General features: G+C 29.3%; 128 protein-coding genes and 1 riboswitch (2 of these 129 cut by a window edge). Of the genes, 74 read left to right on the forward strand and 54 right to left on the reverse strand.

Annotation, left to right across the window (positions count from 1 at the left end; all coding sequences use genetic code 11):
- Positions 1–26: the 5' end (the start) of an LptF/LptG family permease gene (locus ACTTBO_RS03250; protein ID WP_440656385.1), read on the reverse strand. Its footprint begins 1,120 nt before the window's first position; 26 of the gene's 1,146 nt are visible here — the first part of the coding sequence; the start codon lies at positions 24–26; the stop codon falls past the left edge of the window.
- Between the two features lie 60 nt (positions 27–86).
- On the opposite strand from ACTTBO_RS03250, the gene ACTTBO_RS03255 reads away from it, so the two are divergent.
- Both ACTTBO_RS03255 and ndk read left to right on the forward strand, forming a co-directional pair.
- Positions 87–1,541 (forward strand): leucyl aminopeptidase, encoded by a 1,455-nt coding sequence (locus ACTTBO_RS03255; protein ID WP_440656386.1) that lies wholly within the window; start codon positions 87–89, stop codon positions 1,539–1,541.
- A gap of 1 nt (position 1,542) precedes the next feature.
- Positions 1,543–1,944 (forward strand): nucleoside-diphosphate kinase, encoded by a 402-nt coding sequence (gene ndk, locus ACTTBO_RS03260; protein ID WP_440657125.1) that lies wholly within the window; start codon positions 1,543–1,545, stop codon positions 1,942–1,944.
- Here the strand turns inward: ndk and purN are convergent.
- Together purN and purM are read right to left on the reverse strand one after the other, a co-directional pair.
- Positions 1,934–2,515, reverse strand: a complete 582-nt coding sequence (gene purN, locus ACTTBO_RS03265; protein ID WP_440656387.1) for a phosphoribosylglycinamide formyltransferase — start codon at positions 2,513–2,515, stop codon at positions 1,934–1,936. The two genes, ndk and purN, sit on opposite strands and share 11 nt — an antisense overlap.
- Positions 2,490–3,521, reverse strand: coding sequence for a phosphoribosylformylglycinamidine cyclo-ligase (gene purM, locus ACTTBO_RS03270; protein WP_440656388.1), 1,032 nt, complete (start codon positions 3,519–3,521; stop codon positions 2,490–2,492). The genes purN and purM overlap by 26 nt, the downstream gene beginning before the upstream one ends.
- Positions 3,522–3,532: 11 nt before the next feature.
- On the opposite strand from purM, the gene ACTTBO_RS03275 reads away from it, so the two are divergent.
- Genes ACTTBO_RS03275 through aspS form a run of 3 tightly spaced genes read left to right on the forward strand, consistent with a single transcriptional unit; the run spans position 3,533 to position 7,056 of the window.
- The gene (locus tag ACTTBO_RS03275; RefSeq protein ID WP_440656389.1) at positions 3,533–4,612 is read left to right on the forward strand and encodes a DUF2066 domain-containing protein; all 1,080 of its coding nucleotides are present in this window, start codon (positions 3,533–3,535) and stop codon (positions 4,610–4,612) included.
- Positions 4,609–5,271 carry a DNA replication protein gene (locus tag ACTTBO_RS03280; RefSeq protein WP_440656390.1) on the forward strand — a complete coding sequence of 221 codons (663 nt, stop codon included), beginning with the start codon at positions 4,609–4,611 and terminating at the stop codon, positions 5,269–5,271. Before ACTTBO_RS03275 ends, ACTTBO_RS03280 begins: the two co-directional genes overlap by 4 nt.
- Entirely contained in the window at positions 5,272–7,056 is a 1,785-nt protein-coding gene (aspS, locus tag ACTTBO_RS03285; RefSeq protein WP_440656391.1) for an aspartate--tRNA ligase, read from the forward strand.
- Between the two features lie 2 nt (positions 7,057–7,058).
- Here the strand turns inward: aspS and ACTTBO_RS03290 are convergent, their stop codons facing one another.
- Positions 7,059–7,874: a TSCPD domain-containing protein gene (locus tag ACTTBO_RS03290; RefSeq protein WP_440656392.1), complete on the reverse strand. Its 816-nt coding sequence runs from the start codon at positions 7,872–7,874 to the stop codon at positions 7,059–7,061.
- Positions 7,875–7,988: 114 nt separating this feature from the next.
- Between ACTTBO_RS03290 and ACTTBO_RS03295 the strand changes: the two genes are divergently transcribed.
- Both ACTTBO_RS03295 and ACTTBO_RS03300 read left to right on the forward strand, forming a co-directional pair.
- Positions 7,989–8,348, forward strand: coding sequence for an NADH-ubiquinone oxidoreductase subunit NDUFA12 family protein (locus ACTTBO_RS03295; RefSeq protein ID WP_440656393.1), 360 nt, complete (start codon positions 7,989–7,991; stop codon positions 8,346–8,348).
- Positions 8,311–8,712: a DUF2155 domain-containing protein gene (locus ACTTBO_RS03300; RefSeq protein ID WP_440656394.1), complete on the forward strand. Its 402-nt coding sequence runs from the start codon at positions 8,311–8,313 to the stop codon at positions 8,710–8,712. The genes ACTTBO_RS03295 and ACTTBO_RS03300 overlap by 38 nt, the downstream gene beginning before the upstream one ends.
- On the opposite strand, the gene accC is transcribed toward ACTTBO_RS03300, so the two are convergent.
- Genes accC through aroQ form a run of 3 tightly spaced genes read right to left on the reverse strand, consistent with a single transcriptional unit; the run spans position 8,709 to position 10,920 of the window.
- Positions 8,709–10,046 carry an acetyl-CoA carboxylase biotin carboxylase subunit gene (accC, locus tag ACTTBO_RS03305; protein WP_440656395.1) on the reverse strand — a complete coding sequence of 446 codons (1,338 nt, stop codon included), beginning with the start codon at positions 10,044–10,046 and terminating at the stop codon, positions 8,709–8,711. The two genes, ACTTBO_RS03300 and accC, sit on opposite strands and share 4 nt — an antisense overlap.
- A gap of 3 nt (positions 10,047–10,049) precedes the next feature.
- Positions 10,050–10,484 carry an acetyl-CoA carboxylase biotin carboxyl carrier protein gene (locus ACTTBO_RS03310; RefSeq protein ID WP_440656396.1) on the reverse strand — a complete coding sequence of 145 codons (435 nt, stop codon included), beginning with the start codon at positions 10,482–10,484 and terminating at the stop codon, positions 10,050–10,052.
- A complete protein-coding gene (aroQ, locus tag ACTTBO_RS03315; protein ID WP_440656397.1) occupies positions 10,471–10,920 on the reverse strand; it encodes a type II 3-dehydroquinate dehydratase in 450 nt (149 codons plus the stop codon). Before aroQ ends, ACTTBO_RS03310 begins: the two co-directional genes overlap by 14 nt.
- 16 nt (positions 10,921–10,936) lie before the next feature.
- Here aroQ and thiS point away from each other — a divergent pair, with 16 nt between their 5' ends.
- On the forward strand, positions 10,937–11,146 hold the full coding sequence (thiS, locus tag ACTTBO_RS03320; protein ID WP_440656398.1) for a sulfur carrier protein ThiS: 210 nt from the start codon (positions 10,937–10,939) through the stop codon (positions 11,144–11,146).
- Between the two features lies 1 nt (position 11,147).
- A complete protein-coding gene (locus ACTTBO_RS03325; RefSeq protein ID WP_440656399.1) occupies positions 11,148–11,921 on the forward strand; it encodes a thiazole synthase in 774 nt (257 codons plus the stop codon).
- Here the strand turns inward: ACTTBO_RS03325 and ACTTBO_RS03330 are convergent.
- Positions 11,914–13,722, reverse strand: coding sequence for an Rne/Rng family ribonuclease (locus ACTTBO_RS03330; RefSeq protein ID WP_440656400.1), 1,809 nt, complete (start codon positions 13,720–13,722; stop codon positions 11,914–11,916). The two genes, ACTTBO_RS03325 and ACTTBO_RS03330, sit on opposite strands and share 8 nt — an antisense overlap.
- 97 nt (positions 13,723–13,819) lie before the next feature.
- On the opposite strand from ACTTBO_RS03330, the gene ACTTBO_RS03335 reads away from it, so the two are divergent.
- Genes ACTTBO_RS03335 through ACTTBO_RS03345 form a run of 3 tightly spaced genes read left to right on the forward strand, consistent with a single transcriptional unit; the run spans position 13,820 to position 19,878 of the window.
- Complete coding sequence (locus ACTTBO_RS03335; RefSeq protein WP_440656401.1) at positions 13,820–16,156, forward strand: penicillin-binding protein 1A; 2,337 nt, start codon at positions 13,820–13,822, stop codon at positions 16,154–16,156.
- Between the two features lie 36 nt (positions 16,157–16,192).
- Positions 16,193–17,251, forward strand: coding sequence for a peptide chain release factor 2 (prfB, locus tag ACTTBO_RS03340; RefSeq protein WP_440657126.1), 1,059 nt, complete (start codon positions 16,193–16,195; stop codon positions 17,249–17,251).
- Positions 17,248–19,878, forward strand: coding sequence for a hypothetical protein (locus ACTTBO_RS03345; protein ID WP_440656402.1), 2,631 nt, complete (start codon positions 17,248–17,250; stop codon positions 19,876–19,878). Before prfB ends, ACTTBO_RS03345 begins: the two co-directional genes overlap by 4 nt.
- Here ACTTBO_RS03345 and tyrS read toward each other — a convergent pair.
- Positions 19,875–21,104: a tyrosine--tRNA ligase gene (gene tyrS / locus ACTTBO_RS03350; protein ID WP_440656403.1), complete on the reverse strand. Its 1,230-nt coding sequence runs from the start codon at positions 21,102–21,104 to the stop codon at positions 19,875–19,877. The genes ACTTBO_RS03345 and tyrS overlap by 4 nt on opposite strands.
- 45 nt (positions 21,105–21,149) lie before the next feature.
- Here tyrS and ACTTBO_RS03355 point away from each other — a divergent pair, with 45 nt between their 5' ends.
- Positions 21,150–22,289: an anhydro-N-acetylmuramic acid kinase gene (locus ACTTBO_RS03355; RefSeq protein ID WP_440656404.1), complete on the forward strand. Its 1,140-nt coding sequence runs from the start codon at positions 21,150–21,152 to the stop codon at positions 22,287–22,289.
- Here ACTTBO_RS03355 and ACTTBO_RS03360 read toward each other — a convergent pair.
- A complete protein-coding gene (locus ACTTBO_RS03360) occupies positions 22,286–22,930 on the reverse strand; it encodes an alpha/beta hydrolase (protein WP_440619478.1) in 645 nt (214 codons plus the stop codon). The two genes, ACTTBO_RS03355 and ACTTBO_RS03360, sit on opposite strands and share 4 nt — an antisense overlap.
- 148 nt (positions 22,931–23,078) lie before the next feature.
- Here ACTTBO_RS03360 and ACTTBO_RS03365 point away from each other — a divergent pair, with 148 nt between their 5' ends.
- The 9 genes from ACTTBO_RS03365 (at position 23,079) to ACTTBO_RS03405 (ending at position 29,476) form a co-directional block, all read left to right on the forward strand.
- A complete protein-coding gene (locus ACTTBO_RS03365) occupies positions 23,079–23,504 on the forward strand; it encodes an Rrf2 family transcriptional regulator (protein ID WP_440614619.1) in 426 nt (141 codons plus the stop codon).
- A 1-nt stretch (position 23,505) separates the two neighbouring features.
- Positions 23,506–24,948: a Fe-S cluster assembly protein SufB gene (gene sufB, locus ACTTBO_RS03370; RefSeq protein ID WP_262589522.1), complete on the forward strand. Its 1,443-nt coding sequence runs from the start codon at positions 23,506–23,508 to the stop codon at positions 24,946–24,948.
- Complete coding sequence (sufC, locus tag ACTTBO_RS03375) at positions 24,949–25,683, forward strand: Fe-S cluster assembly ATPase SufC (protein ID WP_440618646.1); 735 nt, start codon at positions 24,949–24,951, stop codon at positions 25,681–25,683.
- On the forward strand, positions 25,683–26,921 hold the full coding sequence (gene sufD, locus ACTTBO_RS03380) for a Fe-S cluster assembly protein SufD (protein ID WP_440656405.1): 1,239 nt from the start codon (positions 25,683–25,685) through the stop codon (positions 26,919–26,921). Before sufC ends, sufD begins: the two co-directional genes overlap by 1 nt.
- Complete coding sequence (locus ACTTBO_RS03385; RefSeq protein ID WP_440656406.1) at positions 26,918–28,138, forward strand: aminotransferase class V-fold PLP-dependent enzyme; 1,221 nt, start codon at positions 26,918–26,920, stop codon at positions 28,136–28,138. Before sufD ends, ACTTBO_RS03385 begins: the two co-directional genes overlap by 4 nt.
- Complete coding sequence (sufU, locus tag ACTTBO_RS03390) at positions 28,135–28,599, forward strand: Fe-S cluster assembly sulfur transfer protein SufU (RefSeq protein WP_440656407.1); 465 nt, start codon at positions 28,135–28,137, stop codon at positions 28,597–28,599. The genes ACTTBO_RS03385 and sufU overlap by 4 nt, the downstream gene beginning before the upstream one ends.
- 2 nt (positions 28,600–28,601) lie before the next feature.
- Positions 28,602–28,901 carry an SUF system Fe-S cluster assembly protein gene (locus tag ACTTBO_RS03395; RefSeq protein ID WP_075506523.1) on the forward strand — a complete coding sequence of 100 codons (300 nt, stop codon included), beginning with the start codon at positions 28,602–28,604 and terminating at the stop codon, positions 28,899–28,901.
- Complete coding sequence (locus tag ACTTBO_RS03400) at positions 28,901–29,233, forward strand: HesB/IscA family protein (RefSeq protein WP_075506524.1); 333 nt, start codon at positions 28,901–28,903, stop codon at positions 29,231–29,233. Before ACTTBO_RS03395 ends, ACTTBO_RS03400 begins: the two co-directional genes overlap by 1 nt.
- A 72-nt stretch (positions 29,234–29,305) precedes the next feature.
- Entirely contained in the window at positions 29,306–29,476 is a 171-nt protein-coding gene (locus ACTTBO_RS03405; RefSeq protein WP_428080472.1) for a hypothetical protein, read from the forward strand.
- Positions 29,477–29,483: 7 nt separating this feature from the next.
- On the opposite strand, the gene glnA is transcribed toward ACTTBO_RS03405, so the two are convergent.
- Positions 29,484–30,890, reverse strand: a complete 1,407-nt coding sequence (gene glnA, locus ACTTBO_RS03410) for a type I glutamate--ammonia ligase (RefSeq protein WP_440656408.1) — start codon at positions 30,888–30,890, stop codon at positions 29,484–29,486.
- Between the two features lie 140 nt (positions 30,891–31,030).
- On the opposite strand from glnA, the gene ACTTBO_RS03415 reads away from it, so the two are divergent.
- Positions 31,031–31,513: a YbaK/EbsC family protein gene (locus ACTTBO_RS03415; protein WP_440656409.1), complete on the forward strand. Its 483-nt coding sequence runs from the start codon at positions 31,031–31,033 to the stop codon at positions 31,511–31,513.
- The gene (locus ACTTBO_RS03420) at positions 31,510–32,391 is read left to right on the forward strand and encodes a DMT family transporter (RefSeq protein ID WP_440656410.1); all 882 of its coding nucleotides are present in this window, start codon (positions 31,510–31,512) and stop codon (positions 32,389–32,391) included. The genes ACTTBO_RS03415 and ACTTBO_RS03420 overlap by 4 nt, the downstream gene beginning before the upstream one ends.
- On the opposite strand, the gene ACTTBO_RS03425 is transcribed toward ACTTBO_RS03420, so the two are convergent.
- The 3 genes from ACTTBO_RS03425 to ACTTBO_RS03435 all read right to left on the reverse strand — a co-directional run bounded on the left by ACTTBO_RS03425 (position 32,384) and on the right by ACTTBO_RS03435 (position 34,824).
- Positions 32,384–33,289 (reverse strand): homocysteine S-methyltransferase family protein, encoded by a 906-nt coding sequence (locus ACTTBO_RS03425; RefSeq protein WP_440656411.1) that lies wholly within the window; start codon positions 33,287–33,289, stop codon positions 32,384–32,386. The two genes, ACTTBO_RS03420 and ACTTBO_RS03425, sit on opposite strands and share 8 nt — an antisense overlap.
- Positions 33,290–33,296: 7 nt before the next feature.
- Positions 33,297–33,359: riboswitch (SAM riboswitch) on the reverse strand.
- 91 nt (positions 33,360–33,450) lie between these two features.
- A complete protein-coding gene (locus ACTTBO_RS03430; protein WP_440656412.1) occupies positions 33,451–34,041 on the reverse strand; it encodes a putative 2OG-Fe(II) oxygenase in 591 nt (196 codons plus the stop codon).
- Positions 34,042–34,077: 36 nt separating this feature from the next.
- A complete protein-coding gene (locus tag ACTTBO_RS03435; RefSeq protein WP_440656413.1) occupies positions 34,078–34,824 on the reverse strand; it encodes a sulfite exporter TauE/SafE family protein in 747 nt (248 codons plus the stop codon).
- Between the two features lie 14 nt (positions 34,825–34,838).
- Between ACTTBO_RS03435 and ACTTBO_RS03440 the strand changes: the two genes are divergently transcribed.
- Positions 34,839–35,339, forward strand: a complete 501-nt coding sequence (locus ACTTBO_RS03440; protein ID WP_440635035.1) for a molybdenum cofactor synthesis domain-containing protein — start codon at positions 34,839–34,841, stop codon at positions 35,337–35,339.
- On the opposite strand, the gene ACTTBO_RS03445 is transcribed toward ACTTBO_RS03440, so the two are convergent.
- From ACTTBO_RS03445 to moaA, 8 genes are read right to left on the reverse strand one after another with little or no spacing between them, the layout of a single operon-like run.
- Entirely contained in the window at positions 35,320–35,736 is a 417-nt protein-coding gene (locus ACTTBO_RS03445) for a YqaA family protein (RefSeq protein ID WP_440656414.1), read from the reverse strand. The two genes, ACTTBO_RS03440 and ACTTBO_RS03445, sit on opposite strands and share 20 nt — an antisense overlap.
- A gap of 21 nt (positions 35,737–35,757) precedes the next feature.
- Entirely contained in the window at positions 35,758–36,003 is a 246-nt protein-coding gene (locus tag ACTTBO_RS03450; RefSeq protein ID WP_440656415.1) for a DUF1244 domain-containing protein, read from the reverse strand.
- Positions 35,996–36,580, reverse strand: coding sequence for a sulfite oxidase heme-binding subunit YedZ (locus ACTTBO_RS03455; protein ID WP_440656416.1), 585 nt, complete (start codon positions 36,578–36,580; stop codon positions 35,996–35,998). The genes ACTTBO_RS03450 and ACTTBO_RS03455 overlap by 8 nt, the downstream gene beginning before the upstream one ends.
- The gene (gene msrP / locus ACTTBO_RS03460) at positions 36,580–37,485 is read right to left on the reverse strand and encodes a protein-methionine-sulfoxide reductase catalytic subunit MsrP (protein ID WP_440656417.1); all 906 of its coding nucleotides are present in this window, start codon (positions 37,483–37,485) and stop codon (positions 36,580–36,582) included. The genes ACTTBO_RS03455 and msrP overlap by 1 nt, the downstream gene beginning before the upstream one ends.
- Positions 37,472–37,924: a molybdopterin synthase catalytic subunit gene (locus tag ACTTBO_RS03465; RefSeq protein ID WP_440656418.1), complete on the reverse strand. Its 453-nt coding sequence runs from the start codon at positions 37,922–37,924 to the stop codon at positions 37,472–37,474. Before ACTTBO_RS03465 ends, msrP begins: the two co-directional genes overlap by 14 nt.
- Positions 37,924–38,193 carry a molybdopterin biosynthesis protein MoeD gene (locus tag ACTTBO_RS03470; RefSeq protein WP_440656419.1) on the reverse strand — a complete coding sequence of 90 codons (270 nt, stop codon included), beginning with the start codon at positions 38,191–38,193 and terminating at the stop codon, positions 37,924–37,926. Before ACTTBO_RS03470 ends, ACTTBO_RS03465 begins: the two co-directional genes overlap by 1 nt.
- Before the next feature lie 5 nt (positions 38,194–38,198).
- Positions 38,199–38,744 (reverse strand): cyclic pyranopterin monophosphate synthase MoaC, encoded by a 546-nt coding sequence (moaC, locus tag ACTTBO_RS03475; RefSeq protein ID WP_440656420.1) that lies wholly within the window; start codon positions 38,742–38,744, stop codon positions 38,199–38,201.
- A gap of 1 nt (position 38,745) precedes the next feature.
- Positions 38,746–39,738 (reverse strand): GTP 3',8-cyclase MoaA, encoded by a 993-nt coding sequence (gene moaA / locus ACTTBO_RS03480; protein WP_440656421.1) that lies wholly within the window; start codon positions 39,736–39,738, stop codon positions 38,746–38,748.
- 33 nt (positions 39,739–39,771) lie between these two features.
- Between moaA and ACTTBO_RS03485 the strand changes: the two genes are divergently transcribed.
- A complete protein-coding gene (locus ACTTBO_RS03485; RefSeq protein ID WP_440656422.1) occupies positions 39,772–40,611 on the forward strand; it encodes a phytanoyl-CoA dioxygenase family protein in 840 nt (279 codons plus the stop codon).
- A 35-nt stretch (positions 40,612–40,646) separates the two neighbouring features.
- On the opposite strand, the gene ACTTBO_RS03490 is transcribed toward ACTTBO_RS03485, so the two are convergent.
- The 4 genes from ACTTBO_RS03490 to ACTTBO_RS03505 all read right to left on the reverse strand — a co-directional run bounded on the left by ACTTBO_RS03490 (position 40,647) and on the right by ACTTBO_RS03505 (position 44,408).
- A complete protein-coding gene (locus ACTTBO_RS03490; protein ID WP_440656423.1) occupies positions 40,647–41,609 on the reverse strand; it encodes an aldo/keto reductase in 963 nt (320 codons plus the stop codon).
- A gap of 3 nt (positions 41,610–41,612) precedes the next feature.
- Positions 41,613–42,455 (reverse strand): amidohydrolase family protein, encoded by an 843-nt coding sequence (locus ACTTBO_RS03495; RefSeq protein ID WP_440656424.1) that lies wholly within the window; start codon positions 42,453–42,455, stop codon positions 41,613–41,615.
- A gap of 19 nt (positions 42,456–42,474) precedes the next feature.
- Positions 42,475–43,329: an SDR family oxidoreductase gene (locus ACTTBO_RS03500; protein WP_440656425.1), complete on the reverse strand. Its 855-nt coding sequence runs from the start codon at positions 43,327–43,329 to the stop codon at positions 42,475–42,477.
- A gap of 74 nt (positions 43,330–43,403) precedes the next feature.
- On the reverse strand, positions 43,404–44,408 hold the full coding sequence (locus ACTTBO_RS03505) for a substrate-binding domain-containing protein (RefSeq protein WP_440656426.1): 1,005 nt from the start codon (positions 44,406–44,408) through the stop codon (positions 43,404–43,406).
- A gap of 142 nt (positions 44,409–44,550) precedes the next feature.
- On the opposite strand from ACTTBO_RS03505, the gene ACTTBO_RS03510 reads away from it, so the two are divergent.
- Positions 44,551–45,570: a LacI family DNA-binding transcriptional regulator gene (locus ACTTBO_RS03510; RefSeq protein ID WP_440656427.1), complete on the forward strand. Its 1,020-nt coding sequence runs from the start codon at positions 44,551–44,553 to the stop codon at positions 45,568–45,570.
- On the opposite strand, the gene ACTTBO_RS03515 is transcribed toward ACTTBO_RS03510, so the two are convergent.
- From ACTTBO_RS03515 to iolG, 3 genes are read right to left on the reverse strand one after another with little or no spacing between them, the layout of a single operon-like run.
- Complete coding sequence (locus tag ACTTBO_RS03515; protein WP_262589493.1) at positions 45,571–46,608, reverse strand: ABC transporter permease; 1,038 nt, start codon at positions 46,606–46,608, stop codon at positions 45,571–45,573.
- Positions 46,605–47,345, reverse strand: coding sequence for an ATP-binding cassette domain-containing protein (locus ACTTBO_RS03520; RefSeq protein WP_440614594.1), 741 nt, complete (start codon positions 47,343–47,345; stop codon positions 46,605–46,607). The genes ACTTBO_RS03515 and ACTTBO_RS03520 overlap by 4 nt, the downstream gene beginning before the upstream one ends.
- 1 nt (position 47,346) lies before the next feature.
- Positions 47,347–48,348: an inositol 2-dehydrogenase gene (iolG, locus tag ACTTBO_RS03525; protein ID WP_440656428.1), complete on the reverse strand. Its 1,002-nt coding sequence runs from the start codon at positions 48,346–48,348 to the stop codon at positions 47,347–47,349.
- A 138-nt stretch (positions 48,349–48,486) separates the two neighbouring features.
- Between iolG and iolE the strand changes: the two genes are divergently transcribed.
- Positions 48,487–49,389, forward strand: a complete 903-nt coding sequence (iolE, locus tag ACTTBO_RS03530) for a myo-inosose-2 dehydratase (protein WP_440656429.1) — start codon at positions 48,487–48,489, stop codon at positions 49,387–49,389.
- Between the two features lie 44 nt (positions 49,390–49,433).
- Here iolE and ACTTBO_RS03535 read toward each other — a convergent pair whose 3' ends face one another.
- Positions 49,434–50,399: a hydroxyacid dehydrogenase gene (locus ACTTBO_RS03535; protein ID WP_440656430.1), complete on the reverse strand. Its 966-nt coding sequence runs from the start codon at positions 50,397–50,399 to the stop codon at positions 49,434–49,436.
- A 113-nt stretch (positions 50,400–50,512) separates the two neighbouring features.
- Here ACTTBO_RS03535 and ACTTBO_RS03540 point away from each other — a divergent pair, with 113 nt between their 5' ends.
- The 3 genes from ACTTBO_RS03540 to ACTTBO_RS03550 all read left to right on the forward strand — a co-directional run bounded on the left by ACTTBO_RS03540 (position 50,513) and on the right by ACTTBO_RS03550 (position 53,538).
- Positions 50,513–51,109, forward strand: coding sequence for a TRAP transporter small permease (locus ACTTBO_RS03540; protein ID WP_440656431.1), 597 nt, complete (start codon positions 50,513–50,515; stop codon positions 51,107–51,109).
- Positions 51,109–52,398, forward strand: coding sequence for a TRAP transporter large permease (locus ACTTBO_RS03545; protein ID WP_440618623.1), 1,290 nt, complete (start codon positions 51,109–51,111; stop codon positions 52,396–52,398). The genes ACTTBO_RS03540 and ACTTBO_RS03545 overlap by 1 nt, the downstream gene beginning before the upstream one ends.
- A gap of 87 nt (positions 52,399–52,485) precedes the next feature.
- The gene (locus tag ACTTBO_RS03550; protein WP_440656432.1) at positions 52,486–53,538 is read left to right on the forward strand and encodes a TRAP transporter substrate-binding protein; all 1,053 of its coding nucleotides are present in this window, start codon (positions 52,486–52,488) and stop codon (positions 53,536–53,538) included.
- A 40-nt stretch (positions 53,539–53,578) separates the two neighbouring features.
- Here the strand turns inward: ACTTBO_RS03550 and ACTTBO_RS03555 are convergent, their stop codons facing one another.
- A complete protein-coding gene (locus tag ACTTBO_RS03555) occupies positions 53,579–54,049 on the reverse strand; it encodes a tetratricopeptide repeat protein (protein WP_440618622.1) in 471 nt (156 codons plus the stop codon).
- A 105-nt stretch (positions 54,050–54,154) separates the two neighbouring features.
- On the opposite strand from ACTTBO_RS03555, the gene ACTTBO_RS03560 reads away from it, so the two are divergent.
- Complete coding sequence (locus tag ACTTBO_RS03560; protein WP_440656433.1) at positions 54,155–55,387, forward strand: cytochrome-c peroxidase; 1,233 nt, start codon at positions 54,155–54,157, stop codon at positions 55,385–55,387.
- Between the two features lie 31 nt (positions 55,388–55,418).
- Positions 55,419–56,501: a Gfo/Idh/MocA family protein gene (locus ACTTBO_RS03565; RefSeq protein WP_440656434.1), complete on the forward strand. Its 1,083-nt coding sequence runs from the start codon at positions 55,419–55,421 to the stop codon at positions 56,499–56,501.
- Here the strand turns inward: ACTTBO_RS03565 and ACTTBO_RS03570 are convergent.
- The 5 genes from ACTTBO_RS03570 to ACTTBO_RS03590 are packed head-to-tail and all read right to left on the reverse strand — an operon-like array spanning position 56,494 to position 61,214.
- Positions 56,494–57,417 carry a hydroxyacid dehydrogenase gene (locus ACTTBO_RS03570; protein WP_440656435.1) on the reverse strand — a complete coding sequence of 308 codons (924 nt, stop codon included), beginning with the start codon at positions 57,415–57,417 and terminating at the stop codon, positions 56,494–56,496. The two genes, ACTTBO_RS03565 and ACTTBO_RS03570, sit on opposite strands and share 8 nt — an antisense overlap.
- Before the next feature lie 37 nt (positions 57,418–57,454).
- On the reverse strand, positions 57,455–58,375 hold the full coding sequence (locus ACTTBO_RS03575; protein WP_440656436.1) for a DMT family transporter: 921 nt from the start codon (positions 58,373–58,375) through the stop codon (positions 57,455–57,457).
- Between the two features lie 10 nt (positions 58,376–58,385).
- Positions 58,386–59,369, reverse strand: coding sequence for a phytanoyl-CoA dioxygenase family protein (locus ACTTBO_RS03580; RefSeq protein ID WP_440656437.1), 984 nt, complete (start codon positions 59,367–59,369; stop codon positions 58,386–58,388).
- Positions 59,370–59,400: 31 nt separating this feature from the next.
- Positions 59,401–60,270 (reverse strand): 2OG-Fe(II) oxygenase, encoded by an 870-nt coding sequence (locus ACTTBO_RS03585; protein ID WP_440656438.1) that lies wholly within the window; start codon positions 60,268–60,270, stop codon positions 59,401–59,403.
- Positions 60,270–61,214: a ketopantoate reductase family protein gene (locus ACTTBO_RS03590; protein WP_440656439.1), complete on the reverse strand. Its 945-nt coding sequence runs from the start codon at positions 61,212–61,214 to the stop codon at positions 60,270–60,272. Before ACTTBO_RS03590 ends, ACTTBO_RS03585 begins: the two co-directional genes overlap by 1 nt.
- 87 nt (positions 61,215–61,301) lie before the next feature.
- On the opposite strand from ACTTBO_RS03590, the gene ACTTBO_RS03595 reads away from it, so the two are divergent.
- Genes ACTTBO_RS03595 through ACTTBO_RS03605 form a run of 3 tightly spaced genes read left to right on the forward strand, consistent with a single transcriptional unit; the run spans position 61,302 to position 63,539 of the window.
- Entirely contained in the window at positions 61,302–62,279 is a 978-nt protein-coding gene (locus tag ACTTBO_RS03595) for a DUF1907 domain-containing protein (RefSeq protein ID WP_440656440.1), read from the forward strand.
- Between the two features lie 28 nt (positions 62,280–62,307).
- On the forward strand, positions 62,308–62,724 hold the full coding sequence (locus ACTTBO_RS03600; RefSeq protein ID WP_440656441.1) for a hypothetical protein: 417 nt from the start codon (positions 62,308–62,310) through the stop codon (positions 62,722–62,724).
- Positions 62,724–63,539, forward strand: a complete 816-nt coding sequence (locus ACTTBO_RS03605; protein ID WP_440656442.1) for a 3-methyl-2-oxobutanoate hydroxymethyltransferase — start codon at positions 62,724–62,726, stop codon at positions 63,537–63,539. Before ACTTBO_RS03600 ends, ACTTBO_RS03605 begins: the two co-directional genes overlap by 1 nt.
- Here the strand turns inward: ACTTBO_RS03605 and ACTTBO_RS03610 are convergent.
- Positions 63,536–64,330 (reverse strand): HpcH/HpaI aldolase family protein, encoded by a 795-nt coding sequence (locus tag ACTTBO_RS03610; protein WP_262589470.1) that lies wholly within the window; start codon positions 64,328–64,330, stop codon positions 63,536–63,538. The two genes, ACTTBO_RS03605 and ACTTBO_RS03610, sit on opposite strands and share 4 nt — an antisense overlap.
- Positions 64,331–64,332: 2 nt before the next feature.
- Positions 64,333–65,775 carry an NAD-dependent succinate-semialdehyde dehydrogenase gene (locus ACTTBO_RS03615; protein WP_440656443.1) on the reverse strand — a complete coding sequence of 481 codons (1,443 nt, stop codon included), beginning with the start codon at positions 65,773–65,775 and terminating at the stop codon, positions 64,333–64,335.
- A gap of 95 nt (positions 65,776–65,870) precedes the next feature.
- Here ACTTBO_RS03615 and iolD point away from each other — a divergent pair, with 95 nt between their 5' ends.
- The 3 genes from iolD to ACTTBO_RS03630 are packed head-to-tail and all read left to right on the forward strand — an operon-like array spanning position 65,871 to position 69,657.
- A complete protein-coding gene (gene iolD / locus ACTTBO_RS03620) occupies positions 65,871–67,715 on the forward strand; it encodes a 3D-(3,5/4)-trihydroxycyclohexane-1,2-dione acylhydrolase (decyclizing) (RefSeq protein WP_440656444.1) in 1,845 nt (614 codons plus the stop codon).
- Positions 67,716–67,721: 6 nt separating this feature from the next.
- Entirely contained in the window at positions 67,722–68,879 is a 1,158-nt protein-coding gene (locus ACTTBO_RS03625) for a Gfo/Idh/MocA family protein (RefSeq protein ID WP_440656445.1), read from the forward strand.
- Positions 68,880–68,895: 16 nt separating this feature from the next.
- A complete protein-coding gene (locus tag ACTTBO_RS03630; RefSeq protein WP_440656446.1) occupies positions 68,896–69,657 on the forward strand; it encodes an SDR family NAD(P)-dependent oxidoreductase in 762 nt (253 codons plus the stop codon).
- A gap of 3 nt (positions 69,658–69,660) precedes the next feature.
- On the opposite strand, the gene ACTTBO_RS03635 is transcribed toward ACTTBO_RS03630, so the two are convergent.
- Entirely contained in the window at positions 69,661–70,662 is a 1,002-nt protein-coding gene (locus ACTTBO_RS03635; protein ID WP_440656447.1) for a 4-hydroxythreonine-4-phosphate dehydrogenase PdxA, read from the reverse strand.
- Between the two features lie 90 nt (positions 70,663–70,752).
- On the opposite strand from ACTTBO_RS03635, the gene ACTTBO_RS03640 reads away from it, so the two are divergent.
- From ACTTBO_RS03640 to ACTTBO_RS03695, 12 genes are all read left to right on the forward strand, one after another.
- Positions 70,753–71,727 carry a Bug family tripartite tricarboxylate transporter substrate binding protein gene (locus ACTTBO_RS03640; RefSeq protein ID WP_440656448.1) on the forward strand — a complete coding sequence of 325 codons (975 nt, stop codon included), beginning with the start codon at positions 70,753–70,755 and terminating at the stop codon, positions 71,725–71,727.
- Positions 71,728–71,750: 23 nt separating this feature from the next.
- On the forward strand, positions 71,751–72,257 hold the full coding sequence (locus ACTTBO_RS03645) for a tripartite tricarboxylate transporter TctB family protein (protein WP_440656449.1): 507 nt from the start codon (positions 71,751–71,753) through the stop codon (positions 72,255–72,257).
- Positions 72,258–73,730: a tripartite tricarboxylate transporter permease gene (locus ACTTBO_RS03650; RefSeq protein WP_440656450.1), complete on the forward strand. Its 1,473-nt coding sequence runs from the start codon at positions 72,258–72,260 to the stop codon at positions 73,728–73,730.
- Between the two features lie 3 nt (positions 73,731–73,733).
- Positions 73,734–74,483 carry an SDR family NAD(P)-dependent oxidoreductase gene (locus tag ACTTBO_RS03655; protein WP_440651200.1) on the forward strand — a complete coding sequence of 250 codons (750 nt, stop codon included), beginning with the start codon at positions 73,734–73,736 and terminating at the stop codon, positions 74,481–74,483.
- A 5-nt stretch (positions 74,484–74,488) separates the two neighbouring features.
- On the forward strand, positions 74,489–75,391 hold the full coding sequence (locus ACTTBO_RS03660; protein ID WP_440656451.1) for an ROK family protein: 903 nt from the start codon (positions 74,489–74,491) through the stop codon (positions 75,389–75,391).
- 163 nt (positions 75,392–75,554) lie between these two features.
- Positions 75,555–76,460: a sugar ABC transporter substrate-binding protein gene (locus ACTTBO_RS03665; protein ID WP_262589451.1), complete on the forward strand. Its 906-nt coding sequence runs from the start codon at positions 75,555–75,557 to the stop codon at positions 76,458–76,460.
- Positions 76,461–76,532: 72 nt separating this feature from the next.
- Complete coding sequence (locus tag ACTTBO_RS03670; protein WP_440656452.1) at positions 76,533–78,128, forward strand: ABC transporter permease; 1,596 nt, start codon at positions 76,533–76,535, stop codon at positions 78,126–78,128.
- Positions 78,128–78,907, forward strand: coding sequence for an ATP-binding cassette domain-containing protein (locus tag ACTTBO_RS03675; protein WP_440618597.1), 780 nt, complete (start codon positions 78,128–78,130; stop codon positions 78,905–78,907). The genes ACTTBO_RS03670 and ACTTBO_RS03675 overlap by 1 nt, the downstream gene beginning before the upstream one ends.
- A 43-nt stretch (positions 78,908–78,950) precedes the next feature.
- Positions 78,951–79,799 (forward strand): phytanoyl-CoA dioxygenase family protein, encoded by an 849-nt coding sequence (locus tag ACTTBO_RS03680; RefSeq protein ID WP_440656453.1) that lies wholly within the window; start codon positions 78,951–78,953, stop codon positions 79,797–79,799.
- Between the two features lie 129 nt (positions 79,800–79,928).
- Positions 79,929–80,690, forward strand: a complete 762-nt coding sequence (locus tag ACTTBO_RS03685; protein ID WP_440656454.1) for an SDR family NAD(P)-dependent oxidoreductase — start codon at positions 79,929–79,931, stop codon at positions 80,688–80,690.
- Between the two features lie 8 nt (positions 80,691–80,698).
- A complete protein-coding gene (locus ACTTBO_RS03690; protein ID WP_440656455.1) occupies positions 80,699–81,682 on the forward strand; it encodes an aldose epimerase family protein in 984 nt (327 codons plus the stop codon).
- Position 81,683: 1 nt separating this feature from the next.
- The gene (locus tag ACTTBO_RS03695) at positions 81,684–82,721 is read left to right on the forward strand and encodes a Gfo/Idh/MocA family protein (protein WP_440656456.1); all 1,038 of its coding nucleotides are present in this window, start codon (positions 81,684–81,686) and stop codon (positions 82,719–82,721) included.
- On the opposite strand, the gene ACTTBO_RS03700 is transcribed toward ACTTBO_RS03695, so the two are convergent.
- The 3 genes from ACTTBO_RS03700 to ACTTBO_RS03710 are packed head-to-tail and all read right to left on the reverse strand — an operon-like array spanning position 82,718 to position 86,159.
- Positions 82,718–83,782: a tartrate dehydrogenase gene (locus ACTTBO_RS03700; protein ID WP_440634993.1), complete on the reverse strand. Its 1,065-nt coding sequence runs from the start codon at positions 83,780–83,782 to the stop codon at positions 82,718–82,720. The two genes, ACTTBO_RS03695 and ACTTBO_RS03700, sit on opposite strands and share 4 nt — an antisense overlap.
- Before the next feature lie 10 nt (positions 83,783–83,792).
- Positions 83,793–84,716, reverse strand: coding sequence for an alpha-E domain-containing protein (locus ACTTBO_RS03705; RefSeq protein WP_440656457.1), 924 nt, complete (start codon positions 84,714–84,716; stop codon positions 83,793–83,795).
- A 3-nt stretch (positions 84,717–84,719) separates the two neighbouring features.
- Positions 84,720–86,159 carry a circularly permuted type 2 ATP-grasp protein gene (locus tag ACTTBO_RS03710; RefSeq protein ID WP_440656458.1) on the reverse strand — a complete coding sequence of 480 codons (1,440 nt, stop codon included), beginning with the start codon at positions 86,157–86,159 and terminating at the stop codon, positions 84,720–84,722.
- A 103-nt stretch (positions 86,160–86,262) separates the two neighbouring features.
- Here ACTTBO_RS03710 and ACTTBO_RS03715 point away from each other — a divergent pair, with 103 nt between their 5' ends.
- The 3 genes from ACTTBO_RS03715 (at position 86,263) to ACTTBO_RS03725 (ending at position 87,871) form a co-directional block, all read left to right on the forward strand.
- Entirely contained in the window at positions 86,263–86,991 is a 729-nt protein-coding gene (locus tag ACTTBO_RS03715) for a 20S proteasome subunit A/B (RefSeq protein ID WP_440656459.1), read from the forward strand.
- 70 nt (positions 86,992–87,061) lie between these two features.
- Entirely contained in the window at positions 87,062–87,574 is a 513-nt protein-coding gene (locus ACTTBO_RS03720) for a pentapeptide repeat-containing protein (protein WP_440656460.1), read from the forward strand.
- Positions 87,575–87,577: 3 nt separating this feature from the next.
- Positions 87,578–87,871 carry a hypothetical protein gene (locus ACTTBO_RS03725; RefSeq protein ID WP_262589440.1) on the forward strand — a complete coding sequence of 98 codons (294 nt, stop codon included), beginning with the start codon at positions 87,578–87,580 and terminating at the stop codon, positions 87,869–87,871.
- Positions 87,872–87,956: 85 nt separating this feature from the next.
- Here the strand turns inward: ACTTBO_RS03725 and mgrA are convergent, their stop codons facing one another.
- Positions 87,957–88,985 carry an L-glyceraldehyde 3-phosphate reductase gene (gene mgrA / locus ACTTBO_RS03730; protein ID WP_440656461.1) on the reverse strand — a complete coding sequence of 343 codons (1,029 nt, stop codon included), beginning with the start codon at positions 88,983–88,985 and terminating at the stop codon, positions 87,957–87,959.
- A gap of 128 nt (positions 88,986–89,113) precedes the next feature.
- Between mgrA and ACTTBO_RS03735 the strand changes: the two genes are divergently transcribed.
- Entirely contained in the window at positions 89,114–90,553 is a 1,440-nt protein-coding gene (locus tag ACTTBO_RS03735; RefSeq protein ID WP_440656462.1) for a sodium:solute symporter family transporter, read from the forward strand.
- A gap of 1 nt (position 90,554) precedes the next feature.
- On the opposite strand, the gene ACTTBO_RS03740 is transcribed toward ACTTBO_RS03735, so the two are convergent.
- A complete protein-coding gene (locus ACTTBO_RS03740; protein WP_440656463.1) occupies positions 90,555–90,923 on the reverse strand; it encodes a thioredoxin family protein in 369 nt (122 codons plus the stop codon).
- A 6-nt stretch (positions 90,924–90,929) separates the two neighbouring features.
- Positions 90,930–91,820, reverse strand: a complete 891-nt coding sequence (gene yghX / locus ACTTBO_RS03745; RefSeq protein ID WP_440656464.1) for a YghX family hydrolase — start codon at positions 91,818–91,820, stop codon at positions 90,930–90,932.
- Between the two features lie 87 nt (positions 91,821–91,907).
- On the opposite strand from yghX, the gene ACTTBO_RS03750 reads away from it, so the two are divergent.
- Positions 91,908–92,843 (forward strand): ABC transporter ATP-binding protein, encoded by a 936-nt coding sequence (locus ACTTBO_RS03750; protein ID WP_440656465.1) that lies wholly within the window; start codon positions 91,908–91,910, stop codon positions 92,841–92,843.
- On the forward strand, positions 92,833–93,600 hold the full coding sequence (locus ACTTBO_RS03755) for an ABC transporter permease (RefSeq protein ID WP_440656466.1): 768 nt from the start codon (positions 92,833–92,835) through the stop codon (positions 93,598–93,600). The genes ACTTBO_RS03750 and ACTTBO_RS03755 overlap by 11 nt, the downstream gene beginning before the upstream one ends.
- Here ACTTBO_RS03755 and ACTTBO_RS03760 read toward each other — a convergent pair.
- From ACTTBO_RS03760 to ACTTBO_RS03770, 3 genes are all read right to left on the reverse strand, one after another.
- On the reverse strand, positions 93,597–94,736 hold the full coding sequence (locus ACTTBO_RS03760; protein ID WP_440656467.1) for a glycine cleavage T C-terminal barrel domain-containing protein: 1,140 nt from the start codon (positions 94,734–94,736) through the stop codon (positions 93,597–93,599). The genes ACTTBO_RS03755 and ACTTBO_RS03760 overlap by 4 nt on opposite strands.
- 97 nt (positions 94,737–94,833) lie before the next feature.
- The gene (aceA, locus tag ACTTBO_RS03765) at positions 94,834–96,108 is read right to left on the reverse strand and encodes an isocitrate lyase (RefSeq protein WP_440656468.1); all 1,275 of its coding nucleotides are present in this window, start codon (positions 96,106–96,108) and stop codon (positions 94,834–94,836) included.
- A gap of 40 nt (positions 96,109–96,148) precedes the next feature.
- Positions 96,149–96,310 carry a hypothetical protein gene (locus tag ACTTBO_RS03770; protein WP_262589431.1) on the reverse strand — a complete coding sequence of 54 codons (162 nt, stop codon included), beginning with the start codon at positions 96,308–96,310 and terminating at the stop codon, positions 96,149–96,151.
- Positions 96,311–96,421: 111 nt separating this feature from the next.
- On the opposite strand from ACTTBO_RS03770, the gene ACTTBO_RS03775 reads away from it, so the two are divergent.
- The 7 genes from ACTTBO_RS03775 to ACTTBO_RS03805 are packed head-to-tail and all read left to right on the forward strand — an operon-like array spanning position 96,422 to position 100,858.
- Positions 96,422–97,855, forward strand: a complete 1,434-nt coding sequence (locus ACTTBO_RS03775) for a helix-turn-helix domain-containing protein (RefSeq protein WP_440656469.1) — start codon at positions 96,422–96,424, stop codon at positions 97,853–97,855.
- Positions 97,856–97,858: 3 nt separating this feature from the next.
- Entirely contained in the window at positions 97,859–98,023 is a 165-nt protein-coding gene (locus ACTTBO_RS03780) for a hypothetical protein (protein WP_440656470.1), read from the forward strand.
- 4 nt (positions 98,024–98,027) lie between these two features.
- Complete coding sequence (locus ACTTBO_RS03785) at positions 98,028–98,285, forward strand: GNAT family N-acetyltransferase (RefSeq protein ID WP_440656471.1); 258 nt, start codon at positions 98,028–98,030, stop codon at positions 98,283–98,285.
- A gap of 47 nt (positions 98,286–98,332) precedes the next feature.
- Positions 98,333–99,097, forward strand: a complete 765-nt coding sequence (locus ACTTBO_RS03790) for an SDR family NAD(P)-dependent oxidoreductase (RefSeq protein ID WP_440656472.1) — start codon at positions 98,333–98,335, stop codon at positions 99,095–99,097.
- 20 nt (positions 99,098–99,117) lie between these two features.
- Positions 99,118–99,864 (forward strand): sulfite exporter TauE/SafE family protein, encoded by a 747-nt coding sequence (locus ACTTBO_RS03795; RefSeq protein ID WP_440656473.1) that lies wholly within the window; start codon positions 99,118–99,120, stop codon positions 99,862–99,864.
- A 14-nt stretch (positions 99,865–99,878) separates the two neighbouring features.
- A complete protein-coding gene (locus ACTTBO_RS03800) occupies positions 99,879–100,448 on the forward strand; it encodes an SOUL family heme-binding protein (protein ID WP_440656474.1) in 570 nt (189 codons plus the stop codon).
- Positions 100,445–100,858 carry a carbonic anhydrase gene (locus ACTTBO_RS03805; protein WP_440656475.1) on the forward strand — a complete coding sequence of 138 codons (414 nt, stop codon included), beginning with the start codon at positions 100,445–100,447 and terminating at the stop codon, positions 100,856–100,858. Before ACTTBO_RS03800 ends, ACTTBO_RS03805 begins: the two co-directional genes overlap by 4 nt.
- Here ACTTBO_RS03805 and ACTTBO_RS03810 read toward each other — a convergent pair whose 3' ends face one another.
- Both ACTTBO_RS03810 and ACTTBO_RS03815 read right to left on the reverse strand, forming a co-directional pair.
- Positions 100,859–103,393: an ABC transporter permease gene (locus ACTTBO_RS03810; RefSeq protein WP_440656476.1), complete on the reverse strand. Its 2,535-nt coding sequence runs from the start codon at positions 103,391–103,393 to the stop codon at positions 100,859–100,861.
- Entirely contained in the window at positions 103,377–104,042 is a 666-nt protein-coding gene (locus tag ACTTBO_RS03815; protein ID WP_440656477.1) for an ABC transporter ATP-binding protein, read from the reverse strand. Before ACTTBO_RS03815 ends, ACTTBO_RS03810 begins: the two co-directional genes overlap by 17 nt.
- Here ACTTBO_RS03815 and ACTTBO_RS03820 point away from each other — a divergent pair.
- Positions 104,041–104,652, forward strand: coding sequence for an arylesterase (locus tag ACTTBO_RS03820; RefSeq protein WP_440656478.1), 612 nt, complete (start codon positions 104,041–104,043; stop codon positions 104,650–104,652). The two genes, ACTTBO_RS03815 and ACTTBO_RS03820, sit on opposite strands and share 2 nt — an antisense overlap.
- Here ACTTBO_RS03820 and ACTTBO_RS03825 read toward each other — a convergent pair.
- Positions 104,645–105,238, reverse strand: a complete 594-nt coding sequence (locus tag ACTTBO_RS03825) for a hypothetical protein (RefSeq protein ID WP_440656479.1) — start codon at positions 105,236–105,238, stop codon at positions 104,645–104,647. The two genes, ACTTBO_RS03820 and ACTTBO_RS03825, sit on opposite strands and share 8 nt — an antisense overlap.
- A 71-nt stretch (positions 105,239–105,309) precedes the next feature.
- Here ACTTBO_RS03825 and ACTTBO_RS03830 point away from each other — a divergent pair, with 71 nt between their 5' ends.
- The 3 genes from ACTTBO_RS03830 to ACTTBO_RS03840 all read left to right on the forward strand — a co-directional run bounded on the left by ACTTBO_RS03830 (position 105,310) and on the right by ACTTBO_RS03840 (position 106,872).
- Entirely contained in the window at positions 105,310–105,999 is a 690-nt protein-coding gene (locus ACTTBO_RS03830) for an ion transporter (protein WP_440634977.1), read from the forward strand.
- 70 nt (positions 106,000–106,069) lie between these two features.
- The gene (locus tag ACTTBO_RS03835; protein WP_440634976.1) at positions 106,070–106,288 is read left to right on the forward strand and encodes a DUF6552 family protein; all 219 of its coding nucleotides are present in this window, start codon (positions 106,070–106,072) and stop codon (positions 106,286–106,288) included.
- A gap of 131 nt (positions 106,289–106,419) precedes the next feature.
- The gene (locus ACTTBO_RS03840) at positions 106,420–106,872 is read left to right on the forward strand and encodes a hypothetical protein (RefSeq protein ID WP_440656480.1); all 453 of its coding nucleotides are present in this window, start codon (positions 106,420–106,422) and stop codon (positions 106,870–106,872) included.
- Positions 106,873–106,887: 15 nt separating this feature from the next.
- On the opposite strand, the gene ACTTBO_RS03845 is transcribed toward ACTTBO_RS03840, so the two are convergent.
- Positions 106,888–107,691: a DODA-type extradiol aromatic ring-opening family dioxygenase gene (locus ACTTBO_RS03845; RefSeq protein WP_440656481.1), complete on the reverse strand. Its 804-nt coding sequence runs from the start codon at positions 107,689–107,691 to the stop codon at positions 106,888–106,890.
- A gap of 164 nt (positions 107,692–107,855) precedes the next feature.
- On the opposite strand from ACTTBO_RS03845, the gene ACTTBO_RS03850 reads away from it, so the two are divergent.
- The 5 genes from ACTTBO_RS03850 to ACTTBO_RS03870 are packed head-to-tail and all read left to right on the forward strand — an operon-like array spanning position 107,856 to position 110,945.
- Positions 107,856–108,404, forward strand: coding sequence for a tetratricopeptide repeat protein (locus ACTTBO_RS03850; RefSeq protein ID WP_440656482.1), 549 nt, complete (start codon positions 107,856–107,858; stop codon positions 108,402–108,404).
- Positions 108,404–109,399, forward strand: coding sequence for a S1C family serine protease (locus ACTTBO_RS03855; protein WP_440656483.1), 996 nt, complete (start codon positions 108,404–108,406; stop codon positions 109,397–109,399). Before ACTTBO_RS03850 ends, ACTTBO_RS03855 begins: the two co-directional genes overlap by 1 nt.
- A gap of 4 nt (positions 109,400–109,403) precedes the next feature.
- Positions 109,404–110,024 carry an SOS response-associated peptidase gene (locus ACTTBO_RS03860; protein ID WP_440656484.1) on the forward strand — a complete coding sequence of 207 codons (621 nt, stop codon included), beginning with the start codon at positions 109,404–109,406 and terminating at the stop codon, positions 110,022–110,024.
- Positions 110,025–110,034: 10 nt separating this feature from the next.
- Positions 110,035–110,370, forward strand: a complete 336-nt coding sequence (locus tag ACTTBO_RS03865; protein WP_440656485.1) for a hypothetical protein — start codon at positions 110,035–110,037, stop codon at positions 110,368–110,370.
- A gap of 41 nt (positions 110,371–110,411) precedes the next feature.
- Positions 110,412–110,945 carry a manganese efflux pump MntP gene (locus ACTTBO_RS03870; protein WP_440656486.1) on the forward strand — a complete coding sequence of 178 codons (534 nt, stop codon included), beginning with the start codon at positions 110,412–110,414 and terminating at the stop codon, positions 110,943–110,945.
- Between the two features lie 28 nt (positions 110,946–110,973).
- Here ACTTBO_RS03870 and ACTTBO_RS03875 read toward each other — a convergent pair whose 3' ends face one another.
- Together ACTTBO_RS03875 and ACTTBO_RS03880 are read right to left on the reverse strand one after the other, a co-directional pair.
- Positions 110,974–112,440 (reverse strand): DEAD/DEAH box helicase, encoded by a 1,467-nt coding sequence (locus ACTTBO_RS03875; protein WP_440656487.1) that lies wholly within the window; start codon positions 112,438–112,440, stop codon positions 110,974–110,976.
- A gap of 84 nt (positions 112,441–112,524) precedes the next feature.
- Positions 112,525–113,010 (reverse strand): YajQ family cyclic di-GMP-binding protein, encoded by a 486-nt coding sequence (locus ACTTBO_RS03880; protein WP_440656488.1) that lies wholly within the window; start codon positions 113,008–113,010, stop codon positions 112,525–112,527.
- 63 nt (positions 113,011–113,073) lie between these two features.
- Between ACTTBO_RS03880 and ACTTBO_RS03885 the strand changes: the two genes are divergently transcribed.
- Positions 113,074–113,788: the 5' portion of a D-2-hydroxyacid dehydrogenase gene (locus ACTTBO_RS03885; RefSeq protein WP_440656489.1), read on the forward strand. Its footprint extends 305 nt past the window's final position; only the first 715 of its 1,020 coding nucleotides appear in the window; its start codon is at positions 113,074–113,076; its stop codon lies beyond the right edge, outside the window.

The following is a 113,788-nucleotide window of genomic DNA, read 5'->3' on the forward strand; positions in this document are numbered from 1 at the left end:
AACTTTCTAAATAAAATTTTTTTCATTGAAATGTTATAATTTTAAACATATATACCACCCTACTCGTGCAGAGTGTATTAAAAATTATGTCTATTTCTATCAATTATAAAAATTTCTCACCAAAAAAAAAATCATCAAATTACGTTTTTTTTGTTGATGAAAAATTAAATATTTTAAATTTAAAAAAATTTATTTCAGGCAGTGAATTTTCATTTATTGCTGATTTATTAAAATCCAAAGAACCAAAAAAAAAAATATTAGATTTTGACGTTAATTCTAAAAAAAAAATTATATTAATTTCATTAAAAAAAAAACAAAGTAATTCTGATTTAGAAAACCTAGGTGCTAACTTTTATGTTCTTATCAGAGATTTCAAACAAAATAATTGTATAATTAATTCTGAAACTTTATCAGAAGAAAACAAATACTTTTTGGGATATTTTTTGCATGGACTAAGATTAAAATCTTATAAATTTGAAAAATATAAGACTAAAAAAGAGAATAAAAATATCTTTTTAACTGTCGTTGGTAAAAATAAACTATTTTTAAAAAACCAAATAAAATTTAAAGCTATAGAGGAGGGGACTTTTTACACAAGGGATTTAGTTTCAGAGCCAGGCAATGTTTTGCATCCAGATGAATATGCAAAAAGATTAAAAACTTTGTCTAAGATTGGTTTGAAAGTAAATGTTTATGATGAAAAAAAATTAAAAAAACTTGGAATGAATACTTTGTTGGGTGTAGGTCAAGGTAGTATTAGAGGTTCATATTTAGTAACAATGGAATGGAAAGGTTTAAAAAATAATTCTAAACCATTAGCTTTTGTAGGAAAGGGAGTATGTTTTGATACAGGTGGAATTTCACTTAAGCCAGCTAAATTTATGGAAGATATGACTTACGACATGGCGGGATCAGCAGTAGTTGTCGGGTTAATGAAGACCTTGGCTTTAAGAAAAGCAAAAGTAAATGCAGTTGGTGTTGTTGGGTTAGTTGAAAATATGCCAGGAGGAAGTGCTCAAAGACCTGGAGATATAGTGAAATCTTACAGTGGAAAAACTGTTGAAATTTTAAACACAGATGCAGAAGGTAGATTGGTTCTCGCAGATGCACTTACTTACACAGAAGAAAAGTTTAAACCAAAATTTATTGTTGATTTGGCAACATTAACAGGTGCAATAATTGTTTCATTAGGATCTGAATATGCTGGTTTATTTTCAAATGATGATAATTTGTCAAAACAATTAATTGAAGCTGGTGAAAAAGTTGAAGAAAAAGTTTGGAGAATGCCTTTAAATAAAAATTTTGATAAATTAATAGACTCTAAAAATGCTGATATGCAAAATATAAATTATGTTGGAGGAGCAGGCTCAACAACCGCTGCTCAATTTTTACAAAGATTTATTTTAAAGAAAACACCGTGGGCTCACCTAGATATAGCTGGTATGGCATTCTCTAAATATGGAGGTGCATTAAATTCAGGTGGAGCTACAGGTTATGGAGTAAGATTATTAAATAAACTAATAGAGGACAAATATGAGTAATATTGAACAAACTTTATCAATTATAAAACCAGATGCAGTAGAGAGAAATCTCGAAAATCAAATAAAAGAAATGTTTAAAAACAACGGTTTTTCTATTTTAAAAGAAAAAAAAATTCAAATTGAAAAATCTGAGGCTGAAAACTTTTATAGAGTTCATGAAACAAAGCCATTTTATAATGATTTGTGTGAATACTTATCTTCAGGTCCAATAGTGGTGATGGTACTTGAAAAAGAAAATGCTGTGTTGGAAAATAGAGAATTAATGGGAGCAACTAATCCTAATGATGCTGAAGAAGGTACAATCAGAAAGAAATATGGGATTTCAATTGATAAAAATTCTGTTCATGGATCCGACAGTGTTGAAAATGCAAAAATTGAAATTGATTTCTTTTTTAAAGATTAAAGACTTTCAAAATAGCTTTTGGATATAATTTGTGTTCTTGAGTTAAAATTCTTTTAGAAAGACTATCTGGAGTATCTTTCTTTAAAATTTTAACCTTTTTTTGAAGGATTATTTTCCCAGAGTCCAATTTTGAATTAACAAAATGTACAGTACATCCTGAGTATTTGTCTTTATTTTCTATAGCTCTTTGATGGGTATTTAAGCCTTTGTATTTTGGTAGTAAGGATGGATGAATATTTAAAATTTTACCCTTAAAATTTTTAATGAAATTCTTTGAAAAGATTTTCATAAATCCTGCTAAGCAAATTAATTCAATTTTATTTCTTTTAAGCTCATTAATTATTTTTTTTTCTGCAATTTCTTTATTTTTGAAATTAATTATTTTTTTTTTTATTTTGAAAATTTTTCCATATTTTAAACCTTTAGCTAATTTATTATTGGTAATGATTAGCTTAATTGAAATAGGTGATTTTTTAAATTTAGAAAACTTAATCAGTGATTTTAAATTACTACCTGTTCCAGAAATAAATACTGCAGTTATAATTTTATTTGTTCCAGTTGACAGAACCATTTAATTTTACTTTATTTTTGCCATTAATAATTTTTCCAATTACATATGGTTTGTAATCTTTAGGAAAATAACTTTGAACTTTTTTTAGGTTTTTTTTGTTGATAATTAAACAAAAACCAACACCGCAGTTAAATGTTTTTAACATTTCATTTTCTGGTATTCCATTTTTTTTAAGCCAATTAAATATTTTTAAAGTTTTAATTTTGTTTAAATAAATATCTGCTACCATGTTATCAGGAATAACTCTTTTGATATTATCCGCAAGTCCTCCCCCTGTAATATTTGCACAACCATTAATAAGATTTTTTGAAATTATATTGATTATTTCTTTCACATATATTTTTGTTGGTTTCAAAAGTTCTGATTTTAAAAATTTATTTTTATTTATATTAATTTTTTTTTTATTAATCACATATCTTACCAGTGAAAAACCATTTGAATGTAATCCGTTAGATGGTATTGCTAATATTAAATTATTTTTTTTGATTTTATTTTTATTTAAGATTTTATTTTTACCTACAACACCAACAGCAAAACCAGCTATATCAAATTTACCTTTTGAATAAGTACCAGGCATTTCTGCTGTTTCTCCACCTACAAGTTCACAATCTGATAGTTTACAGCCCTTAACTATTCCTTTAATGATCGATTTAAGTTTAATTAAATCAATCTTGTTTATTGAAATGTAATCTAAAAAAAGCAACGGTTTTGCACCTTGAACAATTAAATCGTTTACACTCATTGCTACAAGATCAATACCAATTGTATCAAATTTATTTAAAGAATTAGCTATTTCAATTTTAGTACCAACACCATCTGTGCAAGCAACTATTTGAGGTTGCTTTATGTTACTTGGGATATTTGAAATAGAACCAAAGCCCCCAATATTAGAAAACTTTTTTTTGCCCCTTTTTTTTGATGATACTGATGAAATGAAATTTACAAACTTATCAGCAGCTTTAATGTTAACACCACTTTTTTTATAGGTAAAATTTTTATTATTCATTAAAATATTATATGAGGTGTTTTTCAAAATTTATTAAACAGAAGAGTTTATATAATCTTTTTCTATTTCTTGCTTTATTAAATATTTTTTTTTCCACAGAAAATAGTATTGCAAAAACATTTTCTATAAAAGAAATTGAAATTTCATCTCCATTTAATGCCTCATTTGACAAAAATAAGATAATAAATCGAGGTTTTGTTGAAGCATATGAGGAACTTATTTTAACCATAGCTCAAAGCAAAGATCAAAAAAAACTTCAAAACACATCAACTAAAGAAGTCAAAAGTTTAGTTGAAACATTTTCTATTGTTCAAGAAAGTTTTATTGATGAAATATATAATCTTACCTTAAATGTTGAATTTAATAAAAAAAGTTTTTTTGAATTATTAGAAAAAAAAAATGTATTCCCTTCATCTATTATTCGAAAAGATTTAATTTTTTTTCCAATAGAAGTAGATGAAGAAAAAAATGAAATATTTCTTTTTTCAGAAAGTCAATTATTTAAAAATTGGAATTTTAAAAAAGAAAAACACCATCAACTAAATTACATTTTACCAAACGAGGATATCGATGATTATAATTTAATTAAAAAAAATATTAACAATTTAGAAGATTTTGATTTTAGAGAAATTTCAAAAAAATATAATTTTGAAGATTTTATTATAATGATTGTTTTTAAAAATAATCAAGAAATTCGAGTACTTAATCAAATAGTATTTAACAAGAACCAAAATTTAAAAAATTTTAAATTCAAAAATATCAATTTAGAAAATTTAGATGATTTAAAAAAATTCATAGATAAACAAAAAATAGTTTTTGAAGATTATTGGAAATTAAAAAACATAATAAATACATCAATTAAATTGGATTTGACTATATCAGTTGATAATAGCAATATAATTAAAATCGATCAGTTTGAAGAAGCACTTTCAAGTATAGAATTGGTTAATAAATTTAATATATTTAAATTTGATAATAAAAAAAATATTTACAAAATAATATTTAATGGTACCCGAGATCAGTTCTTAAATGTGATGAAAGACTATGATTATTTTTTTGAAATCAAAAATAAAATTTGGGTATTAGAATGAAATCTTTAAATCAAGAAATCTTAAAATTTGATTATGAACAAAACTTTCAAGATCAGGATTTTTATGTATCAAAATCTAATGAATTTTCATTTTTATTATTGAATAGTTGGCCTAAATGGGAAAAAAATTTTATAAATTTAATTGGCGAAAAATTTTCTGGAAAATCTCATTTAATTAACATTTTTTTACATAAATTTAAGGGTATTAAAATAAACGCAGCTGATATTAATAATGAATATTTAAAAAAAATTAAAATTTATGAAAATATAATTATTGAAGATTTAAATAAAAATATTGATGAAAAGTTATTATTTACTTTTTTGAACAATATTGAGCAAGACAACAAATACTTAATTGTTACTTCAACCAAACCTATAGTTGATTACTCCTTTGAATTAAATGATTTAAATTCTAGAGCTAAAAATTTTATTTTATCAAAGATTGATAAACCAGAGGATGATTTATTATATGCCCTAATATTAAAAAATCTTTCTGATCGTCAGATATCAATTGATAAGAAATTAATAGATTTCATTATAAAAAGAATAGATAGATCCTATGGCAAAATATCTGAATTCATATATAAGATCGACGAAATTAGTTTAAAAAGGAAAAAACCAATCGATTTTAAAATTATTAAAGAAGCTTTAGGAGATTAATTGAGTAAATATAGAACACATACTTGTAACAAATTAAGAAAAGAAGACGTTGATAAAAAAGTATTTCTTTCAGGCTGGATCAATAAAAAACGAGATCATGGTAACTTATTATTCATAGATTTAAGAGATAATTACGGTGTCACACAATGTATTATAGATAAGGATAATAAAAATTTCACAAACTTAGAAAAAACTCAATTAGAAACTGTAGTTAAAATCGAAGGTAAGGTTGTAGCTCGATCTGAAGATACAATTAACAAAGAAATAGGTACAGGAGAAATTGAGGTAAAAATTGATACTTACGAAGAACTAGGTTCTTGCAAAGAATTACCGATGCCAGTTTTCAGTGATCAAGAATATGCTGAGGAAATAAGGTTAAAATATAGATTTCTGGATTTAAGAAGAAAAAAAATACATGAAAATATAATCTTAAGATCAAAAGTTATTTCACACATTAGAAATGAAATGACTAAATTAGGTTTTTTAGAATTCCAAACACCAATACTAACATCCTCTAGTCCTGAGGGTGCTAGAGACTTTTTAGTTCCAAGTAGATTAAATCCAGGGAAGTTTTATGCGTTACCTCAAGCGCCACAACAATTTAAACAACTAATTATGGTATCTGGTTTTGATAAGTATTTTCAAATAGCCCCTTGCTTTAGGGATGAGGATGCAAGAGCAGACAGAAGTCCAGGTGAATTTTATCAACTAGATTTAGAAATGTCTTTTGTAGAACAAGAAGATGTTTTCAATGTTGTTGAAAAATTAATGGTTAATACTTTTAAAACATTTTCGAATAAAAAATTATTAAATGATAAGTTTCCAAGAATTTCTTACAAAGAAGCAATGTTAAAATATGGAAGTGATAAACCTGATTTAAGAAATCCACTTATAATAAATGATATTACTGAAATATTTACAAGAGAAGATGTATCTTTTGAAATATTTAAAAAGTTAGTAAAATCTGGTTCAAGAGTAAGATGCATAATAACAAAAAATACTAAGGATAAACCAAGAAGCTTTTTCGATAATATTGATAAATGGGCTAAAGAACAAGGAGCATCAGGTTTGGCTTATTTTACATTTGAAAAAAATACTGAGTTATCTGGCAAAGGACCTATAGGAAAATTTTTTTCAGAAGAAGCATTGTCAGAAATAATGAATTTAACTAATGCAGAAGTAGGGGACAGTATTTTTCTAGCTTGTGGCAAACAAAATGAATTAGAAAAAATAACTTCTCAGGCAAGAAATAAAATTGCAGAAGATTTAGATTTAATTGATGAAGATGTTTTCGCGTTTTGCTGGATAGTTGATTATCCAATGTTTGAAAGAGATGAAGTAACCAATAAAATTGAATTTAGTCATAATCCATTTTCTATGCCACAAGGTGATTTGACAGAAAAAGAACTTGAAAATCCTCTAGAACTATTGGCTTATCAATATGATATTGTTTGTAATGGTATTGAATTATCCTCTGGCGCTATAAGAAATCATAAACCTGAACTTATGTATAAGTTATTCTCAATTGCTGGTTATGATAAGCAGCAAGTAGATGAAAAATTTAGTGGTATGATAAATGCATTAAGTTATGGTGCTCCACCTCACGGGGGTATTGCTCCTGGAATCGATAGAATTGTTATGTTGTTAGCTAATGAAAAAAATATTAGAGAAGTAACAATGTTTCCAATGAACCAAAATGCACAGGATTTGATGATGAACGCTCCATCTGAAGTTAATCCTGAACAGTTAAAAGAATTGAACTTGTCTTTAAAAAATAAAAAATAAAATTATTTTTTACCTTTAAGACTTATTTTAACATCAGATAAATCAACTAGATTTTTTTTATAGTTATTTCTTACAAATCCTTTGCTAGTAATATCCTTAACAATTTTTAATAATTGATTTTGATCTTCATTTTCTTGATCATTTGTATCATTTCCACCAATTGCAGGAGTATGTGCAAGATCTTCTCTATTTTGGTAAGATATAGCTAACTCTCTAAAAATATAATCTAAAATAGATGTAGCGCTCAATATTCTATCATTTCCATGTACTTTACCTGATGGTTCAAATTTTGTTCCCACGAATGCACTTATAAACTCATCCAATGGCACTCCATATTGAAGACCTAAAGAAACTGCTATAGCAAAGTTATTCATTAATGCCTTAACTAGTTCTCCTTCTTTACTTGTGTCGATAAATATTTCTCCAATTTTTCCATCCTCATATTCACCTGTATGAAGATAAACTTTATGATCTCCAATTGTAGCTTTTTGAATATAGCCTTTTCGTCTGTCAGGCATACTAAATCTTTTCCCACCTTTTTCTGAGGACTTGTTTAAGTTTTGAACGACGGTTTCTTTACTTATAGAATTTTCACTTGTACTTTTTGAGACAATTTCAATTTTTTTATTTTCAACTACTTTACTATTATTTGGATCTAAACTTTTAGTTTTTCTATTATCTAATTTGACATCTAAAACTTCGAATTTACCATCGTCTCTTTTTTCTAAGTTTTTAAGCTCTGTTTCATTAATATCGTCTAAGTAATGATTTACCTTAAAGGTACAAGTGTAATAAGTTTCTACAAGATATTTTGCCATTTTACCTCAGTTTAAAATTAGTTTGAAAATAGATTCTTTTAATTTATATACTTATTCATATTTTAGTCTAATTTAATTTTTACAATTTATAATTGAAATAAAAAATAAAATAACATGTTGACACATTTTAAAAAAATTTTCACTTGGTGGAATCAAGATACTTTTGGCACAAGATTAAAAACAATTTTTTTTGGAAAACTTGCTGGAACAGATCAGTTTGGAAACAAATATTACGAAGATAAAAAAGGAAAGAGATGGGTAATATATTCCGATGTTATTGATGCATCAAAAATTCCAGTTGAGTGGTATTCATGGATACATTTTACACCTAATAAAATAGAAAAAAAACATGAGCTTGAAAAATATGACTGGCAAAAACCTCATCAATCAAACTTAACAGGAACTGAAGAAGCATATTATCCAAATAAAAATAAAGATGGTGTTAAAAAAAAATATTCTAGTTGGAAAGAGTAGTTTTTTTCTTTACTTACCAATCCTCTTTTTTCTATTTACAACTATTTCACATTCAAAAAGTCAACTTGAAGGTTCTTTTACAGAAATTAAGATTTTAGATAAAATTAGTTCTAAAAATACTTCATTAAAACTTAAAAATGGTCAATTGCTAAAATTTAAAGACTTATCAATTCAAAGTTTGAAATGTAAAAATTCTGAATTTGATGATAATCCAGAAATTACTGCTTACATACAAGTAAGAGATTTATCGAATCAAAACAACGATGAAGTTTTTGTTTTTAATGGATGGATGTTTTCATCAAGTCCTTCAATAACTCCATTTGATCATCCAATTTACGACGTGTGGCTAGTAAAATGTTATTAAACTATAGTATCTTTATCTAGCCAGCTTACATTAAAATCTGAATTGATAAATTTTTTATGATTTAACAATTTTTTGTGAAGTGGAATAGTAGTTGTAATACCTTCAATAACAAATTCATCTAAAGATCGGTTCATTCTTTGAATAGCTTCAGTTCTGTTTCGCCCATGACAAATTAACTTACAAACCATGCTGTCATAATATGGAGTGACTTTATAACCCTGGAATATAGCACCATCTACTCTTGTTCTAAATCCAGATGGCTGGTGGCACATGCTTATAACTCCTGGAGAAGGTTGAAAATTTTTACTGGCATCTTCAGCGTTTATTCTGCATTCAATAGCATGACCTCTTGGATTAATATCGCTTTGCTGTAGTGCTGTTTCTTCAGAAAATGCTATCCATATTTGTTCTTTAATAATATCTACTCCTGTTACCATTTCTGTAACAGGGTGTTCTACTTGAACTCTTGTATTCATTTCTAGAAAATAAAACTTTCCATCTTCATAAATAAACTCAACTGTTCCTGCACCCATATACCCAATTTTAGAGACCATTTTTATAGTTTTTTCAAAAAGATCTTTTCTAATTTCATCATTCAAAACAGGACTTGGGGTTTCCTCAATAAGCTTTTGATGTCTTCTTTGAACAGAGCAATCCCTTTCATGCAAATGTACAACTCTGTTTTTTCCTGCGAGTATTTGAACTTCTATGTGTCTTGGATTTTGAAAGAATTTCTCAATATACACTTCGTCGTTACCAAAGTATTTTTGTGCCTCTGACTTAGCTGTAGAAAACAAAGTTTCAAATTCTTCCTCTTTATGTACTATTTTCATACCTTTTCCACCACCTCCACCTGAGGCTTTAATCAGAACAGGAAAACCAATTTTTTTACAAAGGTCTTTTGCTTCATTAATATCCCTAACACCACCTTCAGATCCTTCAATAACAGGTAAACCATTTTCTTTAGCTATTCTTTTGGCTTGAATTTTATCTCCCATCATTTCAATGTGTTTGGAAGATGCACCAATAAATTTAATTTTATTTTCCTCTAAAATTTTAGCAAAGTTAGCATTTTCAGATAAGAAGCCATATCCTGGATGAACAGCATCTGCATTAGTCAGTTCTATTGCAGACATTAATGCGGGAATATTTAAATAACTGTTTGCTGGTTGATGAGAACCTATGCAGACACTTTCATCTGCCATTCTTACATGCATGCTTTCTCTATCAACATCTGAATGGACAGCTACAGTTGCTATACCCCATTCTTTGCATGCTCTTATAATTCTAACTGCAATTTCCCCACGGTTTGCAATTAAAATTTTTTTAAACATTATTTATTCTAAAATAAGAATTGTTTGACCAAACTCAACTGGCTGACCATCTTCAACACAAATTTCTTTTACGACACCGTCATGGGTAGAAGGTACATGGTTCATTGTCTTCATTGCTTCAACAATCATTATTGTGTCACCTTTTTTAATTTTTTTACCAACTTCAACAAATTTTTTTGCTCCAGGTTCTGGTGCATGATAAGCAGTTCCAATTATTGGAGATGTAATTTCTGTTCCAGATTTAATACTTTCAGTAGATTGAGAAGCAGTAGTTAAATTTGCATTGCTTACAGATGCTGGAATAGTTTGATTGTTAATTGATACGTTATTTTTTGAAACTTTAATTTTAGTATCTTTTTCAGTAATCTCTATTTCAGTTAAATTAAACTCATCTAAATAATTACTAAGTTCTTTAATTACGTTTTTATCTATTTTCATTTTGTAAAAGCTTTTGTAATGAAATTATGGCCAAAATATATCCTTCAGTGCCTAATCCAAAAATCCCACCTGTTGCAACTCCACTAATAAGTGATTTGTGCCTAAATTCCTCTCTTTTATATATATTTGATATATGCATTTCGATTATTGGTTTCTTGAACAATTCAAGTGCATCTCTTATTGCAACTGAAGTATGTGTAAATGCAGCAGCATTTATAATCATTCCATCATAATTTTTACGTGCATCTTGAATTGTATTTACTAAATCTCCTTCTAAATTCGATTGAATAAATTCACAGTCTAGCCCAATTTCTTTTGATTTTTTTAAACAATTTTCTTTAAGTTGTTCATAGTTACCTGATCCATATTGTGATTGTTCTCTTTCACCTAATAGATTAAGATTTGGACCATTAATAATAATTATTTTATTATTCATTCAGCTTTTATATACGATGAAAAAAATAAAAATCAAAGTAAATGGTAAAAACAGATTAATTTCTGAAACAAATAAACTTTCAGATTTGATAAAACACCTTAAAATTCCTCTGAAAAAAGTAGCAATTGAACTTAATGAAGAAATAATAGATAAAAAAATTGTTAACAAAATTAAATTAAAACAAAACGACAAAATTGAGATTGTTCATTTTATAGGAGGAGGATAACATGAAAAAAGATAATCTCATCATCGATAAAAAAAAATTTAAATCTAGATTAATTGTTGGTACTGGTAAGTACAAGACTATGTCTGAATGTGCCAAAGCTATCAAATTATCAGGAGCAGAGATAGTCACTGTTGCAGTTAGAAGAGTAAATATTTCTGATAAAAACAAACCTTTGTTAATGGATTATATAGATCCAAAAAAGATTACCTATTTACCTAATACAGCGGGTTGTTTTAATTCAAAAGAAGCTCTTAGAACTTTAAGATTAGCAAGAGAAATAGGTGGGTGGAAATTAGTTAAATTAGAAGTTTTAGGAGATAAGGAAAATTTATTTCCAGATATGATTGAAACATTAAAATCTACCGAAGTTCTTACCAAAGAGGGATTTAAAGTTATGGTTTATTGTAATGATGATCCATTAATGGCAAAAAGATTAGAAAATGTTGGAGCTGCTGCGATAATGCCACTAGCAGCACCAATTGGGTCAGGTTTAGGAATACAAAATAAAATTAATATTCAAATAATCAGGAAACAAACAAAACTTCCATTGATAATTGATGCAGGTCTTGGACAAGCTTCAGATGCTACAATTGCAATGGAGCTGGGTTGTGATGGAGTATTGGTAAACACTGCAATCGCAAAAGCAAAAAAACCATTTGATATGGCTCTTGCATTTAAAAATGCTGTTATTGCTGGAAGACAATCATATAACTCTGGAAGAATAGATAAAACTTTAATGGGAAACCCTTCTTCTCCACTAAAAGGTATTATTTAGTTTTTTTATAATATTTCTTTTTTTTATAATTTTTTTTTATTTTTTTAACTTCTTTTTTTTGAGAAATTTTATCTTCTTTATTTTGGGTTTCTAAGTTTTTTAATTTTTCATAATGTTCAATAAGCTCAATTGTTTTTTTTGATTTGTTTTGAATATTAATAATATATTCTGGTATTATTAAAGAATTGTCGCTAATGATATCGATGGTCATTTTATTCTTTTTTTCAAAATAAGTTAAATCGTTAACAAAATTTTCTTTTAAAAAATCTGAAACTTTTTCACATACTTTTACTTCAACAAATTTTGCTTTATTAATTACAGCCTTTAGTTCAACAATTTTTAACAATTTTTGTGCAAAAGATTCATCTGTCAAAGTCACCTTCCATTTTACAGCACTCTCTCTTAATCTTTGTCTAGACATCTCTAAAAGGCCAAAATTACTTATTCTTCCAATTTGAATTCTTGCTCTGTCTGATCTACATTTTTCCTTAAGTTTTCTCTCTACTAAGCGTCGGTTTCCATAACTAAGCATATCAATAAAGTCTATAATTATTAATCCTGACAAATCTCTAATTTTTATTTGTCTTGCAATTTCTTCTGCTGCTTCGATATTTGTGTCTAACGCTGTGCTCTCAACATTTTTACCTTTAATAGAGCTACCTGAGTTAATATCAATTGACACTAGCGCTTCTGTAGGATTAATTACCAAGTATCCACCAGATTTGAGTTTAATTTCCGAGTCAAAAATTTGATTTAATTTTTGCTCAATATTTTCCTCAATAAATAGTGGTATTTTTCCTCTATATTTTTTAACTTTTTTTACACTTGATGGCATCATTGTTTTCATAAATGACTGCGCTTTTTTATAGCCTTCATTTCCTTCAACAATAATTTGATTAGTACTATCGTCGTACATATCTCTTAAAGTTCTCTTAATAATTTCGCTTTCTTGATGAATTAAAGAGGGAGCTATAGAATTAATTGCATTATCTTTAATCTGTACCCAGGTATTAACAAGAGTTGTTAAGTCACTATTGATTTCGTTTTTTGTTTTGTTGCTACCTGCTGTTCTTACAATTAAACCCATCTCTTTAGGAATTTCAATTTCATTTAAAATAGTTCTAATTTTTTTTCTATCTGCAGGATTAAATATTTTTCTCGAAATTCCACCACCTTTAGGTGTGTTTGGCATTAACACTATATATTTTCCTGCAATTGAAATAAAAGTGCTTAGTGCAGCACCTTTTTGACCTCTCTCGTCTTTGATGACTTGGACAAGAATTACTTGATTAGGTTTGATTACTTCTTGAATTTTGTATCTTTTAAATTTGAATCTTTTTTCAGGTTTTTTTTCAGTTTTTTCTTCTGTATCTGAATTTTCTTTTATCTCTACTTCCTCTTTATCAGCTTCTACATCTTCAACTTTTTCATCTATTGGATCATCTATTTCAAGTTTCCCTTCAGCAATATTTTCTTCTTCTTTTGCCTCAACTTGTTTTGAAAGTTCTTCTCTTGCTTTTTCTTCTTCTTCTTTTATTTTTTCTAGGTCCGCTTTTGGTATTTGATAGTAATCTGACTGAATATCATTAAATGATAAAAATCCATGTCTTTCTCTTCCAAAGTCAACAAAGGCTGCTTGAAGCGAAGGTTCAATCCTACTTACCTTACCTAAATATATATTATTTTTTATTAAATTGTTTTTTAAACCTTCGTACTCGTAGTCTTCAATATTTTCACCTGATTTAAGAACAACTCTAGTTTCATTTGGATGCGATGCATCGATATATAAATTTTTTTCCATAATATGTTGATTGTTAACTTCATTAATTTTTTGTAATAAATTTTGTTTATCTCTGATGCCTTATCTTTAACAAATTCCAAGATATAATGGAAATAAAATGAGTAAATTATTCAAAAATATTCTGTTATTTTCCTCCACTATTTTAATATTATTGGGTATTTTGATATTTAGTATTTTATGGAAATACTCCAACGATATTCCAGATTATAAATTTCTTAAGAGTTATAAGCCACCAGTTTCAAGTAAAGTTTATTCAAGAAATGGAGAATTGGTTGCAGATTTTTCAAAAGAAAAAAGAGTTTTTGTTCCGTACAATGCTATACCAAAAAATGTAATTAATTCATTTTTATCTGCAGAAGATAAAAATTTTTTCTCTCACCCCGGTGTTGATGCGAAAGGAGTTCTAAGAGCATTTATAAACAATATTTCAAATATAATGGCCTCTAAAAGATTAGAAGGTGCCTCAACCATTACCCAACAAGTAGCAAAAAATTTTTTATTAACAAATGAAGTAAGCCTAAATAGAAAGATAAAAGAGGCAATTTTAGCATTTAGAATTGAGAGAGCATTATCAAAAGAAAGGATATTAGAACTTTATTTAAATCAAATCTATCTTGGTAGTGGAGCCTATGGCGTAGCTGCCGCAAGCTTAGAATATTTTGATAAATCTATAAGGGATCTTAATTATTCAGAAGCTGCATTGTTAGCTGCTTTACCTAAAGCGCCTAGTAAATACAATCCTTATAAAGATAAAGATTTAGCAAAATTTAGAAGAAATTTAGTTTTAAAAAATTTATATGAAAATAATTATATTACATCTGAGTGGTTAGAAAAATTAAGTAATCAAGAAATTAAATTAAAGAAAAAACAAAAAATATACTTAGAAGATGCACAATATTATATTGAAGACGTTAGAAAAAATGTCATAGAAAGTTTGACATACGATAAAGTTTATAAACAAGGTCTAAATATCAATACTCCAATAGATTTAGATTTACAAAAAATTGCAACTAATTCTCTAAGATCTGGATTAATTTCCTATGATCATAGAAAAGGTTGGAGGGGAGCACTAATTAACAAACCTTACAATTCAAATTGGTACAAAGATTTAGATAAATACAAACTTGAAAAATCAATTAATTGGAAATTAGCAATTGTAAAAAAATTAAATAAATTTTCAGCAATTGTAGAAACGATTGATAAAGATGATGGAGTTATTGAATATAAAGATATTTCATGGACAAAAAAAGAGTTTAACCAATTATTAAAAATTGGTGACATAATTTATGTGAAACAAATAAAAGATAAAAAGTATAGTTTACAACAATTGCCAAAAATAAATGGAGGAATTGTTGTAATGGATCCTTATACGGGAAGAGTTTTGGCTCTTAATGGTGGTTTTAGTTTTAAAAAAAGTGAGTTTAATCGAGCAACACAAGCAAAAAGACAACCAGGATCTGCATTTAAACCATTCGTTTATGCTCTTGCTTTAGAAAATAATTATACACCTACATCATTAGTTTTGGATGCACCCTTAGTTTTAGATCAAGGAGATGATTTAAAGTTATGGAAACCAGAAAATTATGGAAAAAAATTTTATGGTCCATCTACAATTAGAACTGGATTGGAGAAATCAAGAAATCTAATGACAGTTAGAATAGCTCAAGATTTAGGGTTAGATAAAATTATTAACTATTCAAAAAAACTTTCAATTTATGAAAATCCTGAGGAACTTTTGTCAATTTCCTTAGGTTCTGCTGAAACTACTTTGTTGCAGCTTACATCCGCTTATTCTGTTTTTGTTAATGGAGGAAAACTTGTTGAACCTGTTTTGATTGACAGGATTCAAGATAGTGAGGGAAATACTATTTATAATAATGATAAGAGATCTTGTGTAAATTGTGATGCAATATCCTATCTTAGTGACGATTATCCTGAGTTAAAAAATAAATTTACACGAATTTTTTCGGAAGAAACTGCATATCAAATGACGTCAATACTTGAAGGGGTGGTTCAAAGAGGAACCGCAAAAAAATTAAAAGATTTACAACTAAATATAGCAGGAAAAACTGGAACAACGAATAATAATACTGATACCTGGTTCATTGGTTTTACATCAAACTTGTTAGTAGGTGTTTATGTAGGAATGGATAGCCCAACACCACTTGGTAAATTTGAAACAGGATCAAAAACAGCTCTACCTATATTTAAAAATTTTATAAAAAATTCTGTTAAAAAGTCTGAGGCCAGACCATTTAAAGCTGCAAAAAATACAATTATGATGGTTGTGGATCCCTCAACAGGCCAGAAAGCTAAATTTACATCCAAAAATACAATAATTGAGGTTTTTAAAAGGAAAAATGTTGTAGATGGCAAAGTTCTTTATTCAAATTCTGATAGAATGGATATAAACAACATATTAAAGTTTTACTAATGGATAACAATTACCAAAATTACAAAGAAGAAATAAATAAGATTAATCAAAGAATTAAGGAGTATCTTTGAAAACAATAAAATTTACTCAAAACTTGAAAAATTAAATTCTCAAATGTTAGATGCCAATTTTTGGCAAGATAAAGATAATTCAAAAAAAGTTATAAAAGAGAAAAAACTCTACGAAGACCTAGTAAATTCTTTAAATCAGTCTATCCAAAAATTAAATGATTTTGATGATTTGAATGAGCTTGCTTTAGAGGAAAATAATCTGACAGTTCAGGAAGAAACATTACAAAATATTAAGGATTTAAAAAAAGAAGTAAAAAAAAACGAAATCAAATGTTTTTTATCAGACGAAGCAGACTCATTAGATTGTTATATTGAAATACACGCAGGTGCTGGAGGCACTGAAAGTCAAGATTGGGCAGATATGTTGAGAAGGATGTATTTGAAGTGGTCTGATAAAAAAAGTTTTACATCAAATTTAATTAGTGAACACAAAGGAGATGAAGCTGGTATTAAATCAGCAACAATAAAAATTGAAGGTGATTATGTATTTGGGTGGTTGAAAAAAGAATCGGGTATTCATCGTTTAGTTAGAATTTCACCATTTGACTCAGGAGCAAGAAGGCACACAAGTTTTGCAAGTGTCTGGATTTACCCAGTGGTGGATGAAAATATAAATGTTGAGATTTTAGAGAAAGATTTGAGAATAGATACTTATAGATCAAGCGGTGCAGGTGGACAGCATGTAAATACAACTGATAGCGCTGTAAGAATTACTCACATTCCATCAAAAATAGTAGTTCAATGTCAAAATGAAAGATCGCAACATAAAAATAAAGAAACTTGTATGAATATGTTAAAAGCAAGATTGTACGATTTTGAAATTAAAAAAAGAGAAGAGGAGAATCAAAGTTCAGAAAACAGTAAATCAGAAATTGGTTGGGGGCATCAAATAAGATCATATGTTTTGCAACCTTATAGATTGGTAAAAGATAACAGAACAAATTTTGAAAGCACAAGTCCAGATAAAATTCTTGATGGAGAATTAGACGATTTTTTGGAACAATCTCTTTATAAAATTAAATGAAAATAAATATTTTTAAATACTTTTTATTATTACTAGGATTTTTAATATCACTAATATTTTATTTAAGCATTGTTGGAATAGAAACCGACAAGTTTAATCAGCAGATAAAAGACACAGTTGTTCAAAGTAATAATAATTTGGATGTATCTTTAAAAAAAGTAAAATTAATTCTTGATCCACTTAAACTTAAAATAAATGCAAAAACTATTGGTGCAAAGATCTATTATGCAAATAGACCACTTGAGCTCGAATATATAAAAACTCAAGTATCACTTGATTCTATTCTTAAAAATAAATTAGTTTCCTCTAATTTTGAGGTGGCAACAAAGTCAATATTATTAAAGGATTTTGTAAAATTTATAAGAGCCACAAGTAACAAACCAGAATTATTAATTTTGGAAACTTTCATTAAAAAAGGACATGTAATTTTAGATCTAAATCTTAACTTAGATCAAAATGGAAAAATCAAAAATGATTATAAAATTAGAGGATTGTTAAAAGATGGAAAATTTAAATTTTTTAATGGACTAGATTTTAATAATATTAATTTTTTATTTAATATAGAAAAAGACAAATATTTATTTGAAGATATTAAATTTGCATCAGATCAAATTAATTTTTCATCTAAATTATTAAAAGTTAAAAAAAAGAATAATAATCATTATGTTGAAGGTAAAATTCAAAATTCCGAGGCAGTTTTATCTGATAATTTAATTAATATATTAAATTTAAATAACTTTAGTTTAAAAAATACCAAGTTTAGTTCTGAGAATATTTTTAATTTTGAAATAACTAATAAATATAAATTAACTAATTTAAAATTAGACTCTGACATAAATTTTAAAAAAGTTATTTATAATAATAATTTAATTCCAAATTATTTTTCAAATCAAAATAGTGAAATCTTATTAGATAATCATAAATTAAAATTAATTTATGAAAACAAAGCTCTTATAGCTAATGGTGCAGGTGAATTTAAGTTAGATAATAAAACAAATAAAATTGAATATACTTTTAAAAGAGATCAAAATAACATCGAATTTGAAACTAATTTAAATATTAAAAAAGGAACATTAAAAAATCAAAAAACTATCCAAGAATATTTTCCACTTATTAAGGATCAAATAAATATTGAAAATCATAAAATAAATTTAAAGTATAAAAACAAAGATTTTACCCTCAAAGGTGAAGGTAAAGTAAAACTTAATAAAGATTTTGATTATATTAAATATTTTTACAACAAAAATGATAAAGATTTTGAATTCATATCTGAAATTAATTTAAAAAGTGTTGATTTAAAAAATCAAGAATTCTTAAAACAATTTTTCCCTTATAGTAAAAAATTTCTTAACCTTCAAAATCATAAACTCAATATCAAATATAAAAATGGTTCATTAACTCTTTCAGGTAATGGAAATATAAAAATTGGTAAAAACTATGATGAAATAAATTACTTTGTTCTTAATGATAAAGAAAAAACCAATTTTGATTTAAAATTAATTTTAAATCAAACAGATTTTGAAATTAAAAATTTAAATTATAAAAAAAATATAAATGAAAAAACAAATTTAGTAGTTTCTGGAATATTAAAAAATTCAAAAAATTTAAACTTTGAAAGTATAAGTATTTTAGATAAGAGAAATAAAATTAAGATTAATAATTTAATATTAGATAAAGATTATTTAATAGATAGATTTGATAAAATTGATTTTGACTATATTGATACTGAGAATAAAGATAATCAATTTATTATTCAAAGACAAAAACAAAACGATTATAAGTTAAATGGATTGTTCTTGAATGCTAATTCAATAGTAACAAATTTACTTGAAAGTAAAAAGGAAAATGAAAATAAAATTTTTAAGAATAATTTTAAATTGAACTTAAATTTGAATGAAGTTTATATAGATGAAATTAATTTTGTTAAAAATTTACAAGGGTTAATTTTTATTAAAGATAATGAAGTAGTAGATGCAAATTTATCTGCAAATTTTGAAAATAATAAAAATATAGTTTTTTCTATTGAAACAAAGAATAACGGTGAAAAAATAACTAAACTTTATTCATCTAAAGCAAAACCATTGGTGAAAAGATATAAATTTATAAAAGGATTTGATGAAGGAGACTTAGATTTCATATCAACAAAAAAAAATGAAAAATCCGTATCAAATCTTAAAATTTATGACTTTAAGTTAAAAGAGGTCCCAGCATTAACAAAACTTCTAACACTAGCTTCCCTACAAGGAATTACTGATATTTTAACTGGAGAAGGAATAAGATTTGATGAGTTTGAAATGAAATTCAATAACCAAAAGAATCTTATGACAATAGATGAACTTTATGCAATTGGCCCAGCTATTTCGATATTAATGAGTGGTTATGTGGAAGAAGAAAAATTGGTAAGTCTGAGAGGGACTTTGGTTCCAGCAACAACTATAAATAAAACAATAAGCAAAATTCCATTATTAGGTAAAATTTTAGTTGGTGACAAAACAGGAGAGGGTGTTTTTGGGGTAAGTTTTAAAATTAAAGGACCACCAAAAGATCTTGAAACTTCAGTAAACCCAATAAAAACATTAACTCCAAGATTTATAACTAGAACTCTTGAAAAAATTAAAAGAAACTAACTTAATTCAATTTTAATGTGCCTTTTTTTACCTATAGAAAGCTTTAAATAATTTTCTGAAAATAGCTCCTGATTAATAATAAATTTTTCATCTGAAACTATAGCATCATTAATCTTAATAGCTTTACCTTTAATCAATCTTCTTATCTCACTTTTTGAATTTTCTGCTTTAGATAAAATTATTAAATCAATTATATTGACATTATTATCTAATTGTTTTGTTTCAATTTTAACGCTTGGTAAGTTGGAGCCCAAAGAATTTCCAGAAAATGCTTCTTTTGCTGCTTGTTCAGAATTTTTTGCAGTATCCTCTCCATGCAACATAGCTGTTGCCTTGTTAGCTAATAATATTTTTAATTCATTGATATTTTTTTCTTCTAAAGTATTGATTTCACTTATATCAATATCAGTAAACATTTTTAAAAATTTCATTACATCTCTGTCATCAACATTTCTCCAAAATTGCCAATAGTCATAAGCTGATAAATATTTTTCGTCTAACCAAATAGCACCATTTTCAGTCTTTCCCATTTTTGCACCTGTGGCTAAAGTAATTAATGGTGTTGTTAATCCATATGTTTGGTTATTAGAATATCTCTTAATAAGTTCAACACCATTTACAATGTTTCCCCATTGATCAGAACCACCTATTTGTAGAACACAATTTTCTTTTTTATTTAATTCTAAAAAATCATAGGCTTGGAGTATCATGTAATTAAATTCCATATAACTAAGTGACTGTTCTCTTTCTAATCTTAGTTTTACACTATCAAATGTAAGCATTCTATTGATCGTAAAATGTTTTCCTATATCTCTTAGAAAAGAAATATAATTTAAATCTTTAAGCCAGGTATAATTATTGACATAAATAGGTGAAGTTTTTGGATCGTCACTGTCTAGAAATTTTTTTAAGATATTTTGAATGTTTTTAATATTTTTTTCAATTTCATTTTCATCTAAAATTTTTCTTGTTTTATCTTTTCCTGAGGGATCACCTATTCTTGTTGTTCCACCTCCCAATAATACTATTGGTCGGTGACCATTTTTTTGTAACAATCTCAAACACATGATTTGCAACAAACTACCAACATGCAAACTTTCAGCAGTGCAATCAAATCCAATATAAGCTTTAATTTTTCCTTTATCTAATAAATTAGATAAGTCAGCTTCACTAGTACATTGATAGAAATATCCTCTATCTTTAAATTCTTTTAAAAATTTATTCATAAGACTATAGTTACTATATACAAATTTTTTTTAAAAATAATATCAATGAAAAAAAAATTATTTTCAGCTATGGGCTTAATGAGTGGCACATCTATGGATGGAGTCGATGTTTCAATAATTAAATCTGACGGATATGATGAGGTAGAACTAATTTTTGATCAATACTTTGAGTACGATATTCATCTCTATAGGCAATTATCAACCTTAAGAGACAAAATTAAAAGTAGTGAAGATTTGACAAAATATTCAAAGGAATTGAGTGATTTAGAGAGAGCTTTAACTATTTTTCATGCTGAAAAGATCAGCAAAATAGCAATAAAAAATGAAATTGATCTTATAGGTTTTCATGGTCAAACGATTTTCCATAACCCTCAAATTAAAATTACTAAACAACTAGGTGATGGAAATTTATTATCTCAATTATTAAAAAAACCAGTAATTTACGATTTTAGACAAGCAGATATTGATAACAATGGTCAAGGAGCACCTCTAACACCAATTTACCACAGATTATTAGTTAATAATTTTTTAAATAAAGAAAAAGATAATGCAGCTCAATCTATTTGCATTGTTAACATTGGAGGAATATCTAATGCTACATTAATAAATTACATATCCAATAATATAGAAAATGATTTAATTGCTTATGATATTGGCCCAGGTAATTGTTTAATAGATGAATGGATCAGGAATAATTCAAATTTAACCTTTGATGAAGATGGTAAAATTGCAAAATCTGGAAAAATTGATCAATTAATTCTAAATCAAGCAATAGATAATTTCAAAATTGAGACTTATTCAAAATCACTTGATGTAAAAGAATTTGATATATCTTTTGCAAGAGGTTTATCTTTAGAAGACGGGTGTTCAACAATTACAGAATTTACAGCATATTTGATTGCAGAAGGAATCAAATTTTTAAATAAAAATAATTCTAACAAATATTTATTTTGTGGTGGAGGTCGAAAGAACAAATTTTTGATTGAATCAATTATTAGAAATTCAAATTTAAATAGGAATAATTTCGATATGATAGATAATTTTGAGTTGAATGGAGATTATATCGAGTCCCAAGCGTTTGCTTATTTAGCTATCAGATCTAAATTAAATTTACCAATTTCTTTCCCAAATACTACAAGATGTAATGCTTCGGTCATTGGAGGAAAGTTAGCAAATAATTATTAGTATAAAGCTGTTTCTTTTTTTATATATTTATCCAAAGTTTTTGTTAAAGCGTCATCAGTTTTAGAAAAGAAATGATTTGCTTCAGTTATTGTTTGGAATTCAACTTTGATACCTTTTTGAGCGCTTAATCTTTTATCTAATTCAGTAATATATTCTACTGGCACCAATTCATCTTTTTTTCCATAAACAACCATTCCAGATGTTGGACATGGAGATAAAAAAGAAAAATCATAGACATTAGGTTGTGGAGATATGGCTATAAATCTATTTATTTCCGGTCTTCTCATAAGCAGCTGCATTGCAATCAAAGAACCAAAAGAAAATCCAGAAACCCAACATTGCGAATTATCAAAATTTTCTCTTTCCAACCAATCTAGTGCTGCTGCAGCATCTGCCAGTTCACCTTGACCATTATCAAATTCTCCATCACTTTTTCCAACTCCTCTGAAGTTTACTCTGCAAACAGAAAAATCATTTTCCATGAATGTATGAAATGTATCTACAACTACTTTATTGTTCATGGTTCCCCCATACTGCGGATGAGGCTGTAGGACTAATGCAATAGGTGAAGTGTTTTTTTTACTTTTATAATATTTAGCCTCTAATCTACCAGCAGGTCCAGGTATGAAAATTTCTAAAATTTTATTATCCATATGTGCAATTGATTATTGTTCTCAAAAAAAAGGTACGTTTATCACAACTGAGCGACAAAATGGTAGTCTTTTTTTACTTTATAAACTTGACCATTTTAGTCGGGTATGTATAAAAAGCCACATTTTAAGGGTAAAAATGAAACTAACATCAAAAGGAAGATATGCCGTAATGGCATTAGTTGATCTAGCAAGGTTTGATAATATCAACCCTGTATCATTAAGAGATATTTCTTTAAGACAAGGAATTTCATTAGATTTTTTAGAGCAAATTTTTTCAAAACTTAAAAAAAACCAAATTGTGAAAAGTATTAGAGGTAATCAAGGAGGTTACATTTTATCAAAAGACCCTAGTGAAATAAAACTTACAAATATTTTCAATGCAGTAGATGAGAAAGTTAAGACTGTTCAGTGTAAAAAAGAATCTAAAAAAGGTTGTAACGGTAAAGCTACGAAATGTATTACACACAATCTATGGGATGAACTTGAGGTTCATATTAATACTTTCTTTGAAAATAAAAGCTTAAACGACTTATTAAAAAATAATAAAGAGAACAGAGTATAGTATGGATAGTAGGCAGAAAGAAATAGATAGTTTGAAAGATTACAAATATGGTTTTTCAACAGATATAGAAAATACAAAAGCACCCAAGGGTTTAAATGAGGATGTAATAAAATTTATCTCCAATATTAAAAAAGAGCCTCAATGGATGTTAGATTTTAGATTAAAAGCTTTTGAAAGATTTAAACAACTAAAAGAGCCTGATTGGCAGAAACCAAAATATCCTAAAATAGATTATCAGGATCTTTACTACTACTCAGCTCCCAAAAGCATGAAAGATAAACCAAAAAGTTTAGATGATCTTGATCCTAAATTATTAGAGACATATAAAAAATTAGGAATTCCTCTTCAAGAGCAAGCAAGATTAAATGGTATTGCTGTGGATGCAGTTTTCGACTCTGTTTCTGTTGCAACTACATTTAAAGAAGAACTTACTAAGCAAGGAATTATATTTTGCTCGATGTCTGAAGCTATTCAAAAACATCCTGAATTAGTTAAAAAATATCTTGGATCAGTTATTCCTACAACTGATCATTTTTTTGCAACTCTTAATTCTGCAGTCTTTACTGATGGCTCATTTGTATACATTCCAGAAAATGTTAAATGTCCTATGGAATTGTCTACTTACTTTAGGATCAATGCATCAGAAACAGGACAATTTGAAAGAACATTAATCATAGCTGATAAAGGAAGTTATGTAAGCTACCTAGAAGGATGTACAGCTCCAATGAGAGATGAAAATCAATTGCATGCAGCTAATGTTGAATTAATTGCTCTTGACGATGCAGAAATAAAATATTCAACAGTTCAAAATTGGTATCCAGGAGATAAGGATGGAAAAGGTGGAATATATAATTTTGTTACTAAAAGAGGATTATGCAAAGGTAAAAATTCTAAAATTTCTTGGACCCAAGTAGAAACTGGTTCAGCAATTACTTGGAAATATCCAAGTTGTATTTTGAAAGGTGATAATTCAGTAGGTGAGTTTTATTCTATAGCGATTACAAACAATCATCAAAAAGCTGACACAGGTACTAAAATGATACACTTAGGAAAAAATACAAAAAGCAAAATAATTTCAAAAGGAATTTCAGCAGGTAAATCAGATATGATGTACAGAGGATTGGTAGATATATCATCAAAAGCCGATAATTCTAGAAACTTTACTCAATGTGACTCTTTACTAATGGGTAACAAATGTGGAGCTCATACAATTCCTTATATCAAGAACAAAAATCTTAAATCAAATATAGAACATGAAGCAACAACATCAAAAATTAGCGATGAACAACTATATTACTGTAATCAAAGAGGATTAAATCAAGAAGAAGCAGTTAGTTTAATTGTAAACGGTTTTTGCAAAGAAGTTCTGCAGCAGTTACCAATGGAATTTGCAGTAGAAGCACAAAAACTTGTAGGTATTAGTTTAGAGGGGAGTGTTGGATAGATGTTATCAATAGAAAATCTTAAAGCAAAGATTGATGAAAAAGAAATATTAAAAGGTTTAAATTTAGATATTAAACCAGGAGAAGTTCATGCAATTATGGGTCCAAATGGATCTGGAAAAAGCACATTATCAAATATTTTATCAGGCAAAAAAGGTTACGAAATAAATGGTAAAGTTACATTTGATGGAGAAAACTTATTAGAATTAGAAACAGAAGAAAGAGCTCATAAAGGAATTTTTTTAGCGTTCCAATATCCAATGGAAATACCAGGTGTTAATACAAATACTTTTTTAAAAACTTCAATAAATGCAATTAAAAAAGCTAGAGGCGAAAAAGAACTAGATGCAATTGAGTTTTTAAAATTAATAAAAGAAAAATCTGCAGAGCTTAAATTTGATGAAAAAATTTTAAACCGACAACTTAATGTTGGATTTTCAGGTGGAGAAAAGAAAAAAAATGAAATTTTACAAATGTCTATCTTAAATCCAAAATTATCAATTCTAGATGAAACAGATTCAGGATTAGATATAGATGCTTTAAGGATAGTTTCAGAAGGAGTTAATTCACTAAGAAATAAAAACAATTCTTTTTTAATAATAACTCACTATCAAAGATTATTAGATTATATCAAACCTGATTTTGTTCATGTTCTTAAAAATGGACAAATTATAAAATCAGGTGATTTTGAATTAGCAAAAGAATTAGAAAAAGTAGGTTATGAGGATTTTAATTAATGCAAAATGAACTTAAATTAAGTTTTGATAAAATTATTAGTCTAAATAATTTTTCTCATAGTCAGAAAAAAATTAAAAAGGAAAATTTTAATAATTATTTTGAGAAAGGTTTACCTAATAAAAGAAATGAGGATTGGAAATTTTCAGATATAAATCAAATAATTTCAAAAAATTTTGACAGTTTAAACTTTTTTGTTGATCAAAAAATAGTTTTTGAAGAAAAAGATTTTCCACTAGATTTTGAACATAATAAAATAACTTTTGTTGATGGAAAATTATATGATTTTGATTTTAAACACGAAGACAAAGATAAAATCTTAGTTGATCAGAACTTAGACTTAGATGATACTATTTATCAAAATACTCTTTTAAATTTGAATTCAGCCTTTCTTGCCAGTAACTCGAAAATTACTATTAAAAAAGGCTACAATGTTAAAAAACCATTGATTTTATTTAATTATTTGAGCGATGGTTTAAAGTCTTCTGCAATTAATTCTAGAGTAGATATTAATTTAGAAGATGACAGTTCATTGTGTGTAGTTAATTTTTTAAATGAAAATTCTGAAAAAAATTTCATTAATTTTAGACAAAAAATTAAGATTGGAGATAATTCAATTTTAAAAAATTATAGCCTAGATTCAAATACTTCGGAAAATATAAAGTATTTCAACAAAGATATTAATTTATCTAAAAATAGTCATTTAGAATATTTTATTTTATCAGAAGGTTCTAAATTTATTAAACAAGATATCAATTGCAATCTAGATGATGAATATGGTTCTATTGCATTAAATGGAATTATCAATTTAGAAAATGAAAAACATCATGAAATAAAAACTGTAATTAATCATAAAAAAGAAAATTGTAAAAGTTATCAATTAATTAAAAGTGTATTGAATGATAAATCAAAAGGTATTTATCAAGGTAAAATTTTTGTAAGTCCTGAAGCACAAAAAACAGATGGATACCAATTAAGTAGAGCTTTATTGTTAAATGAAAGCGTTGAATTTAATGCGAAACCAGAATTAGAAATATATGCGGACGATGTTAAATGTTCACATGGATCTACATCAGGAAATATTGATGAAAATTCAATTTTTTATTTAATGTCAAGAGGTCTCAGTTATTCAGAGTCAAAAAAATTATTAACAAATGGTTTTCTTAACGAGGTAATTGAAAAAATTTCTAATGAAGATGTAAAAAAATTAGTTAAAAAATTATCAGGTATAAATGTATGAATATAGATCAAGTTAAAAAAGAATTTCCAATATTTGATAAGAAAATCCAAAATAATGATTTAGTATACTTGGATAGTGCAAATTCATCACAAAAACCAAAAGTAGTGGTAGATAGAATTAATGAATTTTATACTAAACAATTTTCTAATGTTGGAAGAAGTGTTCATTATCTTGCGGTTGCTGCAACAAATTTATATGAAAATACAAGAACATCTGTACAAAAATATATTAATGCTAAAGATAAAAATGAAATAGTATTTACCAAAGGTGCTACTGAAGCATTAAACCTTGTTGCAAACACATTGGGTCAAAATCATTTGAACGAAGGTGATGAAATATTAATTACCGAATTAGAACATCACTCAAATTATGTACCTTGGCATTTTTTAAGAAAATCAAAAAATATAAAGATAAATTTTGCTGAAATAAACGAAGAGGGAGAAATTACACTAGAAGAAATTGAAAAGAAAATCACTCCTAATACAAAAGTTATTTCAATTACTCATTTATCAAATGTGACTGGAGCAATATTACCAGTAAAAGAAATTACTGATTTAGCACATTCAAAAGGAATAATAGTTGTCGTAGATGGTTGCCAAGGAGCTCCTCATTTAAAGCTAGATATGCAAGACTTAGATTGTGATTTTTATGCAATTTCTTGTCATAAAATGTATGGCCCTACAGGATTAGGGGTTCTTTATGGTAAGAAAAAGTGGTTGGATGAACTTCCTCCTTATCAAGGTGGTGGCGGAATGATTAGAGAGGTTAAAAAAGATAGAATTACCTACGGTGAATTACCTAATAAATATGAAGCTGGAACTATGGCTACAGCGCAAGTTATTGCTTTTGATCAATCAATTAAATTTCTGGAGAGCATAGGTATTGAAAATGTTATGAAACATGAAGCGGAATTAGTTGAGTATGGCCAGGAATTATTAAAAAAAAATAATTCAGTAAAATTAGTTGGAAATCCGAAAAATAAAGGTGGAGTTTTGTCTTTCACTTTAGAAGGTGTACATCCTCATGATATCGCAACAATTTTAGATGAAGACGGAGTTGCAATAAGAGCTGGTCATCATTGCTGTCAAATTTTACATGACAAACTTAATATACCAGCGAGTGCACGAGCTTCCGTTGGAATATATAATACCAAAGAAGATTTAGATAAACTTAATGATGCAATAAATAAGTGTAAGAAAATATTTAATTTAAAATGAATTTAAAAGAATTATATCAAGAAATAATTTTAGAGCATGGAAAAAATCCAAGAAATCTTCGTAAGACAGAAGATTTTAATAAAGATGCCAAAGGCAACAATCCACTTTGTGGTGATAACGTTCATGTCTATTTAAAATTAAATGGTCAAAGAATTGTAGAAGATATTTCATTTGAAGGTAGTGGTTGTGCAATTTCTATGGCTTCTGCATCAATAATGACCGATTTAATTAAAGGCAAAAATGAGTATGAAGCAAAAGAAATTATTGAAGATTTTTTGGGTATGATTAAAGAAAATCCTGAGCTTAAATCAGAAAATCTTAAAGAAGATGAAAAAACAAAACTAATGTGCTTATCTGGAGTAAAACAATATCCAATGAGAGTAAAGTGTGCCACACTATCTTGGCATACACTAGTCTCAGCTTTTGATAATAAAACTGATGAGGTTAAAACAGAAAATTAATTATGTCGAAAAAAGATCAAATTATTGAAGAAATTAGAAAAATTTACGATCCAGAGTTACCAGTGAATATTTATGAACTAGGTTTGATTTATGATATAAAAGTTGAGGATGATAAATTTGCAAAAATTAAAATGACTTTGACCACTCCTAATTGTCCAGTTGCTGAAAGTTTACCTAAAGAAGTTAAAGATGGCGCAATGCAAGTTGAGGGTATTGAGGACGTTGATCTTGAATTAGTTTGGGACCCACCTTGGAATAAAGACATGATGTCAGAAGCTGCAAAACTGGAGTTAAATTTATAATGAATCCAATTATTAAATTAAGTGATAATGCTGCGGAAAGAATTAAAGAAATTATGTCTAATGCAGAAAAAGACTCTTTAGGTGTAAGAGTTTCAGTTAAATCAGGAGGTTGTGCTGGTATGTCTTACGTCATGGAGTATACCAAAGAAGTAAATCCAAATGATGAAGTCATTGAGGAAAAAGGTGTGAAAGTGTTTGTTGATTCTGCAGCTATTATGTATTTGCTTGGAACAGAAATGGATTACAAAAAAGAAGAGCTATCTTCTTCGTTTGTATTCAATAATCCTAACGAAACAGAAAGATGTGGATGCGGGGAATCCTTTAAAATCTAGCAAAAGTTGAATATTCCCATTTAACGCATATCAGTATTGCATCGTACGCATACCTAATATATATATCTAGGTATGAATAAATTTGAATTTAAAAATCTTGTTAAAAACCTAAAAGATACAATTAAAGAAAGAACTTTCTTTAAAGATTTACGTAAAGAAGTTGAGACCGGTGCAAACGGTACTCAAGATTACGTTGTTAAAAAAGGTATTAACAAAGATACAATTGCAACAACCAGACAGTAATTAAATATTAACTACTGTAATACATCTCAAACTCTACAGGATGAGGTGCGTGTTCAAATTTATGAATTTCCTCAAACTTAAGAGCTATATAAGCATCGATTTGGTCGTCAGTAAATACACCACCTTGAGTTAAAAACTCTCTATCCTTATCTAAACTTTCCATTGCTTCTCTTAAAGATCCACAAACAGTTGGAATAGCTTTGACTTCTTCTGGTGGTAATTCATATAAATCTTTATCAAAAGACTCACCTGGATGTATTTTATTTTTAATTCCATCGATACCTGCCATTAACATTGCTGCAAATGTTAGGTAAGGATTACCTGCTGCATCTGGAAATCTAATTTCACATCTTGCACCTTTTTTACTTAAAGTAATTGGAATTCTACATGATGCCGATCTGTTTCTTGCAGAGTAAGCTAATAATACTGGAGCTTCAAAACCAGGGATTAATCTTTTGTAACTATTTGTTGTAGAGTTAGCAAAAGCATTAATCGCTTTAGCATGTTTTAAAATTCCACCAATATAGTGTAATGCAGTTTCTGAAAGTCCTGCATATGCTTCACCTGAAAATACAGGAGTATCACCTTTCCAAATAGATTGGTGAATATGCATACCTGAACCATTATCACCTGCAACTGGTTTTGGCATGAAGGTTGCAGTTTTCCCAAATGAATGTGTTACCATTTGAACTACATACTTATAAAGCTGAACATTATCTGCTTGGTCAACTAAAGTTCCAAAATACATACCAAGTTCGTGTTGACTTGGAGCAACTTCATGGTGATGTTTTTCAACTTTGATGCCAACTTCTTTTAAATTTTTTAAATATTCACCACGCATATCTTGTTCACTATCTACAGGTGGCACAGGAAAATAACCTCCTTTGATTTGAGGTCTATGTCCCATATTTCCATTTTCATATTCTTTACCTGAATTATATGGACCTTCTTTACTATCAATTTTAAATCCACTTTCATTCATGTCATTTTTAATTCTTACATCGTCGAAAACAAAAAATTCTGGCTCAGGTCCAAAAAACGCTTTATCACCAATACCTGATGCTTTTAAATATTCCTCTGCTTTTTTTGCAACTCCTCTTGGATCTCTTTCGTAAGGATCTTTTTTGATTGCATCTAAAATATCACAGAACAAAACTACAGTATTATGAGACGTGAAAGGATCCATGAACATTCTTGCAGTATCAGGTTTTAAAATCATGTCAGATTCGTTAATTGCCTTCCATCCAGCAATAGATGAACCGTCAAAAAACACTCCATCATTAAGCATGTCGGCATCCACTATTGATGCATCCATAGTTAAATGTTGAAGTTTTCCTCTTGGATCAGTAAATCTTAGATCCACAAATTCTGCTTCTTTTTCTTTCATAAATTTTAAAACGTTTTCTGCACTCATTTTGTCTCCTATGTAATTTTGATGGAGCTTAATTAGCAAAAAAAAGTTAAAAAATAATGCTTATTTAATAAATAACACCTATGCATTTTTTACATAAGTAGTGTATCTACTCAATCAAATTAGGGAATTTTATAAATTCAATGGAATCAATACTAAATAAAGAACCGGTAAAAAGGGCAAAAAAAGCTCTTAAAACATTTGATCAAAATTTAAATGTTATCGTCTTAGAAAAAACAGCAAGAACGGCCAATGATGCTGCTACAGCTTTGGGTTGCAACGTTGGTGCTATTGTTAAAAGTTTACTTTTTAGGGCAGGTGACAACTATATATTAAGCTTGGTATCTGGAGACAAGCGTTGCTCGTTAAATAAGTTAAAAAAAATTCTCAATGAAAAAGATGTGTCTATGGCATCTCCTGAGGCAGTTAAAGAAAACACTGGATATACAATTGGTGGAGTGTCTCCAGTAGGGCACTTGAAGCGATGTAAAATCTTTATTGATAAAAGTCTTGAAAGATTCCCAGATATATTTGGTGCAGCTGGACATCCAAATGCTGTTTTCAAAATAAATTATAATAAGTTAATTGAAATAACAAACGGAACACCAGAAGATATTATTGAATGAGAGAACCAAAACTAATTGATTATAGTTTATTAACGTTGTTAGCATTGATTTGGGCATCTGCTTTTTTTAATATTAAAATAGCAACCTACTCGTTTGGACCTGTTACGATTGCATTTCTAAGAGTTTTTTTTGGTTCAATTCCAGTTTTACTACTTTGCTTTTACAAACAAATTAAAATCGAGGCATTTTCAAAAGATTGGCATTGGTTTGCAATGATTGGATTTATAAATTTAGTAGCTCCGTTTTTTTTAATAGCATATGGCGTTAAATCTGTTCAAAGTAACTTGGCAGCAATTTTAATGTCAACGACTACATTAAGCTCAACTGTTCTAGGACATTTTTTTACTAAAAATGAAAAATTTAATTTAACTAGGACAATTGGAATTTTAATAGGATTTTCAGGAATAGTTTATTTATTTTCAGATAATTTATTAATTAATGAAAATAACTTTACTTCAGCATTATTAATTTTGTTAGGATCTACCTGTTATGTGATTGGAGGTCTTTTAACACTTAAAATTAGCAAGAAAAAAAATGAAAATGTTACCAGTTCAATTTTGATTTGGGCTACTATTATATTATTACCTTTAGTATGTTTGATTGAACAACCTTGGAAAACTGTTCCAAGATTAGATTCTACTATTTCAGTTATTTATCTTGGTTTGGTATCTACTGGAATTGCCTGGTTATTGAGATTTAGAATTTTAATTAACAATGGTTTAATTTTTCAATCTCAAGTATCTTATCTAATTCCAATATTTGGTACTATTTTAAGTTATATCTTTTTAAAAGAATTGGTTACTACTAAAGTTATAATTTCGTTGATAGCAGTTGTTATAGGTATCTATTTTGTAAAAAAAGGTACAAAAGTTAAATAGTATTTTTTATTGCCTCTATATGAGAAGGACGAGTTTCACAGCATCCTCCAAGAATAGTTGCTCCATTTTCTCTAAATTTTTTTGCAAACATTGATATTTTTTCAGGATCTAAATCTTTTCTTTGACCTAAAAAACTATTGGGGTTAGATCCATCATTTTCTTTATACTGAGAAGTATAACCACCTTTTGGTTTAGTTGTTACAAATCCGTTTAATTTGAAACCAAATGGAACTTTAAGTTTTTGAATTTCATCTAAATTATTCTCATAATTTTCAGGCGAAACACATGCTAGAATTACTCCTAGGCAATTTTCAGTAATTATTGAATTAATTTCAGAAATTTTTTCTCCACTTGGTAAAGAGTTACCTTCAGAAATATGAACCCCAACTAAGTATGGTTTATTAAATTTCTTAATAGCTTCTATTCCGCATCTAATTTCTTTGATACTGCTCCAGACATCAAAATAGAAAAAATCTACTGAAGGGTTTAGTATTTCTGCTAATTCCGAATGATCGTTTGTGATTTCTTTTTCACTTCTCTTGTCTTCTTCATATGTCAAATCTTGAGGCGGGAGTCCTCCTGCAATTTTAATATGTGGATTATTTAATTTAGCTTTTTGTGCAATTTCACAGGCTTTCTGATTTAAGAATTTAAATTGATCTTCTATTCCATTTTCTCTCAATCTTTTTCTTCTGGTTGTAAAAGTTGTAGTTACAATTACATCAGCTCCCGATTTAATAAAATCATTATGAATATTAAGTATTAAGTTGTGGTATTTTTCCTCAATTAAAGCATTTGCACTCCACAAAGTTCCTTTAGGTTCCATACCTCTGGCCAATAACTCTTGACCCATTCCACCATCTAAAATTTTTGTTGTTTTAAAAAAATCTTTATTCATTTTATCCTCACTTTTTTAGTGCTTAAGCTACATGCAGGTGCACAATATAGTTCAACTACCTTGCTAATTAGATCTATTGGGAATTTCCATTTTAGCAGTTTATGCCCGCAATAGGATCAAATCGGCAACTAGATTTATATAATATTATTAAAATTTGTAAATTATTTATTAAAAATTATTTTAGCATTGAAAGAAAACGATCTTCTTTCTTCCTCAATATTAAAGGGGTAGGCTGTATGCATTAAGTAGTTTGGAAATATTAAAAGATCGCCTGTTTTTGGTATCAAATTAAAAATACTTTTTGAAAGAAAAGCTCTTTGTCCATTTATAAAATCAATTGTTCCATTTGTTCTTATTTTTTTATTTTTAACATTTTTATTTTTTGTCATATGTTTTGGAATTTTTAAATAACCAACACCTGATAAGTCCCCTTCATGATAATGTATAGGATTATACTCATTTTTATATTGGCTAACGACCCACAGGTTTAAAATTCTAATTTCTTTAATTTTTTTAATATGCTCTTTAGTTAGAAAAATTTTAATATTTTTTATTAATTCTTTTTCCAAATTTTTTTTTATAAAACTTTTAGAAATTTGAACTTCTTTTCTAATTTGACTTGCTAATTTTGAACTATAATCATTTGATTTTGAGAATATTTTTGTATCAACTTCATTGTTAAGTTTTTCTAAAAATTTTTTAGAAATTTTAGATTTTCCTATTGAAGGCCCAAATGGTTTAAAATTTTTCATCAGAGATTAAATATATCAAAAAATAATTAATTCAACTTATGCAATAAGTGTTATGCCCATTCTTATAGCTACAAAAATTACTAGACATGCAGTCATTAGGGCTAATATTTTGTTAGATAGGAATTTTATATTTAAAAAACTTCCAATTTGGCCACCAATTAAGACAGCAATAAATAGTGGCCAGTAATTTAAAAATTCGTTGAAGACTATATCCTTTGTTAATTGTCCACCTATACCAAAAATTGAATTTACTAAAATAAATAAAGATGCAGTACTTGTTATATGCCTTGGAAATCCTGCTTTCATCAAAAATAAAATAGGACTTAAAAATATCCCACCACCAATTCCAACCAAACCAGATACAAAACCGATTATTGATCCTATTAATATTGAGAAAATCAAGGGTATTTTTTTAATAAGAATTTCTTTTTTGTTAAAGGATTTGCTTTCAATAAGTAAAAAAACTCCAGCTAATATTAAAATAAAGAAAAGTAAAATTTCAAATAAATTTTTGTCAATTGATATAGATGCTCCGATAAAAGCAAGAGGTATAGAACCAATTAAGTAAGGATATAGTAAATTAAAATTAATATTTTTTGATTTTAAAAAATTTATAGAATTTCCAGAAACTACAATAATATTACAAATTAAAGCTAAAATTGGAAAAATATAGTAAGGAACATCCCAAATTAAAAGTAAAGCAAGATAAGTGGAGCCACCACCAAATCCTATACTTGAATATAATATTGCAGTTATAAAAAAAAATATTGTAAGTATAATCATTAAAAAATTTATTTATGATTGTAAATATAGCTTTACTAACTGTAACAGATACAAGAACAATTGATAACGATAAATCTGGTGCGATCTTGGTTGAAAAAATTAAAGAGGCCAATCATCAATTAATTGATAGAAAAATTTGTAAAGATAATAAAGCAGATATAGTTAAAATTTTAAAAGATTGGACTAGTCATAAAGATATTGACGTTATCATTACAACTGGTGGCACAGGTTTAACTGGAAGAGATATTACACCTGAAGCTGTTGATGAAATAGCAGATAAACATATTCCAGGATTTGGTGAAGTTTTTAGGACTATTAGTTTAAAAACAGTTGGTACGTCTTCAATTCAATCTAGAGCTTGTGCAGTTCTATCAAATGGTAAATACATATTTGCCTTACCAGGATCCTCAGGAGGAGTAACAGATGCTTGGGACGGTATCCTTAAACATCAATTAGATATTAATCATAAACCTTGTAATTTTGTCGAATTGTTTCCTAGACTAAAAGAGAAATAAAAAAATATCTCATTATTTTTCCAAAACTTACAAGAAATAAAAAAATTAAAAATTTAATTCTCATCGTTCCAGCGATAAAAGTAAGTGGATCACCAATAATTGGTACCCACGCAAATAACAAAGACCATTTACCATACTTTTTAAACCACCTGGATGATTTATCAATTTGTGTGTTGGTAAAAGGAAACCATTTTTTATCTTGAAATTTCAAGAAATAAATTCCTAGAAACCAATTGAAGATAGATCCTAAAATATTTCCAAAACTTGCAATAAATATTAAAAAAAATTTGTTATATGTTTCTGATAACAGATAAGTTGCTAATATAGCCTCTGATGAAAAAGGAAGTATTGTTGCTGCTAAAAATGAAACAATAAATAGACTTAAATAAGCAAACATTAACTTGAATTGAATAGAAAGTTATTTTTGGTATTTTTCTTTCCATTCAGAGTAGGGCATTCCATAAATATGTTGCTTTGCATCAGGATCTGATATTTCTACTCCTTTTTTTTCAGCTTCTTCTCTGTACCATCTAGACAAACAATTTCTGCAAAATCCAGCTAAATTCATTAAATCAATGTTTTGAACGTCTTTTCTTTCATCTAAATGTTTCATTAATCTTTCAAGTGTAGCTGATTGAATTTCTTTTTTTAGATTATCATCCATAATTTACGTTCCTATTTTTAATGTTAATTCTTAAAGCAAGTAAAACAAGTATTATTACCAAATATACTAATGGTCTAAAAAAAATTGTTTTAGATAACCATATATAATGAAGAGCTCCAAATATCGCTATCACGTAAATTAATCTGTGTAATTTTTTCCAATTGTTTTTAAGCAACTTCATCATCATTTGAGAAGATGTAATTGCCAATGGAAGTAGTAATACCCATGCTGCAAATCCAATAAAGATGTATTTTTTTTTCAGAACATCATCAATTATCGGCTGTAAATTAAATCTATAATCTATACCTACGTAAGTAAGGAGATGAAGAGATGCATAAAAAAAAACAAACAATCCCAACATTCTTCTAAAACTTATCCAAATATTTAAATTAGTTAGCCTTTTAAGTGGCGTCATACTTAATGTTAGACAGATAAATATTAAAGTCCACTCTCCAGTAAAATGAGTAATTTCTTTTACAGGTTCTGGCCCAAGTTTATTGAAGTATATTTTGTAAAAAATTAATAAAAATGGAATTGTGCTTAAAATAAATACACCTGGTTTAAAATATTTTCTCATTAAAAATATTTTTTTAGATCCATCCCTGTATATAAATTTGCAACTTCATCTCCGTAACCATTAAACATCAATGTTTTTACTCTTGGCACCCAAATATCTTTACCAATTATTCTTTCTGTTGCTTGAGACCATCTAGGATGATCTACATTAGGATTAACATTAGAGTAAAATCCATATTCTCGTGGAGATGCCCACATCCATGATGAAGTTGGCATTTTTTCTACAAATTTTATCTTAACAATTGCTTTTGCACTTTTGAAACCATACTTCCAAGGGATAAATATTCTCAGAGGCGCTCCATTTTGATTTGGAAGCTTTTTACCATACAAACCAGTCACAACTGTAGTTAAAGGGTGCATTGCTTCATCAATTCTTAATCCTTCTTTATAAGGCCAGTTCAAAACCGGATATCTTTGACCTTTCATTTGTTCAGGATCATAAACACTTTCAAATTCAACATACTTTGCTTTGCTAGTTGGGTTTACTTTTGACAATAATTTACTTAGCGAAAAACCCATCCATGGAATAACCATTGACCATCCTTCTACACATCTTAATCTGTATATTCTTTCTTCAGATACAAATGTTTCGGTTATTTCTTCCATAGAAATTTTGATAGGTTTTTCAACTTCCCCTTCAATACTTAGTGTCCATGGTGATGTTTTAAAATTTTGTGAATTAACATAAGGATCACTCTTTGAAGTACCGAACTCATAATAATTATTATAAGTTGTTATGTCTTTGAAGCTTGTAAGTTCATTCCTATCATCAGCTTGAGATTGACTTGCAAAAGGAATTGTGACTAATGCTAAAGAACTTGCACCATACCCAAGAGATTTAATAAATGATCTTCTATTTTTATAAATTTTCTCTGGTGTAATTTCTGAATACTTAATTTTTTTCATGAATAATAGGATTTCCTTTTAGCCAATCACTTTGATTATTTGTGTAATGTTCTTTTTTCCATATAGGAGACCTTTTTTTAATTTCTTCTATTATATATCTTGATAGAACGTAAGCCTCATCTCTATGCTTACATGCAACTGCTATAATAATACTAATTTCTCCTAAATTTAAGTAACCTTTGGCATGTTCAATAAAAACACTCTTATTGTTTATATTTAGTTTTTCTTCAGCTTCATTATAAATTTCCTCAAAACTTTTTATTACCAAAGCATCATGACTGTCATATGTAATACCTAAAACACTTTTATTATTATTTTGATTACGAACTGTCCCACTAAAAATTAATGAAGCTCCAAAATCATTAGATGCTATAAATTTTTCAGCATCAATTAATGATAATTTTTTAACTTTACTATCTACAATGTCAGTATGAAGCATTAACCTCCTCCAATTGGGGGAATAATACCAATTTTTTCATTATTTGTGATTTTATAATTGTCGCTAACAATATTATTTTTTTCTGAACAAAAAGCTGAAGAGTTAATGATTTTTATATAATATTCATTTCCATTAAATTTCTGATCTACATATTGAATTATTTTATTTCTTATATCCTTGATTGTTGTCTTTTGACCTAGATCTAGTTCTAATAAATTTTGGTCATTAAAATCTCTTGCAGCTCCAAACAACTCAATTTTAACTTTCATAAAGTTTAGAAAAAATCTTTTAAAAAGTTCGGAAGTCCATCTGGATTTTTCCATAATCCAGTTTTTCCTCCTTCTTTAATTAATAATTTTACATTATCTATTTTTAAATGAGGATTTACAATTTTGCTTAAATCGTAAATTGTAATCAGAGCTGCATTTACACCCATTATTGCTTCCATCTCTACACCTGTTTTGGCATAAGCGGAAACCACACAGTATACTTCTAGTGAACTATCTTCTTTATTCATTATGATTTTAGTAGCCGTATGATCTATTGGAAGAGGATGACACAAAGGTATTAATTCACTTGTTTTTTTAACACCTAATACTGCCGAAACTTCTGCTAAAGTAATTGGATCACCCTTAGGCATCTTTTTACTTTTAATAAGTTCAAATACCTTTTTGCCAACATAAATTTTTCCTGATGCCAAAGCTCTACGGAATGTTTCTTTTTTTTCAGAAACATCAATCATTTTAAATGAATTTTTTTCAAAAATTTCTTTAGCCCAGTTTTTTAAATCGTTGTTAGTTACAATCTTTAAATTTTTCATCTTATCCACCTGTTGTTGATAGATTTTTTGTTAATCCTGTTTCTCCTATTTCTAAATAGTGAGACTCTTTTTTATAATTTAATTGTTTCAAAATTAAATCTTTTAGTTCTTCAGTTTGGTCATCTCTTTGCATCAAGTGTCTAATATTTATTCCAGTATTTCCAAATAAACACAATCTTAAATCACCTTTGGCAGTTATTCTCAGTCTATTACAACTCTTGCAAAAATCTTTTGAGTAGGGTGCAATAACACCTAATTTTCCTTTGTATTCAGGATTTATATAATTCTTGGAAGGACCAGCATCTTTACCAAATGTTTGAATTACCCAATTATTATTTTTTAAATAATCTGTAAATTTATTTGCAGACACATGATACTGATTAAAATAATCTAAATTGTCTCCAGTTTGCATTAATTCTATATATCTAAAATCAATTTGATTATTTTTTATAAAATTAGCCCAACTTTTAAAATCTTCTTCTTTATCATTAACTCCTTTAAGAAGAACTGCATTAACTTTGATATTTTTAAAATTTAATTTTTGTAATTTTTTTATTCCTTCTAAAATCTCATTTAATCTATCATGTCCTGTAATTTTTCTAAAAGTTTTTGGGTCAAGACTATCAATACTTATATTTATGCCATCAAGACCACTTTCATTTAAATCATCTGCAATTCTATCTAAGTGATATCCATTAGTAGTGATTACAGTTTTTTTAATACCTGAATTTTTTTTAATTATTTTAATTATATCCAAAAAATCTTTTCTAACTGTAGGTTCTCCTCCAGTTAATCTTATTTTAGATACACCTAATTCTGATAAAGCTTTTGCAAGTCTTCCAATTTCTTCTTTAGTGATAAAGGTTCTGTTATCACTTTTATCAATTTTATAACCATTGGGTAAACAGTAGCCACATTTAAAATTACACACATCAGATATTGACAATCTTATGTATGGAAACCTCCGTCCAAAACTATCTTTGAGAATATTCATATGATATATTGAGTATTATTTCTTAAATAATCTATGAGTCAAATTTTAAATGATAATGAGATCAAACTATTTAAAAGAGATGGAGCGGTATTTTTAAGAAATAAATTTGATATCAAATGGATTGAGCTTTTAAGATCTGGAATAAATAAAGCAAAAAATAATCCAAGCCCCAGGTTTACTAATCATACCATAGATCCAAATTTACCTTGTTATTTAGAGGATTTTTGGACATGGAACTTACATAAAGAATTTGAGAATTTTGTTTTTAATTCACCTACAGCTAAAATTGCCTCTGAATTACTAGATGCTAAGCAGATTAATTTAGTAATGGATAATTGGTTTTTTAGAGAAGCTGGCTCTACATCTAAACCACCATTTCATCATGATATTTCTTATTTTGATTTTGAAGGTTCCATGTGTGTTTTGTGGATACCTCTTGAACCAGTAAAAAAAGAAGACTCTATAGCTTGGATAAAAGGCTCTCATTTGTGGGATAAATTATTTCTAAGAACTCGTTTTAAAGACGGCCATAAAGTTGATGGAGCAGAAGGAGTTGTGAATGGTGTTAAGTATGAATTAACTCCAGATATAATTTCTAATAAAGAAAATTATGAGTTTTTAGAATGGGATTTAGAAGTAGGAGATTGTGTATATTTTGATATTAGAACTTTGCATGGAGCTTTACACGAAACTACTCCAAAATCAGATATAAATAGATTTACACTTAGAATGGCGAAAGAAAATTCAAAAATAATTTATAGAGGTGATTGGGCTAGAGAAGAAAGATCAATTATGGAAGCTAATGGATATAAAAACGGTGATGATTTAAGTGGTAAAATGTTTCCAACTCTTTATGAAATTAATTCAAATTAATAATAAAATCTATTTGTCTTAAATTTTTTTAAAGTTTAACCTGGAGTATATTTTCTCTCAGATTCTGGATCTTTAGTTGAGTAAGGTAATTTTAAAACTTCATTCCAAAATTCTTCTGGAATATCTGTTTCAGCCCATAAAATATTTTTCTCAATACTCTGAACGCTAGTAACACCACAAATAGTAGATGTTATTCTTTTATCTTTCATAGAAAATTGTAAAGCTGCAGCACCCATTTCAACATTATATTTCTTACAAACTTTTTCTATTTCTCTAGCAGGTGCAAGTTTTTCTTCAGTAGCGTCTTGGTAAGTTATTTTTTTAAAATTACTTGGACCTTTTGCTAAAACACCACCCGCGTAAGGGGCAGCGTTGAAAATAGATATATTTTTACTATGAGCATAGCTATACATTTCATCTGCTTCTCTATTTAACAAAGTATATCTGTTGTGATTTATTATGACATCAAAGTCCCACTTTCTTAAGATAGGGAACATAATATCTATTCTTCCCATAGCTAAACCAACTGCTTTTGCCAAACCTTCTTCTTTAATTTTAAACAATTCATCCAATGCCCCATCTTTTTTAGTTACGTCATTTATATCTTTTACGTATTCTGGGTCATGAAGAAATAAAACATCTACAGAATCAACGTTTAAAGCTTTTAAACTTTCTTCAACAGACTCCCTTGTTCTTTTTTTATCAAGAACTAATGTATCCATATTTCTATCGATTTTAGTTGATAAAACAAAGTTTTCTGGCCATCCACCATTTTCTTTTATTGCTATACCAATTCTTTTTTCACTTTCTCCCATTGCATAATTTCTTGAAGTATCAAGCAAATTTACTGGGCCTTGAAAAAATCTTTTTAGCGTTTCCTGAGCTCTTTGTTCAGGTACTTCATAACCGTAAGTATCTGGCATACTACCTAAAGAGGAGGTTCCAAAACTCAATTCAGTGACTTCAACACCAGTATTTTTGATTTTATTTTTTTTCATAAATTATATTTTAAGTTTATAAAACTTTTTTGCATTATTATAAAAGATGTTTTGTTTTTCATCTATACTTAAATCTTTAAGTAAATTTGTTGCTGCATTATACCATCCTGAATAATTTGTTCTTAAGTTACAGACAGGCCAATCAGATCCCCATAAAATTTTTTTATCAGTAAATAGATTTAATATCTCATCTACATATGGTTTTAGATCTTGCTCAGTCCAATTTTCACAGGCTTCTGTGACCATTCCAGAAAATTTACAATATACATTTTCTAGCTTAGATAATTTGTTCATACCTTTTTGCCAAAGAATAAATTCTTCTTGTTTATTATTACAGATTTTTGGTTTCATTAAATGATCTATGATAAATCTTAGAGAAGGATATTTTGTAGCAATTTTGTAAAAATTTTCTAAGTGCACTGGAAATCCTAGTGCATCAAAGCTTAAATCTAAATTAATTATATTTTTAAAAAAAGTATCAAAATTTTTATTTAAAACCCAATTTTCATCTGGAATATCTTGTATCATAGGTCTTACTCCAAGAAATTTAGGATGTTTTGAGAAAATTTTTAATTGTTCTAATTGATTTTGGTCTTCAAAATTCACCCAACCAATAACTCCACAAACTAAATCAGAACCTTCGGCAATATTTAACATATATTCAGTTTCTGCATTAGTTGCTGCAGCTTGAACTAAAACAGTTTTGTGTAAATCTATTGAGTCAGAAACCTGAATTAAATCTTTAACTTCATATTTTTGATTTAATATTGGATTGTTTTTTGGCATCCAATGATAATCACCCCTTGAAGGATCCCAAAAATGTTGATGTGAATCAATAACTTTCATAAGTTATTATAAATTAGGTTCACTCTCCCAAAATGCTTTCATCTAAAATCTTAGTGTCATATGCTGAATAAGAATGCCATCCTGCAACTGTTTGATCAAAATCAACAATACTTCCAGTCATAATACCCGACTCATCTGAGCACAAGAAAGCTAAGATCTTAGCAACATCCAAAGGTTTGTTTAATCTTTTAAATGGAACTTTGGCTTCAGCTTTTTTTAACCAGTCATCATCTGCATTATGAAATTTTTTTTGAATTACTGTTTCTGCTGGCGTATCTGTCCAACCTAAATTTACACCATTCACTCTTATTTGGTGCCCAGATACTGAATTTGCAACATTTTTAATCATTATAGCTAATGCTGCTTTAGAAGAGCTGTAAGCAGTTAAGAAAGGCATACCACTATATCCAGCCATTGATAAAATATGAGCAATAGTTCCTTTTTTTTTATCTCTAATCATTATTTTTATAACATCTTGCATCATAAAAAGAGGAGCTTTTACATTTACATTAAAATTTTTGTCATAATTTTCCTCTGTAGTGCTTAAGATCGTTCCTCTTTCTGTAAAAGCAGCAACATTAATAAAACTATCTACAGTGTTGAATTTTTTATCAGTCTCAGAAACTATTTTTTTACAATCTTCAAGTTTTTCTAAATCTGCTTGAACGTATAAGCATTCCGCACCTATACTTTCTATTTCAGATTTTACTTTGTTTCCTTTGTCGCTATTTCTACCACAGATAGTTACGCCTTTAGCACCTCTACTTGCAAGCAATTTTGCTGTCTCAGCTCCACTACCTTGAGTACTTCCTGTTACAATTATTATTTTATTTTTAAACTGGTTAGCTTGATCAGATATATATTTTTTAGTCATAAAATTTTAAGTTATACAGATAACTAAGCCCAATATAAAATTGGGCTTAGAAACTTTTAAGAAGAATAATGAATTTATCCTGCAATACAAGATCCAATGTTTGGCTTCATACAAACATCAAGACCTGTATAGATTGCTTTTAGTGATGGGTTGTCAAATTTTAATGCTTTACCATCTACTATGTCTTTAAGAACATACATAGCTTTATAGCCCATCATATATGGCTGTTGACCTACTTGACCATGAGTTCTTCCAGCATCTAAATCTTCCATTTGCATTGGAAGAGTGTCTGCAATTACAACAGCAGTTTTCATAGAACTAATTCTATCTGCATGCTTTTCAGCAACTCTTCTGAAAGCTTTAGATACGAATTGAGGGAAACCGCCTGTTGGTACAAATGCTGTTAGGTTTGGATGTTTTGCAAAGATATCTTCCATTTGTTGAACAGAAAGAGGGAAATCATCGTTCGTGTACAGAGGACATCCGCTAGCTTCAGTCCATCCATTTTCACCCTTAAGAGCCGCACTAGGATAAGTTCCTGAGTCTGCTCTTCCAGCAATAGTATCTCTTATACCTGACATTCTTTCATTGTGGTTTGCAGCTGCAGCACCACCAGATTGTATACAAATTTCACCACCGTTAGGTTTTAACATCATAACAATTTGAGCAAGGTATACACCAATGTCATAGTTTTTTGTTCCGACATAAGCTGCTCTTAAACCAGCATCTTTAGTTAAAAGATCTGAGTCCCAAGTAATGATTGGAATATCTGTTCCTTTAACAGCTTTTGCCATTGCAGCCGCATTAGAAGATGCAACAGCAATTCCATCAACACCTTTAGCAATTAAATCTTGAACAATTTGCACTTGTTCTTGTTCAGTATGTTCTCCAGGTCCAATGTATAAACATTCTATCCCGCCAATTTCTTTCTCAGCAACTTTACAACCATCTCTCGCTAAATCAAAAAACGGGTTGTTCATAGCTTTTGGAACTAATGCAAAAACTTTATCAGCTGCATATGAAATTCCAGAAATTGATACAAAAATAAATGCTAACATTGCAATTATTGTTTTTCTCATATTTCTCTCTCTCTTAGTTAGTTAATTTAATAAACAGATACTATTTAGAATGTTTTTACGTTTCAAGTAAAATGATGTTATTCAACTAAAAAGTGATACATCAAATGATTGATTTTACATCAATAAATGTTACGATGTTTATATGAAAAATCATTGGAAAAATGTCTCTATTAAGAAAATTTCTGAGGAATCAGGATATGGTACAGCCACTGTAGATAGAGTTTTAAATAACAGAAAAGGGGTGAGTAAAAAAACTAAAGATAAAATTATAAAAATTTTAAATAACCTTCAAAACGGAAACAATACAAATCAAACTAAAAATATTTTAATTTGTTGTCAATCAGGACCTTCATACAATAAGACTCTTGAGGAGAGCTTAGATAATATTAATAATGAAATTTATAAGTTTAATTTAATAAAACATTTTATTCCTGCAAAAGAATTTAAACCCAGTCAATTTGTTAAAATTTTAAGAGAAACTTCAAATTTTGATGCAGTGATTATAGTTTCACAAGAGGACCAAAATATAAATAACGAGCTAAGTAAAATTGCGAGTGAAGGAAAACCTGTGATTACATTAACAACTGATTTTCCAAATTCGAACAGAGTAGCTTATATTGGTAACAATCAATCTAATGCAGGATCGACTGCTGCAAGTATAATTGGAAAAAATGTTGGTAAAAGATCAGGTTCAATTTTGATGGTCATGAGTATGCCATATAGATGTCAACAGGAAAGAGAACTGGGTTTTAGAAAAGTATTAAGATCAGAATTTCCAAATCTTAAAATCAAAGAAAGTGTTTTCAATTTAGATACATCGGAACAAAGTTATAAATATGTAAAAAAATATATTAAAGAAAATGGACCACCTTTAGGAATTTATAATATTGCTGGAGGAAATTTAGGTGTCGCTAAAGCAATTAGTGAAATGAATGTAAAAGATCATATTATATTTGTAGGTCATGAACTAAATAAAAATTCTAAAAATCTTTTAGAAAATGATAAAATGGATTTTGTTATAGGCCACGATGTTGAATTAGAAATCAAAGTTGCATTTGATAAAATTTTAGATTTTGAGAAAAATCCAGATAATCAAAATTCTTTTTTTTCAGATATATTAATTTTCAATAGATATAATTGTATGGATAAAAAAGTTTATTAACTAATTCTTTTTATTCTTAACTTTTTCTAACCAAACTGCACCTACGATAAATATTCCTAAAAATGTTCCTTGCCAATAAGGGTCAATTCCAGCCATTAGAAGACTGTTTCTAATTGTTTCCATTAATGCAGCACCAATAAATGCTCCAAAAGTACCACCAACACCACCCATTAAGTTAGCACCACCAATAACTGTTGCTGCAATAACTCTTAATTCATAAGTATAACCTAAAGCATTAGTTACAGAGCCCATCCATCCAACTATCATAACAGCAGAAATTGCAGCAAATAGTCCACTGATCATGTAGACTGACATTTCAATCCATCTCGTATTAATTCCAGATAATTCAGCAGCTTTTTTATTACTACCAACCGCAAAAACATGTTTGCCATATGAGGTATATTTCAATACTAAACCCATAACTATCGTAAGAAATATTAATAACCAAGTTGCGTTAGCAAGACCTAGCATTGAACCTCCTCCAATTTCATAAAACATTTCATCTTTAGGTCCAAATTCATAAAACATTTTATTGTTTGAGACTACTAAAGCTAAACTTCTTGCAGCAGCCATCATTCCTAAAGTGACTACAAAAGGAGAAAGTTTAACATAAGCAATTAGATATCCATTTACTGCACCAATTAATGTACCAGCAAGTAAAGCTAAAATTATTGATACCCAAACATAAACTCCTTCAAAATATGAGGCTTTGGAATACCATTCAGGTAAAAATTGAGCATCCAAAAATAAACCACATATAACTCCTGTAACACCCATTATTGACCCTACAGACAAATCTATCCCAGCAGTAATAATCACAAATGTCATTCCAATTGCCATTATTCCGATGAAAGAAAAGTTTCGTGTAATATTAAAAAGATTATCTTTGCTAGAGAAAGCATCTTCTACAAAAAACATAATAAAACAAATCCCAAATAAAGCTATTGTTACCCAAAAAGATTGTTCAGAAACAAGTTTTTGTAATAAATTTTTTTCAGTCTTAGAGATTATTTCCTGATTAAATTTTACTGAACTCATACTCTATCTATTGCTCCTGTAATTAAGCCTGTAGCTTCTTCTGTAGAAGAATCTTTTATATTTTTTTCGCAAACTTTTTCACCTCGTCTTAATACTACTAGCTTGTCGCATACTTCAAATATATCTGGCATTCTGTGACTAATTAACATCACTGCTATTCCTTGATCTTTTAATCTTTTTATAAGATCTAATACTTCAGCAACTTGCCTAACACTAATTGCTGCTGTTGGTTCATCCATTAAAACTAATTTAGGATTTGTAAGTCTTGTCCTTGCAATAGCAACAGCCTGTCTTTGTCCACCAGACATTTGCATAACTAAATCTTTTGGTCGAGTTTCGGATTTAAGTTCCTCAAATAATTCAGAGGATTTTTTAAACATTGCAGGATAATCCAAATACTTAAATGGCCAAATACCTTTTTGTATCTCTCTACCTAGAAAAACATTAGATGCTGCAGTTAAATGATTACAAAGAGCTAAGTCTTGATAAACTACCTCAATACCAGATTTTCTTGCATCTATTGGTTTTTCAAATGACACAGTATTATTTTCAAACTTTATTTCACCATTTGAAGGTTTAAAATTACCAGCTATTATTTTTAGTAGTGTAGATTTACCTGCTCCATTATCACCCATTAATCCTACAGTTTCAGCTTCTTTAATATCAAAACTAACCCCTGTTAAAGCCTGTATGGCTCCAAAATTTTTTTCTATATTATTTAAAGAAAGAATGCTCATTTTAGAATTTTACATCTACAACTTTGCCACTTTCAAATGATTCATATGCTGCATTAGCTATTATTAAAGCGTTTCTACCATCTTCAAATCCTACTAATGGTTTTGTTTTATCTTCAACACATTTTACAAACTCATTAAATTGATCTCTGTAAGCTTGCTCATATCTTTCAATAAAAAAGAAATGTATGGGTTCTTTTTCATTTGTAGATGTACTTGTGTATCTTTCTAAAGAAGTCGGGGTTTGATTGTTTGAAATTACCATACCTTTACTTCCAAACACTTCTACTCTTTGGTCATATCCATAAACTGCTCTTCGAGAGTTATTAATATGGATTAAAACTCCTTTTTTTGATTTTAGAATAAACATTGCTGTATCTAGATCTTTTTCTTTCTGTGAATTTTTATCAAACAAAGCACCTCCAAATGCAGATATCTGAACTACAGGATCATCCCCTAAAATAAATCTAGTTAAATCGAAATCATGTATAGTTGTATCTCTAAAAAATCCTCCTGCAGCTTTTAGATAGTCTATCCCTGGGGGCTCAGGATCTCTACTTGTAATAACAACCATTTCTAATTCACCAATTTCTTTTTTTACTCTTGCTTGTTTAGCTTTTGCATGACTTGCATCAAATCTTCTATTAAAGCCGATTTGAATAGGAACGTTTGTTCCCTTTATATTTTCCATGCATTCATTTACTTTATTGATATCTAAATCAATTGGCTTTTCACAGAAAATTGCTTTTCCTGCTTTTGCAGCCATTGTGATAAATTGAGTGTGTGTTGGTGTAGCTGAAGCGATAAGAACTGCATCTACATCATCTGAATTTATTGCTTCCTCAGGTGAAGATGCAATTGAACATCCTGTTGATTTTGATACTTCTTTAGCAAATTCTGAATTAACATCATATATATATTTTAATTTTGCATTCGGATGTGCTGCAATAAATTTAGCATGCATTTTTCCAATTCGTCCTGCTCCCATTAAAGAAAAGTTAAGCATAAGAATATAGAACAGAATTAAAAAATAAAATCAAGAAACATTTTTAAATGATGAATTAAACATCAAATTAAATTATAATTTTCTTGATGCACAAAACATCATAATTTAAAAATAAATTTAACTTTTTAAATAATTAGTATGTCAGTAAAATTAGGAATAGCACCAATTGCTTGGAGTAACGATGATATGCCAGAATTGGGTGGTGATACTTCTTTAGAACAATGTTTATCTGAAGCTAGTCAAGCAGGGTTTATTGGAATTGAGTCTGGTGGTAAATTTCCAAAAAAATCAGAAGAATTAATACCTAAGCTTAACGAATTTAAATTAAATCTTTGCTCAGGTTGGTATGGAGCTAATTTAAGAACAAATAGTGTTGATGAAGAAAAAAATCTCATTCAAGATCAACTAAAACTTTTTAAAGATTGTGATTCACCATGTATGGTTTTTGCTGAAGTGTCTGGCTCAATTCAAGGAGATCCAAATCAAAAATTATCTACAAGACCTCAAATGGATCTTGAAGAGTGTAAAAAATATTATGAAAAAATTTCTGAAATGGGAAAATATCTTGAGGATGAAGGTATGCCGCTTGCTTACCACCATCATATGGGAACCGTAATAGAGACAGAAGAAGATACAGTAAGATTACTTGAGAACACTCATGATAGTGTAAAACTTACATTAGATACTGGTCATATGTTGTTTGCTCAGGGAGACTCATTAAAAATATTAAACAACTTTAGTGAAAGATTAATTCATATGCATTGTAAAGACATTAGAAAAAATGTTTTAGAAAAATCTTTAAAAGAAGACTTAAGTTTTAGAGGGGCATTTTTAGAAGGTGCATTTACAGTTCCAGGCGATGGATGTATTGATTACAAGCCTTTATTTGATGTGCTGAAAGAAAAAAATTATTCTGGATGGTTAGTAGTAGAGGCAGAACAAGATCCTGCAAAAGCAAATCCATTTGAATATGCAAAAATAGGTTACAAGTATTTAACTGAAACTTTAAATCTTAGTGGTATTGAGATTTATAAAAGTTAATTTTCAATAAATAATAAATCTAAATTTTTAGATTAAATCTTTTACTATAGTCTTACAATTTTTGATTTTTCCAATGTATTATCGAAATAATCAATTATATTTTGAATTGTTTCCACTCCCATTCTTGTCATACATTCATCAGTAAATGCTGCTGTATGTGGACTTAAGTAAACTTTTTCATTTTTTAAAAGAGGATTATCATTTTCTGGTGGCTCTTGTTTGAATACATCAATTCCTGCTCCAAATATTAAATCTTCATTTAAAGCCTTATCAAGATCTTCCTCATGAATAATTCCACCTCTAGCGGCATTAATGATGATACAGTTTTTCCTCATAGTTTTAAGTAAATCATAATTAATAAGATTTTCTGTTTTTTCAGTTAAAGGCAAATGTAAAGATATTACATCCATTGTTTTTACTGCCTCTTCAAGATTATCAACTTTTTTTCCACCAAGCTTCTCTATTGTATCTTTATCTACAAATGGATCATAGACGAATACATTCATTTCAAATCCTAAACATCTTTTAATAAGTGCTTTACCTATTCTACCAAATCCCATAATTAGGAAATTTTTTTTCCATACTTCAATAGTTTTGGGTAATTTATTTCTATCCTTAAAATTACCTTCTTTAACCGTCGTATGATAAAGCTCTCTTCTTTTTGCAATATTAAGTAAGACAAACATAACATGCTCTGCAACTGTAACTGCATTTGCATTAGCTGTAATAGCAATTTTGATATCTCTTTCTTTAGCTGTTTTTAAATCAATATTATCGTAGCCTACTCCATGTCTAGATATTATTTTAAGATTTTTTGCTTCGTTAATTACCTCACCTGGTAGTTTTGCTATTCTAATTGAAGCACCATCACAATCTTTTATTTTAGCCTTTAAGTTTTCTACTGAAACATCGTCAGTTACCTCTACATCAAAATCTGGATGGTTATTAATTAATTCCATGCCTTTATCATGAACTTTTTGGATAACTAGAATTTTCTTTTTATTACTCATAATTTTTATTTAAGCTTTTCTGTTGAAGGCTTTTCTAATACGAAAAATATTTAACAATGTAAAATAGTTTTTTAAAAAGTTGTAATTATTTTCTTATTAAAATAAATTTAGTTGTGAATTTAACTATAAAAACTCTACTTTACATTTTTAACTTTCTTGAAAAGATAAATACTTTTTTTCTAAGAATTGGAAGACAATTTGCATGGATCGCAATTTTTTTAATGGTTGTCGTAATTATGATCCAGGTTTTTTTTAGGTATGTTCTCAACAACGCATTACCTTGGCCTGATGAAGTTGCGAGATTTTTAATGCTATGGATGACAGGGTTAATTGCTCCTTCAGCTTATAGATGGGGTGGTTTTGTCTCAATTGATATGCTGGAAAGATTTTTACCTAAAATCATATCAACTTTTTTAACCTTATTTTTATTGATCATATCTTTATTTGTTTTGATCATTGGACTTGAATTAGGTTTGAAACACATTAATGCTGGATGGATATTTAATTCAGCTTCAATCAAAATTCCATTTAATCTAATTGGTGGCAAAGCAGAGCCAATAAAATTAGCCTGGATGTATATGTCGTTACCTGTTGGAATTGTTTTTTTGATTTTAGTAAACATAGAGTTAATTTTAAGAAATTTTTTAAGTAATTTTACAAAATTAGAATTACCTGAAGATTTAGATAAACAAAAATTGGAGACACAGTAATGTTAATTTGGTTTCTCCCTTTATTTTTATTATTTTTGTTAATTGGATTACCAGTATTCTTTGGATTGTTGGCTGCTCCTGGAATTTTACTTTGGTTGAATGATCAATCCAGAGATGGAGCAATGCTTTATAGAAATATTTACAATGGTATTGATAGTTTTCCTTTAATGGCAATTCCTTTTTTTATGTTAGCTGGTGAGCTAATGAATAGGGGAGGAATTACTCAAAGATTAGTAGAATTTAGCCAGGCGATGATGGGTCATTTAAAGGGGGGCTTGGCACATGTTAATGTTTTAACTTCAATGCTTTTCGCTGGCCTATCTGGATCTGCAGTTGCAGATACTTCTGCAATTGGTTCGATGTTAATTCCTGCAATGGAGAAGCAAGGGTATACTAAAAAATTTTCAGCAGCAATTACCGCAGCGAGTTCAGTAATTGGTCCAATCATTCCACCTTCAGGAATAATGATTATTTATGCATACGTTATGGGAGAGAGCGTAGCTGCCTTATTCCTAGCAGGTATTATTCCTGGAATTTTAGTTGGTGTTAGTTTGATGGTTACAATCAAATTTATGGCTAAAAGATATAATTTTCCTGCCGTAACAAAAAAAACAACATGGAGACAAAGAGGGAAAGCTTCTTTGAAAGCTTTTTTCCCATTAATGACTCCTGTTATAATTCTAGGAGGTATACTTGGAGGAATTTTTACTCCAACTGAAGCATCTGCAGTTGCAGCTGCTTACGCAATGTTTATTGGTTTGTTTGTTTTAAAATCTTTAGAGTGGAAAGACGTACCAAAAGTTATGACAAAAGCTGCAATGGTTTCATCTGTAGTATTACTTTTGGTTGGTGCTGCAATGGCTTTTAAAACAGTTGTTAGCTTATCTCATGCACCAGAATATCTTGCTGAATTTGTTTTAGGATTAACTGACAATCCTTATATTTTATTATTTCTGATTAATATTTTACTATTTATTGTTGGAATGTTTTTAGATGCTGGTCCCGCAATAATTATTTTAGGACCAATACTTGGACCAGTGTTTGTAGAATTAGGTGTACATCCAGTTCATTTTGCAATTATTATGTCAGTTAACTTAACTGTTGGTTTAGCAACACCACCAATGGGTTTAGTTTTATTTGTTGCATCCTCAGTTTCTGGTGAAAGAGTTGAAACTATATCAAAAGCAATATTGCCATTTTTAGCAGTAGAAGCAATTGTAATATTTTTAATTACTTACTTCCCGTCAATCTCAATGACCATTCCTTTACTTACGGGTTTTGCAAAATAATTTTAATTTTTAGATAATAGACACAGAGGTTCAATTTAGGTATATTTTCTATACTTAAATATATATTTTAAAGAGAGGGAAAAAATAATGAGTAAATTAATTAAATCATTTTTTTCATTATTATTCTTAATTAGTTTTACAGCTTCTGTTTCAGCTGCTGATTACAATTTAAGAATGACAATGAACTCCAATGATCAAGATGAAGACTATGATGGTGCAGTAGTATTTAAAAACTACGTTGAAGCAGCATCAAATGGAAAAATATCTGTGGAACTTTTTGTAGGTACACAGTTATGTTCTAAAGGAGCAGAATGTTTACAAGGTGTTTCTGATGGAAGTATCGACGTTTACATTTCTACTTCTGGAGGAGCAGCTGGTGTATTCCCGTATGTTCAAGTTTTAGATTTACCATATCTAATGGCAGACGACAGAATTGCTGAAGATGTTATGCAAGGTGATTTTGTAAGAACTATGAGACAAATGGCTCTTAAAGATTCAGGCGACACAATAAGATTAATGACTATCGGGAATACTGGTGGATGGAGAAATTTTGCTAACACTAAAAGAAGAGTTGCAGAACCATCGGACATGAAAGGTCTAAAAATCAGAACTGTTGTAGCTGACTTGCCTCAAGAGCTTGTGAGAGCTTTAGGTGCATCACCAACTCCTATTCCATGGCCAGAATTATTTACATCTTTTCAAACTGGTGTAGTTGAAGGTTCTAAAAATGGAATAACTGACATTATGAATATGAAGTTTCCAGATGCAGGTCTAAAATATGTTACTTTAGACGGTCATGCATACATGGGAGCACTTTGGTGGATGAACAATGCAAAATATCAATCTATGCCAAAAGAACTTAAGAAAGTTATTACAGATGGATTTTATGCATTGCAACAAGCTACATTTGCATCTCCAAAAAGAAAATCAATCAAAGCATATGAAGACTTTGTAGCTGGCGGTGGAGATTTATATGTTCCAACTCCAGCACAAAAAGCTAGCTTCAAAAAAGCTGCTAGTCCAGTTTATGATTGGTTTAAGTCAAATGTTAAAGGTGGCGAACAAATCTTTGACGCTTTAACAAGTGCAGTTGCTGATGCTGAGAAAAAAGCATCAAGTGCATACGACAAAGACTTATAATCTTAATTTAATGATGGGGCGGATTTAATTATTCGCCTCATTACCTAAACGGATAAATCCAAGCTTTGTAGTCTTTAATAAGTATATGCGCTTTTTCAATTTGCTCAGGAGTCATTTTTTTAATAACTTCTTCTTGAGAAATCGCAGCATCAGGATCGCCTCCAATAGCAGACAAACCATACCACATGTAAGCTCTAACAAGATCAGGGGCAGGAAGTCCTCTACCGATTTCATAATACCACCCAACACCCGATTGAGCACCAGGATGACCTTTCATCGAAGATCTAAGATACCATTCAAAAGCTCTAACATCATCTTGCTCAACTCCAAGACCCATTGCATACATTATTCCAATAAGCTCTTCAGCATCAGCGTTCCCAGATCTGGCAGCTGGCATCAGTTCTTCCATAGCTTCTTGAAATTTTCCAGCTTCCATCAAGTCTCTAGCATTTTCAATTTCTGCAAAAACTATAGATGGAATAAAAAAAATTATAAAAAAGTATCTCAACATATAAAAATATTAATATTTATAATTCCATTTTTAATTTCAGCAAACAAAACATATTCAATTGAATTACCAAAACCTTTAACAGGTAATGATTTTCATAAAGTTGATATGAAAAAGGTTAAAATAGGAAGACTTTTATTTCATGATAAAATTTTATCTGCCAATCGTAATATTGCTTGTGCAACTTGTCATAGCCATGATTTAGGAGGGTCTGATGGACTTTCATTAGGAATTGGTGAAGGAGGACATGGTATTGGATTAAAAAGAACAGCTGGATCAGGGGATGATAAAATCAAAAAACGTATTCCGAGAAACGCTTTAGCATTATGGAATTTAGGATTTAAAGATATTACAACATTACTTCATGATGGTAGAGTGACTAAATCTGACATATTTGGAAATGGTTTTAATACCCCAGCACAAGAACTGCTTCCAAAAGGTCTTGATAATATAGTTGCTGTACAAGCTTTATTTCCAATGACAAGACAATTTGAAATGGCTGGAAATCCAGGTGAAAATGAAATTATAGGACTTGTTTCAAAAGTTGGTAAAGACAGTATGAGAATTGATAGAGTTTGGCCAGTAATAGCTCATAGAATAAGAGGAGTTCCAGAATATGTTGAAATGTTTAAACATGCTTTCGATGATGTTGATAATGCTTTAGATATAAATATTACACATATAGTAAACTCAATTGCAGCTTTTGAAATTCATGAATGGACATCTTTTGACTCTCCATTTGATGAATATTTAAACGGAAATAAATCAGCATTAAATTCAAGTCAGATTGCAGGTATGAATTTATTCTATGGCAAAGCTAATTGTAGCTCATGTCATTCAGGGTCTTTATTGTCTGATCAAAAATTTCACTCAATAGGTATTCCACAATTTGGACCAGGCAGAACCAGACCATTTGATCCTTATGCACGTGATGTTGGAAGAATGGTTGAAACAGATGATGTGGATGACATGTATAAATTTAAAACACCCGCTCTAAGAAATGTTTCTTTAACGGCACCTTATGGTCATAATGGTGCTTATCCAACACTTAAGGGCATAATTAAACATCATTTAAATCCAGTAACTATGAACAAAAATTGGAAACCTCAATATGCAAATTTGCCAAAGGCTCCATGGTTAGAACAAATAGATTTTGTTACTTTTTCTGACAAAAGAGAACAGGATAGAATAATTTCAAGTATAGATATCAAGCCAATAGATTTAAGTGAAAAAGAAATTGATCAATTAGTTTCTTTTCTAGAATCTCTAACTGGAAAAAGTGGAAATCAAAGACCACTCGGTAAACCAGAAAAAGTACCAAGTGGATTAACAATTGATTAAATTTATTTAATTAAACTGATAGAAAATAAATATGGAAAAAATTAAATATGGAATAATTGGAGCTGGCACAATGGCTCGAGAACATATCCTAAATTTATCTCTAATAGATGAAGCTGAAGTAGTTGCTCTTTCAGATCCTCACGAAGAGTCTTTGAAACAGTGCCAAGAATTACTTAAATCAGAAGTTGTTTGCTTTAAAAATCATCAAGATTTGATTAAAGAAAATTTAGTCGATGTATATATAATCTCATCTCCTAATTTTACTCATATTCAAATTTTAAAAGATGTAATTCAAACTAAGAAACACATATTGGTTGAAAAACCTTTGTGTACTAAGACAAAAGATTGTTTAGAAATAGAAAAACTTACTAAAGACTACCCGTCAGTATTTTGGACTGCAATGGAATATAGGTACATGCCTCCTGTTTCAAAATTTATTAAAGAAATTCACAACAAAACAATTGGTGATCTAAAAACATTAACAATAAGAGAGCACAGATTTCCTTTCCTAAAAAAAGTAAATGACTGGAACAGATTTGAAAAAAATACCGGAGGAACTTTAGTTGAAAAGTGTTGTCATTTTTTTGATTTGATGCGTTTTATTGTTAAGAGTGAGCCCGTAAGTGTTTATGCGAGTGGGGGACAAGATGTAAATCATTTAGATGAGGAATATGATGGGAAAAAACCAGATATTATTGATAATGCTTACGTAATTGTTAATTTTGAGAACGGCTCAAGAAGTATGCTTGAGCTTTGTATGTTTGCTGAAAATTCTGAAATGCAAGAAGAGTTAACCGCAACAGGAGATATCGGTAAAATTGAAACTTCAGTTCCTTCAAACGAGTCTGGGAAAACTACTTCTGATGTAAGAATTGGTATGAGAGATGGAAAAACAAAACAAGAAAGTGTTAGTGTAGATCCAAAAATACTTGAAGCAGGACATCATCATGGGTCAACTTATTATGAACATTTAGCCTTTATAAATGCAGTAAAAAATAAATTAAAGCCAGAGGTATCTTTGAATGATGGATTAATTGCAGTTGCTGTTGGAGAAGCTGCTGAGACATCAATTAAACTTGGAAGAGTAGTTAAGTTAAACGAAATAATTACTTAAAAAAATCAATTGCCTTTTTAACTATAAAATTGCTAACTCTAATATTTGACTCTGTAGTAACACCTGAAATATGAGGAGTTAAAATACAATTCATTTCAGATGTAATTCTTTCGTATAAATCTTTTTTAATAGGTTCATTTTCAAACACATCTAATGCAAATCCTGAAATTAGATTTTGATCATAAGCATTTATAAGATCATTCTCATTTACAACACTACCTCTAGAAGTATTGATTATAATTGGCTGTTTTTGCATTTTAGAAAATGAAGTCTTGTTGATTAAATTTTTAGTATCTTCTGTTAATGGTAAATGTAAAGAAATAATATCTGCATTTTTAAATACATCTTCCAATGTAGATAATTTATAATTTTTTTCATTATCTTCTAATTTTTTAATATAAGGATCATAAGCCAAAACATTCAGTCCATTTTTCAAACTATAGTCAGCAACTTTTCTGCCGATGGTACCAAAACCCACTATTCCAATACACTTTCCATTTATTTCAGAGGATTTAATAGTTGTTCTAGGCCAATCACCTTTGATCGTTCCATGATGAAACATAGGAATTTTTTTTATCAAAGACATCGAGGATGAAATCACATACTCAGCTACAGAGTCCGCATTCATGCCAGTCGCAGGTTGTACATGAATATTTTTGGTTTTACAAAATTCAGTATCAATGTTGTCTAAACCAACACCCAGTCTTCCTATAAATTTTAATTTACTAGCGTTAGATAAAATATCTTTGGTTACTTGAGTTTTATTTCTGACAATTAAACCATCATAATCTTTAATAATTTCTTTAAGTTCTTCTTTTTTTTCCCAAAGCTTTTCATCAAATTCGATTTCAAAAGTATTATTTAGATCATCTAAACTGTCTTGATTAATAAACTCTGTTATTAATATTTTAAACATACTTACTTATATATATTTTTAACTTAAATTGAATAACTTACTTTTTTATTGAAATCGTTGTTGGCCTTATTGAATTTGAAACAATATTTCTAGAAAGTTTTATCTCTCTTAAAACGATATAAATTCCAGCACCAATTATAAAAACATTTCCTAAATATATATTCCAGGTAGGGATTTCATTAAATATATAAAAACCGATCAATGCACCAATTAATAATTGCACATATTGTGTATTTGCAAATATTGAAGCTGGAAGATGTCGAGCAGAGTTTATAATAAAAATCATTCCCATTCCTCTTAGTAAACCTGCATTAAAATTTAAAAAAAAATCTGTTTTGGTCATTGGAATATAAAGCTCAAATGTAATCACACCAGAAATCACAATTAAAATTAACTTCCCAATTATTAAAAAAGAATACACGCTTTCTGATTGACCGTATTTTTTCACCAACAAATGACCTACCGAAGAAAAAATAGGTATTAATAATGCCAATAACACATAGTTATTTATTTCTTTTCCAAAAGGATCTATTGCAATTATTGTTCCAATAAAACCTACTAATATTGCCGTATATCTTCTCCAACTTACTTTTTCTTTTAGAAAAATTACAGATCCAATTGTTAATACAAAGGGGGTAAAGAAGATGATGCTATACATTGTTGTAAGTGGAAGTTTATTTATACAAAGAAAAAATAATCCCATTGAAACAATTAAAGTTATCGCTCTAACTAAATGTACAAAAAAGTTTTTAGTCTTAATTTTTTTCCAAGAATTTCTAACTTGCGTGTAAAGTAAAATTGGCAGTAATGCTGATAAAGAATTAATAAATATTATTTGTGTTACATGATAATAATTTGTCAATTCTTTTGCTATAGAGTCCATGATAACAAATAAGGAATAGCCAAGAATTGCTAAAAAAAAATCTACCGAGTAGACACGGGTAGTTACTGAATTCATTTATTAATTTTTATAATAATTTTGAAAGATCTCTTTTACTATTCTTAAACGTTGGCAAAGGATATTTAAAGGCATATTTACGTGGAATACATTTTTCTTTTGCTTTTTCCCAAAGGGCTAACCATTGTTTAAAATTCTGAATTTTAAGATTTTTTTTATTTTTGCTTCTTACATAAAAATTTGGTAGCGGATCTCTTCCAGAAGGTTGGCCAGCTACGTTATATCTAAGGTCTGCACTTATTCTGAAATCATTTGATCTGTTAGGCAGAGAACAATGAATTGAATGTTTGTGTAAAAGAATTACATCCCCAACATTTGCCTCTAAGTGAATATGTTCCATTTTATCTAGTAATTTGCTGTCCTTAATTTCTACTTGGCCTCTATAACCAGCGATATGATTTAATAATCCCATTTTATTAATTTTCTTAACAGTAATCATGCACCCATTTTTTTTTGTAGTTTTTGTAAAAGGTATCCATACAGTAACCATGTCCGTTAACTTTTGTCCTTTAGTATTAAGAACAGCAGCATCCTGATGCCAAGGTGTTCTTCCACTTAAACCATCAAATACCGAACCTTTTGGTAATTTTTTTTCAGGTTGTTTTATTCTAGTATTTTGCACTGGATTAGACATGATTTCTTTGCCTAAAATTTTTTCAACAACATCTAAAATATTTTTGTTAGTAATTAAATTCCATAAAGATTGAGTAGCAAAATAATCACTGTCTTTCTTAACGTGATCTCTTGGTAATCTAGTATTAAAATATTGATCTAAATCATCAATTTTTAATTTTGATATATATGAATATTTTTTTTTAAAATCTAAATTAAGAACTTTTTTTACATACTTTTTTTTCACAAATTTTTGGATTAAGCAATCCATTACAAATTCCATGTCGTTAAGGATTGGCTTTAAATCTCTTTGATAGTTAAGAACATTTTTTACTCTCAAATATCCTTGTTCATATAATTTATTTTGTAGATTATTTGCCATTAATAGAACCTAATAGAATTTATTAACAATATCAATTCTTAGGTGCAGTTGTTAAATAATTTGCATCGTGAAAAGAAGTTAACATTTTTTTCTTCGTACTTATGATGTGTGGATAGTAAGCTGTTCCTTTATAATTCCAAATAACTGGTTTGTTGAGTGCATAACTTCCATAAATAAAAAATCTTTTTGGACAGTTTTTTTCTATAAAACGCTTAACTCCATGATAAGAATTTGGTGTTGATTGAAAAAATACCACAGTTCCTTTCTTTGGTGTGAATGCTTTGACCACTTCCAATTCACTCATTTTTGGAAATCTTCTGAAACTTTTTCTCAAATTTTTCTTTGATTTTTTTCTATAAATTGTAAGCGATCCTCCATTTTTTTTTGGGATATCTGTTAGATAAATTAAGAAATTATACAATCTCGTAATATCATCTCTATGAGGACGTAATCTATATCCTCCTTTAGAAACTGAAAAATCAATATCTAAATTAACTTTTGGGTTAGTATAATTATTTCCTAATAATTTTTTTAACTCACTAGAATTTAATTTCTTTTTAATAGTAAATTTCTTTTGATTAAATATTTTTGGTTTGTGAGTGTTTGTCCAAGATCCATCTTTAAAATTTTTAGAAAAAAGAGTTTCAATTTTTTTATAAAATGCTTTGCTATTAAAAAGTTTGAAGAGTTTTGCAGAATTATTTGAAGATTTAATATAGTTATTAAAATTTTTTGAGCCTTTATTAATTCTACTTCGACCACCCATAATCATGTCGTCAAAAGCTTTAGATTTACTAATCTCATCAATTAATAAATTGCACGTATTTTTCTCAACAACCTTGTCTCCAACTAGTACAGGAAAATTACTTTTAATTTTTTTTAATCGATTAATTTTAAGCATTAACTATACATACCTTCTTTCACCTTAATCATTTTATACATCAGGTCATTTAAAGGTGTTTTTACTCCATGTTTTTTTCCAATTTTAGAAACAGCACCACTTATAAAATCAATTTCTGTTTTTCTTTTGTATTGAACATCAAAAGCCATTGAAGATTTGTTAGTTTGCATCGAATCTACAATTTTATTGAACATAAATAGACACTCATCTTCAGAAACATTAACTCCATCAGCAAGCGCTACTTCTCTTGTCTCTAAAATGATTTCTTTACCAAGTCCTCTTGAAACATCATTAGCCTTATTATTTACGTATAGATCGGTGTGATGTAGATCAAATATAGCTGAAAGAGGACCAATTGCTGTTAGGGCAAAAAGTTTCATCCATTTTCTTTTTTTTACATCTTCAGCTGCAATCATTTCTAAATTATGTGCAGTAAAAGTATCAGCTATTTCTGTAATTCTTTCTGTTATTCCTCCTTCATATTCACCAATCCATGAAGGTAATGCACCATGGTTCATTATATGACCTGGTCCTAAAATATTTGAAGCTTGTGTTGTTGTTCCACCGATTACCTTTTCATTTCCAACGATACTTTGAATTATTGCTTCATGACCAATTCCATTTTGAAAAGACATGAAAACTGTTTTTTCACCAATAATATTTTTAATGCTATTTAGTGCTGGTTCTAATGCAGTTGCTTTACACATAACAATCACGGCATCCATTTTATCTAAAGATGACGGATCTGAAGTAGCATTAACTTTAATTGTACGATCACCACCGTGACCATCCATTTTTAATCCATCTTTATTAATTGCATCTACGTGCTCTTTCCAAACGTCAATTAAAGTTACATTTAAACCTTTTTCAGCTAGCAATCCTCCAAACAGGCAGCCCATAGCACCTGCACCTAATACGGCTACTTTCAAATCTTTATTTATCATCGTTACCTTTTTTAAATTATTTATGTATAGAAATTATATATATTATCTATAGACAATATGCAAAATAAATTATAGCTTATTAACATCATGCAATTAAAAATAGAAAAAGGAACTTTCACAAATCACTCACTTGAAGATATAGCGAGTGCATTAAAAAAAGGACTTTCAGAAAATTTTAAAAATGTTGAAGTAGAAGTTGTAGATTGTCCTAATCTTCGTGAATGGGATTGTCCATCTGAAGGAATTAGCGGTAACCAAAAAATCATAGATGTTGGTGGTGAGCCATACATGCATGATCCTAATTTTATTGGTGCTGAATTTGATTACCAAGAAATTTCTAAAATGATTGGATCAGAAAAATCTTATGCTTTAGGTGCTGGATCTGGTGCAATGTCGTGTTTGGATGGTCACTGCGGAGAACTAGTAATTAATGAAAATTTAATTACTGACGAGTCTAGATCTATAATTGCAAGAGTAAGTCCTGATAAAAAATGTATTGTTGAAAAATATAGTGCAAGAAAACACGGTGGACTTGGAAATATTTATTATACCGATGGTAAGCAAGGAAAAGTAATTAAAATAAAAATTAAAGGAAGATCAGGTGATCAAGGTTCGCTTCCACAAGCAATGAGGTCTTCTTTGTCTAATAATTTAAATCTTAAAGAAAATGAACATATTGCTATTGCAGGTGTGTTTAGAATTTTAGAAGGAAAAGTAAGATCTCATGTTCAACCAGATTATAAAGATATTAAACATGAATACTATGATCCAAAACAAATGAAGTGTGTAAAAGATTTTCTTCAATTTTACGAACCTGTTGGTCCAAAATTACAGTGTTATACCGTTCTGTGGACTGGAGACCCTACTGGAGGAGAATTGAATTTAAGAGAGTCTGGTGAACATACACATTTTCATTCTTATGAACACGATAAAGATGCTGGTCATTACCATTTTGATGTAACACCAGATGAAATAGAATATGAAGGATATTTTAATACAGCTTCAGAAGTGCATAGAGTGAATAATATTTATAAAGAACTACTAAGCAAAAATAGTATTGAATAGAAAACTTATTAAGTTTAAGTTTATTTAAATGAAAAGACAGTTTAAGTATCCAAAACATTTTGAAGAAGATAAAAAAATTCCAAAACTTACACAAAAAAGAATTAAATTAGCTGAAATTTCACTTGGAGATTTTGAGGGAAGGTTAGCAAATGAGTTATTAAATTGGTTTTCTTTAACACCTCAACACTGGATTATGTTGCATATGGTGATGCTTGCTTATTATAAAAATAAATCCATTACTAAAAATGAACTGTTAAGAGTTATAGAGAAATCTTATTTAACATCGAATGTCTATATTGATACGGCTATAAAGAAAGGATACTTTAGAATTATTAGAAACGAAAAAGATAAAAGATCAATTTTTATTTTACCATCAGTTGTTACTATTAAAACATTCGAAGGATTTATAGATAGAAGAGATATTCTCTATAAAGATGTTAAATAATGAAGAATGTCTATACATGGGCTGCAAAACCAGCCAAAAGATCAACCACAGTAGGTGATTTAAAAGCGGCCAAAGGTAAAAGAAAATTTACTCAAGTTACTGCAAATACGACTGACGAAGCATCAGCTGCAGAAAAAGCTGGCTTTGACATGATTATTGCTAATGCTAAAAATGTTATTCCAGTTAGGGAAGGGTCAAAAAATCTTTTTTTAACCGCAGCTTTAGTTTTGAATGAATATGTTACAGCAGATGACATTATGTGTGGAGCGTTTAAAGCTTTAGAAAATGGTGCAGATGCCGTGATGACACCACGAAGTATGGACATAGTAGAAATGTTAGCAAAGGAAGATGTGCCTGTGATGGGTCACTTAGGATTAGTTCCAAGAAAATCAACTTGGATAGGTGGACTTCGAGCAGTTGGTAAAACTGCAAATGAAGCTTATGAATTATTTCAAAAATTTAAAAGATTAGAAGATGCAGGAGCTTTTTCTGCTGAGTGTGAAGTAATACCTGAAAATGTAATGGGAGAAATTTCTAAACGAACAGATATTGTAACTGTCTCTTTAGGATCTGGAAGAAATGCAGATGTGATGTATTTATTTATGGAAGATATTTGTGGTGATACCGAAAATCCTCCAAGACATTCTAAAGCTTATGGAAATTTATTAAAACTTAGAAATGAAATTAAGGTTGAAAGAGTTAAAGCTCTTAAAGCATTTAAAAAAGATTCTATGGCTGGAAAGTTTCCAAGTAAGAAACAATCCTCTAATTTAGATAAAAATCAGTTTGAAGAATTTTTAAATCAACTTGATTAATAAGTAGCGTCGTCGTCTTTTTTAGACAAAGAACCTTTCATCTTATCTACAGTTGCTTTAGCGCCAGCACTTAAAGCTCTTAAATCAGAAGCTATCGTTACAAAATCAAAACCTTTTTCAATCATCTTCGTTGCGTATTCTGTTGTACCATTATGAATTCCTGCAAAAATATTATTTTTCTTTGCATGTTCTAGAATTCTCAAAATTTCAGAATAAGCTTTTGTAGTTTCAGCTCGATCAAAGCCAGGTTTTTCTCCAATTGCTAAACTTAAGTCTGCAGGCCCAATATAAATACCATCGACACCTGGTGTAGACATTATCTCATCTAAATTTTCCAAAGATTCTTTAGTTTCTATCATTGCTAATTTAAGAATTTCTTCATTAGCGTGATCTGCATAATCTGCACCACCATAAATTAATCCTCTAACAGGACCAAAACTTCTATAACCATCAGGTGGGTACATACAAGCTTGAACAAAATTTTCAGCTTCTTTTCTATTGCTGACCATTGGACAAACAATTCCATAACAACCAGCATCTAAAATTTTCATTATTTGGCCTGGTTCATTCCAATTAACTCTAGCAAGTGGAGTGACATCTGTTGTCGAAATTGTTTGAAGCATTGGAAGAGCATTACTGTAATCAACCAGTCCATGCTGCATATCTATAGTTAATGAATCCCAACCTTGATGTGCCATTGCTTCTGCAGATGCAGTACTTGGAATTGCGCACCAACCATTAATGACGGGTTTACCGTCTTTCATCATTTGTTTAATTTTATTTTTTCTCATTTTTATACCTTTAATGCCATGTGCGTGTATTTAACGTTTAGATAATCTTTGATCGCCATTGATCCACCTTCACGTCCATAACCAGTTTGTTTGATACCACCAAAAGGAGCTTCTGCTACAGCAACTGCCCCAGTATTAACAGCAACACAACCAGATTCTAACATTTCAGAACCTCTATTCGCTTGATCCATGTTATTTGTGTACAAATAACTACATAAACCAAGATCATTATTATTTGCTCTTTCAATAACTTCATCAAATGTTTTAAACGTAAGAACTGGCACTAAAGGACCAAATGGTTCTTCTCTCATAATTGTAAAATCATCTTTTACGTTATCAAAAACAGTTGGTTCATAAAAATAACCTTTGTTAAAGCCAGAAGGTCTTTGTCCTCCCATTAAAACATCAGCTCCTTCATTTTTTGTTGTCTCAACTAGTTTTTCAATTTCTTCTAATCTTTTTGCAGTTGTAAGAGGACCAAGCTCTACACCTTCATCCATACCATTTCCGATTTTTAATTTCTTTGCTCTATCCATAAAAGCACCTAGAAATTCATCTTTTCTGCTTTCTTGAATATAAAATCTGTTTGGAGAGATACAAACCTGTCCATTGTTTCTAAATTTTGCAGTTATCGCAATATCTGCAACTTTATTCATATCAACATCATCACAAACAATAAAAGGTGAGTGACCACTAAGTTCCATCGTTACTCTTTGAACTTTATCTGCAGCTTTCTTTAATATTAATTTACCAACTCTTGTTGAGCCAGTGATTGATACTTTTTTAATAATATCAGACTCTAATAATTCATTTGAAATTTCTGCAGGATCACCAGATAACAAATTTACCACACCATCAGGTACACCTGCTTCTTTGCAAATATTAACTAATTCCATAACTGCACCTGGTGTAATTACATCTGGTTTACAAATTACAGAGCAACCCGCAGCTAGTGCTGTTGAAATTTTTCTTGCAGCCAAAATAATTGGAAAATTCCACGGTATTAAGGCAGCCACAACTCCTACTGGCTGGTAATAAACATGAACTCTTGTATCAGGAAATCTACTTTGAACTGTTTGACCGTAAATTCTTTTTGTTTCTTCAGCATTCCATTCAAATATATCAGCTCCTCCACCAACTTCTCCAACTCCTTCAGCAAGAGGTTTACCAACTTCAAGTGTTAACCATTTAGCAAGAACATCTTTTTTCTCTCTCATTAGATCTGCAATTTTTCTAATGACATATGATCTTTGCCATGGTGTAGTGTTGCTCCAAACTTTAAGACCTTTCTCAGCTGACTTTAATGCTTTTTGTACATCCACTGAAGATGCTTTTGATGCTTTTCCAATCACTTCCTCTGTTGCAGGATTGATTACATCATAGGTTTCTTTTTTTTCTGCTTCTTGCCATTTTCCATCAATGAATTGTCCAAATTTGCTATACATAATTTTTTATTTTTTTTAAGGTTTACTAAGTTAGGTTTTTTATTTTATAAATATAAATATATAAACACTATACATAAAAAAAAATAAACTAATTTATGAAAAAAATCACTCTTACTTGTGCACATGCAATCGTTAAATATTTAATAGCTCAAAAAATATTAATTAATGGCAAAAAAGAACCACTCTTTCCTGGTGTCTTTGGAATCTTTGGGCATGGAAATGTAGCTTGTTTGGGGCAAGCACTTGAAGAAAATCAAAAAGAATTACCAACCTATAGAGGTCATCATGAACAGAATATGGCTTTAACTGGCATAGGTTATGCTCGAGCTAAAAGAAGACAACAAATTTTTGTTGCAACAGCATCTGTTGGCCCAGGAGCAACAAACATGGTTACTGCAGCAGCAGTAGCAATGAGTAATAGATTGCCAATTTTATTTCTACCTGGTGATACCTATGCAAATAGAATGCCAGATCCAGTATTGCAACAAGTAGAACAATTTAATAACCCAAGCATAACAGCAAACGATGCTTTCAAACCAGTTACAAGATATTTTGATCGTATCACTAGACCTGAACAAATAATTCAATCATTTCCTATAGCAGTTCAAACTATGTTAGATCCTGCTGATTGTGGTCCTGCTTGTATTGCGCTAAGTCAAGATATCCAAGGTCAAACTTTTGATTATCCAGAAGAATTTTTTAAAGAAAGAGTTCACACAATTAGAAGACCAAGACCAGATGAATTTCAAATTAAAGAAGCAGCTGAGATAATTAAATCTTCAAAAAATCCAATCATAATATCTGGAGGGGGAGTTTTTTATTCAGATGCAATGGAAGAGTTAAGTCAGTTTGCAATCAAACACAATATTCCAGTTACACAAACTGTAATGGGTTACTCAACAATGAAAAGAGATCACTCTCATTTTGCAGGTCAAATTGGAGGACTTGGTGGAAAAAATACAAACTCATTAGCAAAACAAACTGATCTTGCGATTGCAATAGGTACAAAGCTTGCTGATTTTACCACAGGATCATGGGCAAACTTTGAAAACGAAAATTTCAAATTAGTTTCAATTAATGTATCAAGATATGATGCTAATAAACATTTAGCACAAGCTGTTGTTGGAGATGCGAAAGTATCATTAACTGAACTTTCTCAAGCTTTAGGTGATTGGAAAGCAGGAGAGGATTGGAATAAGAAATCTCAAGCTGAACTTAAATCATGGAATGAACATATAGATAAAGAGAGCGCTCCAACTAATCAGGAGGTTCCAAGTTATGTTCAAGTAATTGGAGCTATTTATAGAAATTCTGATCCAACTGATATTGCAGTTACAGCTGCAGGAGGTTTGGTAGGTGAAGTAATCCAAGTATGGAGACCAAGAGAACTTAATACTCATGAAACAGAGTGGGGTTTTAGTTGTATGAGTTACGAAATATCTGGAGCACTAGGAATTAAGATGGCTAATCCAGATAAAGAAGTGATCTCATTTGTTGGCGATGGTTCTTATTTATTAAATAATACTGATATTTATTCTTCAGTAATTACAAAAAATAAATTGATCATCGTTGTTTGTGATAATGGAGGCTTTGCAGTTATAAACCGACTTCAATTATTCAAAGGTGGAAAAGAGTATAACAACTTATTAAAGAGTTCTAATACCCCAGGTTTAGTAGATGTAGATTTTGCAAAACATGCAGAGAGTATGGGTGCGAAATCTGAACACGTTACTTCAATTTCAGATCTTGAAGCTGCATTTAAAAGAGCTAAAGCATCTGATGTAACTTATGTTATTTCAATTAAAACTCATGCTTATAAATGGGTAGAAGGATCATCTTTTTGGGATAGTCCAACTTTAGAAATTCCAACAACCAAAGAAAATGAAGAAGCTTTAAAACTTTATAAAGAAGGAAGAAGCAAGCAAAGACAAGGTATTTAATCCTCTATGAACAAAGTATTTAAAGTTGGCCTTATAGGTTGTGGTCATATTTCAGAAACTTATTTTAGAGCTGAAAAATATTTTAATAATATTAAGATAGTTAAATGTGCTGATATCAATCATGCTAATGCACTTAAATGTGCAAAGACATACAAAATTAAAGCATTATCGGTAAAAGATTTATTAAAAGATCAAGAAGTAGAAATCATATTAAATCTAACTATTCCAAAAGCTCATTATCAAGTTGCTAAGCAATCATTGTTGAATGGTAAACATGTTTATTCTGAAAAACCTATGGCCATTAATTTTAAAGATGGATTAGACCTTGTTAAAATTGCAAAGAGAAAAAAACTTTATATAGGAAATGCACCTGATACTTTTTTAGGTGGCGGAATTCAAAAATCAAAAGAGTTACTTGAGAAAAATATATTAGGTAAAATTTCATTAGGAAATGCAATTTTTGCATTCCCAGGTGTTCAATCCTATCATCCAAATCCAGAACCTTGGTTTGCTAAAAAAGAAGGTGGTCCAGTTATAGATATGGGTCCTTATTATCTTACAGCTTTAGTGAATTTATTGGGACCAGCTAAAAAAGTCACTGGAAGCATAATGGAAGGAGTAAAGAGACGAACAATTGGAATTGGACCTAAAAAAAATAAAACCTTTAAAGTTGAATGCCCAACAACATATTTATCAACAATTCAGTTTGAGAATGGCACAATTATAAGATTAACTTTATCATTTGATGTTATTGCGCATCAAAGAAATCACATTGAATTATATGGAAGTAAAGGTTCCATGATTGTACCAGACCCAAATATGTTTGGTGGATCTGTCTATGTTTGTAATAAACTAGGGGACCCTTGGAAAGAATATAAAACAAACAAAATGCATCTTGGTAAAATCAACATAAGATCACAAAGTTCTAGAGCAAACGAGTCTCCTACTAATGCAAATTACCGTGGAGTAGGACTAGCAGAAATGGCTTATTCAATTGAAAATAAAAAAATAAATAAATGTAATGGAGAACTATCTCTTCATGTTTTAGATATCATTCAATCAACCATGAAAGCATGTAAGACAAACAAACCACAAGCAATTAAAACTACATGCAAAAAGCCAAGTTTATTTCAAATAAAAGATATAAAGAAAATATTGAAATAATTTTTATAATCAAAATATGAAAGTTCAATATTTTGACTTAAAAGATAAACGTGCTTTAGTTTCAGGTGGAGCATCTGGTATTGGAGCATCAATAGTTGAACATCTTTGCGAACAAGGTGTTGAGGTTTATTTTTTTGATATAGATAAAAAAGAAGCTCAGAAATTAATTTCGAAAATAAAAAGGAAAAAACAAAAAATACCTACTTTTCATTTTTGCAATATTAAAAATATAAAAAAATACAAAACTCTAATCCAGGGTATTATTAAAAAAAAAGGTCCAATTGATATTTTAGTAAACAATGCATCCAATGATCAAAGGCACACTCTTGAAGAAGTTACAGAAAAATACTGGGACGACAGAATGGCTATAAATTTGAAGCACTATTTTTTTGCTATTCAAGCAGTTAAAAAAAGTATGATAAAAAACAAAGGTGGATCAATTATAAATTTAGGTTCTGTTAGTTGGATTAGAGGAGCCGTGATGTTTCCAGCATATAGCACAGCAAAAGCTGCAATTTTTGGTTTAACAAAATCTTTAGCTAGAGATTTAGGGCAACATAATATTAGAATAAACTCTATTGCACCTGGGTCTGTTGCAACTAAAAGACAGTCAAAATTATGGTTAAATCCAAAATTTAAAAAAGAAATTTTAGATAAACAGTGTCTTAAAAAACAAGTATTACCTGAGGATGTCTCAAGGATGGTTTTATATTTAGCATCAGAAGTTTCATCTGGATGTACTAAACAAAATTTTACGGTAGATGCTGGTTTAATTTAGAGCTTAGCTTAACTTCTTTTTATTTTCAGCCATTGATAATGCAATTTTAAATGAATTTAAAATTGGAGCTAAGTTAGCTTCATTTTTACCAGCAATTGCAAACGCAGAACCATGTGCAGTTGTTGTTACAGGAACAGTTAATCCACCTTGAACAGTAACTCCTCTATCAAAACCAAATGCTTTAAGTCCAGACTGAAGTGCATCATGATACATTCCAACCATACAATCATGATTTTTATTTTTATAAGCAACTACAAAAGATGTATCACATGGTAACGGACCATCTGTATTAAATCCAAGTTTTTTTGCTTCTTCTATTGCTGGAATAATTTCATCTTTTTCTTCAGTGCCGAATTCTGCATGTGGGTTAAGTGCTTGAACTGCTATTCTAGGATTTTTTACACCGTTTAATTCCATAACTTCATTAATTAATTTGATAGGCTTTAAGATATTTTCTTTTGTTATATGTTGAGCTACTTCTTTAATAGGAATATGAGAGGTTACTCTTGCTGTCCAAAAATTATCTATAACATTAAACTCACAACAAAAACTTTTCACATCTAATTTTTCAGCCATTAATTGTAATTCATCCGAATGTGTATTTCCTCCAAGCTTTAAACTTGTCTTATTCATTGGAGCAAAATTAATTGCATCAATTTTTTTTTCCTTAGCAAGATTTAATGCTAAATCTAAAGCTTCTAAAACACTTTCACCTGATTCTTTTGAAGGCTCAGCAATTTTATATTTATGGTTTTTTCCTTTTGAAATATCTAATAAAAATCTGTTGGATTTATTAAAATCAATTTGATCAAAATCTTCTACGATTTCAAGTTGGTGAGAGTTTCCAGTTACATTATTTCCACTCTCGAGAATTTGCTTTTCACCAATAACAACAATATTTGCTTTGTGAGTTATCTCTTCACTTAATAATTTTGAAATTAATTCAGGTCCTATCCCTGCAGGATCCCCAAGTAGAAGTGCGATGTTAGCTTTTGTTTGTGTCATTTTTTTACTTTACGTCTTGTATCAGAGTATGATTATATATTTATATATAAGTTATATATATAAAAACTAAATAAACTAAAGAGGGAAATAATGAAAAAAAGTTTCAAACTATTTTTAGCTTCTGCTTTACTAGTAACTGAATTTTTTATTGTGGCTCTTCCATTAATGATCACATCTGCAAAAGCTGATGGTCATCCAATACAAGCAATTACTCACGCTGGTTTTGGTGGTGGAACAGATGTTACTACTAGAATGATGTTACTAAGAGCTAGAAGAGAACTTAAGCAAGATATGCAATTAGTAAACAAAAAAGGTGGTGGTGGAGCGACATCTATGGATTACATGATGTCTTTACCTGCAGATGGTAACCACACTTTAACTTGGACTACTGGTCATGCAGTATCTATGGCTTTAGGAAAAACAAAAGTTAAATTAAGCGATATGCAGCCTTTAGCAAGAGGTACAGATGATCCTCAATTGTTTGTTGTTAACTGTAACAATGAAATTAAAGATGCTAAAAAATTCATTAGCGTGCAAAAATCAAAATCACTAAAATATGGAACAACACACACTGGTGGTATTGATGACGTTAGTGCAATTGCATTTACTAAAAAAGGTGGATTAACAGATCCAACTATTGTTGCTTACAAAGGTGTAGCACCAATTAAAACTAACCTAATCAAAGGTGATATCGATGTAGGTGTTTTAAACTTAGGTGAAGCATTAACTGAAATCAATGAAGGTAAACTTTGTGTATCAGTTGTTTTAGCAAATAATAGAATGGCTAAAATTGCAGACTCTCCGACAGCTAAAGAATTAGGAATACCTGTTTCTTTATCAACTGTTAGAGGTTTCGTAACCAAAAAAGGTGCTCCAGCGGATAGAGTTAAACAGTTAGAAGCTGGAATGATGAAAGCTATGAGCCACAACTATTACAAAAATTTCTTAACAGAAATTGGTCTTGATGACACTAGTGTAGTTGGTGCTGACGAGTGGGGTAAGCAAATGGAAGAAATGCTTGCTGAAATGACTGCTCAGCTAAAAGCTTTAGGTTACATTAACTAATCTAATTAAAAGTACATTTACATATGAAAAATGTACAAAAACAAAAAAGGGCAAACAAAAGTTTGCCCTTTTTTTTTAGAGACGAATTTAAAGTCTCTTTTGTAATTATTTTTATATCTGTAGCATTATTAATTACTACTTTTACTTTTGATATTGTTCCTCCAATTTTGAATAGAGGAATACAACCTGCAACTTTTCCAAAAGCACTGTTGGTTTTAATAATAGTGATGACTTTATTGGTTTATTATTTAGCAACTAAAAACCCTTGGAAAGTTCAAAAAAAATTACCTAAATCTTTCTTTTTAACTATTTTAAGTTTTTTTATTTTTGTAGTTATTTCAAAAACTTTAGATTTCTTTTTAGCAATTTCAGTTTTATCTATTTTTGTTTCTTATTGTTGGGGTGAGAAAAGAATATTTTATTTATTACTTGTTGGAATTATTTTTCCTGTGGTTGTCTTTATTTTTTTTGAAACAATTTTAGGTTTAAGATTTCCACCTGGAATTATTACTAACATTTATTATAGCTAAATGGATAATTTATTATTAATGATGGCTCCTTTGTTTAGCTCAAAGCTATTATTAGTTTTATTTTTTGGAACTTTATTTGGATTAATCTTAGGAGTGTTACCTGGTTTAGGTCCAACAACTGGTGGTGCATTAATTTTACCATTTACAATGACACTTGATCCATTGTCAGCAATTGTATTATTAACTTCTATTTATTGTGCAGGCACTTACGGTGGTGCGATAACTGCTGTGTTAATTAATACACCAGGAACTCCAGCTGCAGCAGCAACTTGTTTAGATGGTTATCCCTTAGCGCAAAAAGGAGAGGCAGGAAGAGCTTTAGGAATGGCTACTGTTTCAAGTACAGTTGGTGGTATTTTTAGTGTTGTTATACTTGTCTTTTTTGCACCTATATTAGCTCAGCTTGCTTATGAATTTGGTCAGCCAGAATATTTTGCATTAGCTATCTTTGGTTTAACGATGCTTGCATCAATTGGAGAGGGAAGTCCAATTAAGAATTTGATTGCAGGTGCATTTGGAATTTTGATTTCAACGGTTGGTAAAGATTTTATGACATCAATTGATCGATTTACTTTTGGAATTAATGAATTAACAGAAGGGATTGGTTTTATTCCTGTTGTTGTTGGGTTGTTTGCAATGAGTGAGATGTTAACTCAGTCAACTTTAATTAATCAAGTATTTAACAGAATAGCCTTAAAAGCGATCAAGCTTCCAAGTAAAGATGATTACAAAAAAACTTGGAAAACAATTTTAAGATCTAGTGGTATTGGTTCATTTATTGGAGTGCTGCCTGCAGAAGGTGGAACAGTTGCTTCTTTAATTGGATATTCAGAGGCAAAAAGATTTTCAAAAAACCCAGAGGAATTTGGAAAAGGTTCTATTGAAGGTATTGCAGGTGCAGAAGCTGCAAATAATGCAGCGACAGGTGGTGCGATGGTTCCAACACTTGCACTTGGAATTCCTGGAAGTGCAACAACTGCTGTTATCTTAACTGGATTAATTATACATGGGGTTAGACCTGGGCCCGATTTATTTAGAGAACAACCTGATTTTTTATATGGAATTTTTGGCGCAATGCTTATTGCTAATGTTTTGTTCTTTATATTTGGTTTTTTTGGTGCAAAAATTTTTGCAAGAATAACATTGGTACCTAATAAAATTCTATGGCCTATGATTTTTGCAGTTTCTGTTTGTGGAACCTATTCATTAAATCAATCTATAATTGACGTTTGGATAATGTTATTTTTTGGTGTGCTTGGTTTCTTTATGAGAAGATATGGTTTCTCAGTTGTACCTGTTATAATTGGATTAATTTTAGGTGAGTTAGTTGAAGGTACTTTGAGACAATCTCTGGTTATATTTGATGGAAATTGGTTAATGTTTTTTACAAGACCAATAGCTTTAACATTCTTTATTTTATCTTTAATTGCTCTAGCTTTTCCATTAATAAGATCTAGAAAAATTAAAAAATAAACTATGATTAAATTTGATTTAAATAACAGAGTGGCAATTGTAACTGGTGGAGCCCAAGGGTTTGGATTAGCTATCACTGAAAGATTTATCGAGTCTGGTGCTAAAGTAGTAATTTGGGATATCGATGAGGGAGAAGCTAAAAAAGCATTAGAAAAAGTAAATTCAGAAAATTTAACTTATCAAATAGTTGATGTGAGCAACTATGAAACAATTAATTCAAAATTATCTGAAGTTGAAAAATCTCATGGTAAGATCGATATCTTTATTAATAATGCAGGTGTAGCAGGTATGAATACTACCGTTGCAGAGTATCCAATAGAAGAGTGGAACAAAGTAATTAATTTAAATTTAAATGCAGTCTTTTATTGTTGTAAAGCAGTTGTTCCATTTATGGTTAAGAATGACTATGGAAGGATTGTAAATATTGCCTCTATTGCAGGTAAAGAAGGAAATCCAAATGCAAGTGCTTACAGCACTTCTAAAGCAGGAGTTATAGGATTAACTAAATCCTTAGGTAAAGAACTTGCACAAAAAAATATTGCAGTAAATTGTGTTACTCCAGCTGCCGCAAAAACTAGAATTTTTGATCAAATGACTGAGGAGCATATAAATTATATGCTTTCAAAAATACCAAGAAATAAATTTGCTAAAGTAGAGGAATTGGCTTCCTTAGTTGCTTGGTTATCAAGCGAAGAAAATTCTTTTTCTACAGCTGCAGTATTTGATTTAAGCGGTGGTAGAGCAACTTACTAATAATTATGCAAGTAGGTATAGACGTTGGTGCAACAAAGATTGAAAGTGTTGTACTTGAAAAAGATGGACAAGAAAAACACAGATCAAGAATAGCTTGCCCAAAAAATTATACTCAAATTATTACTGCTATAAGAGATATTCATAAAAAATTAGAAGAAGAGTTCAATCAAGAGCTTCCAATCGGCGTTTGCCATCCAGGAGTTCACTCTCCACAAACAGGGTTGGTTAAAAACGTTCCCAACATCAGCTGGTTAGAAAAAAAACCTTTTCAAAATGATTTGCGTAAGGCATTGGGTAAAGAAGTATTTTGTGAAAATGATGCAAATTGTTTTGCTTTATCAGAAGCCATAGATGGAGCAGGGAAACATTATAAAATTGTTTATGGAATTATTTTAGGTTCTGGAGTTGGAGGTGGTTTGGTAATTGATAAAAAAATAGTAAGTGGTCCCAATGGTGTTGCCGGAGAGTGGGGTCATAATCAAATTCCTTACTTTGCTGCAAAAAAGGAAAATTTCGATTCAAGCAATCCAAGAGAAGCAGAGATTGAAAGTTTTTTATCAGGCTTAGGCTTAGCTAAAAGATTCAAAAAACTTTATGGAAAAAATTTAAAAACAAATGAAATTTTTGAATTAAATAGACAACATGATTTAGATGCTGAAAAATTTATAGACGATTTTAAAGTAAATTTAGCAATGTCACTTTCAAGTATAATAAATATTTTGGATCCTGATGCTTTTATATTTGGAGGAGGAGTTTCAAACGAAATTGATTTCTTACATGAAATAGATTCACTGGTGCGAAAATTTGTAATTGGGAGAGAATACGAAGGTGTTTTTTTAAAACCAAGATACGGTGATGCTAGTGGCGTTCGTGGTGCTGCAAGATTAGGAAGAAGCGCGACATATTAGTTTTTAAATTTAATTTTTAAAAAATTTAGAAAAATAGCGAAAAAAAAATAAAAAAAAGAATTCAACTTATAATTGTATTTAGATTTTTTGGTATGATACCTATTCAAATTAGTTATATTTCATTTTTTAAATTAATTTAAAAACAATAAATAAGGGAGAAATAATGAAAAAACTTATACTTTCGATTGCAGCTCTTGCATTATTTGCAACTTCTGCGTTCGCTGAAAGATATGTCATGATTACTCATGGTGAAGGAAAAGATCCTTTTTGGCCAGTAGTTCAAAAAGGTGGTGAAGATGCAGCTAGAGCAATCGGTGCTGACTTCGAATATATCTACAACCCTTCTGCTGATATGGCTGATATGGCAAGCTCAATTCAAGCTGCTGCAGCTACTCAACCAGATGGAATGGTGATTTCTTTACCAGACCCAGATGCATTAGGCCCAGCTATTAAAGCTGCTGTTGCTGCTGGTGTTCCAGTAATTACAATGAACTCTGGTTTAGAGTCTTCTGCTAGCCTAGGTGCTTTAATGCACGTTGGTCAGCCTGAATTACTTGCTGGTCAAAAAGCTGGTGAAAGAGCAAAAGCTGAAGGTGCTTCTAAAGCACTTTGTATGATTCAAGAAGCATACAACACAGCTCTTGTAGACAGATGTGAAGGTTACGGTTCAGCTGTTCCTATGCAAATGACTGATACTACATCTGACCCTGCAACTATTCAAACTAGAGCAACTGCTGCTTTACAAGCTAACAGCGATATCGATGCGATCCTTTCAGTAGGACCACACGTGTGTGAAGCTGTTGATAAAGCTTTAGCTGATCTAGGTATGACAGTACACCACTCTTGCTTTGACTTAAGTCCTGCAGTTATGGATTTAATCGGATCTGGAAGAGTTGCTTTCACTATCGATCAACAACAAAGATTACAAGGTTATATGCCAATTATCGTATTACACTTGTACAACAACAGTGCTGGACTTTTACCAGGAGCTAACATCCCATCAGGACCTGGCTTCGTTGACAAGTCTAACGCTTCTTCAGTTGCTGCTTTAGCAGGTATTGATAGATAGTCTGTAATAATTTAAAGGGTCGATTATTCAATCGGCCCTTTTTTTTTAACAAAATTAATAAGTCTTTTATAAATGAATACATCAACAGCAAAAAAACCAAGACAAGAGTCTGACCGACAAGGTGAAAAAAAATGGTACTCTGCATTTATGTCTCGACCAGAAGTTGGACCTTTTGGAGTTATGGTTTTACTTTTTTGTATGTTGGGATACTTCTCTATTCCAGAAGGACAATTTTCTCTTAACCCTTTTTCTGGTGAAGGATTTAACGCTTTAGGAATTAGAAATAATTTTAGGGTAATCGCACAATTAGGGATCGTTGCACTTGCTGCTGGAATGTTAATCATTGCAGGTGAATTTGATCTTTCTGTTGGTTCAATGATCGGTTTTGCTGGTGGTTGTATGGCAATGATACTTAAATGGGGTTTTGCTGTTGTTATACCTTATATATCTTTTGAAGGTGGTTTTCATTTTGAAGGATTTACATTATTTAAAATTCAAGATGTCTCTCCATTATTAGCAATATTAATTACATTATGTATGACATTATCTTTTGGTTGGATACAAGGATGGATAATTGTTAAGAGTGGAATATCTTCTTTCATCGTTACACTAGGTGGCCTTTTCTTTTTAAGAGGATTAACTGAGGTATCATACAGAGCATTTAACAAAGCTCCTGATCAAACTGCTGGATCAACAACTGTTACAGATTTACCAGATATTAAAAACATTATAAATGTACCAGGTCATGGAGAAATGGAAAGAGACGCAGCTAAATCTTTACCAAATGACCAATTACTAGAAATTCTTAGCAATGTGCCAGCTAGCACGGTTGCAAAATTAACCGAACGATTAACATATATTAACGAAAAAGTTGCAGCTTACAAAACTGCCATGAATGCTGAAAAGATGATTGCAACTTTAGAAAAATCATTAGCTGGAGCAAAAAAATCTGGAAATGACTCAATGGTTGAAATTTTGACAAAGAAAATTGAAGCTGGTGTTAATGTTCCTGAAGTTGCAGCAAAAGCTGTTACTGATATCGATATAGCAAAAGCTTATATCGACACCATCGTTACTGCAAGACCTGTAGCTAATTTCTTTGGTGGCGATATTATGGAACCAGTATTTAACTGGCTATATTATACAGTAGATTGGAACGTAAATAACTTTGGAAATATTTTTGCTAAAGGAATGTATTCTTGTTTGATGATTTGGGGACTGATTGCATTTATTTGTTATTTAATTTTAAGTAAAACTCAAGCAGGTAACTGGATTTATTCAACTGGTGGAAATCTTAATGCTGCAAAAGCTAATGGTGTGCCAACAAATAAAGTTAAGATTTCATTATTTATGTTTACTGCTTTTTGCGCAACTATGTTTGCGGCTTGTCAAGTATTTGAAGTTAACACTGCTGATACAGCTAAAGGTAATTTAAAAGAATTAGAAGCAATTGCTGCAGCGGTTATTGGTGGTGTTGTTTTAACTGGAGGTTTTGGAACTATAGGTGGAATAATTCTAGGAACAATTATTTTTGGAATTGCAAAAGAAGCTTTCTTTTATATTCCTGGAATTGATGGATCATTCTATAGAGTGTTCCTTGGAGCAGTGCTTGTTACTGCTGCCTTTACCAATGAGAATATACGAAAACGAATTATGGGAAATATCTAATGGATAAAAAACCATTAATTGAAATAAAAAATTTAGTAAAAAAATTTGGAGCATTTACTGCTTTAAATGGAGTTTCCTTAGATGTTTACCCAGGGGAAGTTCATGCATTGTTAGGTGATAATGGTGCTGGAAAATCAACTTTGATCAAAGTGTTATCTGGTGTTCATCCTATGACAAGTGGAGAAATAAAAGTAGATGGAGAAAATGTTAACTTTACTTCACCACGTCAAGCATCTGATGCAGGAATTGGAACAGTTTATCAAGATTTAGCACTTAACGCTCTAACATCAGTAACAAGAAATTTTTTTCTGGGACGTGAATTAATAAAAGGTCCTGCTGGATTTGGTTTAATGCAAATGGATGAGATGGATAGAATAACAATAGAAGAAATGTCCAAAATTGGAATTAATATTGCAAACCCTAATCAACCAGTTGGAACAATGTCAGGTGGACAAAGACAAACTTTGGCTATTGCAAGGGCAATTTATTTTGGTGCAAAGATATTAATATTAGATGAACCTACATCAGCATTAGGTCAAAAGCAGCAAATGGAAGTTTTAAAAACAATTAAAAAAGTTCAAAATTTAGGAAACATTGCAATTATACTTATTACACACAATGAAATTCATGCGCGTCTTATAGCTGATCGATTTACTTTTTTAAGTTTAGGAGAAGTAATTGGCTCAGGATTGTCTTCAGAACTAGGTAACGAAGATGTGAAAAGATTGATGGCAGGTGGTGCTAAAATTGGCGATCTAGCTAAAGAATTAGAGTTATAAATTTTTTTATTTTTTTTTAATTTTTTTCACTTAAAATTTATTGATGCGTAAATTCTCAAGAGATACTTTTAATATTACCGAAGCAATAAACGAATTAATGCATGAATCTGGAGTTATTGTTGTTGAAAAAGTATATAATTTAAACGATATCAAAGAAGCAAGAGAGATTGTTAATCATTTTGCAGATACACAAGAGCAAAAAGAAACCCACTTTAATGCTGAAGCTGAAGCATCTGATAAAATTAAACTACAGCAAAGAATATGGAATTTATTTGGTAAAGGAGAGGTTTTTAGTAAATTAATAACAAATGACATTATTTTTAGCTTAATGTCTAAACTTTTAGGTTCAGAGTTTTTTTGTGGATCATACTGCGCAAGTAGATTGTTACCAGGATCTATAGGTCAAGAACTACATATCGATTATCCGTATTGGGATTTTTATAATAGTGAGACTTTTCCAATGGGTCTAAATAGTTCATTTGCACAAAACTGTCAGGCTACTATACCTTTAGATATCTGTTCAGAACAATCAGGAGCAACGGCTTTCATACCAGGATCACAAAAGAAACTACACTATCCAAATGAAAATGATGACTTTTCAAACAAACAACAAATGATTGCTAATCCTGGAGATTTAGTTTTTTTTAATGGTAACTGTTGGCATGGAGCATCACCAAATAAATCAGATCACCAAAGAGCAGCATTACTGATAGAGTTTCTTCCAAAGTATATAAAACCAGTTGAAGATTTAGTTACTTATTTATCGGAAGACTTCAAAAATAATTCAAATCCAAAAGTGCGACAGCTTTTAGGATTAAATTATGAATATCCAAAAATAATGGATGCGAGTAAAAAAATAAATAATATCGGTTTAGGTTATAAAGCTAAATAAAATATATATTTTTAATTTAAATACTCTATAAATAGTAAAAATAATAAAAAAAGCATTAAGAAAATTAATCAAATAAAAATTATAAATAATGCTGATAGAGATTTTTGTAACTAGTGGAGGATTAAGAAAATGAAAGTAAAATATTATGATTTAGAAAATAAAAGAGTATTTGTTACTGGCGGCGGATCAGGAATTGGAGCTTCAATTGTTGAACATTTTTGCGAACAAGGTTCAGAAGTTTACTTTATAGACATTAATGTATCAGAATCCGAAAAATTAATTGAAAGTATAAAAAATAAAAAATATTCAATACCCACTTTTATTGAATGTGATTTGTTGAATATTAAACAACTTCAAAAAACAATTGCAGATATCATTGACCAAAAAGGTCCAATTGATATTTTAATCAATAACGCTGCTAATGACACAAGACATAAAATTGATGATGTTACAGAAGAATATTGGAATGAGAGAATGAATGTAAACCTAAGACATTATTTTTTCACAGTTCAATCGGTTAAAAAATCTATGATCGAAAATGGTGGTGGTTCAATAATCAACATGGGATCTACTTCATGGATGGTAGGTCAAGGTGGAATGGCCGCTTATACTGCAGCAAAATCTGGTGTTGTAGGTTTAACAAGATCTTTTGCAAGAGATTTAGGTGAGTTTAAAATAAGAGTAAATTCAGTGGTGCCTGGATGGGTATTAACTCAAAGACAAATTGATTTATGGTTAAACGAGGAGTCTGAAAAAGAATTGATGCATAGACAGTGTTTAAAAGAGAAGTTGATGCCTCATGAGCTTGCTCAAGCAGTTCTGTTCTTTTCTTCAGATCAAGCATCTGGTTGCACAAATCAATCTTACGTTGTTGATAAAGGTTGGCTATAAGAGACTTTGTGCAAGTACAAAGTTCAACGATAGAAAATAAATATTTAAGAGTTAAGTCAATTAATATTGGCGCTTGTTTGTATGAGGTTTATGACAAGCAAAGGAAAATTAACTTAATCTTAAACCTAGGTCCTACAAAAAATTATGGCAGTAAGAATTTTTATGTGGGTGCTACTTGCGGCAGGTATGCAGGCAGAATTTCAAACTCAAGATTTAAGATTAAAAATAAAATTTATAAACTTGAAGGCAACGAAGGAAGAAATACATTGCATGGAGGAAAAATAGGATTTGATAGATTAGAATGGAAAATAAAACATCATTCAAAAAATAAAATTATCTATCAATTGTTATCTAAAAATTTAGACCAAGGTTTTCCAGGGGACTTAAATTCAGAGTGTATTTTTGAAATCAAAAACAAAAGTTTATTTATAAAATATCAATATAAATCAAGCGAATTAACTCATGTGAGTTTAACCAATCATAGTTATTGGAACTTGAATAAGAGTAAAAAAGAGACAATTTTCAATCATGATTTAAAAATTAACTCTGAAAAATATCTTGAAGTAACTAATAAATTAATCCCAACTGGTAAAATTAAAAAAGTTAAAAATACCATTAATGATTTTAATAAGTTTCAAAATATTGGAAAAAAAATAGACATTATTAAAAACAAAAAAATAAAGAGAGTATCTAATACAATCAATCAATTGGGATTTGATTTAACATATTGTATTAAAAAAAATTCTAAAAATTATTTAGCCTCTCTAAAAAATAAAAAAACTAATATTCAATTAGACTTTTATTCAAATCTTCCTGGTGTACAGCTCTATACCAGTCAAGGTTTGAGGTATAAAAATAAACTTGCTCCTTACCAGGGGGTTTGTTTAGAAACACAACACTACCCAGATGCACCAAACAATAAAAATTTCCCAAGTTCTTTAATTAAACCTAATAAACTTTATAAGTACTTTACAAAAATAAATATTTCATAAAATGAATAAAAAAATAAACATATCCATTGTTGGAACAGGCTTAATGGGATTGCAACATATAAAGGCAATTTCAAAATCAAAAAAAGCTAATCTTCATTCGATAGTTGATATCAGTAACAACGCAAAAAATTTATCAAAAAAATATAAAATCCCATTGTATTCAAATGTAGACGAACTTTTAAATTCAAAGAATTTAGATGCAGTAATTGTTGCTACTCCAAATCAACTTCATGAAAAACATACAGTCAGTTTTTTAAAGAAAAAAATTCCGGTATTATTAGAAAAACCTATTTCAGATAATATTAATTCAGCAAAAAAAATTATTAGTAGCGCTAATAAAAATAAAACGCCGTTATTAATTGGGTATCACAGAAGACATAACTCTATTGTATCAAAGGTAAAAGAGTTAATTGATAAAGGTAAATTAGGAAACATCGTTTCAGCAAATGTATTGTGTTGGCTTTACAAACACAAAGCTTATTACAAAGAAAAATGGAGAATTAGTAAAGGTGGAGGGCCTTTAGGAATTAATTTAGTCCATGATATCGATATGATTTGCTACTTACTTGGATCTATTAAATACGTTCAAGCATTTACAACCAACAAAACTAGAAAATTTGCAGTTGAAGATACAGCTACTATTAGTTTAATATTTAATTCAGGTGCACTTTGTACTTTAAATTTATCAGACACAATTGTTGCTCCATGGAGTTATGAATTAACTGCAGGGGAAAACCCAGCTTATCCTATAACTAATCAATCTGCATACATGATCGGTGGTACTAAGGGATCATTGCAATTTCCTAATTTAAAATATTGGTTCTATAAAAATGAGCGAAGTTGGTGGAATAAGATCTTTGTTGATGAAGATAAAAATAAAAAAGACGACAGTACTTTAGTAAACCAAATTGATCATTTTGCTGATGTTGTGTCTAAAAAAGTTAAGCCAAAAGTTAACGGCAATGATGGTTTAATCTCTCTTAAGATTTTTGCAGCAATAACCAAAAGTGCAAAAACTGGTAAGAAGGTTAAGATTTAAAGATTAGATAGTATTGAATTAGAACATTTTAAGGTATCAGCATCTCCACCTAAGTCTTTAGTTCTATTTTCTTTTTCACTTAAAGATTTTTCGATAGCTTCAACAATTGAATTGGAAGCTTCTTTTTCTCCCAAATAGTCTAACATCATTGCACCAGACCAAATTTGTCCTACAGGATTAGCAATACCTTTTCCTGCAATATCAGGTGCTGAACCATGAACTGGTTCAAATAAAGATGGAAATTTATTTTCAGGATTAATATTACCAGATGGAGCAATTCCAATAGTTCCAGTGCAAGCTGGTCCTAAATCAGAAAGAATGTCTCCAAATAAATTAGATGCAACGACAACATCAAACCATTCGGGATTTAGTACAAATCTAGCAACCAAAATATCAATATGATATTGATCTGTTTCAATATCAGGATAATTTTCTTTCATTGCATTAAAACGTTCATCCCAAAACGGCATTGTAATTGAAATACCATTTGATTTTGTTGCATTCGTTAATTTTTTTCTTTTTCTCTGTTTTGCTAATTCAAAAGCAAATTTTTGAACTCTATCTATTCCATGGGCAGACATGATAGTTTCCTGAATAGCTATTTCTCTATCAGTATTTTTAAACATTCTTCCACCAACAGAAGAGTATTCACCTTCGGTATTTTCTCTAACAATTAGCATATCTATGTCACCTGGTTTTTTATTTGCTAACGGAGGATTAATTCCAGGAAACAATTTTACCGGTCTAAGATTTATATATTGATCAAATTCTCTTCTAAACTGAAGTAAGGATCCCCATAACGATATATGATCTGGAACTTGATCTGGCATTCCAACTGCGCCAAAGAATATTGCATCATGTTTTCCTAATTTTTCCTTCCAATCATCTGGAAGCATTTTTCCATGTTTTTCATAATAATCACATGAAGCAAAATCATATTCTGTAAAATTTATTTTAAATTGATGTTTTTCAGCAGCGTCTTTTAGTACTTTTAAGCCTTCAGGAACTACTTCTTTTCCTATCCCATCTCCTGCTATTGATGCAATGTTATATTCTTTCATTTTTTTATTTTTAATTTAAAGAAAAATATTTTTTTTCTATGTTATAGCTTAGCTCACTGATTTCTTTTAATGTTTTTTCTAAAAATAAAAGTAAACTGTCTATATCATCATTCTTTATATTAAATTTTTCTACTTTTTTATTCAAATATTTGATTTTTTTAATCAAATCATTTTTTTTTGATATTCTATACAAAGCCCTTTCAATTTGATTTAAATTCCAGCTAATTGATCTTGGAAAGATATCTGCTTTAAGAAAAAAACTAATTATGTCAGAAACTGTTATATCTTGTTTTGAATATTGTCTGTAAGCTTGGAAAGCAGAAATAGATTTTAGAATATTTATCCATTCCAATGTTAAATATTCATATCCTTTTTTATGTTGTTTAGATCTTAAAGATTGTGATTGAAGTATTCTTATCATCATATCAGTTCTTTCGATAAATCTTCCAAGACGTAAAAATTGATATTCAATGTTTCTTTGCATTTCCATATCAGTAGAGTACATGAAGCTTTGAGAACCTTGGATTACTTCATTGAGTATTTTGATATAGTTTTTTTTATTTTTTCTAGTTTTTATATTTTTATTAAATTTTAATATTAAATCATTTAATTTTATTATTGATTGCTCGGGCAGTATATCTCTTATCACCAAAGAATTTTGTTGAGATAAATTTAATGAATTAAAAATAGAGGATAGATTTGATTTATTTAAAATAAAATATTCTATTGTTTTTTTTTCAGAATATTTTTTATTTAATTTGAGATAGTCTTTGTTTAAACTTGTTACAGTTAATAAGGGTTTCCAAGAAATTTCATCTTCCAATGATAAATCTAATTGTAATTCACTAGTAGTAATCAATAATCTTGATGTAAAATTTGATCTTTCAAGATATCTAGACATCCAATACAATAATTTTGCTCTTCTACTTAACATAATCTAATTATCCAATATCCAGGTATCTTTACTTCCCCCGCCTTGAGATGAGTTTACAATTAAACTACCTTTTTTTAACGCCACTCTAGTAAGACCACCTTGCGTTACATACTGATTGGAGCCAGATATTATAAATGGTCTTAAGTCTACATGTCTTGGATCAAGTTCATTATTAATTAGAGTTGGAGATGTTGAAAGGGAGACTACTTTTTGCCCAATATAATTTCGTGGATTTTTCTTAATTTTTTTAACACATTCATCTAATTCTTTTTTGGATGCTCTAGGACCAATTAAAATCCCATATCCTCCTGACTCGTTTGCAGGCTTAACTACTAATTTAGCTATATTTTGTATCACATAATCCATTTGTTTTTTTTCATGACACAAATATGTTTCTACCTGGTTAATTATCGGCTCTTCGTTAAGGTAAAATTTAATCATTTTAGGAACATAACTGTAGACAACTTTGTCATCAGCGACGCCAGATCCAGGAGCATTAAGAATACTTATATTCCCTTTTTTCCATGCATTAAAAATTCCCGGAACACCTATTAAGGAAGATTTATTAAATACTTTTGGATCTAAAAATAAATCATCAATTCTTCTATAAAGTGTATGTAGTTGTTCTTTTCCATATACTGTTTTCATAAATACCTTGTTATCTTCAACAAATAAATCTGAGCCTTCAACTAATTCCACACCCATTTGTTGTGCTAAAAAAACATGCTCAAAATAAGCTGAATTAAAAACACCAGGAGTTAGTATAGCTAGTTTAGGATTAGATTTGTTTTTTGATAGAGATCTCATACATGAGTATAATTTTGAACAATATTCATCTACTGGACTGATTTTATGTTTTTCAAATATTTCTGGAAAAACACTTTTCATGACTGTTCTATTTTCAAGCATGTAAGATACACCTGAAGGAACTCTTAAATTATCTTCTAGTACTAAAAATTCACCATTAATGTCTCTTACTAAATCTGAGCCACAAATATTAGCCCAAACATTAAATGGAGGTTTGATACCAATGCACTCTTTTCTAAAATTTCCTGAATTTAAAATTATATTTTTTGGTATTATTTTATCTTTAAAAATTTTTTGATCATTATAAACATCGTGAATAAAAAAATTTAAAGTTCTTACTCTTTGAGCCAATCCTTTAGAAATTTTATTCCAATCTTTTTTTTTTATAATTCTAGGAATAATATCAAGTGGCCAATAATGATCTGTAATTTTATCATTTGAATAAACTCTAAAAGTAACTCCTCTTTGACTAATTGCATTTTCAGAATTTTTAATAGTAGTTAGAAGTTTTTTTCTTGAATATTTAGAAATAAAATTCGAAATAGTTTTAGTTTCAGGCCTTAGTTTTTGATTTTCTCCAACATATTCATCAAATACTTTTTTTGCCTCATATTTTTCCCAGGAAATTTTAGGCATTTGTTATTAAAGCATAAAAAATTTAAAAAAACATGAAAAATAAATTGTTTATGACGATAAATTAAGCTTTTTAAATCCAAACTTATATATTAGATAATGTGCCATGACTTATTGTATTGGAATCAATGTTAATGAAGGAATGATTTTTGCATCCGATTCTAGAACAAATGCTGGATTAAACGATATCAATACATATTCAAAAATGTTTAATTATGCTGTTGGTGATAGAAATTTAGTAATAGTTACCTCAGGAAACTTAGCAACATCACAAGCAGTATTTAGTTCTATTAAAAAAGATTTAGAATCTAACTCACCAGAAAGAAGCCTAAATACTTGTAATACAATTGAAGAAGTTGCAAATTACGTTGGATCTTTAACAGTTAAACATTCTTCTCCTCATGGAATTAATGAAGAAGCATTGCAACTTGGTTCTTCATATATTGTAGGAGGACAAATTAAAGATCAAAAATCAGAGATTTTACTAGTATATCCTCAAGGAAATTATATTCGACCATCGGATACCAAACCATATTTGATTATTGGTGAGATTAATTATGGAAAACCAATTTTAGATAGAGTTTTAAAACCAGAAATATCATTAGGTGATGCTGCCCGATGTGCATTAATTTCAATGGACTCAACTATCAAAAGTGATTTACGAGTTGGACCACCAATTGATTTTGTAGTTTATAAAAAAGGTTTAATTAATCCTATATATCAGAATAAATTTGAATTAGAGGACCAAGTTTATTCCTCAATAACAAAAAGTTGGTCTGAAAGTATTATTAGAGCTTTTGAATCGTTTCCTCGATTTGATTGGGAAAATAAATAACTTAGATTTTATCAAATTTTTAATCATAATCTTTCATTGTTTTGACATATTTTGTTTGTTAGTTTTGTTTATGAAAAAAATACTTCTTTTAATCTTCTTTAGTCTCTTTTTTGTTTCAAATTCAAATGCTGCATGCGATGATCCATTAACAGATGGAGTAGATTATTCAAAATGCAGATTTTCAGATGCGCAGGATCTACAAGGTAGTTATCTACCAAACTCGAATTTATCTTTTGCAAGTTTTGTTCAAGTAAACTTAGATAAAAGCATTATGATGAATTCAAATTTATCCTTTGGAACTTTTCCTGAGTCTACATTTGTTAGAGCCAATCTTTATGAGACAGTCAGTATTGGTGCAAATTTTGAAAAAACAAATTTCACAAATTCAAACTTAACAAGAGTTGATTTCATGGGGGCAACTTTAATAGAAGCTAATTTTCAAAATGCTAATTTGATGGAAGCAAATTTTACATCTGCAAACATTACTAATGCAAATTTTGAAAATGCAAATCTGATTGGTGCTACTTGGACTAATGGTAAGACATGTGGTCCAGACTCAATCGGAACCTGTATTGAGCAATAAGATATGAACACTTCAGTTAATACTGATGATGTTATTTTTAATTTTTTCAAACAAATCTGTGATGAAAAAGATGATCAAAAATGTGTTGAGCTTGGAAAAGAGTGGATAAAAGCAATGGAAACTAACCTTTCTTCCATGGAAGCAAACCTAAATGGTGCTGATTATCTTAAACATAAAGACGATATTCAAAGTAACCGAGATCATTTAAATAGCCTAAAAAATAAGAATTCTACAGAGTGGAGAGAGTATGCTACTCAGTGTATGATCGAAATAATGAATCACAAAGGCCAACAATAATGAGTAATCAAGAAAGAGTGTTTTTAATTATTTGTGCTTCTTTAATTATTTTTACTCTTCATTATTTAATTGAAAAACACTTCTTTTAATAAGAACTAGATCTTGCCCACTTATTAATATTTCCTTCTTTAGCTTTTTTATTTATTTCTTTAAGCTCAGATTTAGAAAAATTTAAATTGTTTAAACTTTCAATATTTTCTTTAATTTGTTTTACACTACTTGCACCAATTAAAGCTGTAGTGACCGCTTTATTATTTAATACCCAAGCTAAAGCCATTTGAGATAATGTTTGTCCTCTTTTTTTAGCAATTTGATTTAAATCTGAAATTATCTTTATATTTCTTTTAGTTATAAAACTTTTATCTAATGCAGATTTTGGATCACTTGCTCTTGATGCTTTTGGTATTCCTTTTAAATACTTATCTGACAACATTCCTTGTGCTAATGGAGAAAAAGCAATAGTTCCAATTCCTAATTTAATTAAATTTTTATCCAGGTTTTTTTCAAACCATCTATTTATTAAAGAGTAAGAGGGTTGGTGAATAAATATTTTAATATTTCTTTTCTTTAAAATATTGAACATCTCAATAGTTTTTTTAGAGGAATAGGAAGAGATCCCAATATAAAGTGCTTTACCAGATCTATAAATAAGTTCTAAAGCATCTGCTGTTTCTTCTAATGGTGTATTTGGATCAAATCTATGAGAATAAAATATATCTACATAATCTAGTCCCATTCTCTTCAAACTTTGATCACAGCTTGCAATAATATATTTTTTTGAACCCCATTCACCGTAAGGTCCTTCCCACATATCATAACCTGCTTTAGATGAGATAATTAATTCATCTCTATATCTTTTAAATTCTTTACTTAAAATTTTTCCAAAATTAGCTTCAGCACTTCCTGCTGGCGGACCATAATTATTTGCTAAATCAAAATGAGTAATCCCTGAGTCGAAAGAGTAAAACAACATTTTCTTTGCTTCAGATGTAAGTTGTTTACCACCAAAATTATGCCAAAGACCAAGGCTTATTAAGGGAAGATCAACACCACTCTTTCCACATCTTCTATATTTCATGTTGGAATATCTTTTTGGTGATGCTTTGTAACTCATAATTATTAATATAACTTAATATTTTAGTTTAAAAACATAAATTTAAATATATATTTAAAACAAAGGGGTGTCTTAACAGACTGAGATTAAACCCTACGAACCTGTCCGGTAATTCAGAAAGGGATAAAATGGATAATACATACTTTTTAAGTCAATCATCATCATTAACATTAGTAATTGTAATTAGTTTGGTATTTGCTGTTTTAGGAATTTATCATTCTAAAAAATTCCAAGGAATAAGTAATTATTTAACAGCCAATAGAAATATTGAATTATTTTCATTAACGACCAGTCTAGTTGCATCTGCTTTAGGAGCATGGATTTTATTTGGCCCTGTTGCTGCTGCCACATGGGGAGGAATAGGGGCTGTTATTGGTTATGCACTTGGTACAGCTTTTCCAATGATTTTCTTAATTTATTTTGGAAGAAAAATTAGATCAGAGTTTCCAAAAGGCTCATCTCTAATTGAGTTTATGAGAAAAAAATTTGGAAAAAGTTTATTTAAACTAATTTTGTTAATGACAATTTTTTACATGTTTATTTTTCTTTGTGCAGAGGTGACAGCTGTTGCAGTTTTAATCAATTATTTATCAGGTACAGATCTTTGGATCACAGCATTAATAGTGCTTTTAGCTACTTTAACTTATACGCTTTATGGAGGTCTAAGAGCTTCTATTTTTACTGATAATATTCAAATGATAGTTATTGGCTTTCTTTTATTAATTCTAATTTTAATTATCAGTTCATCAACAGGAGATAATTTTTCTTTTGTATTAATTAAAGAAAAAAATCCGCAATTGTTAAGTTCATCCTATATTCCAAGTTATACTGCTGGATTAACTTTTTTTATAGCTGTTGCTGCAACAAATTTATTTCATCAAGGAAATTGGCAAAGGGTTTATGCTGCTAAAGATTATCAAACATTAAAATCAGCATTGATCATTTCTTTTTTTGTAATTGTTCCAATAGTTTTTTTAATGGGTTTTATTGGAATGGTGTCATTCTCTATTGATCCATCAGCTAGAGCTGATTTAGGATTTTTTACTTTATTATTAAAAGAACAAATTGAAATGCTATCCTTAATTATTATTATTCTTGGTTTAGCTTTAACAATTTCAACAGTTGATACATTGGTTAATGCGATATCAAGTTTGTTTGTTGTTGATGGTAAAGCAACTTTTAATTTAGATAAAAAAACAGATTATTTAAAAATTTCTAAATACTTTATGATATTTTTATCTTTGATTGCATTTGGTGTTGCATCAAAAGGATTTGATATTTTGTATTTATTTTTACTTGCAGATTTATTTTGTTGTGCGTTTGTATTCACAGTCTTTTATAGTTTTTACAACAAGGTAAATGAAAAAACTGCTTATGTTTCAATAATAATTGGTTTAATTGGTGGATTTTTAATGTTTCCTTACCCAGATTTTTCTAAGAGTTTATTAGTTGGGGGATTGATGTCTAAAGATCTATTTTCACCTTTTGTTGCACAATCTTTATTATTTTTATCATTTGTTGTTGCAACTTTTTTACCAGCAATAATTTTGAAATTAAAAAGTAATTGATTTAGATAACAGAGTTTAAAGCATCATAAATAAGTTCTTTGGTTGTCTCACCAATGCTTCTGTAAACTTCTTTATTATCTTTAAAAATTAAAAGGGTAGTTTGATATTGAATATTAAAAAATTCTGCAATTTCTTTATTGGTTACATCAAATTTAAAGTACTCAATATTATTAAAATCATTTTTTGCTTTATCAAGAACTTTCATTTGACTAGCACAAGACGTACAATATTTAATCCATGAGCTAACCACTACAACTTTTCCATCTGACAAAGCTTTATCGAATAGTTCTTTTTTATATGTAGTTTCTTTTGCAGATGCTAAAGAGATTGTTGCAAAAAAGATTGTTATTACTGCTAATATTTTTTTCATAATTAATTATACCAAATTCTTTTTGAAAAAACTAATTGTTCTATCCCATGCTAGGTTCGCATTTTTTTCATCGTATCTTGGAGTTGAATCGTTGTGAAAGCCGTGATTACAATCTTTATATATATGAGCAGTGTAATTTTTATTATTTGCTTTTAACGCTGCCTCATATTCTGGCCAACCTTTGTTAATTCGATCATCTAATTCAGCATAATGCAGAAGAAGAGGTGCTTGAATTCTAGGAACGTCATCTGCTTTAGCTTGACTTCCATAAAAAGGTACAGAGGCCGACATCTCAGGATAGGCAACTGCTAATGCATTACATACTCCACCACCATAACAAAAACCTACGGCTCCAATTTTTTTAGTTGTTTCCTCATGATTATATAAAAATTCAAAACCATTAAAAAAATCATTTAAAAGTTTTGTACGATCAATTTTTCTTTGCATAGCTTTGCCATCTGCATCGTTGCCTGGATATCCTCCTAGACTACTTAAACCATCAGGAGCTAAAGCAATAAAACCTGCTTTTGCAACTCTTCGAGCAACATCTTTGATATAAGGGTTTAATCCTCTGTTTTCATGCACCACTAACACTGCTGCAGTTTTCTCAGTAACTTTAGATGGTTTTACATAGTAACCATTAATGTTTCCGTTACCATTTTCACTTTTATAAGTTATGTAATTTGCTTTGATATCAGGATCATTAAAGTTTACTTGTTCTGCTAGAGCATAATTTGGAGCTAAACTATTAAATATCGATAAAGCAGTTACTCCAGCTGCAGTATATTTTCCAATGTTTTTTAAAAACTCTCTTTTAGTGATTTTTCCATGTGCGTAATGATCATAAAGTTCTAAAATTCTTTGATCAAAATCTTTAGCTGTTAATCTATTTTTCATAATATCCACATTTTATTACAACCGTTGTAATAAGCAAATGATCTTATTGCATTATGAGTGATAAAGCTTATATGTTCATCATCCAAAATGTCAGAAAATCAAATAAGTATTAATAATCTATCTAAAGTCTACGGTAACGGTTTTGAAGCATTAAAGAAGATTAACCTTAACATTAAAAAAGGTGAGATTTTTGCAATGCTTGGTCCAAACGGGGCAGGAAAAACTACACTAATAAGTATTATCTGTGGAATTGTAAAACCTTCATCTGGAAAAGTCACTGTTGATGATTTTGATATTATTGATGATTATAGAGAGACACGTTCAAGAATTGGATTAGTACCACAAGAATTAACTTTAGAACAATTTGAAACGGTATTTAATAATGTCTCTTATTCAAGAGGTTTGTATGGAAAAAAACCAGATCCAAAACATATTGAAAAAGTTTTAAAGGATTTAAGTTTATGGGACAAGAAGGATCAAAGATTAAGACAGTTATCAGGAGGAATGAAGCGAAGAGTATTAATCGCTAAAGCTTTATCTCACGAACCAACTATTTTATTCTTAGACGAGCCTACTGCTGGTGTTGATGTAGAATTACGTAAAGACATGTGGAAGGTAGTAGAAACTTTAAGAAAAACAGGTGTCACTATTATATTAACAACTCATTATATTGAAGAAGCTGAAGCAATCGCTGATAGAGTTGGAGTAATCAATCAAGGTGAAATTATTGTTGTAGAAGAGACAAAAGAACTTCTTAAAAAAATGGGACATAAAAAACTAACCATAGATTTACAAGAAGAAATCCATGAAGTTCCTAAAAGTTTAGAAAAATATAAGCTTGAAATTGGAAAAGATAAAATGTCTGTTAATTACAATTATAATATTCAAGCACAACAAACAGGAATAACTACACTACTTCAAGATTTAAAAGATGCTGACTTAAAATTAAAAGATTTAAAAACAGAGCAGAGTACTTTAGAAAAAATATTTGTAAGTTTAGTAAAGGAGAACAATGAAATTTAATTATTACGCATTTAAAGCAATTTATTTGCATGAGATGGATCGATTTAAAAGAACATTGATGCAATCATTATTTTCACCAGTTCTATCCACCTCTCTTTATTTTATTGTTTTTGGATCTGTCATTGGTGGGTATGTAGAAAATATTGATGGGATTAGTTATGGATCTTACATAGTTCCAGGTTTATTAATGTTAACGTTGTTAACTCAATCAATCAGTAACACTTCATTTGGAATATTTTTCCCTAAATTTAATGGAACTATCTATGAAATCTTAGCAGCACCCATTTCAACATTTGAAATTGTTTTAGCCTTTGTAGGAGCAGGGGCAACCAAAACACTTATAGTTGGTGCGGTTATATTTATTACTTCAACTTTCTTCGTAGAAGTCAATGTAATGTATCCATTGTTAATGATATTTTTGTTGATGTTAGTTGCTTTTACCTTTGCTCTTTTTGGTTTTTTAATTGGATTAATGAGCTCTAACTTTGAACAAATGTCTATTATTCCAACATTAGTTATTACTCCAATGGTCTTTTTAGGAGGAAGTTTGTACTCTTTAGATATGCTTCCTGAGTTCTGGCAAACGGTTACTTACTTTAATCCGGTTGTGTACTTAATAAATGGCTTAAGATTTGCCTTTTATGGAGTATCAGACTTTAATATTTGGATTAGTATAACTTCAATGGTGGTGTTTTTAGGAGCTTGCATAACTGTGGTCGCTGTCCTGTTGAAAAAAGGATATAATATTAAATCTTAACTGCTAGCTATTTTCTTTTTTGGATCGTAAAAAGGTTTTTCTACAATAGTAGCTGAATATTTTCCTTCATGAGTTTCTATATCTAATTGATTACCTAATTCAGAATGGCTGATTTCAATCATTGCAAGTGCAATATTCTTTTTTAATCTTGGTGAATATACAGCTGATGTTACTTTACCAACTGTCTTACCATCTTTTTCAACTGGCCAAAAAGTTGTATTTGGTCCTGACAAAGGATCACAATCTATTATAAGACCAACTTGTTTTCTTTTTATTCCTTCTTGTTTTATTTTTTTTAGAGCTTGTTTACCTATAAAATTGATATCACTATCTAAATTAACTAATCGATCAAAGCCTAATTCAAATGGATTTGTATAAATATCTGCATCTGCATGATAAGAAAGCATACCGCCTTCAATTCGTCTTATAGAAGATGTGTGACCAGGTTGAAGACCATGTTCTTTACCAGCTTCCATTATTTTTTCATAAAGTTCATTACCTCTTGAACCATCTCTTAAATAAATTTCATAACCAAGTTCACTTGACCAACCAGTTCTTGAAACAATCAATGGAATTCCATCAAGTTCATATTCTCTAAGCCAATAATATTTAAGATCTCTGATACTTTCACCAAATAGTTTGACCATTATTTCCTGTGAGGTAGGGCCTTGTAACTGTAGAGGTGATACATCTGGTTCAGAAATTTTTACATCTAATCCCGAATTAATTGCTACACCTTGTGCCCATAATAAAACATCACTATCTGCTAAAGATAACCAAAAATGATTTTCAGCCAGTCTTAATAAAACTGGATCATTTAAAATTCCACCATCATTATTTACAATTAAAACATATTTACATTGTCCAACAGATAACTTTGAGAGATCTCTCGGAGTTAAAAGCTGAGTAAATTTATATGCATCAGGACCTGTAATCTCGACCTGTCTTTCAACTGCAACATCACATAAGATTGATTTTTCAATAAGGTTCCAAAAGTTTTGCTCAGGACTTCCAAAATCCCTTGGAATATACATGTGATTATATACAGAAAAACCAGTAGCACCCCACTTTACAGTAGCATCGAAATAAGGAGATTTTCTTATTTGTGTTCCAAAACCAAAGTTTTTATTAGACATTAGAGAGCCTTAACAGTCTGAGTATTAATTACAAATAAAAAAAATAGCCCTAACAATTAAGGGCTACTAAAAAAAATGGAGAGGGAAAGTATTTTTTTTAAAACTGTTCAGATTCAGTAGATCCAGCCATTGCTGTTGTCGAGCTTTGGCCGCTACTAATAGTATTTGATACTGCATCAAAATAAGATGTACCAACCTCTCGTTGGTGTTTAACGCTAGTATAGCCATCTTTTTCTCTAGCAAATTCTTGTTGTTGAATCCTAGAATATGCAGCCATACCTTCTTTTCTATATTTCTCAGCAAGTTCAAAAATTGCAATGTTTTGAGTATGAAACCCAGCAAGAGTAATGAACTGGAATTTGTAACCTATTTTAGCAATTTCTTGTTGGAATGAAGCAATCTCGTCATCACTTAAATGTTTTTTCCAATTGAATGATGGAGAACAATTGTAAGCTAATAGTTTTCCAGGAAATTTCTCATGAATTGCATCTGCAAATCTTTTGGCTTCAGCTAAATTAGGAGTAGCTGTTTCACACCAAATTAAATCAGCATACGGCGCATAAGCCAAACCTCTAGAGATAGCTTGTTCAATTCCATCTTTAACATAATGAAATCCTTCTGGAGATCTTTCACCAGTTAAAAATGATTTATCATTTTCATCAAAATCATTTGTAATAAGTTTTGCTGCATTAGCATCAGTTCTTGCTAATATAATTAAAGGAACTTCTGCAATATCAGCAGCTAATCTTGCAGCTTTTAAGTTCTTGACCATTGTACCAGTTGGAACAAGAACTTTTCCACCCATATGACCACATTTCTTTTCACTAGCTAATTGGTCTTCAAAGTGAACACCTGCAGCACCAGCTCTTATAAATTTTTTAGTTAATTCAAATACATTTAATGGTCCACCAAAACCTGCTTCACCATCAGCTATAATTGGAAGCATATAATCAACTTTTTCCTCAGGTTTCATATCACCATCTTGCATTTCCATATGTTGAATTTGATCTGCTCTAATTAAAGAGTTGTTCATAGATTCAACTAACTTAGGAGCACTATCATAAGGGTATAAAGATTGATCTGGATACATTTCTCCTGCAGTATTTGCATCTGCTGCAACTTGCCAACCACTTAGATATATTGCTTTTAATCCAGCTTTTGCATGTTGAACAGCTTGGTTACCTGACAAAGAACCAAGAGTATTAACATAAGCTTCAGTATTTAATAATTGCCAAAGTTTTTCTGATTGATTTTTGCAAAGTGAGTACTCAATTTTAATTGAACCTCTTAATCTCTCCACTTCTTCATCGGTGTAGTCTCGTTTGATACCTGCGAACCTTTTTAACTCGAAAGAGATTTTTTCAGCACTCATTGTTTATAATCCTTTGTTGAAGAAAATTGAAAAAGTTGAATTAGTTACTATCGTTTAAAGCGTCGATTAGTTCACTCATTCCACTTGAACCCCAATCACAATGATCATCTCTCATGTAAATTCCTTTATTATGATGGTGATCTAAATCCTCTTTTTTGATGATTTGAGCTTCATTTTCTGTGTTTTTTAAGTTTTTATCCATACGAGTCATATATTTTACAAAATTTACAAAATCTATAAAAAACGTTAAAAAGCTTTGTAAATAGCGAAAAAATATTGTAAAAATAAATTTACAAAATTTACAAATAGTAAAATGAGTCAAATAGATCTTAAAATAGGGCCAAAAATAAGAGCTTTTAGAAGACAACTTGGGCTGCAAGCAAACAAATTAGCTGAAGATTTAAGCATTTCTCCTAGTTATTTAAACTTAATTGAAAGTGGTAAAAGAAAAATAGATGGTGATTTACTTTTAAATGTTTGTGAAAAATTAAATATTCAATTATCTGATCTTACATCTAAGACAGATATTAATCTTCAAAATACCATTTCTGAAATTTTAGATGATAGTTTGTTTGAAGATTTAGATATTTTAGGACCAGAGGTAAAAGATCTAGTTAGTACCAATCCAAAGATTGGCAAAGCAATTGTAAGATTAGGAGATATTCTTAAAAAAAAGGATCATGAATTAATAAATAAAATAGAAAAAATTTCAGGTAAAATTGTTGATAATAGAAAAAATTCCTTTCCAGGTGAAGTCATTTCAGATTTTCTTCAAGAGCATAAAAATTATTTTCCAAAATTAGAAGAATTTGCAAATAAAGTTTTTGATAAAATTCAAAAAAATAATCGAACAAGATATATTGCTTTGTGTGAATATTTAAATTCAGAATATTCAATAACAGTTAAAGACGTAATACCTGATGAAAATAAACCTTTTTCAAAAATCTATAATAAAAATAAAAAAGAACTTTTATTAAGTGATTATAGTTCTCTCGAGACAAAAAAATTACATGCAGCAGCTCAAATAGCTCAAGAAGGAGCCAATAAAGAAATTGATAATTATTTATCTAAATTTAGCTTCCCTTCAGAAGAATCTAAAAAACTTACAAAAGTTGCATTACTAAATTATTGTGGTGCTGCAATTTTAATGCCATACAAATTATTTCACTCTGAATGTAAAAAATTGAAATATGATTTAGAGTTATTACAAAATACTTTTGCAACTTCATTTGAACAAGTAGCTCATAGGGTTACATGTTTACAAGATCCAAAACTCCCAGGTATTCCTTTTCATTTTTTAAGAGTTGATATGGCTGGAAATATTTCAAAAAGATTTTCTTTGTCTGGAATTGATATTCCAAGATATGGTGGAGCATGTCCAAGATGGAATGTTTATTCTGCCTTTACAAGACCTGGTGTGATTCAAGCTGCAGTAAGTAAAATGAATAATGGTGAAAAATATGTTTGTATTGCAAGAACTGTTGAAAAAGGAATAGGTAGATTTGGACAAGCAAAAAGTGTTCTTTCTATTGGCCTTGGATGTGATGCGAAATACGCAAAAGATTTTGTTTACACTGAAAATGTTAATATTAATGATAAATCTACAGAAATACCAATTGGTGTTTCATGTAGAACCTGTGACAGATTAGATTGTTCACAAAGAGCATTTCCACCACTACATAAAAAATTCGATGTTGACTTAAATACAAGAGGTGTTTCAGTTTATGTCAGTGACAACAAATCTTAAACTATGATTAAATATATAATTCCAGCTATCATTGTTTTCTTAATTGTATTATTTTGGGAAAAAATTACTGATTTTGTTGAGAAAAAGTTCAATATTAAGCTTAATTATATAGTTGTTAGTTCTATAGTTGCTGCAATAGCAATCATACTTTTGCTTTTAAATTACTAATATTATGAATGATTTTGATATTTCTAATTATCAATTAGATGAGGCGGATGGTGTATTTACGTATAAAAATCAAAATACCACATTAGGGTTTGTAAGATTTAATGAAAAAGCAGAAGTTGAATATATTTTTGTAAATCCAATATTTAGAAAAAAAGGAATTGCTAAAAAACTACTAAATCTTGTTAAAGATAAAACTGGCAAAAAGCCTATTCCTCAAGATCCAATCAGTCCATTAGGTAAAAAATTATTTAAAATCATATAAAATCATTAAAGATTGATGTAAATAACCTTCATCAATATTAATTTATTATGAATTTAAAAACTTCTTACACATCACTGAAGGATAAGGTCGTTTTTGTATTAGGTGGCTCAACAGGAATTGGTGCAACTTTAGTAGAAGAATTTGCAAAACAAGGATCTAAAGTTGCTTTTGTTGGAAGAAATGAAGAAGCATCAAAAGAATTAATTGAAAGTTTAAAGGGATGTAGTTTTATTCCTAAATTTTATAAGTGCGATATTAAAGATTTAAATTCTTTAGAAGCAGTTATTGAAGAAGTTATCAAATCTATTGGTGACATCGGTGTACTTTTGAATAATGCTGCAAATGATGAACGACATGAATTTTTAGATACTACTCATGAGTATTTTGATTGGGAATATCAAACTAATTTAAGACCCCATGTGTTTACAGCTAAAGCAGTAATTAAAAGTATGATTAAGCTTGGCGGTGGGTCAGTTATCAATGTTGGATCTATTGGATGGATGAGAAAAAATGAAAAGACAATTCTTTATGGAGTTTTCAAATCATCTTTACATGGATTAACACACGGGCTGGCAAAACGATTTGGTAAAAATAGGATAAGAGTAAACACACTTGTGCCAGGATGGACAATGACTAAAAAACAAATTGAAGTTCATCTTGATGAAGAAGGTGAAAAAAAAATTAAAGAGGGCCAGTGTTTACCAGATAAAGTTTTACCCGAAGATATAGCAAATGCTGCATTATTTTTAGCGTCTGATGATAGCAAGATGATTACTTCACAAGATATCGTTGTAGACGGCGGTTGGACATAATCAATTAACTAAAATCATTAATGGAAATAAATCTATTATTTTTCTTTACGGTTTTTCCTGCAATTCTTTTATTTGGTATTGCAAAATCTGGTTTAGGAGGATCTATTGCTTTAATTTCAATTCCGTTAATGACAGTGGCAATGCCATTAACTCAAGCCTTAGGAATTATTTTACCAATTTTAATTTTCTCTGATTTTATAGCTACTTATAAATACAGAAAAGAATTTGATTTAAGTACTTTAAAGTTAATGGTTCCTTTTGCTGGTTTAGGAATAATAATAGGGTCATTAACATTTTCGTATTTTTCAGAAGCTTTGTTAAAATTTATTGTTGGCCTTATGGGTTTTCTTTTCGCAGGACACTACTTTTTTTTTAAAAAAAATAAGGAAGAAAAATCGCCAAAAAATACATTAAAAGGAAGTATTTGTTCAACAATAGCTGGATTTACTAGTTTTTGCGTTCACGCAGGGGGAACACCTACAAGTATTTATATGCTTCCACTTAGAATGAAAAAAGAAATTTATGTTGGAACACGTATAATATTTTTTACATTTGTAAATTTAATCAAGCTTCCATTGTATATAAATCTATCAATGACCAATTTAGAGACATTTAAGCAATCTCTTATTTTATTTCCAGTTGCCTTATTGGGTATTTTAGTTGGCTATAAATTGCTAAAGATAATAGAAGAAAAATTATTCTATAATATTTTGTATAGTTTAATTTTAATAACTAGCACTAAATTACTTTATGATTTTTTATTATAAAATAAGCTTATTAAATGAAAAAATATAAACTAATAACTCTTATTTGTTGTAGTTTAATTCTATTACCTTATTCTTTACTAATGGCTAATGAAGAAGCAAAGTATGAGGTGGTTGATAAAAATGAAATCTATGAGATTAGAAAGTATTCAGATCGTTTAGCTGTTGAAACCTCTAGAGCAGGAATAGATAGTAATTTTAGAAAATTATTTAATTACATTTCAGGAAGAAACGATACTCAGGAAAAGATAGCAATGACTACTCCTGTTACTCAAGTAGAAAAAAATGGCAATATGACTATGCAGTTTTATTTACCTTCAAAGTTTAATTCAGATAATGTGCCTAATCCAAGTAGAGATGATGTAAGAATAGTAAATATTGAAGGAGGATATTATGCTGTACTTAGATATTCAGGCAGAGCCTCAGATGGAAATTTCATAAAACACAAAGATATCCTAGAAAAAGAGTTAAACAAAAATAATATTTCAATTATAAGTCCACCTATTAGAGCTACATATGATAGTCCTTTTACCCTTCCAATGAATAGAAGGAATGAGGCAATGTATAAAGTGGAGTTTAATTCATGAAATCAAAATTTAAAGCAATGGTGTTATCTTGTATGGACCCAAGATTTCAACATTTAGTTCATAATCATTTAAAGAAAAAAAAACTAACTGGTAAATACAGTGCTTTTACAATTGCAGGTGCTGCGGTAGGTATCACGCATAATAAATTTAAAAAATGGCATAATACTTTTTATGATAATCTTGCTACTTCAATTCAGCTCCATAAAATAGAAAAGCTTATTGTTATTAATCACAAAGATTGTGGTGCTGCTAAAATTGCTAATGGAAAAAAAGAATTTACGCCTGCAAATGAAAAAAAAATACACCAAGACTCTTTTAATAAACTTAAAAAAGAAATTAAAAAAAGATTTCCAAAACTAAAAGTGGAATTAAATGTAATTGCACTAGATAGTAAAATTACGAAATTTTAATTATTGATTTCTAATCAAAGGGTAAACTTTTGGATTTAGGTATTTTAAGTTTGTTAACATAATCAATATCAATGTTACAAATCCAATTGAAAAACCTAAGTAAATTAAAACTTTAAAATCAAACATCCAAACAAGTTCAAAGATATTTTCCATAATAAATTTTGAACCAATTACCGCAAAGAATATTGCAATCAGTATGACTGATTTAAATATAATGATGAATTCTATTAATGATGACAGAATTATCTCTTTTTTTGAAAAGCCTAGAATTTTAAATACTAAGTTTTGATACTCTTTAACTTTACCTTGAACCATAATTGCACTCGAAATAACAATTAAACCAATTACAATTGTTACAGCTGATATTAAAGTAACTGCAATGAATACTTTATTTAGCACAGCTGTTACTTTTGTAAGATAATCAGCAATTTTAATCATGGATAAGCTAGGCATAACTTCTAGCATTTCAGTTTCATCAAATTTATCAGAATTAAATTTTGCTGTTGCTAAATATTCATGAGGAATATTTTGAGCGAATTGAGGATTAAATAGCATTGCAAAGTTTATACTTAAATCTCGATAATCAACTTCTCTAAAGTTAACTACTTCACCATCTATTTCTCTTCCATATATATTTAAAGTAAAAATATCTCCTAATTGAATGTTAAAATCTCTTGCAACTTTAGCATCTAAAGATATTTGAAGTTGATTAGGTTTATTTAAATCCCACCATTTTCCAGCAACTAATGGATTATCTTCAGGAACATTTTCCACCCATGAAGATCTTCTCTCACTTCCAATTACCCAATAACTATCATTATCAGGTTTAATATAAGTATTTGGATTAATGCCATTAATTTTCGTAATGCCAGATGAAACCATTGGAACAACTTCAATGTCTGCATTTGGATCCATTTTTAATATTCCTTGCTCAAACTTTTCACGCTCTCCTTTTTGAATTCCTACAAAGAAATAATCAGGTGCAATATCAGGAATTGATTTAGCAATTTCTCTTTGAAAATTTGTTCCAACTAACGCCAACGTTAAAAGTAAAGTAACTCCCAACCCTAAAGACATAATAGTAATTGGAGTGATACTTTTAGTTTGAGTGATATTCTTAATTGATACCTTCAATGAGATATTGGAGCTTGATTTAAATTTTTTGAGAAAAAATATAATTATTCTTGAAAGAAAGAAAAACACAATCAAACACACAAAAAATGCAGCAAAATACCCTAGACTGTAAGTTGGTTGTTCGGAGCCAACTGTAAATAACAAAACTAAAATAGAGAGCAAAATAAAACTTAAAATAACAGATTTTTTTGAATAATAAAATTGTAAGTTTTGAAAAACATTTCTAAATAAATTAGAGGCTTTTACTTGGTCAATTGAACTTATTGTTGGGATAGAAAATATTACAAGCACCAATAAACCTACTAAAAATATTTTAATAAAATTAACTATAGAAAATACTGGATAAACATTTAATCCAAGTCCATCTGATAAGTATTTGTCAGCGATAGGGACTATTAAAAAACTAGAGCCATAAGAAACAACAGTAATTACAAATAATAAAATTAGTAATTGAAGATAATAAAGTGTCTTTATATTTCCCGAGTAAAATCCAACTGCTTTTCTAACTGCAATTGACATGTTGTTTTGGTTAATAAAAGAAAGGAGAGTGTTTGCTATTCCAATACCAGCAATCAACATCGCACTTATTGAAACAAGAGATAAAAATTGTGAAAAATTGTTGATTATTCTCTTTATTCCACTTGCTGAATTTTCAGGATAACGAAGTTTTACTTTTTGATCATCTTTAAAGATATTTTCAATTCTTTGTTCTAATTCTTCAGAGTTATCTCCTTCATTAAATTTTACTTTATATTCGTAGTTTAAAAAGCTTCCAATCCCATTTAGTTTTAATATCTCTAATGTTTGCTTTCCTGCGAGTGCCCAATCACCAAAAGCAACAAATCCACTTACATCTGGTACTGATTTTATAATTCCAATAACTGTAAAGTTTTGGTCTTGAACTTTAACTTGTTCATTAAGTTTAATATTTAGTGTTTTTGATAGACTTTCGTTAATTAAAATAGTGTTTGGTTCCTTTTGCATTCGCTCATATGCACCTTTGGGTTCAAATACTACTTCGCCATATAACGGGTATTTTTCATCAACTGTTTTAATTCTAGTAAATAAAGATTTATTTTTTTCTCTTCCAGTTGTTGAAAGCATTGTACTGAACTCAATCATTTGAGATACAGTTGCAAATTCTTTTACCTGATTAACTAGATCGAGATTTCCTTGGTTACGATTGTAATCAATTTCTAAATCACCACCCAATAAAGCTTTAGCATTATCGTTTAGTTCTTTTTTAAGACTATCTTCAATAGTAAAAATAGCACTTAATATAAAGAGACTGATAAATAGAGTAACAATAATACTTGAGATTTTGTGATAGTTTCTGCTTAAATCCTTTAAAGCATATTTAAAAATCAAACTAAATTCAGATCGATTATTTAATTTTTCCATCTTTTATTTTGATTTTTCTTTTTGCTTTGTTTGCAAGTTTTGGATCGTGCGTTACCATGATTAGGGAGGATCCTTCCTCTTTTACATATTTAAATAGAATATCCGAAATCATTAATGAGTTTTCAGTGTCCAAGTTTCCTGTAGGTTCATCAGCTAAGATTAATTCAGGCTTCATTGCTATAGCTCTTGCAATCGCAACTCTTTGCTGTTCACCACCAGATAACTGACTAGGTAAATTATTAAATCGGTGCTTTAAACCAAATCTATCTAATAAATTTTTTGCCTCACTCTCAGGATTTTTAAAATTATTTAATTCTAATGTTAAAGCAACGTTTTCAACTGCTGTGTAGTTTGGAATTAAATAGAAAGATTGAAATATAATTCCAATATTCTTCTTTCTAATCTCTGAAACCTCATCTTCATTTAAACCTGTTATTTCTTGATCTTGAAAAATAATTTTACCTGAGGTTGGTTTTTCTAGTCCTCCAACCAACATTATTAAACTAGTTTTACCAGATCCACTTTCACCTACGACAGAAACTGTCTCTTTTTTCTTAATGGTTAGATCAATATTCTTTAAAACACTGATACTTTCTTTACCAGTTTGGTATTTGAGATTTATTTTTTTTAATTTAAGAAGATCACTCATGAATAAAAGTTTATTTATAAAAATTTTGGTAATCTTTCTAGTGCACATAAACGCTTTCGCAATAGAAAAGGTTGTCTTATTTGGCGATAGTTTGATGGCTGGATATGGTTTACCTAAAGAACATCATTTATCTGTAGTATTAGAAGATAATTTTAAAAAAGATGGTTTAAATATAAAGATAATTAACGGCAGTGTTTCTGGAAGCACATCTTCAGGAGGATTAAATATTGCTGAATGGAGTTTATCGGAACCTGGTATTGACTTAATCATTTTAGGTTTAGGCGCCAATGATATGTTGAGAGGAATAAAACCAGAAGAAACTGAGAAAAATTTAGAAGAAATCATAAAGATAGCAAATAATAAAAAAATCAAAATTATTATTGCAGGTATGGTTGCTCCAACAACACATGGTGCTGAATACAAAAAAGAATTTGATGCAATCTATCCAAAACTATCAAAAAAATATAATTTACCACTTATCCCATTTTTACTTGAAGGAGTTGCACTTGATCCAAGTTTAAATCAGCAAGATGGAATTCACCCAAATAAAGAAGGTACCATTGTAATTAGTAAAACTCTTAAAAAATTTATAGAAAAAACAATTAATTAGTTTTTTTAGAGGACATCATTCTTTCGTGCACCGCACGCATTCCTCTTTCAACCATGTCATTTATTTCTGCAGCATGTTTTTGTAGAAGTTCAACTACCTTTGGATCTTCTGAAGTTTGTAAAACACTAATTCCTGTATCTGTTAATTCAATTTCAGTTTCAATTTTATCATGATATCTAAATAAAACATCTAATGTAGGTGATTGAATAATAACTTCAGGATTTTTTCCTTCTTGGATTCTTGTGATCATCATTGAAACATGGTTAACAATTGATTGTCTTACATTTTCGTCTTCAGAATATGTTTCAGTTTTAATACCATTAGGAATATTGGTAACAGTTCTTTTTATTTCTTTATGGTTTTGGAAAATATTTTTAAGATCACTAACTTCAATATCTGTTGTATCTTTACCTTGAAGTCCTGGCATATTAACTTCATCATGACCATATTTCCCATGTCCATGACCATGTTTTTTCATCATCTTTTCATGATTTTTTTTATATTCATCATTACTAGCTGCTAGTAAATTTGAACTTGAAAGAAGTAAGAAAGATATAAAAAAGAATTGGATAAATTTTTTGACCATGATTGGTATTTAAAATTTATTATTAATCATTAAATGTGACAAATTCAACAAATGGTTTATATCAATATTTAATGAATAATTTTTTATACAATTTAAAAGAAAGCAGAATTTTTCAATTTGTTGTTATTTCAATTATTATTTTAAATGCAATTACAATTGGGGTTAACACTTATGAATTAAGTGATCTTACCAGACAAGCAATCAATTATTTAGATTATTCAATTACTATATTTTTTGTTATCGAAATTATAATTAGGTTTATAGGGGAACCTAAAAAACTACAGTTTTTTAAAAGTGGGTGGAATGTATTTGATACTTTAATTGTCTTAATTTCATTAATTCCAATTCCTAATAATTCTAGCTTCTTACTTTTAAGATTATTAAGAGTATTTAGAGTATTGAGAATTATTTCAGTTGTTCCAGAATTAAAAAAAATCATTGAAGCACTGCTTACTTCGGTCAAAAGAGTGTTTTACGTTGGATTATTATTGTTCATCATTCTATATATATACGCAACTATAGGCTCAATTTTATTTAGCACAGATATTCCTGAAAGATGGAGCGATGTTGGTGTTGCCATGATCACATTGTTCCAAGTTTTAACTCTATCTAGTTGGGAACAAGTAATGTTACCATTACAAGATGTTTATTGGTGGGCTTGGATTTATTTTTTCAGCTTTATAATTATATGTGGAATTACAATGCTTAATTTGTTGATTGCAATATTAGTAGATGTAGTAATCAATCAGAAAAAATTATAATTTATATTTATGAACTTTAATTCCATACTTTGGCATCCAGTCCTAGATAAAGATGTGTTAAAGGGCAAAGATGCGTAAACCATACCAGCCTTTAGCATGGACTGGAACTGTGATGGTGATATCAGCAGCATTATTATCAGCTTTTAATATTTACCCACTTTATATTTACCTATTCTGCCTTGCTAATGCCATTTGGGTCTTGATAGGAATACTATGGAAAGAGAACAGTTTGATAGTTCTAAATGCTGTATTGACGATAATTTATATTGCTGGAATGATATTTGGGTGAAAGAGTTTAAGATTAAATAATATTTTTAATTGATCTATTTTAAAATTATTTAAGGATTTACAATACTAAATTTATACCTTGCGATATTAGTAGATGTAGTAATCAACTGAAAAAAGCTGTAAGACTTTTTAATGAAAAAATTACTTATAGTTTTAAGTTTCCTTTGCTTTAGTTATGCTAATGCACAAAATACTAATATTACTATAGATGCAAATTTAAATCTTACATGTGCATTTGAAAAAGTAATTTTAAAAAACCCAGATCATAATTTTGAAACATTCACAAAAGATCAAATTAAGAGAGATGACATTCGTAAATTATTAATCGAATCTAAATCACCAAATTCATTAATTATAAAGAATTTATCTAATTTTATTGATAAAATTGAACTTGAGGTAAAAATTTCAAATAAAGATATTGTATTAATCCAAGCTTTTGATGATGAAAGAAATTATTCAGAATCTGCAGTTTTAACTATTAAAACAGGCGAGCTTGTTCATGAAATTACTAAAAACATTAAACTAGAAGAGAAAGAAAAGGATATTTCTTTTTATAGTTGTAAAAAAAGTAATCAAAATACTTAGTAGTTAATAATTAGTTCACCAAAGAAAAGCACTACACTTCGCAGACATTATTTCATCATTATAAATTAATTTTGCTTTAGATGATCCTATTCCAGCACAAACGTGCAATGGTAATAAATGTTCTTCTCTAGGGTGACAAAATCTTGCAAAGGGAGCTTTTTCCCAATTTAAGATTTTTTGCTCTCTTTCATTTTCATCAAGATTGTTATCTGTACAAGTTTTTACAAGCCAATTGTCAAAATCTATTATTTTTTTTTCTGTGAACTTATCAATTTCTGTATTTGATAAAAAAACTTTCAAATTATGAAAAGACATTCCTGATCCTATAAATAGAATATTTTCATTTTCTAATTTTTTTAAAGCTTTTCCTATTTCAATATGTTTTTTAGGATCTAAACTTTTAAGTAAAGAAATTTGCACACAGGGAATTGATGCATCAGGAAAAATTAATTTAAGTGGGATAAACATTCCATGATCAAATCCTCTCTCCTCATCTAGTTTGGCTTTGATATTGTGTTTTTCTAAAACATTTTTAATTTTAATCGAATACTCTTTATTTCCAGGCGCAGGATATTCGATGTTGTAAGATTTGTCAGGAAATCCATAATAATCATAGATTAATTTAGGATTATCAGAACTTGTAATGGCAACTATCTCTTCTTCCCAATGTGCTGAAATAAGAATTATTAAAGATGGTTTGATTAAATTTTTACTTAAACTTTTAAAAAAATTAATTAATTGTTTATGACCTTGGTGTCCTAAGATCGGTAGCGGCCCACCTCCATGTGGTATAAATATAGTTTTCCCATTTAATTCCATGTTTAAAAATTTAATTTTTTAAATATTAATTGGACCAATATAATAATTACAACTTTAAAGTTTATTTATTAAATATAAATTTTATAAAAATAAACAATTTTTCTAAATTGTATTAAAATTTCATGTCAATAGACACTGTTAATTCAATTTGATAATATCAATTAATGAATAGATTTCTTTTTTTAGTTTTAATTTATTTATTGTCATCCACTAGTTCATTTGCAAACGATAGAGATGTAAGGTTAAATCAATTATTTAATGAACTAAAAGTTAATAAAGCAAAAGTTGCAGCTATTGTTGAACAGGAAATTTGGTCTTTATGGAGTACTCATCCAACTGATGAAAAGCTGACTGCTCGCTTAGAAGAGGGTTCAATGTTTGTTAGAAACCAACAGCCAAAAAGAGCAAGAGAAATATTTACTGAAGTAATAAATCTTGATGAAAATTGGGCCGAGGCTTGGAATAAAAGAGCAACTGTTCTTTATATGTTGGGAGAATATCAAAAATCACAAGAAGATATTGATAAAGTCCTAGAATTAGAACCAAGACATTTTGGTGCTTTAGCGGGACAAGGTATGGTTAATATCAAATTAAAGAATTATGAAAAAGCAATTCGTAGTTATGAGGAAGCCCAAGAAATTTATCCATCAATGAAAACACCTGATGCTATGATCAAACAAATGAAGGAAATAATTAAACAACAATCAATTTAGTGAAAAAAATATTTTTTATTTTTTGGATATTACTTTTTTCAACTAACAACTTATTTTCAGAGACAAACAAACTAACAACAGAAGAAGATATTTTAAATATTTATAAATCAGTTGTTAAAATTGACAGCATCATCCCACCAGAAGCAAGAACTGCACAATCTTTAGGAACCGTAAGAGGAGGGAATGGAGTAGTTATTGATGATAAACATATATTAACAATTGGCTATATTGTTGTTGAAGCAGAAACAATTACAATAACATTACCTGATGGTAAAAAATTTCCAGGTGAGCTTATAGGATATGATCATACAACAGGGTTTGGAATTTTAAGAACCATTATTCAGTCAAACCTAACACCTCTTAAAATTGGAGACTCTGATCAATTAACCAAAGAAGATTTTTTATATGTGTTACCTTATTTAACAGAGGGAAGACCTTCAGCTGTTAAAATGGTTTCAAGAAGATCTTTTGCTGGATGGTGGGAATATTTTTTAGATAAACCAATTTATACTTATCCAGCTAATAGCTCTTTTGCAGGTTCTGCTTTAATTAATGAATATGGTGAAGTTTTAGGAATAGGTTCTTTGTATGTAGGAGATGCAGCAGCAACAGGAATAAGTTCTCCTGGAAATATGTTTGTGCCAATTAATGATTTAAAACCAATTTTAGATGATTTAATTCAAAATGGCAGAAGAACAAAAGATATCAAACCTTATATGGGTTTAACTTCAAGTGACAATACTGGACAAGTTAAAATCACAAGAGTAAATGACAACGGTCCTGCTGCTAAAGCTGGATTTAGTGTAAATGATACAATTTTAGCAGTGAATAATGAAAAAATTAATAATATTGAGGATTTTTATAAAGTAGTTTGGTCCTTTGGTGGCCCGGGGACTAAATTACAATTTGATATAGAAAGAAATCAAGAAAAATTAAATATTGAGCTTACGACAATGGATCGTAATGACTTTTTTGTAAAACCAAAATATTATTAATCTTATGTGTGGAAGATATGTTGTTAAAAATCCAGTGACCAAAACTAGTTCATTAGTTAAATCTGCAATTCAGGTTGAAGATAATGAAAATTATAATGCACACCCTTATCAAAAACTTCCAGTTATAAAAAAATATAAAAATGGAAATACCTTAGAAGCTTTGAAATGGGGACTAGTTCCAAGTTGGGCAAAAGATAAAGATTTTAAAGTTCTGATTAACGCTAGACTTGAGACCATAGATGAAAAGGTTTCCTTTAAAAAATTGATTAAAAACAATCGATGTGTTGCAGTTGCTGATGGATTTTATGAATGGAAGAGGGAAGAGAAAGAAAAAACTCCTCATTATTTTACCCGTGAAGATAGTAATACTATTTATTTTGCTGGGATATTTGAGGATGATCAGTTTTGTTTAATTACAGAAGAAGCAAAAGAAAATATTAAGGAAATTCATCATAGACAACCAGTTATTCTTAATCAAGCGGATGTTAATAGATATCTAAATTTAGAATTGCAAGGATCAGCGTTTCTAAATGAACGTAAATCACCCAATCTTATTTTTCATGAAGTATCCAAAGATGTTAATAAGCCTACAAATAATACTGCATCTTTAATTCAAAAAGTTTAATAATAAAAACATGTTTTTCTTTGTAAAAGTTTTAATTGCAGGAATAATAATTTCTTTTGCTAGTTGGTTATCTGGACAATACCCAAAATTATCTGGTTTTATCATTGCTCTACCAATTGCATCCTTGATTGCAATTATATTTTCTTATTACGAACATCAAGATGTTGAAAAAACAGTCACATTTACCAAAAGTATTTTAATTGCAGTTCCAGTTAGTTACTTGTTTTTTCTACCATTCTTTTTTGCAAAACCATTAGGAATGAATTTTTGGTTAATTTATTCAACTGGCTTATTGTTATTAGTTGTAGGATATTTTATTCACAAATATGTGATCAACTTCTTTTAGTATATTTACGTTTAAATTAATTAGTTATAGTAGGATATTTAATGGCTATCTTATTAAATATAATTCTAGGTATAAGTGTCACTTTAGATTCTTTTATTGTTGGTAAAAGTATCGATAAAAAAATTAAATTTACCTTATTCATTATATCGTTTGCACATGTATTGTTGTTTTTAATTGGTGTTAAAATTGGTGATTTAATTGGCCCATATGTTGCAAGCTACGATCATTGGATAAGTTTTGTTGTATTTCTATTTTTAGCAATAAGTTCTTATAAAGACATTGTAAGTGAAGAACCTTTATTTAAATTAGATAATACTTTTAAAATTTTACTTACTACCTTTGCATTATCTATAGATGCTTTTGCAGTTGGAGCTTCGTCTCAACATGAAATTCAATATTTAAAATTAGTAATTGTTATTATTGCAATCTCAGCACCATCTTTCTGTTATTTAGGATATAAACTAAAAAATGAACTAATTAAACATTCCCATAAATTACTTTATTTCAGTGAGGGAACTTTTTTTTTAATTATTGGAAGTTTTATCCTTTATTCACATCTAACAGGTGGCTATTAGATAAAATTAAACACTTTAAATTTTATAGTTATTTTCTTTTGTGTTTCTTGAATGAGAAATTTTTTGGTCTCTTTCTACTTCTATTTTTAAATTTCTTTTTTCCTTTAGAGTAAAATTTTTTAAATTCAGTTTCTGGTTTATTTTGCTCCTTTATTTTATCTAAATATTTTGGATTATTTGTATATCCAGCTGTTGTTTCTTTGTTCTTAAATTTAGATCTTTTATGATCTTTTTTAAAAGATTTCTTTTTATCTTTAAATTTTGATCTTTGGTTATTTTCTTTTTTGTTAAATCTTTTATTTTTCTTAAATTTAGAATTAGTTTTATCTCTAAATTTTTTCTTTTTATTAAATGATTTCTTATCTTTTTTATTTTTTTTAGATCTATTTTTTTCAATTTCTTGAAAAGTTTTAAAATTTGGATCTATTAATTTTTGTATAGATCTCCACATATTTCGATCATTATTGGTTAAAAAAGTTAAAGCTGAACCATCTTTTCCAGCTCTGCCTGTTCTACCTATTCGGTGAATATAATCTTCTGGAACTTGTGGAAGATCGTAATTGATAACGTGTTTTATAACTGGAATATCCAATCCTCTTGCTGCAACATCAGTTGCAATTAAAATTCTGCTATTTCCATTTCTAAATCCTCTAATAACTCTGTCTCGTTTACTTTGTCTAAGATTTCCATGAATGGCATCAGCTTTATGGCCATCATATTTTAATCTTTTTACAATTTTATCAGCACCGTGTTTAGTTTTAACAAAAACTAAAATAGATCCACTTCTTTCAACTAATTGATTAATCAGTTCATGGTATTTCTTGTCAGCTGTGATTTGAAAAGTTTCTTGTTTAATTTTTTCAATTGGAGTTGATAAAGATCCTACAGATACTCTTTCAGGATTATTTAGATACTTTTGAGAAATTTTTAAAATGTTTTCAGGTAAAGTTGCAGAAAACAATAATGTTTGATGATCTTTTGGAATAAATTTTAAAATTATCTCTATTTGAGGTGTAAATCCCATATCCAACATTCGATCTGTTTCATCTAAAACTAAGTAATTAACTCTAGATAAGTTTAAACTTTTTCGTTCTATGTGATCGTTAATTCTTCCTGGGGTGCCAACTATAATTCTTGCTCCTTTTTTTAATTGTCTCAGTTGTTTTTGCATACTCTCACCACCGATTAAAAGAGCATTACCAATTCCTATTTCTCTTATATTAAGTTTTAAAACAATTTCCATTACTTGTGTTGCAAGTTCTCTTGTTGGACAAATTATTAATGCCATTGCTTTCTTATCTTTTAAAAGCTTATTCAACATTGGGATTGTGAAAGCTAAAGTTTTGCCGGTACCTGTTTGAGCAGTTCCTAAAACATCTTTTCCTTCTAAGCTAATTGGTATTGATTGACTTTGAATAGGGGTTGGAGTTTTAAATTCAGCTAATTCTATTGATCTTTTTAATTTATTTTCAATATTTAGATCAGAGAAGTTCATTATGTCTGGAAGGATATATATTTTAAGTAATTGAGTGTCTGCTTATATCTTTTTGTGCCAAATACAATAATTAGTTTAAGAGGATTAATCTCTAAAGTTTACAAAGTCTATTGGAAGCCCAATATCAATAGCTTTAATTGCTGCTATCGCATCTTGAAGGTCATCTCTTTTTTTACCATCTACTCTTAATTCATCACCTTGAATTTTAACCTGAATTTTAAGTTTAAGTTTTTTAATGTCAGCAATTACTTTTTTTGCATTTTCTTGGCTAATTCCTTCTTTAAGTTCACTTACTTGTCTAATTGCTCCACCTGAGGCACCCTCTGAACTTTTAACTTCTAAAACTCTTGGATCTACTTTTCTTCTTACTAAATGAGTTTGCAATAATTCATTAACTTGTTTTAATTTTAATTCATCAGGAGCATTAGTAGTAACTGATTTATCTTTTCGCTCTATAGTGATATGAAGTCCTTTAAAGTCATATCGATTGCTTATTTCTCTTAAGCAATTTGCTAAAGCATTATCAAATTCTTGATAATTAATTTTACTAATTACATCAAATGAAGGCATAATATATTTATACAATAATCTATTTTTTATTAAACGAAATTAAAGATAATATTAATTTAAAATATGAAAAAAATTAAAATTCACATCAGAAATAATCATTGGAAAGAGGGATTTTTACCTTGTGATGCTGAAGGTGAGAAAAATAATACAATCACTAAAGAAGAAATTGAAAAGGGTTTTGATCAATATCCTGAATTAAGGGATAAAGTAGAATATGTAATTGATTGGGATGATGATAATTTTGTCTCTTCAATGCAATCAGCTGACATTTTACTTGGTTGGCAGTTTCCAACACAAGATTTAAAAAAAATTGCACCTAACCTTAAATGGATCCATGTGATTTCTGCTGGTGTAAATCATTTATCTCCATTTGATTGGATGAACGAAGATTTAGTTTTAACAAACAGTAGTGGGGTACATGCTAAAAAAGCAGGTGAGTTTGGTTTGATGAGTATATTAATGCTCCAAAATCACATGACTAGAATTGTAACCAACCAAAAAAATAAAGAGTTCGTATCTTTACTTGGAAAACCAATAGAAGGTAGGAAAGTAGTTGTTGTTGGAACCGGTTCTTTAGGAGGTTCAATGATTAAACATATCAGTAAACTTGGAGCTGATGTTATTGGTGTTAATAGAAAAGGAAAAGATGTTGAGGGATGCTCTAAAGTTATTACATTTGATAAAATTGATGAAGTGTTACCTTTAGCTGATTTTTTATATCTAGCAGTTCCAGAAACGGAAGAGACTAAAGGATTAATTAATAAATCAAGATTAGATA

It is taken from the genome of Candidatus Pelagibacter sp. HIMB1509 (assembly GCF_052047855.1).
In the GTDB taxonomy this organism is placed as follows: Bacteria; Pseudomonadota; Alphaproteobacteria; order Pelagibacterales; family Pelagibacteraceae; genus Pelagibacter.

Coding starts and splice junctions, on each gene's coding strand:
- sufB (WP_262589522.1), top strand. CDS start 23,506: ATGGATAGTAGGCAGAAAGAAATAGATAGTTTGAAAGATTACAAATAT.
- ACTTBO_RS03405 (WP_428080472.1), top strand. CDS start 29,306: ATGAATAAATTTGAATTTAAAAATCTTGTTAAAAACCTAAAAGATACA.
- ACTTBO_RS03385 (WP_440656406.1), top strand. CDS start 26,918: ATGAATATAGATCAAGTTAAAAAAGAATTTCCAATATTTGATAAGAAA.
- ACTTBO_RS03665 (WP_262589451.1), top strand. CDS start 75,555: ATGAAAAAACTTATACTTTCGATTGCAGCTCTTGCATTATTTGCAACT.
- purM (WP_440656388.1), bottom strand. CDS start 3,521: ATGAATAATAAAAATTTTACCTATAAAAAAAGTGGTGTTAACATTAAA.
- ACTTBO_RS03645 (WP_440656449.1), top strand. CDS start 71,751: ATGAAAAATGTACAAAAACAAAAAAGGGCAAACAAAAGTTTGCCCTTT.
- ACTTBO_RS03500 (WP_440656425.1), bottom strand. CDS start 43,329: ATGACTAAAAAATATATATCTGATCAAGCTAACCAGTTTAAAAATAAA.
- ACTTBO_RS03845 (WP_440656481.1), bottom strand. CDS start 107,691: ATGGAATTAAATGGGAAAACTATATTTATACCACATGGAGGTGGGCCG.
- ACTTBO_RS03635 (WP_440656447.1), bottom strand. CDS start 70,662: ATGACACAAACAAAAGCTAACATCGCACTTCTACTTGGGGATCCTGCA.
- ACTTBO_RS03485 (WP_440656422.1), top strand. CDS start 39,772: ATGAGTCAAATTTTAAATGATAATGAGATCAAACTATTTAAAAGAGAT.
- ACTTBO_RS03310 (WP_440656396.1), bottom strand. CDS start 10,484: ATGAAAATAGATAAAAACGTAATTAAAGAACTTAGTAATTATTTAGAT.
- ACTTBO_RS03785 (WP_440656471.1), top strand. CDS start 98,028: ATGAATGATTTTGATATTTCTAATTATCAATTAGATGAGGCGGATGGT.
- ACTTBO_RS03850 (WP_440656482.1), top strand. CDS start 107,856: ATGAATAGATTTCTTTTTTTAGTTTTAATTTATTTATTGTCATCCACT.
- ACTTBO_RS03615 (WP_440656443.1), bottom strand. CDS start 65,775: ATGTATAGCAAATTTGGACAATTCATTGATGGAAAATGGCAAGAAGCA.
- aroQ (WP_440656397.1), bottom strand. CDS start 10,920: ATGAATAATAAAATAATTATTATTAATGGTCCAAATCTTAATCTATTA.
- ACTTBO_RS03545 (WP_440618623.1), top strand. CDS start 51,109: ATGTTAATTTGGTTTCTCCCTTTATTTTTATTATTTTTGTTAATTGGA.
- ACTTBO_RS03625 (WP_440656445.1), top strand. CDS start 67,722: ATGAACAAAGTATTTAAAGTTGGCCTTATAGGTTGTGGTCATATTTCA.
- iolE (WP_440656429.1), top strand. CDS start 48,487: ATGTCAGTAAAATTAGGAATAGCACCAATTGCTTGGAGTAACGATGAT.
- ACTTBO_RS03680 (WP_440656453.1), top strand. CDS start 78,951: ATGCGTAAATTCTCAAGAGATACTTTTAATATTACCGAAGCAATAAAC.
- ACTTBO_RS03775 (WP_440656469.1), top strand. CDS start 96,422: ATGAGTCAAATAGATCTTAAAATAGGGCCAAAAATAAGAGCTTTTAGA.
- ACTTBO_RS03520 (WP_440614594.1), bottom strand. CDS start 47,345: ATGAGCATTCTTTCTTTAAATAATATAGAAAAAAATTTTGGAGCCATA.
- ACTTBO_RS03610 (WP_262589470.1), bottom strand. CDS start 64,330: ATGAGAAAAAATAAAATTAAACAAATGATGAAAGACGGTAAACCCGTC.
- msrP (WP_440656417.1), bottom strand. CDS start 37,485: ATGAAAAAAATTAAGTATTCAGAAATTACACCAGAGAAAATTTATAAA.
- ACTTBO_RS03715 (WP_440656459.1), top strand. CDS start 86,263: ATGACTTATTGTATTGGAATCAATGTTAATGAAGGAATGATTTTTGCA.
- ACTTBO_RS03605 (WP_440656442.1), top strand. CDS start 62,724: ATGAAGAATGTCTATACATGGGCTGCAAAACCAGCCAAAAGATCAACC.
- ACTTBO_RS03760 (WP_440656467.1), bottom strand. CDS start 94,736: ATGTCTAATAAAAACTTTGGTTTTGGAACACAAATAAGAAAATCTCCT.
- ACTTBO_RS03675 (WP_440618597.1), top strand. CDS start 78,128: ATGGATAAAAAACCATTAATTGAAATAAAAAATTTAGTAAAAAAATTT.
- ACTTBO_RS03455 (WP_440656416.1), bottom strand. CDS start 36,580: ATGAGAAAATATTTTAAACCAGGTGTATTTATTTTAAGCACAATTCCA.
- ACTTBO_RS03395 (WP_075506523.1), top strand. CDS start 28,602: ATGTCGAAAAAAGATCAAATTATTGAAGAAATTAGAAAAATTTACGAT.
- iolG (WP_440656428.1), bottom strand. CDS start 48,348: ATGCTTAACTTTTCTTTAATGGGAGCAGGACGAATTGGAAAAATGCAT.
- ACTTBO_RS03300 (WP_440656394.1), top strand. CDS start 8,311: ATGGTGTTAAAAAAAAATATTCTAGTTGGAAAGAGTAGTTTTTTTCTT.
- ACTTBO_RS03440 (WP_440635035.1), top strand. CDS start 34,839: ATGATTGTAAATATAGCTTTACTAACTGTAACAGATACAAGAACAATT.
- ACTTBO_RS03600 (WP_440656441.1), top strand. CDS start 62,308: ATGAAAAGACAGTTTAAGTATCCAAAACATTTTGAAGAAGATAAAAAA.
- ACTTBO_RS03795 (WP_440656473.1), top strand. CDS start 99,118: ATGGAAATAAATCTATTATTTTTCTTTACGGTTTTTCCTGCAATTCTT.
- ACTTBO_RS03695 (WP_440656456.1), top strand. CDS start 81,684: ATGAATAAAAAAATAAACATATCCATTGTTGGAACAGGCTTAATGGGA.
- moaC (WP_440656420.1), bottom strand. CDS start 38,744: ATGAAAAATTTAAAGATTGTAACTAACAACGATTTAAAAAACTGGGCT.
- ACTTBO_RS03515 (WP_262589493.1), bottom strand. CDS start 46,608: ATGAGTTCAGTAAAATTTAATCAGGAAATAATCTCTAAGACTGAAAAA.
- ACTTBO_RS03655 (WP_440651200.1), top strand. CDS start 73,734: ATGATTAAATTTGATTTAAATAACAGAGTGGCAATTGTAACTGGTGGA.
- ACTTBO_RS03790 (WP_440656472.1), top strand. CDS start 98,333: ATGAATTTAAAAACTTCTTACACATCACTGAAGGATAAGGTCGTTTTT.
- ACTTBO_RS03290 (WP_440656392.1), bottom strand. CDS start 7,874: ATGGCAAAATATCTTGTAGAAACTTATTACACTTGTACCTTTAAGGTA.
- ACTTBO_RS03505 (WP_440656426.1), bottom strand. CDS start 44,408: ATGAGAAAAACAATAATTGCAATGTTAGCATTTATTTTTGTATCAATT.
- ACTTBO_RS03880 (WP_440656488.1), bottom strand. CDS start 113,010: ATGCCTTCATTTGATGTAATTAGTAAAATTAATTATCAAGAATTTGAT.
- ACTTBO_RS03355 (WP_440656404.1), top strand. CDS start 21,150: ATGAAAAAAAAATTATTTTCAGCTATGGGCTTAATGAGTGGCACATCT.
- ACTTBO_RS03325 (WP_440656399.1), top strand. CDS start 11,148: ATGAAAAAAGATAATCTCATCATCGATAAAAAAAAATTTAAATCTAGA.
- ACTTBO_RS03705 (WP_440656457.1), bottom strand. CDS start 84,716: ATGTTAAGTAGAAGAGCAAAATTATTGTATTGGATGTCTAGATATCTT.
- ACTTBO_RS03870 (WP_440656486.1), top strand. CDS start 110,412: ATGGCTATCTTATTAAATATAATTCTAGGTATAAGTGTCACTTTAGAT.
- ACTTBO_RS03865 (WP_440656485.1), top strand. CDS start 110,035: ATGTTTTTCTTTGTAAAAGTTTTAATTGCAGGAATAATAATTTCTTTT.
- ACTTBO_RS03565 (WP_440656434.1), top strand. CDS start 55,419: ATGGAAAAAATTAAATATGGAATAATTGGAGCTGGCACAATGGCTCGA.
- ACTTBO_RS03825 (WP_440656479.1), bottom strand. CDS start 105,238: ATGGTCAAAAAATTTATCCAATTCTTTTTTATATCTTTCTTACTTCTT.
- mgrA (WP_440656461.1), bottom strand. CDS start 88,985: ATGAGTTACAAAGCATCACCAAAAAGATATTCCAACATGAAATATAGA.
- ACTTBO_RS03445 (WP_440656414.1), bottom strand. CDS start 35,736: ATGTTTGCTTATTTAAGTCTATTTATTGTTTCATTTTTAGCAGCAACA.
- ACTTBO_RS03595 (WP_440656440.1), top strand. CDS start 61,302: ATGCAATTAAAAATAGAAAAAGGAACTTTCACAAATCACTCACTTGAA.
- ACTTBO_RS03660 (WP_440656451.1), top strand. CDS start 74,489: ATGCAAGTAGGTATAGACGTTGGTGCAACAAAGATTGAAAGTGTTGTA.
- ACTTBO_RS03740 (WP_440656463.1), bottom strand. CDS start 90,923: ATGAAAAAAATATTAGCAGTAATAACAATCTTTTTTGCAACAATCTCT.
- sufD (WP_440656405.1), top strand. CDS start 25,683: ATGCAAAATGAACTTAAATTAAGTTTTGATAAAATTATTAGTCTAAAT.
- ACTTBO_RS03495 (WP_440656424.1), bottom strand. CDS start 42,455: ATGAAAGTTATTGATTCACATCAACATTTTTGGGATCCTTCAAGGGGT.
- ACTTBO_RS03670 (WP_440656452.1), top strand. CDS start 76,533: ATGAATACATCAACAGCAAAAAAACCAAGACAAGAGTCTGACCGACAA.
- ACTTBO_RS03490 (WP_440656423.1), bottom strand. CDS start 41,609: ATGAAAAAAAATAAAATCAAAAATACTGGTGTTGAAGTCACTGAATTG.
- ACTTBO_RS03725 (WP_262589440.1), top strand. CDS start 87,578: ATGAACACTTCAGTTAATACTGATGATGTTATTTTTAATTTTTTCAAA.
- ACTTBO_RS03820 (WP_440656478.1), top strand. CDS start 104,041: ATGAATAAAAGTTTATTTATAAAAATTTTGGTAATCTTTCTAGTGCAC.
- ACTTBO_RS03470 (WP_440656419.1), bottom strand. CDS start 38,193: ATGAAAGTTAAAATTGAGTTGTTTGGAGCTGCAAGAGATTTTAATGAC.
- purN (WP_440656387.1), bottom strand. CDS start 2,515: ATGGTTCTGTCAACTGGAACAAATAAAATTATAACTGCAGTATTTATT.
- ACTTBO_RS03640 (WP_440656448.1), top strand. CDS start 70,753: ATGAAAAAAAGTTTCAAACTATTTTTAGCTTCTGCTTTACTAGTAACT.
- ACTTBO_RS03780 (WP_440656470.1), top strand. CDS start 97,859: ATGATTAAATATATAATTCCAGCTATCATTGTTTTCTTAATTGTATTA.
- ACTTBO_RS03720 (WP_440656460.1), top strand. CDS start 87,062: ATGAAAAAAATACTTCTTTTAATCTTCTTTAGTCTCTTTTTTGTTTCA.
- ACTTBO_RS03630 (WP_440656446.1), top strand. CDS start 68,896: ATGAAAGTTCAATATTTTGACTTAAAAGATAAACGTGCTTTAGTTTCA.
- ACTTBO_RS03275 (WP_440656389.1), top strand. CDS start 3,533: ATGAGGTGTTTTTCAAAATTTATTAAACAGAAGAGTTTATATAATCTT.
- ACTTBO_RS03840 (WP_440656480.1), top strand. CDS start 106,420: ATGAAAAAATTACTTATAGTTTTAAGTTTCCTTTGCTTTAGTTATGCT.
- ACTTBO_RS03295 (WP_440656393.1), top strand. CDS start 7,989: ATGTTGACACATTTTAAAAAAATTTTCACTTGGTGGAATCAAGATACT.
- ACTTBO_RS03750 (WP_440656465.1), top strand. CDS start 91,908: ATGTCAGAAAATCAAATAAGTATTAATAATCTATCTAAAGTCTACGGT.
- ACTTBO_RS03345 (WP_440656402.1), top strand. CDS start 17,248: ATGAAAATAAATATTTTTAAATACTTTTTATTATTACTAGGATTTTTA.
- ACTTBO_RS03830 (WP_440634977.1), top strand. CDS start 105,310: ATGAATAATTTTTTATACAATTTAAAAGAAAGCAGAATTTTTCAATTT.
- ACTTBO_RS03400 (WP_075506524.1), top strand. CDS start 28,901: ATGAATCCAATTATTAAATTAAGTGATAATGCTGCGGAAAGAATTAAA.
- ACTTBO_RS03465 (WP_440656418.1), bottom strand. CDS start 37,924: ATGCTTCATACTGACATTGTAGATAGTAAAGTTAAAAAATTATCATTA.
- ACTTBO_RS03815 (WP_440656477.1), bottom strand. CDS start 104,042: ATGAGTGATCTTCTTAAATTAAAAAAAATAAATCTCAAATACCAAACT.
- ACTTBO_RS03735 (WP_440656462.1), top strand. CDS start 89,114: ATGGATAATACATACTTTTTAAGTCAATCATCATCATTAACATTAGTA.
- yghX (WP_440656464.1), bottom strand. CDS start 91,820: ATGAAAAATAGATTAACAGCTAAAGATTTTGATCAAAGAATTTTAGAA.
- ACTTBO_RS03335 (WP_440656401.1), top strand. CDS start 13,820: ATGAGTAAATTATTCAAAAATATTCTGTTATTTTCCTCCACTATTTTA.
- ACTTBO_RS03560 (WP_440656433.1), top strand. CDS start 54,155: ATGAAAAAGGTTAAAATAGGAAGACTTTTATTTCATGATAAAATTTTA.
- ACTTBO_RS03255 (WP_440656386.1), top strand. CDS start 87: ATGTCTATTTCTATCAATTATAAAAATTTCTCACCAAAAAAAAAATCA.
- ACTTBO_RS03710 (WP_440656458.1), bottom strand. CDS start 86,159: ATGCCTAAAATTTCCTGGGAAAAATATGAGGCAAAAAAAGTATTTGAT.
- ACTTBO_RS03805 (WP_440656475.1), top strand. CDS start 100,445: ATGAAATCAAAATTTAAAGCAATGGTGTTATCTTGTATGGACCCAAGA.
- ACTTBO_RS03425 (WP_440656411.1), bottom strand. CDS start 33,289: ATGAATAAAGATTTTTTTAAAACAACAAAAATTTTAGATGGTGGAATG.
- ACTTBO_RS03770 (WP_262589431.1), bottom strand. CDS start 96,310: ATGGATAAAAACTTAAAAAACACAGAAAATGAAGCTCAAATCATCAAA.
- ACTTBO_RS03570 (WP_440656435.1), bottom strand. CDS start 57,417: ATGTTTAAAATATTAATAACAGAGTTTATTAATCAAGACAGTTTAGAT.
- ACTTBO_RS03685 (WP_440656454.1), top strand. CDS start 79,929: ATGAAAGTAAAATATTATGATTTAGAAAATAAAAGAGTATTTGTTACT.
- ACTTBO_RS03435 (WP_440656413.1), bottom strand. CDS start 34,824: ATGATTATACTTACAATATTTTTTTTTATAACTGCAATATTATATTCA.
- ACTTBO_RS03535 (WP_440656430.1), bottom strand. CDS start 50,399: ATGAGTAATAAAAAGAAAATTCTAGTTATCCAAAAAGTTCATGATAAA.
- ACTTBO_RS03330 (WP_440656400.1), bottom strand. CDS start 13,722: ATGGAAAAAAATTTATATATCGATGCATCGCATCCAAATGAAACTAGA.
- accC (WP_440656395.1), bottom strand. CDS start 10,046: ATGTTTAAAAAAATTTTAATTGCAAACCGTGGGGAAATTGCAGTTAGA.
- ACTTBO_RS03365 (WP_440614619.1), top strand. CDS start 23,079: ATGAAACTAACATCAAAAGGAAGATATGCCGTAATGGCATTAGTTGAT.
- moaA (WP_440656421.1), bottom strand. CDS start 39,738: ATGAATATTCTCAAAGATAGTTTTGGACGGAGGTTTCCATACATAAGA.
- ACTTBO_RS03590 (WP_440656439.1), bottom strand. CDS start 61,214: ATGATAAATAAAGATTTGAAAGTAGCCGTATTAGGTGCAGGTGCTATG.
- aceA (WP_440656468.1), bottom strand. CDS start 96,108: ATGAGTGCTGAAAAAATCTCTTTCGAGTTAAAAAGGTTCGCAGGTATC.
- ACTTBO_RS03860 (WP_440656484.1), top strand. CDS start 109,404: ATGTGTGGAAGATATGTTGTTAAAAATCCAGTGACCAAAACTAGTTCA.
- ACTTBO_RS03415 (WP_440656409.1), top strand. CDS start 31,031: ATGGAATCAATACTAAATAAAGAACCGGTAAAAAGGGCAAAAAAAGCT.
- sufC (WP_440618646.1), top strand. CDS start 24,949: ATGTTATCAATAGAAAATCTTAAAGCAAAGATTGATGAAAAAGAAATA.
- ACTTBO_RS03580 (WP_440656437.1), bottom strand. CDS start 59,369: ATGGCAAATAATCTACAAAATAAATTATATGAACAAGGATATTTGAGA.
- ACTTBO_RS03650 (WP_440656450.1), top strand. CDS start 72,258: ATGGATAATTTATTATTAATGATGGCTCCTTTGTTTAGCTCAAAGCTA.
- ACTTBO_RS03755 (WP_440656466.1), top strand. CDS start 92,833: ATGAAATTTAATTATTACGCATTTAAAGCAATTTATTTGCATGAGATG.
- ACTTBO_RS03550 (WP_440656432.1), top strand. CDS start 52,486: ATGAGTAAATTAATTAAATCATTTTTTTCATTATTATTCTTAATTAGT.
- tyrS (WP_440656403.1), bottom strand. CDS start 21,104: ATGAATAAATTTTTAAAAGAATTTAAAGATAGAGGATATTTCTATCAA.
- thiS (WP_440656398.1), top strand. CDS start 10,937: ATGAAAAAAATAAAAATCAAAGTAAATGGTAAAAACAGATTAATTTCT.
- ACTTBO_RS03875 (WP_440656487.1), bottom strand. CDS start 112,440: ATGAACTTCTCTGATCTAAATATTGAAAATAAATTAAAAAGATCAATA.
- ACTTBO_RS03555 (WP_440618622.1), bottom strand. CDS start 54,049: ATGTTGAGATACTTTTTTATAATTTTTTTTATTCCATCTATAGTTTTT.
- ACTTBO_RS03835 (WP_440634976.1), top strand. CDS start 106,070: ATGCGTAAACCATACCAGCCTTTAGCATGGACTGGAACTGTGATGGTG.
- ACTTBO_RS03585 (WP_440656438.1), bottom strand. CDS start 60,270: ATGCTTAAAATTAATCGATTAAAAAAAATTAAAAGTAATTTTCCTGTA.
- sufU (WP_440656407.1), top strand. CDS start 28,135: ATGAATTTAAAAGAATTATATCAAGAAATAATTTTAGAGCATGGAAAA.
- ACTTBO_RS03450 (WP_440656415.1), bottom strand. CDS start 36,003: ATGGATGATAATCTAAAAAAAGAAATTCAATCAGCTACACTTGAAAGA.
- ACTTBO_RS03430 (WP_440656412.1), bottom strand. CDS start 34,041: ATGAAAAATTTTAAACCATTTGGGCCTTCAATAGGAAAATCTAAAATT.
- ACTTBO_RS03420 (WP_440656410.1), top strand. CDS start 31,510: ATGAGAGAACCAAAACTAATTGATTATAGTTTATTAACGTTGTTAGCA.
- iolD (WP_440656444.1), top strand. CDS start 65,871: ATGAAAAAAATCACTCTTACTTGTGCACATGCAATCGTTAAATATTTA.
- ACTTBO_RS03280 (WP_440656390.1), top strand. CDS start 4,609: ATGAAATCTTTAAATCAAGAAATCTTAAAATTTGATTATGAACAAAAC.
- ACTTBO_RS03700 (WP_440634993.1), bottom strand. CDS start 83,782: ATGAAAGAATATAACATTGCATCAATAGCAGGAGATGGGATAGGAAAA.
- ACTTBO_RS03575 (WP_440656436.1), bottom strand. CDS start 58,375: ATGAATTCAGTAACTACCCGTGTCTACTCGGTAGATTTTTTTTTAGCA.
- ACTTBO_RS03510 (WP_440656427.1), top strand. CDS start 44,551: ATGAAAAATCATTGGAAAAATGTCTCTATTAAGAAAATTTCTGAGGAA.
- ACTTBO_RS03810 (WP_440656476.1), bottom strand. CDS start 103,393: ATGGAAAAATTAAATAATCGATCTGAATTTAGTTTGATTTTTAAATAT.
- ACTTBO_RS03800 (WP_440656474.1), top strand. CDS start 99,879: ATGAAAAAATATAAACTAATAACTCTTATTTGTTGTAGTTTAATTCTA.
- glnA (WP_440656408.1), bottom strand. CDS start 30,890: ATGAGTGCAGAAAACGTTTTAAAATTTATGAAAGAAAAAGAAGCAGAA.